This is a genomic window from Microbacterium sp. SORGH_AS_0888 (genome assembly GCF_030818905.1).
Classification (GTDB): Bacteria; Actinomycetota; Actinomycetes; order Actinomycetales; family Microbacteriaceae; genus Microbacterium.
In genome coordinates this window covers 1,587,656-1,702,998 of sequence record NZ_JAUTAZ010000001.1, presented here as the reverse complement: position 1 = coordinate 1,702,998, position 115,343 = coordinate 1,587,656, and the positions used below count along the sequence as shown (strand labels likewise).

95 protein-coding genes and 4 pseudogenes (2 of these 99 running past the window's edge) are annotated in these 115,343 nt (G+C 72.2%); 64 read left to right on the top strand and 35 right to left on the bottom strand.

Annotation, left to right across the window (positions count from 1 at the left end; genetic code table 11):
* The 8 genes from QE381_RS08260 to QE381_RS08225 form a co-directional block, all read left to right on the top strand.
* A protein-coding gene (locus tag QE381_RS08260) for an SDR family NAD(P)-dependent oxidoreductase (RefSeq protein ID WP_307217156.1) crosses the window boundary here: on the top strand, positions 1-128 show its 3' portion. It extends 637 nt beyond the left edge of the window; the window shows 128 of its 765 coding nt (coding positions 638-765); its start codon lies off the left edge, out of view; the stop codon is at positions 126-128.
* Between the two features lie 53 nt (positions 129-181).
* On the top strand, positions 182-2,146 hold the full coding sequence (locus QE381_RS08255) for an AarF/ABC1/UbiB kinase family protein (RefSeq protein WP_307217154.1): 1,965 nt from the start codon (positions 182-184) through the stop codon (positions 2,144-2,146).
* Between the two features lie 77 nt (positions 2,147-2,223).
* Positions 2,224-3,081, top strand: coding sequence for an ABC transporter ATP-binding protein (locus QE381_RS08250; protein ID WP_307217152.1), 858 nt, complete (start codon positions 2,224-2,226; stop codon positions 3,079-3,081).
* Positions 3,078-3,917, top strand: a complete 840-nt coding sequence (locus QE381_RS08245) for an ABC transporter permease (protein ID WP_307217150.1) — start codon at positions 3,078-3,080, stop codon at positions 3,915-3,917. The genes QE381_RS08250 and QE381_RS08245 overlap by 4 nt, the downstream gene beginning before the upstream one ends.
* Positions 3,917-5,098: a sensor histidine kinase gene (locus QE381_RS08240; RefSeq protein ID WP_307217149.1), complete on the top strand. Its 1,182-nt coding sequence runs from the start codon at positions 3,917-3,919 to the stop codon at positions 5,096-5,098. Before QE381_RS08245 ends, QE381_RS08240 begins: the two co-directional genes overlap by 1 nt.
* Entirely contained in the window at positions 5,095-5,706 is a 612-nt protein-coding gene (locus QE381_RS08235) for a response regulator transcription factor (protein WP_307217147.1), read from the top strand. The genes QE381_RS08240 and QE381_RS08235 overlap by 4 nt, the downstream gene beginning before the upstream one ends.
* Positions 5,707-5,770: 64 nt before the next feature.
* Entirely contained in the window at positions 5,771-6,787 is a 1,017-nt protein-coding gene (locus tag QE381_RS08230) for an aldo/keto reductase family protein (RefSeq protein WP_307217145.1), read from the top strand.
* Between the two features lie 13 nt (positions 6,788-6,800).
* The gene (locus QE381_RS08225; protein WP_307217142.1) at positions 6,801-7,256 is read left to right on the top strand and encodes an NUDIX domain-containing protein; all 456 of its coding nucleotides are present in this window, start codon (positions 6,801-6,803) and stop codon (positions 7,254-7,256) included.
* A gap of 6 nt (positions 7,257-7,262) precedes the next feature.
* Here the strand turns inward: QE381_RS08225 and QE381_RS08220 are convergent, their stop codons facing one another.
* The 6 genes from QE381_RS08220 to QE381_RS08195 all read right to left on the bottom strand — a co-directional run bounded on the left by QE381_RS08220 (position 7,263) and on the right by QE381_RS08195 (position 15,390).
* Positions 7,263-8,627, bottom strand: coding sequence for an APC family permease (locus QE381_RS08220; protein WP_307220445.1), 1,365 nt, complete (start codon positions 8,625-8,627; stop codon positions 7,263-7,265).
* 145 nt (positions 8,628-8,772) lie between these two features.
* Positions 8,773-10,155 carry an aspartate aminotransferase family protein gene (locus tag QE381_RS08215; protein ID WP_307217140.1) on the bottom strand — a complete coding sequence of 461 codons (1,383 nt, stop codon included), beginning with the start codon at positions 10,153-10,155 and terminating at the stop codon, positions 8,773-8,775.
* Positions 10,152-10,634 carry an Lrp/AsnC family transcriptional regulator gene (locus QE381_RS08210; protein WP_307217139.1) on the bottom strand — a complete coding sequence of 161 codons (483 nt, stop codon included), beginning with the start codon at positions 10,632-10,634 and terminating at the stop codon, positions 10,152-10,154. Before QE381_RS08210 ends, QE381_RS08215 begins: the two co-directional genes overlap by 4 nt.
* A gap of 139 nt (positions 10,635-10,773) precedes the next feature.
* Positions 10,774-11,967: a thiolase family protein gene (locus tag QE381_RS08205; RefSeq protein WP_307217138.1), complete on the bottom strand. Its 1,194-nt coding sequence runs from the start codon at positions 11,965-11,967 to the stop codon at positions 10,774-10,776.
* 135 nt (positions 11,968-12,102) lie between these two features.
* On the bottom strand, positions 12,103-14,529 hold the full coding sequence (gene ppsA, locus QE381_RS08200; RefSeq protein WP_307217137.1) for a phosphoenolpyruvate synthase: 2,427 nt from the start codon (positions 14,527-14,529) through the stop codon (positions 12,103-12,105).
* Positions 14,530-14,574: 45 nt separating this feature from the next.
* The gene (locus tag QE381_RS08195) at positions 14,575-15,390 is read right to left on the bottom strand and encodes a pyruvate, water dikinase regulatory protein (RefSeq protein WP_307217136.1); all 816 of its coding nucleotides are present in this window, start codon (positions 15,388-15,390) and stop codon (positions 14,575-14,577) included.
* A 241-nt stretch (positions 15,391-15,631) separates the two neighbouring features.
* On the opposite strand from QE381_RS08195, the gene QE381_RS08190 reads away from it, so the two are divergent.
* The 7 genes from QE381_RS08190 to QE381_RS08160 all read left to right on the top strand — a co-directional run bounded on the left by QE381_RS08190 (position 15,632) and on the right by QE381_RS08160 (position 23,951).
* Positions 15,632-16,312: a GntR family transcriptional regulator gene (locus QE381_RS08190; RefSeq protein WP_307217135.1), complete on the top strand. Its 681-nt coding sequence runs from the start codon at positions 15,632-15,634 to the stop codon at positions 16,310-16,312.
* Positions 16,309-17,835 carry an MmgE/PrpD family protein gene (locus QE381_RS08185; protein WP_307217133.1) on the top strand — a complete coding sequence of 509 codons (1,527 nt, stop codon included), beginning with the start codon at positions 16,309-16,311 and terminating at the stop codon, positions 17,833-17,835. Before QE381_RS08190 ends, QE381_RS08185 begins: the two co-directional genes overlap by 4 nt.
* Before the next feature lie 148 nt (positions 17,836-17,983).
* Positions 17,984-18,883, top strand: a complete 900-nt coding sequence (gene prpB, locus QE381_RS08180; protein WP_307217131.1) for a methylisocitrate lyase — start codon at positions 17,984-17,986, stop codon at positions 18,881-18,883.
* 117 nt (positions 18,884-19,000) lie between these two features.
* A complete protein-coding gene (locus QE381_RS08175; RefSeq protein ID WP_307217129.1) occupies positions 19,001-20,170 on the top strand; it encodes a bifunctional 2-methylcitrate synthase/citrate synthase in 1,170 nt (389 codons plus the stop codon).
* 102 nt (positions 20,171-20,272) lie between these two features.
* Positions 20,273-21,049 carry an electron transfer flavoprotein subunit beta/FixA family protein gene (locus QE381_RS08170; RefSeq protein ID WP_307217128.1) on the top strand — a complete coding sequence of 259 codons (777 nt, stop codon included), beginning with the start codon at positions 20,273-20,275 and terminating at the stop codon, positions 21,047-21,049.
* A 10-nt stretch (positions 21,050-21,059) separates the two neighbouring features.
* The gene (locus QE381_RS08165) at positions 21,060-22,046 is read left to right on the top strand and encodes an electron transfer flavoprotein subunit alpha/FixB family protein (RefSeq protein ID WP_307217126.1); all 987 of its coding nucleotides are present in this window, start codon (positions 21,060-21,062) and stop codon (positions 22,044-22,046) included.
* Entirely contained in the window at positions 22,047-23,951 is a 1,905-nt protein-coding gene (locus tag QE381_RS08160; protein ID WP_307217124.1) for a cytochrome b/b6 domain-containing protein, read from the top strand.
* A 37-nt stretch (positions 23,952-23,988) separates the two neighbouring features.
* Here the strand turns inward: QE381_RS08160 and QE381_RS08155 are convergent, their stop codons facing one another.
* On the bottom strand, positions 23,989-24,495 hold the full coding sequence (locus QE381_RS08155) for a GNAT family N-acetyltransferase (protein ID WP_307217122.1): 507 nt from the start codon (positions 24,493-24,495) through the stop codon (positions 23,989-23,991).
* Between the two features lie 119 nt (positions 24,496-24,614).
* Here QE381_RS08155 and QE381_RS08150 point away from each other — a divergent pair, with 119 nt between their 5' ends.
* Both QE381_RS08150 and QE381_RS08145 read left to right on the top strand, forming a co-directional pair.
* The gene (locus QE381_RS08150) at positions 24,615-25,178 is read left to right on the top strand and encodes a thioesterase family protein (protein WP_307217120.1); all 564 of its coding nucleotides are present in this window, start codon (positions 24,615-24,617) and stop codon (positions 25,176-25,178) included.
* Positions 25,179-25,225: 47 nt separating this feature from the next.
* Positions 25,226-28,870: a bifunctional proline dehydrogenase/L-glutamate gamma-semialdehyde dehydrogenase gene (locus tag QE381_RS08145; RefSeq protein ID WP_307217118.1), complete on the top strand. Its 3,645-nt coding sequence runs from the start codon at positions 25,226-25,228 to the stop codon at positions 28,868-28,870.
* Between the two features lie 38 nt (positions 28,871-28,908).
* On the opposite strand, the gene QE381_RS08140 is transcribed toward QE381_RS08145, so the two are convergent.
* Entirely contained in the window at positions 28,909-31,008 is a 2,100-nt protein-coding gene (locus QE381_RS08140) for an MDR family MFS transporter (protein WP_307217116.1), read from the bottom strand.
* 136 nt (positions 31,009-31,144) lie between these two features.
* Positions 31,145-32,443 carry a glycosyltransferase gene (locus tag QE381_RS08135; protein ID WP_307217113.1) on the bottom strand — a complete coding sequence of 433 codons (1,299 nt, stop codon included), beginning with the start codon at positions 32,441-32,443 and terminating at the stop codon, positions 31,145-31,147.
* 95 nt (positions 32,444-32,538) lie between these two features.
* Between QE381_RS08135 and QE381_RS08130 the strand changes: the two genes are divergently transcribed.
* From QE381_RS08130 to QE381_RS08070, 14 genes and pseudogenes are all read left to right on the top strand, one after another.
* The gene (locus QE381_RS08130) at positions 32,539-33,183 is read left to right on the top strand and encodes a TetR/AcrR family transcriptional regulator (RefSeq protein ID WP_307217111.1); all 645 of its coding nucleotides are present in this window, start codon (positions 32,539-32,541) and stop codon (positions 33,181-33,183) included.
* 140 nt (positions 33,184-33,323) lie between these two features.
* Positions 33,324-34,184: a dimethylargininase gene (gene ddaH / locus QE381_RS08125; RefSeq protein WP_307217110.1), complete on the top strand. Its 861-nt coding sequence runs from the start codon at positions 33,324-33,326 to the stop codon at positions 34,182-34,184.
* On the top strand, positions 34,181-35,401 hold the full coding sequence (gene rocD / locus QE381_RS08120) for an ornithine--oxo-acid transaminase (RefSeq protein ID WP_307217109.1): 1,221 nt from the start codon (positions 34,181-34,183) through the stop codon (positions 35,399-35,401). The genes ddaH and rocD overlap by 4 nt, the downstream gene beginning before the upstream one ends.
* Positions 35,402-35,609: 208 nt before the next feature.
* The gene (locus tag QE381_RS08115) at positions 35,610-36,353 is read left to right on the top strand and encodes a GntR family transcriptional regulator (RefSeq protein ID WP_307217107.1); all 744 of its coding nucleotides are present in this window, start codon (positions 35,610-35,612) and stop codon (positions 36,351-36,353) included.
* Positions 36,354-36,364: 11 nt separating this feature from the next.
* Complete coding sequence (locus QE381_RS08110) at positions 36,365-37,126, top strand: hypothetical protein (RefSeq protein ID WP_307217105.1); 762 nt, start codon at positions 36,365-36,367, stop codon at positions 37,124-37,126.
* Between the two features lie 42 nt (positions 37,127-37,168).
* Positions 37,169-38,221, top strand: coding sequence for a zinc-binding dehydrogenase (locus tag QE381_RS08105; protein ID WP_307217104.1), 1,053 nt, complete (start codon positions 37,169-37,171; stop codon positions 38,219-38,221).
* 17 nt (positions 38,222-38,238) lie between these two features.
* Positions 38,239-39,510: an FGGY-family carbohydrate kinase gene (locus tag QE381_RS08100; protein WP_307217102.1), complete on the top strand. Its 1,272-nt coding sequence runs from the start codon at positions 38,239-38,241 to the stop codon at positions 39,508-39,510.
* A pseudogene (locus tag QE381_RS17845) lies at positions 39,507-39,971 on the top strand (aldehyde dehydrogenase family protein); the annotation flags it as partial. The gene QE381_RS08100 and the pseudogene QE381_RS17845, both read left to right, overlap by 4 nt.
* 25 nt (positions 39,972-39,996) lie before the next feature.
* Positions 39,997-40,968, top strand: a pseudogene (locus QE381_RS08095) (aldehyde dehydrogenase); the annotation flags it as partial.
* Positions 40,965-41,573: a UbiX family flavin prenyltransferase gene (locus QE381_RS08090; protein ID WP_307217100.1), complete on the top strand. Its 609-nt coding sequence runs from the start codon at positions 40,965-40,967 to the stop codon at positions 41,571-41,573. The pseudogene QE381_RS08095 and the gene QE381_RS08090, both read left to right, overlap by 4 nt.
* A complete protein-coding gene (locus QE381_RS08085; protein ID WP_307217098.1) occupies positions 41,570-42,958 on the top strand; it encodes a UbiD family decarboxylase in 1,389 nt (462 codons plus the stop codon). Before QE381_RS08090 ends, QE381_RS08085 begins: the two co-directional genes overlap by 4 nt.
* Positions 42,955-44,565, top strand: coding sequence for an ABC transporter permease (locus tag QE381_RS08080; RefSeq protein ID WP_307217096.1), 1,611 nt, complete (start codon positions 42,955-42,957; stop codon positions 44,563-44,565). Before QE381_RS08085 ends, QE381_RS08080 begins: the two co-directional genes overlap by 4 nt.
* 74 nt (positions 44,566-44,639) lie before the next feature.
* A complete protein-coding gene (locus QE381_RS08075; protein ID WP_307217094.1) occupies positions 44,640-45,671 on the top strand; it encodes an ABC transporter substrate-binding protein in 1,032 nt (343 codons plus the stop codon).
* A 71-nt stretch (positions 45,672-45,742) separates the two neighbouring features.
* Positions 45,743-46,522 (top strand): ABC transporter ATP-binding protein, encoded by a 780-nt coding sequence (locus QE381_RS08070; protein WP_307217092.1) that lies wholly within the window; start codon positions 45,743-45,745, stop codon positions 46,520-46,522.
* Here QE381_RS08070 and QE381_RS08065 read toward each other — a convergent pair.
* Positions 46,503-48,083: a molybdopterin-dependent oxidoreductase gene (locus QE381_RS08065; RefSeq protein ID WP_307217090.1), complete on the bottom strand. Its 1,581-nt coding sequence runs from the start codon at positions 48,081-48,083 to the stop codon at positions 46,503-46,505. The two genes, QE381_RS08070 and QE381_RS08065, sit on opposite strands and share 20 nt — an antisense overlap.
* Positions 48,084-48,089: 6 nt before the next feature.
* Here QE381_RS08065 and QE381_RS17840 point away from each other — a divergent pair, with 6 nt between their 5' ends.
* From QE381_RS17840 to QE381_RS08050, 4 genes are read left to right on the top strand one after another with little or no spacing between them, the layout of a single operon-like run.
* Entirely contained in the window at positions 48,090-48,374 is a 285-nt protein-coding gene (locus QE381_RS17840) for a helix-turn-helix domain-containing protein (protein ID WP_373426925.1), read from the top strand.
* A 9-nt stretch (positions 48,375-48,383) separates the two neighbouring features.
* Positions 48,384-50,201 (top strand): circularly permuted type 2 ATP-grasp protein, encoded by a 1,818-nt coding sequence (locus tag QE381_RS08060; RefSeq protein ID WP_307217087.1) that lies wholly within the window; start codon positions 48,384-48,386, stop codon positions 50,199-50,201.
* On the top strand, positions 50,195-51,127 hold the full coding sequence (locus tag QE381_RS08055) for an alpha-E domain-containing protein (RefSeq protein ID WP_307220443.1): 933 nt from the start codon (positions 50,195-50,197) through the stop codon (positions 51,125-51,127). Before QE381_RS08060 ends, QE381_RS08055 begins: the two co-directional genes overlap by 7 nt.
* On the top strand, positions 51,124-51,969 hold the full coding sequence (locus tag QE381_RS08050) for a transglutaminase family protein (protein WP_307217086.1): 846 nt from the start codon (positions 51,124-51,126) through the stop codon (positions 51,967-51,969). Before QE381_RS08055 ends, QE381_RS08050 begins: the two co-directional genes overlap by 4 nt.
* 242 nt (positions 51,970-52,211) lie before the next feature.
* On the opposite strand, the gene QE381_RS08045 is transcribed toward QE381_RS08050, so the two are convergent.
* Positions 52,212-54,719, bottom strand: a complete 2,508-nt coding sequence (locus tag QE381_RS08045; RefSeq protein WP_307217085.1) for an MMPL family transporter — start codon at positions 54,717-54,719, stop codon at positions 52,212-52,214.
* 182 nt (positions 54,720-54,901) lie between these two features.
* Here QE381_RS08045 and QE381_RS08040 point away from each other — a divergent pair, with 182 nt between their 5' ends.
* Positions 54,902-55,534 carry a TetR/AcrR family transcriptional regulator gene (locus QE381_RS08040; RefSeq protein ID WP_307217084.1) on the top strand — a complete coding sequence of 211 codons (633 nt, stop codon included), beginning with the start codon at positions 54,902-54,904 and terminating at the stop codon, positions 55,532-55,534.
* Positions 55,535-55,714: 180 nt separating this feature from the next.
* On the opposite strand, the gene QE381_RS08035 is transcribed toward QE381_RS08040, so the two are convergent.
* Complete coding sequence (locus QE381_RS08035) at positions 55,715-56,740, bottom strand: nitronate monooxygenase family protein (protein ID WP_307217083.1); 1,026 nt, start codon at positions 56,738-56,740, stop codon at positions 55,715-55,717.
* Between the two features lie 117 nt (positions 56,741-56,857).
* Here QE381_RS08035 and QE381_RS08030 point away from each other — a divergent pair, with 117 nt between their 5' ends.
* The 3 genes from QE381_RS08030 (at position 56,858) to QE381_RS08020 (ending at position 61,059) form a co-directional block, all read left to right on the top strand.
* Positions 56,858-58,114, top strand: a complete 1,257-nt coding sequence (locus tag QE381_RS08030; protein WP_307217081.1) for an ROK family protein — start codon at positions 56,858-56,860, stop codon at positions 58,112-58,114.
* 85 nt (positions 58,115-58,199) lie between these two features.
* Positions 58,200-59,552: an MFS transporter gene (locus QE381_RS08025; RefSeq protein WP_307217079.1), complete on the top strand. Its 1,353-nt coding sequence runs from the start codon at positions 58,200-58,202 to the stop codon at positions 59,550-59,552.
* A 19-nt stretch (positions 59,553-59,571) separates the two neighbouring features.
* Positions 59,572-61,059, top strand: coding sequence for a carboxylesterase/lipase family protein (locus tag QE381_RS08020; protein WP_307217077.1), 1,488 nt, complete (start codon positions 59,572-59,574; stop codon positions 61,057-61,059).
* 56 nt (positions 61,060-61,115) lie between these two features.
* Here QE381_RS08020 and QE381_RS08015 read toward each other — a convergent pair whose 3' ends face one another.
* From QE381_RS08015 to rhaI, 3 genes are all read right to left on the bottom strand, one after another.
* Positions 61,116-62,543, bottom strand: a complete 1,428-nt coding sequence (locus tag QE381_RS08015) for a rhamnulokinase family protein (protein ID WP_307217075.1) — start codon at positions 62,541-62,543, stop codon at positions 61,116-61,118.
* A gap of 154 nt (positions 62,544-62,697) precedes the next feature.
* On the bottom strand, positions 62,698-64,734 hold the full coding sequence (locus QE381_RS08010) for a bifunctional aldolase/short-chain dehydrogenase (protein ID WP_307217073.1): 2,037 nt from the start codon (positions 64,732-64,734) through the stop codon (positions 62,698-62,700).
* A 59-nt stretch (positions 64,735-64,793) separates the two neighbouring features.
* The gene (gene rhaI / locus QE381_RS08005) at positions 64,794-65,960 is read right to left on the bottom strand and encodes an L-rhamnose isomerase (protein WP_307217071.1); all 1,167 of its coding nucleotides are present in this window, start codon (positions 65,958-65,960) and stop codon (positions 64,794-64,796) included.
* A gap of 244 nt (positions 65,961-66,204) precedes the next feature.
* Between rhaI and QE381_RS08000 the strand changes: the two genes are divergently transcribed.
* Genes QE381_RS08000 through QE381_RS07990 form a run of 3 tightly spaced genes read left to right on the top strand, consistent with a single transcriptional unit; the run spans position 66,205 to position 70,845 of the window.
* Entirely contained in the window at positions 66,205-67,491 is a 1,287-nt protein-coding gene (locus QE381_RS08000; protein WP_307217069.1) for an MFS transporter, read from the top strand.
* A gap of 35 nt (positions 67,492-67,526) precedes the next feature.
* Entirely contained in the window at positions 67,527-69,800 is a 2,274-nt protein-coding gene (locus QE381_RS07995) for an alpha-L-rhamnosidase (RefSeq protein WP_307217068.1), read from the top strand.
* A 40-nt stretch (positions 69,801-69,840) separates the two neighbouring features.
* On the top strand, positions 69,841-70,845 hold the full coding sequence (locus QE381_RS07990) for a LacI family DNA-binding transcriptional regulator (protein ID WP_307217066.1): 1,005 nt from the start codon (positions 69,841-69,843) through the stop codon (positions 70,843-70,845).
* Between the two features lie 16 nt (positions 70,846-70,861).
* On the opposite strand, the gene QE381_RS07985 is transcribed toward QE381_RS07990, so the two are convergent.
* The 7 genes from QE381_RS07985 to QE381_RS07955 all read right to left on the bottom strand — a co-directional run bounded on the left by QE381_RS07985 (position 70,862) and on the right by QE381_RS07955 (position 79,194).
* Positions 70,862-71,698, bottom strand: a complete 837-nt coding sequence (locus QE381_RS07985) for an LLM class F420-dependent oxidoreductase (RefSeq protein WP_307217064.1) — start codon at positions 71,696-71,698, stop codon at positions 70,862-70,864.
* 47 nt (positions 71,699-71,745) lie between these two features.
* Positions 71,746-73,110, bottom strand: a complete 1,365-nt coding sequence (locus tag QE381_RS07980; protein WP_373426924.1) for an MFS transporter — start codon at positions 73,108-73,110, stop codon at positions 71,746-71,748.
* Positions 73,107-73,559: a MarR family transcriptional regulator gene (locus QE381_RS07975; protein ID WP_307217062.1), complete on the bottom strand. Its 453-nt coding sequence runs from the start codon at positions 73,557-73,559 to the stop codon at positions 73,107-73,109. Before QE381_RS07975 ends, QE381_RS07980 begins: the two co-directional genes overlap by 4 nt.
* A 121-nt stretch (positions 73,560-73,680) precedes the next feature.
* On the bottom strand, positions 73,681-75,984 hold the full coding sequence (locus QE381_RS07970; protein WP_307217060.1) for a beta-glucosidase: 2,304 nt from the start codon (positions 75,982-75,984) through the stop codon (positions 73,681-73,683).
* 8 nt (positions 75,985-75,992) lie between these two features.
* A complete protein-coding gene (locus tag QE381_RS07965) occupies positions 75,993-76,877 on the bottom strand; it encodes a carbohydrate ABC transporter permease (protein WP_307217058.1) in 885 nt (294 codons plus the stop codon).
* The gene (locus QE381_RS07960) at positions 76,874-77,896 is read right to left on the bottom strand and encodes a carbohydrate ABC transporter permease (RefSeq protein ID WP_373426923.1); all 1,023 of its coding nucleotides are present in this window, start codon (positions 77,894-77,896) and stop codon (positions 76,874-76,876) included. The genes QE381_RS07965 and QE381_RS07960 overlap by 4 nt, the downstream gene beginning before the upstream one ends.
* Positions 77,897-77,907: 11 nt before the next feature.
* On the bottom strand, positions 77,908-79,194 hold the full coding sequence (locus QE381_RS07955; protein WP_307217056.1) for an extracellular solute-binding protein: 1,287 nt from the start codon (positions 79,192-79,194) through the stop codon (positions 77,908-77,910).
* A 204-nt stretch (positions 79,195-79,398) separates the two neighbouring features.
* Here QE381_RS07955 and QE381_RS07950 point away from each other — a divergent pair, with 204 nt between their 5' ends.
* Both QE381_RS07950 and QE381_RS07945 read left to right on the top strand, forming a co-directional pair.
* Positions 79,399-80,397, top strand: coding sequence for a LacI family DNA-binding transcriptional regulator (locus tag QE381_RS07950; RefSeq protein WP_307217054.1), 999 nt, complete (start codon positions 79,399-79,401; stop codon positions 80,395-80,397).
* Positions 80,398-80,448: 51 nt separating this feature from the next.
* Positions 80,449-81,987: a glycoside hydrolase family 43 protein gene (locus QE381_RS07945; RefSeq protein WP_307217053.1), complete on the top strand. Its 1,539-nt coding sequence runs from the start codon at positions 80,449-80,451 to the stop codon at positions 81,985-81,987.
* 10 nt (positions 81,988-81,997) lie between these two features.
* Here the strand turns inward: QE381_RS07945 and QE381_RS07940 are convergent, their stop codons facing one another.
* On the bottom strand, positions 81,998-83,146 hold the full coding sequence (locus QE381_RS07940) for an ROK family transcriptional regulator (RefSeq protein ID WP_307217051.1): 1,149 nt from the start codon (positions 83,144-83,146) through the stop codon (positions 81,998-82,000).
* Positions 83,147-83,202: 56 nt separating this feature from the next.
* On the opposite strand from QE381_RS07940, the gene xylA reads away from it, so the two are divergent.
* From xylA to QE381_RS07920, 4 genes are all read left to right on the top strand, one after another.
* Positions 83,203-84,390, top strand: coding sequence for a xylose isomerase (xylA, locus tag QE381_RS07935; RefSeq protein ID WP_307217048.1), 1,188 nt, complete (start codon positions 83,203-83,205; stop codon positions 84,388-84,390).
* Positions 84,391-84,502: 112 nt separating this feature from the next.
* Positions 84,503-85,807 carry a xylulokinase gene (xylB, locus tag QE381_RS07930; protein ID WP_307217046.1) on the top strand — a complete coding sequence of 435 codons (1,305 nt, stop codon included), beginning with the start codon at positions 84,503-84,505 and terminating at the stop codon, positions 85,805-85,807.
* Between the two features lie 57 nt (positions 85,808-85,864).
* The gene (locus QE381_RS07925) at positions 85,865-86,548 is read left to right on the top strand and encodes a GTP pyrophosphokinase family protein (RefSeq protein WP_307217044.1); all 684 of its coding nucleotides are present in this window, start codon (positions 85,865-85,867) and stop codon (positions 86,546-86,548) included.
* Positions 86,549-86,639: 91 nt separating this feature from the next.
* On the top strand, positions 86,640-87,422 hold the full coding sequence (locus QE381_RS07920) for a lytic murein transglycosylase (protein ID WP_307217042.1): 783 nt from the start codon (positions 86,640-86,642) through the stop codon (positions 87,420-87,422).
* Positions 87,423-87,431: 9 nt separating this feature from the next.
* Here the strand turns inward: QE381_RS07920 and QE381_RS07915 are convergent, their stop codons facing one another.
* A complete protein-coding gene (locus QE381_RS07915) occupies positions 87,432-87,755 on the bottom strand; it encodes a hypothetical protein (RefSeq protein WP_307217040.1) in 324 nt (107 codons plus the stop codon).
* Positions 87,756-87,824: 69 nt separating this feature from the next.
* Here QE381_RS07915 and QE381_RS07910 point away from each other — a divergent pair, with 69 nt between their 5' ends.
* From QE381_RS07910 to QE381_RS07890, 5 genes and pseudogenes are all read left to right on the top strand, one after another.
* Positions 87,825-88,142: an ATP-dependent DNA ligase gene (locus QE381_RS07910; protein WP_307217038.1), complete on the top strand. Its 318-nt coding sequence runs from the start codon at positions 87,825-87,827 to the stop codon at positions 88,140-88,142.
* A gap of 281 nt (positions 88,143-88,423) precedes the next feature.
* The gene (locus tag QE381_RS07905; RefSeq protein ID WP_307217037.1) at positions 88,424-89,275 is read left to right on the top strand and encodes an alpha/beta fold hydrolase; all 852 of its coding nucleotides are present in this window, start codon (positions 88,424-88,426) and stop codon (positions 89,273-89,275) included.
* 119 nt (positions 89,276-89,394) lie between these two features.
* Positions 89,395-91,071 (top strand): LuxR C-terminal-related transcriptional regulator, encoded by a 1,677-nt coding sequence (locus QE381_RS07900; RefSeq protein WP_307217035.1) that lies wholly within the window; start codon positions 89,395-89,397, stop codon positions 91,069-91,071.
* Between the two features lie 227 nt (positions 91,072-91,298).
* The gene (locus QE381_RS07895) at positions 91,299-92,348 is read left to right on the top strand and encodes a biotin/lipoate A/B protein ligase family protein (RefSeq protein ID WP_307217033.1); all 1,050 of its coding nucleotides are present in this window, start codon (positions 91,299-91,301) and stop codon (positions 92,346-92,348) included.
* Positions 92,327-93,258: pseudogene (locus tag QE381_RS07890) on the top strand (site-specific DNA-methyltransferase). Before QE381_RS07895 ends, QE381_RS07890 begins: the two are co-directional and overlap by 22 nt.
* Before the next feature lie 143 nt (positions 93,259-93,401).
* Here QE381_RS07890 and QE381_RS07885 read toward each other — a convergent pair.
* The 3 genes from QE381_RS07885 to coaBC form a co-directional block, all read right to left on the bottom strand.
* A complete protein-coding gene (locus QE381_RS07885; protein ID WP_307217031.1) occupies positions 93,402-93,704 on the bottom strand; it encodes a hypothetical protein in 303 nt (100 codons plus the stop codon).
* 175 nt (positions 93,705-93,879) lie between these two features.
* Positions 93,880-95,031: an MFS transporter gene (locus tag QE381_RS07880; RefSeq protein WP_307217029.1), complete on the bottom strand. Its 1,152-nt coding sequence runs from the start codon at positions 95,029-95,031 to the stop codon at positions 93,880-93,882.
* A gap of 115 nt (positions 95,032-95,146) precedes the next feature.
* On the bottom strand, positions 95,147-96,346 hold the full coding sequence (gene coaBC, locus QE381_RS07875) for a bifunctional phosphopantothenoylcysteine decarboxylase/phosphopantothenate--cysteine ligase CoaBC (protein ID WP_307217028.1): 1,200 nt from the start codon (positions 96,344-96,346) through the stop codon (positions 95,147-95,149).
* 34 nt (positions 96,347-96,380) lie between these two features.
* Between coaBC and QE381_RS07870 the strand changes: the two genes are divergently transcribed.
* Entirely contained in the window at positions 96,381-97,094 is a 714-nt protein-coding gene (locus tag QE381_RS07870) for an NRDE family protein (RefSeq protein WP_307217026.1), read from the top strand.
* Between the two features lie 22 nt (positions 97,095-97,116).
* A complete protein-coding gene (locus QE381_RS07865) occupies positions 97,117-97,617 on the top strand; it encodes a glutaminase (protein WP_307217024.1) in 501 nt (166 codons plus the stop codon).
* Between the two features lie 12 nt (positions 97,618-97,629).
* On the opposite strand, the gene QE381_RS07860 is transcribed toward QE381_RS07865, so the two are convergent.
* Positions 97,630-98,646, bottom strand: a complete 1,017-nt coding sequence (locus QE381_RS07860; protein WP_307217022.1) for an adenosine deaminase — start codon at positions 98,644-98,646, stop codon at positions 97,630-97,632.
* A gap of 256 nt (positions 98,647-98,902) precedes the next feature.
* Between QE381_RS07860 and glgX the strand changes: the two genes are divergently transcribed.
* The 5 genes from glgX to QE381_RS07835 all read left to right on the top strand — a co-directional run bounded on the left by glgX (position 98,903) and on the right by QE381_RS07835 (position 106,997).
* Positions 98,903-101,116 carry a glycogen debranching protein GlgX gene (glgX, locus tag QE381_RS07855; RefSeq protein WP_307217020.1) on the top strand — a complete coding sequence of 738 codons (2,214 nt, stop codon included), beginning with the start codon at positions 98,903-98,905 and terminating at the stop codon, positions 101,114-101,116.
* Positions 101,113-103,641, top strand: a complete 2,529-nt coding sequence (treY, locus tag QE381_RS07850; RefSeq protein ID WP_307217018.1) for a malto-oligosyltrehalose synthase — start codon at positions 101,113-101,115, stop codon at positions 103,639-103,641. Before glgX ends, treY begins: the two co-directional genes overlap by 4 nt.
* Before the next feature lie 91 nt (positions 103,642-103,732).
* Positions 103,733-105,610: a malto-oligosyltrehalose trehalohydrolase gene (gene treZ / locus QE381_RS07845; protein ID WP_307217016.1), complete on the top strand. Its 1,878-nt coding sequence runs from the start codon at positions 103,733-103,735 to the stop codon at positions 105,608-105,610.
* A 311-nt stretch (positions 105,611-105,921) separates the two neighbouring features.
* A complete protein-coding gene (locus QE381_RS07840; protein WP_307217014.1) occupies positions 105,922-106,509 on the top strand; it encodes an RNA polymerase sigma factor in 588 nt (195 codons plus the stop codon).
* Entirely contained in the window at positions 106,506-106,997 is a 492-nt protein-coding gene (locus QE381_RS07835; RefSeq protein ID WP_307217012.1) for a hypothetical protein, read from the top strand. The genes QE381_RS07840 and QE381_RS07835 overlap by 4 nt, the downstream gene beginning before the upstream one ends.
* Here QE381_RS07835 and QE381_RS07830 read toward each other — a convergent pair.
* A complete protein-coding gene (locus tag QE381_RS07830; RefSeq protein WP_307217010.1) occupies positions 106,986-107,567 on the bottom strand; it encodes a hypothetical protein in 582 nt (193 codons plus the stop codon). The two genes, QE381_RS07835 and QE381_RS07830, sit on opposite strands and share 12 nt — an antisense overlap.
* A 148-nt stretch (positions 107,568-107,715) precedes the next feature.
* Here QE381_RS07830 and QE381_RS07825 point away from each other — a divergent pair, with 148 nt between their 5' ends.
* The gene (locus QE381_RS07825; RefSeq protein WP_307217008.1) at positions 107,716-108,012 is read left to right on the top strand and encodes a helix-turn-helix domain-containing protein; all 297 of its coding nucleotides are present in this window, start codon (positions 107,716-107,718) and stop codon (positions 108,010-108,012) included.
* A gap of 156 nt (positions 108,013-108,168) precedes the next feature.
* A complete protein-coding gene (locus tag QE381_RS07820; RefSeq protein ID WP_307217006.1) occupies positions 108,169-109,143 on the top strand; it encodes a hypothetical protein in 975 nt (324 codons plus the stop codon).
* 117 nt (positions 109,144-109,260) lie between these two features.
* Here the strand turns inward: QE381_RS07820 and QE381_RS07815 are convergent, their stop codons facing one another.
* Positions 109,261-109,629: a helix-turn-helix domain-containing protein gene (locus QE381_RS07815; RefSeq protein WP_307217004.1), complete on the bottom strand. Its 369-nt coding sequence runs from the start codon at positions 109,627-109,629 to the stop codon at positions 109,261-109,263.
* Positions 109,630-109,799: 170 nt separating this feature from the next.
* Between QE381_RS07815 and QE381_RS07810 the strand changes: the two genes are divergently transcribed.
* Positions 109,800-110,846 (top strand): isopenicillin N synthase family oxygenase, encoded by a 1,047-nt coding sequence (locus QE381_RS07810; RefSeq protein WP_307217002.1) that lies wholly within the window; start codon positions 109,800-109,802, stop codon positions 110,844-110,846.
* Between the two features lie 103 nt (positions 110,847-110,949).
* Positions 110,950-111,765: a tryptophan-rich sensory protein gene (locus tag QE381_RS07805; protein ID WP_307217000.1), complete on the top strand. Its 816-nt coding sequence runs from the start codon at positions 110,950-110,952 to the stop codon at positions 111,763-111,765.
* Here QE381_RS07805 and QE381_RS07800 read toward each other — a convergent pair.
* From QE381_RS07800 to QE381_RS07780, 5 genes and pseudogenes are all read right to left on the bottom strand, one after another.
* Entirely contained in the window at positions 111,710-112,444 is a 735-nt protein-coding gene (locus tag QE381_RS07800) for a GMP synthase (RefSeq protein WP_307216999.1), read from the bottom strand. The genes QE381_RS07805 and QE381_RS07800 overlap by 56 nt on opposite strands.
* Before the next feature lie 76 nt (positions 112,445-112,520).
* Positions 112,521-113,300: a substrate-binding domain-containing protein gene (locus QE381_RS07795; RefSeq protein WP_307216997.1), complete on the bottom strand. Its 780-nt coding sequence runs from the start codon at positions 113,298-113,300 to the stop codon at positions 112,521-112,523.
* Between the two features lie 121 nt (positions 113,301-113,421).
* Positions 113,422-113,829, bottom strand: coding sequence for a transferase (locus QE381_RS07790; protein ID WP_307216995.1), 408 nt, complete (start codon positions 113,827-113,829; stop codon positions 113,422-113,424).
* A gap of 95 nt (positions 113,830-113,924) precedes the next feature.
* Positions 113,925-114,698, bottom strand: coding sequence for a DNA-formamidopyrimidine glycosylase family protein (locus QE381_RS07785; protein ID WP_307216993.1), 774 nt, complete (start codon positions 114,696-114,698; stop codon positions 113,925-113,927).
* Between the two features lie 93 nt (positions 114,699-114,791).
* Positions 114,792-115,343, bottom strand: a pseudogene (locus tag QE381_RS07780) (ATP-dependent helicase) (it continues 4,066 nt past the right edge of the window).

Here is a 115,343-nt window from a genome sequence, read left to right as displayed (position 1 = left end):
AGCACCCCGCCGGTCGCCTCGGCACGGCCGAGGAGGTCGCGAACCTCGTGCTCTTCCTCCTGAGCGACAAGGCCTCGTTCGTCAACGGCGCCCAGTTCACGGTCGACGGCGGATACACCGCGGTCTGACCCCTTCCCCTCCGCCCGCGCCCCGTAGTCTGATCGGACAGGAGGCGCGGGCGTTGGACATCTGGCTGTGGATCTCGGCGGCGATCGTCATCGCCGTCTTCTCGATCGTCGCGGGCTGGACCAGCAGGCGACTGCTCGAGACCCCCGTCGGGTGGATCCGCTCGATCCTCGTCGCCGCCGTCGTCTTCGTGCTGATCAGCCCCGTGGCCTACTGGGCGCTCGAGCAGTCCGGTGTGATGCGCGGCGAGGAGCTCGTCGTCGGCAACGCGCTCGCCGTCGTCTTCCTCGCGCTCACGCTCGGGTGGATGTTCGCGATCGTCGTGATCGCCCTCATCACGCTCGAGTTCCTCTGGCCGACGCGTCCGCTGACGAACCCGGTCACCTGGGTCCGCGACGCCTATCGGCGCCGTGACCGCGCCCGCCGCTACGCCCAGATCATCGCGATCGCCTCGAAGCACGGCCTCGGGATGTATCGACGCCGGCGCGAGAAGCGCAGCGACGACTTCCCGACCGCGCTCGTCGGTGCCATGAACGAGGCCGGCGTCACGTTCATCAAGATCGGCCAGGTGCTCTCGGCGCGCGACGACGTCCTGCCGCCCGATCTCACCGCGGCCCTCTCGACGTTGCAGATGGAGAGCACCCCGATCCCGTGGGCCGAGGCGAAGGCGGCGATCGAGACGCAGCTGGGCACGCCGCTGGAAGCCGCCTTCTCGTTCGTCGACGAGACCCCGATGGCCGCCGCATCCGTCGCGCAGGTCCACGCGGCGACCCTCGTCACGGGTGAGGACGTCGTCATCAAGATCCAGCGGCCGAAGGCGCGGGCGCAGGTGGCGACCGACCTCGACATCGTCGAACGTCTTGCAGCGGACGCCGAGCGGCACACGCAGTGGGGACGCGCCTACGGGGTCGTGGCACTCGCCGTCGAGTTCGCCCGCACGCTCCGCGAGGAGCTGGACTACCGGATCGAGGCGTCGAACACCGAGATGCTCCGCGGCGCCGTGTCGGGGTCGCCGCTGCGGGTGCCGAAGGTCTACGACACGTTCACGACGGCGCAGATGCTCGTGCAGGAGCGCGCGAAGGGCGTCCCGTTCAGCCGTGTGGACGCCACGGGACTCGACGCGGCCGGCGCCCGCCGCACCGCCGATCAGGTGCTCGACGCCGTGTTCGAGCAGATCGCGGTACGCGGCGTCTTCCATGCCGACCTGCACCCGGGCAACGTCGTGCTCGGCGCCGACGGCCGTGTGACCCTCATCGACTTCGGGGCCGTCGGCATCCTCGAGAAGAGCATGCGCCGGCTCCTCCTGCCGCTGCTCATCGCGATGGCCAACGAGGACGACGTCGCCGCGACGGATGTCGTCCTCATGCTCGTCAACCCGCCCGACACGGGAACGTTCGATCAGGCAGCCCTGCAGCACGACATCGGCGTCATCCTCACGCGCGTGCACAACGCGCGCGTCGACGAGAACGTGTTCCGCGCGCTCGTGGACGTCATGCGCCGGCACCGGCTCGCGCTGCCGCCGGCGTTGCTGCTCGTGTTCCGCACCCTCGCCTCGCTCGAAGGGTCGCTGCGCCGCCTCGCCCCCGACTACGACATGGTCGGCCGGGCCCTGCACCGTGCGCCGCACTTCGCGCGGCAGATCGTCTCCGCGCAGTCGATCGCGCTGTCCGCGCAGACGCAGACGGCGCTGCTCTCCGAGCAGCTGCGCCTGCTGCCCCGCCGGATCGGGGCTCTCACGCGCCAGCTCGAGGACGGCACGTTCCAGGTGCGGCTGCGCACCTTCGACGATCGCGACGAACGCTCCTGGGTCGAGACCCTGGTCGGGCGGGTCACCAGCACCCTGGTGGGCATCTCGCTCGTCATCGTCGCCGTCATCCTCGGGGTGTCGGGGGCGGGACCCCAGCTCACGCCGGAGGTCCCGGTGTTCCCGTTCCTCGGGTCGGTCGTGGGGCTCGCGGGTCTGCTCCTCGTGCTGCGGAGCCTGCGCCTCGCATTCGCCCGCCGCCGCGGCAGTCGCTGAGCATCCACCGTTCGGTGGATGCGGGCGGCCACCGGTCGGGGGTGCCGCGTGCGCGCCGCGGTCGTGAGGCTGGAGACATGACGGAACCCGTGATCGAGGTCGTAGACCTCCGCAAGACCTACCGTGATGGATTCGAGGCGTTGCGGGGCATCGATCTCGACATCCGGCGCGGTGAGACGTTCGCCCTGCTCGGCCCCAACGGGGCGGGCAAGAGCACGACCATCGAGATCCTGGAGGGATACCGCTCCCGCACGAGCGGCGGTATCCGGGTCCTGGGTGTCGATCCCGCCCGCGGCGGCGGCGCCTGGAAGGCGCGACTCGGGATCGTGCTCCAGGAGACGGGCGAGAGCCCGACGGCGACGGTCCGTCAGCTGTTGCGCCACGTCGCGGGCTTCTACCCGCACCCGCGCGATGTGGACGGGCTGATCGAGGCCGTGGGGCTCTCGGCGAAGGCGTCGACGAGCGTGCGACGGTTGTCCGGCGGGCAGCGTCGGCGAGTGGACGTCGCCCTCGGCATCGTGGGCCGACCCGATCTGCTGTTCCTCGATGAGCCGACGACGGGCTTCGATCCCGAGGTGCGGAGGCAGTTCTGGGACCTGATCCGCGAGCTCCAGTCCGAGGGCACGACCATCGTCCTCACGACCCACTATCTGGACGAGGCGGCTGCCCTGTCCGAGCGTGCGGCGATCGTCGTGGCCGGCAGGATCGCGGCCCGCGGTCCTATCGGTGAGCTCGGAGGCCAGGACGCGCGAACACCGATCGTCCGGTGGCGAGAGGGCGGGATACGGCGGGAGGAACGGGCCGAGCGGCCGGGCGAGCTCGTCGCGCGGCTCGTCGGGGCGAGCGCGACCGAACCGGAGGATCTCGAGGTCATCCGTCCCTCGCTCGAGGACGTCTACCTCGATCTGCTCGCGCGAGAGACGGCCGCCGCGTGAGCGCGTACGTGGCGCCGGAAGCCGACTTCGGACCGGCGCGCACCCTCCGGCTCGGTCTTTCCCGCGTCCGCTACGAGGTGCGCTCCTACTTCCGGCAGCTCGACTCGGTGTTCTTCACGTTCCTGTTCCCGGTGTTGTTCCTGCTCATCTTCGCGGTCGCGTTCGCCTCGCAGAACTTCGGCCCTCCCGGGCACACGATCGGCTCCGCGCAGTTCTACCTGCCGGGGATGCTCGCAGCCGGCCTGCTGCTGTCGGGGCTTCAGAACATGTCGCTCGACATCGCGATGGAGCGCAGCGACGGCACGTTGAAGCGCCTTGGCGGCACACCGCTCGGCCCCGCCGCGTACTTCATCGGCAAGATCGGCCAGGTCTTCGTGACGGGTGCACTGCAGTCGGCGCTGCTCATCGTGGTCGCCGGCGTCGCGTTCGGGGTTCCGCTGCCGACCGATCCGGCCCGCTGGGCGACGTTCGCCTGGGTGTTCCTCCTGGGCGTCACCACCTGCGCCGTGCTCGGGATCGGGCTCTCCGCACTCCCGCGCAGCGGCCGCAGCGCCACGGGCGTCGTCGTCCCGATCGTGCTCGTGCTGCAGTTCGTCTCGGGCGTCTACATCGACTTCGCCGCGCTGCCGACGTGGCTGCAGAACGTCGCGAGCGTCTTCCCGCTGAAGTGGCTGGCGCAGGGACTCCGGTCGGTGTTCCTGCCCGAGTCCTTCGCCGCGGGCGAGACCGTGGGATCCTGGCAACTGCCGGAGGTCGCGCTCGTCACCGGACTCTGGCTCGTCTTCGGCCTCGCCGTCGTGCGCGTGAGCTTTCGATGGATACGAAGGGACACATAGTGGATGCCGCGGCCTGCAACGTGCGTGCCTGGCTCATCGCGTACGGGGTGATCGCCGCTCTCGCGGCGAGCATCGCCCTCGCGGCAGGCGTCTTCTCACCCGAGACGTGGGGGAAGAGCGCGGCGGCGCTGCTCGTCCTCGTGGTCTTGTCGGTGGTCATGGTCGCCCTTCTTCCGCGGGCGTTGCCGGCGGCGGTGCGCGAGGAGGCGCCGGGGCTCCGCCTCCTGACGATGGCGCTCACGGTCGTCGCTCTCCTGATCGCGGCGGCGCTCGTGCCATGGATAGCGATGCTGCAGTTCTGGGCATATCCGCTGCTGTGGGTGCTCGCCGGCAGGCCCGCGGCGGCCATCGCTGCGAGTCTGCTCACGGCGCTCGCCGTCTTCGCCGCCCTCACGGGGTTCGGCGCGGATCCGCTGTGGCTGCAGGCCGCGCTCACGCAGACGATCTCGTTCGCCGCCAGTGTCGTCCTCGGTCTCTGGATCACCGGCATCCAGCGGTACGGCCGGGAACGCGACCGCCTCGTCGACGAGCTGACCGCGGCCCAGCAGGAACTCGCGGTGCTGCACCGCGACGCGGGCGTCACGGCCGAGCGCGAACGGCTCTCGCGGGAGTTGCACGACACGCTCGCGCAGTCGCTCGCCGGCGGCGTGCTGCTCGTGCAGCGAGCGCGCCGCCGGCTTCGTGACGGCGAACTGGACGACGCCGCGCTCGCGCTCGTGGAGGAGTCGGTGCGCTCCGCGCTCACCGACACGCGCGACCTGGTCGCCGGCGCCGCCCCGCCGGACCTGAGCGGGGACGGTCTCGCCCGCGCGCTCTCGCAGGTCGCCGACCGCTTCCGGCGCGAGACGGAGCTGGACCTCGACGTGCGGGTGGGCGCCTGTCCGCGCCTGTCGCGAGAGGAGGAGGTCGCCCTGCTGCGGTGCGCCCAGGAGGGGCTCGCGAACGTTCGCAACCATGCGCATGCGGCCCGGGCCACCCTGGAGCTCGCGGCCGAGGGCTCCGGAGCCGTTCTGGTCGTGGGGGACGACGGCGACGGCTTCGACCCGGGAGCCGCCGCCGCGGGCTACGGCCTGCCCGGGCTGCGTGCCCGGATCGAGGCGATCGGCGGCTCGTTCGCGGTCGACGGGACGCCGCGAGCGGTCCGGGTGGTCGCGCGGGTCCCCGGCGGGGGCGAGTCGTGATCCGGGTGCTGATCGCCGACGATCACCCCGTGGTGCGGGTGGGACTCGCGGCGGTGCTGGAGGCGGTCGCGGACGTGACGGTGGTGGGCGCGGTCGCCACGGGGCTCGACGCGGTCACCGCCGCCGCGGCGGCGGATGTCGTGCTCATGGACCTGCGGATGCCCGAGCTCGACGGCACGGCGGCGACCGCCCGCATCCGTGCCCGTCATCCGCACGTGCGGGTGCTGGTGCTGACGACCTACGAGACGGACGACGCGATCCTCGGCGCGATCGGCGCCGGAGCGAGCGGGTACCTCCTCAAGGCCGCGCCGGAGGGAGAGCTGCTGGCCGGCGTCCGCGCCGTCGCCCGGGGCGAGATGGCGCTCGCGCCGACCGTGGCTCGCGCGCTCGCCCGCCAGGCGACCGCGGCGCCGGCGCCGCGGCTGAGCGGACGGGAGCACCAGGTGCTGGAGCTCGTCGCGGCGGGTCTCAGCAACCGGGGGATCGGGGAACGACTGCACCTGGGGGAGGCGACCGTGAAGACGCACCTGCTGCACGTCTTCGCCAAGCTCGGCGTCGGCGATCGCACTCGCGCCGTCACGCGGGCGATGGAGCTCGGGATCCTCTGAGCCGCGCCGCCGCGCGACGACCGCTCGCGCCCCGATGTCCTCCGCCGCGGGCTAGCGTGGACACATGGTCAGCTATCGATACCTTGGCAACAGCGGTTTCAAAGTCTCCGAGATCACCTACGGCAACTGGATCACGCATGCCTCCCAGGTCGGCAACGAGCAGGCGATCGCGACGGTGCGCCGCGCCCTCGACCTGGGCATCACGAGTTTCGACACCGCCGACACCTACGCGAACACGGCGGCGGAGGAGGTCCTCCGCGATGCGCTGAAGGGTCAGCGGCGTGAGTCGCTGGAGATCTTCACGAAGGTGTACTTCCCGATCGGACCCAAGGGACCCAATGACACGGGGCTCTCCCGCAAGCATGTGATGGACGGCATCCACGGGTCGCTGCGCCGGCTCGGCACCGACTACGTGGACCTGTTCCAGGCACACCGGTATGACTACGAGACGCCGTTGGAGGAGACGATGCAGGCCTTCGCCGACATCGTCCGGCAGGGCAAGGCCCTCTACATCGGGGTCAGCGAGTGGACCGCGGAGCAGCTGCGCGCCGGCCACGCCCTGGCCCGCGAGCTCCGCTTCCCGCTCGTCTCCAACCAGCCCCAGTACTCGATGCTGTACCGCGTGATCGAAGGCAAGGTCGTGCCGACCAGCGAAGAGCTCGGCATCTCGCAGATCGTGTGGTCGCCCATGGCGCAGGGCGTGCTCAGCGGCAAGTACAAGCCGGGGCAGCCGGTCCCGGCGGGCTCGCGGGCGACCGATGAGAAGAGCGGGGCGGACTTCATCAAGCGGCTGCTGCGCGAGGAGGTGCTCGAGGCCGTGCAGCGCCTCGTTCCCGTCGCCGAGCAGGCCGGGCTCACGATGCCCCAGCTCGCCATCGCCTGGGTGCTGCAGAACCCCAACGTGTCGGCGGCGCTCGTGGGGGCCTCGCGCCCCGAGCAGCTCGACGACACCGTGAAGGCGTCCGGGGTGACGCTGGATGCCGACACGCTCGCCGCGATCGACGAGGCGCTGCTGCCGGTGGCGGAGACCGATCCCGAGAAGACCTACGAGTCCTCGCCGAGGCATCGGCTGACCGACTGAGGTCCGCCCGCCCATGGTCGTGACCAGCTCCGGGCTGCTGCTCCACCGCGCGGGCGGCCGCGAGGTCCTGATCGCGCACATGGGCGGGCCCTTCTGGGCGCGCAAGGACGTGGGGGCATGGTCCATCCCGAAGGGCGAGTACGACCCTGCCGAGGAGACCGCCGAGCAGGCGGCGGTCCGCGAGTTCCGAGAGGAGCTCGGGGTCGACCCGCCGTCGTCCGGGCTGCGACCCCTCGGCGTCTTCCGCTACGCGAGCGGCAAGAGGCTGTCGGTGTTCGCCGTCGAGGCGAGCGACTGGCGGCATCCGCCCTTCGCGTTCGGCTCGTTCGAGCTGGAGTGGCCGCCCGGCTCGGGTGTCCGCCGCCGGTTCCCCGAGGTCGACCGCGCCGAGTGGATGTCGGTCGCGGCGGCCGGACCGCTCCTCGTCGCCGCACAGCGCCCCGCGCTGGAGGCGCTGGCGGCGACGTGACTCGGATCAGATCTGGGAGCGGGGGCCGGGTTCGACGATCTTGGTGAACCCGGTGACGGGCTGCTTCTCGTCGAACGAGACGACCGGTCGGCGGAAGCCGCGGGTGAGGATCAGCAGGTAGACGAGGCCGATCCCGGTCCAGATGAGCCCCACGACGAGCGCGTGGTCGTCGAGGTTCACCCACAGCAGGCCCGTGAGCCCCACGCCGATCACCGGCAGGACGATGTAGCTCAGGATGTCGCGCACCGTGCGTCGGCGGCCCTTCCGGATCGCGAACCACGCGATGACCGAGAGGTTCACGAACGAGAACGCGATGAGCGCGCCGTAGTTGATGTAGTCCACGATCTGGTCGAGCGTGAAGGCGATCGCGAGCAGGCTGATCACGCCCACCAGGACGACCGTGAAGGCCGGGGTGTGGGTGCGCGGGCTGATGTAGCCGAAGAGCCGGCGCGGCAGAACGCCGTTGCGGCCCATGACCAGCAGCATCCGCGCGACCGAGGCGTGGGAGGCGAACAGGGACGCCAGCGTCGCGGCGAAACCGGCCGCCGTGAGGACCGACTGGAGCACGAGACCGCCGACCTGTGATCCGATCTCCGGCAGCGTCGAGTCCTCGATCGCCTCCTGCGGGAAGGCGTCGACGGAGGGGAAGCGCAGCTGCGTGAAGTAGGCCGCGACGATGAAGATCAACCCGCCCGCGAGCACGGTCAGCAGGATCGCGCGTGGCATCGTCCGCGGGGTCTTCGCCTCCTCGGCGTACATCGTCACGGCGTCGAAGCCGATGAAGGAGAAGCACACGATGGTGGCGCCCGCCAGCACCGCCTGGAAGCTGACATCGGCGTGCGCGAAGGGGGCCACCGAGACGACGGTGCCCGATCCCGCTCCCTGCAGGAGCTGCACGATGACGAGCACGACGAACACCGCCATCACGACGATCGAGAACAGCAGCAGGATCATGTTCACGTTCGACGTGCCGCGCATCGTGAGGTAGACGATCGTCGTGACTGCGCCCGTGATCACCACGACCCACACCCAGCCCGGGACGTCGGGGAAGAGCGCCTCCATGTAGCTGCGCAGGATCAGCACGTTGACCATCGGGAGCAGCAGGTAGTCGATGAGCGAGGTCCAGCCGACCAGGAACCCGAGGCTGGGGTGCATCGACTCCCGCACATATGTGTACGCGGAGCCGGCGCTCGGGATGACGCCGACCATCTTGCCGTAGCTGATGGCCGTGAAGCCCATGACGACGAGGGCCACGAGGTACGCCGCCGGGACGACGTTGTTCGTCTCGGCGGCGACGTTCCCGAAGGTGTCGAAGACGACGGTGGGCGTCATGTAGCCGAGGCCGAGTCCGACGATCGACCAGAGTCCCAGGGTGCGGGCGAGCGAGGCGCCGCCTGCGCGTGTTGCCGCCGGAGCGGCCGAGTGCGTGTTCGTATCTCCTCCAAAGGGGTGGGCCCGGACGCCCGGGCGGGTACGGGTGGAGCGGGTACGGGTGGAGCGGGTACGACGGGAGGTGCTAGAGGCGCGCGCCGGCTTCTGTGAGCACGGAGCGCAGGATCTGTTCGATCTCTCCGAACTCGGTCGGGCCGATCGTGAGGGGCGGGGCGAGCTGGATGACGGGGTCGCCGCGGTCGTCGGCGCGGCAGTAGAGCCCGGCGTCGAAGAGCGCCTTCGAGAGGAAGCCCCGCAGCAGACGCTCGGACTCGTCGTCGTCGAACGTCTCCTTCGTGGCCTTGTCCTTGACCAGCTCGATGCCGAAGAAGTAGCCGTCGCCGCGCACGTCGCCGACGATCGGGAGGTCCAGGAGCTTCTCGAGCGTCGCGCGGAACACGGGCGAGTTCTCGCGGACGTTCTCCAGCAGCCGCTCCTCCTCGAAGACGTCGAGGTTCTCCAGCGCCACGGCGGCGGAGACGGGGTGCCCGCCGAAGGTGTATCCGTGGGGGAACGACAGGTCGCCGTGCGCGAAGGGCTCATAGACCCGGTCGCTGACGATCGTGCCGCCGAGCGGGGAGTAGCCGCTCGTGACGGCCTTGGCGAAGGTGATCATGTCGGGCTGATAGTCGTACGCCTGCGCCCCGAAGTAGTGCCCGAGGCGGCCGAACGCGCAGATCACCTCGTCGGAGACGAGGAGGACGTCGTAGCGGTCGCAGATCTCCCGCACCCGCTGGAAATACCCGGCGGGTGCGGGGAAGCATCCGCCGGCGTTCTGCACGGGCTCCAGGAACACCGCGGCGACCGTCTCGGGGCCCTCGAACTGGATCATCTGCTCGATGCGGTCGGCGGCCCACAGCCCGAACTCCTCGGGCGTCCCGCCGCCGAAGCCGGATTCCTCGGCCCGGTAGTAGTTCGTGTTGGGAACGCGGAAGCCGCCCGGTGTGACGGGCTCGAACATGTGCTTCATGACCGGCAGGCCCGTGATCGCCAGGGCGCCCTGGGTCGTCCCGTGGTACGCGATCGCGCGCGAGATGACCTTGTGCTTGGCGGGCTTGCCCTGCAGCTTCCAGAAGTGCTTCGCGAGCTTGAACGCGGTCTCGACGGCTTCGCCGCCGCCCGTCGAGAAGAAGACGTGGTTGAGGTCTCCGGGGGCGAGGTTCGCGATGCGGTCGGCCGCCTCGATGCCCGAGGGGTGCGCGTACGACCACAGCGGGAAGAAGGCGAGCTCCTCCGCCTGCCTCGCGGCCGCCTGCGCGATCCGCCGACGACCGTGACCCGCGTTGACGACGAAGAGGCCCGCGAGGCCGTCGATGTATCGCTTGCCCTGCGAGTCCCAGATGTGGTGGCCCTCGCCCTTCACGATGATGGGAACGCCGGGGCCCTGCGTCATGACGGACTGTCGGGCGAAGTGCATCCAGAGGTGGTCGCGGGCCTTGGCCTGCAGTGCGCTGTCATCGATGGTCATCGTGTCCCCCAGTTGTAGAGCTGACGGTGGAGCTTGAGATAGACGAAGGTCTCGGTGGAGACGACCTCGGGGAGGATCCGGATGTGGTCGTTGAGCAGGTCGATCAGGTCGTCGTCGTTCTCGCACACCACCTCGATGAGCAGGTCGAACGAGCCCGCGGTCGACACGACGTAGGTGACGCCGGGCGCGGTCGAGAGCCGCTCCGCGATCTGCCGCGTGTCCCCGGAGACGCGGACGCCGATCATGGCCTCGCGGGAGAAGCCCAGCTGCATCGGGTCGGTGACCGCGACGATCTGCATCACGCCCTGGTCGATGAGCTTCTGCACGCGTTGCCGGGTGGCGGCCTCGCTGAGCCCGACCGCTCGAGCGATCTCGCCGTAGGGGCGACGCCCGTCCTCCTGCAGCTGCTCGATGATCGCCTTCGAGATGTCGTCGAGAGCGAGTCGGCGCGGGTCGGCGCCTTCCGTTGCCTTGGGCATAATCAGCGACGATATACGTCGCGTGCGCGCGGCAGAAGTATCTGATTCAGCTTTCACGCACCCGAAACACGACGGTAATAGTTGCGGGGATCATCGTCCACGAGCACCGTGGCAGCCGAGCCGGGCGGGATCGTCCGACTCAGATCCTCTCGATGACGGTGGCGTTCGCCATCCCTCCGCCCTCGCACATGGTCTGCAGCCCGTAGCGACCGCCGGTGGCCTCCAGCCGGTTGACGAGCGTCGCGAGCAGCCGGGTTCCCGAGGAGCCGAGGGCGTGGCCGAGCGCGATCGCGCCGCCGAGCGGGTTGAGGCGGGCGGGGTCGGCACCCGTCTCGGCGAGCCACGCCAGCGGCACGGGGGCGAACGCCTCGTTGACCTCGAAGACGTCGATGTCGCCGATCGACAGGCCGGAGCGGTCGAGCACCTTCGCGGTCGCGGGGAGGGGGCCGGTCAGCATCAGGAGCGGGTCGTCGCCGACGGCCTGGAAGGAGACGAAGCGGGCGCGGGGGCGGAGCCCGAGGCGTTCGGCCGTCTCGGAGGACGTGATCAGCGCCGCCGAGGCCCCGTCGCTGAGCGGGGACGAGTTGCCGGGCGTGATCTTCCAGTCGATCTGCGGGAAGCGTCGCTCGTACCGCTCGTCGCGGAACGACACCGGCAGCTCGGCCAGCGCCCGCGCCGTGGTCGCCGCGCGTACCGTCTCATCGATCCGGTGGACGCGGACGGTGCCGGCGGCATCCGTCACCTCGATCGGGATCAGCTCGGCGTCGAACGAGCCCTCGGCGATCGCCTGCGCCGCGCGCTGATGCGACTGCGCCGAGTAGTCGTCGAGCTGGGCGCGTGAGAAGCCCCAGCGGGCGGCGATGAGCTCGGCCGAGACGCCCTGGTGCACGAGGCCCTCGGGGTAGCGGGCTCGCGCCTTCGTCCCCGAGGCGTCCTGACCGCGGGCGGCCGCTCCGAGCGGCACGCGGCTCATCGACTCGACGCCGCAGGCGATGACGACATCCTGGAAGCCCGACATGACCGCCTGAGCGGCGAACGCGGCCGCCTGCTGGCTCGACCCGCACTGTCTGTCGATCGTCGTGCCGGGCACGTGCTCGGGGAACCCGGCGCCGAGCAGCGCCTGGCGGGCGATGTTGGTCGACTGCTCGCCGACCTGGCTCACGCAGCCGGCGATCACGTCATCGACGACGGCCGGATCCAGCCCGGAGCGGGAGACGAGGGCCTCGAGCGTCAGGGCGAGCAGGTCGGTCGGATGGATGCCGGACAGTGCGCCGCCGGGCTTCCCCTTGCCGACGGCGGTGCGCACGGCGTCGACGATGACGGCATCCCTCACGGACGTACTCCTCTGTCGCAGGTGTGCAGGTATCCACCAGCATGTCCCACTTTCGACCGCTGGGCGGGCGCCTCAGCGGTCGAAAGTGGGACATCATCAGGTCAGAAGTGGGACATGGTCAGAAGTGGGACATGGTCAGGGGTGTGAGACGGCGGGTGCGGGAGTCGGTGCGGGTGTGGGAGTCGGTGCGGGTGCGGGCGCGGCCGTCTTCGCGAGGCGCAGCCACGTCTCGACCACGGTGTCGGGGTTGAGCGACACCGACTCGATGCCCTCGGCGACCAGCCACTCGGCCAGGTCGGGATGGTCCGAGGGACCCTGACCGCAGATCCCGACGTACTTGCCCGCCTCGCGGCAGGCGGCGATCGCCATCGACAGCAGGCGGAGCACCGCCGGGTCGCGCTCGTCGAAGGTCTGCGCGACGAGCGCGCTGTCGCGGTCGAGGCCGAGCGTGAGCTGCGTCATGTCGTTCGAGCCGATCGAGAAGCCGTCGAAGAACTCGAGGAACTCCGGCGCCAGCAGGGCGTTCGAGGGCAGCTCGCACATCATGATGACCTTGAGATCGTTCTCGCCGCGGCGCAGGCCGTTCTCGGCGAGCAGCTCGACGACCGCGTGCCCCTCACCGACCGTGCGCACGAACGGCACCATGATCTGCACGTTCGTGAAGCCCATCTCGTCGCGCACGTAGCTCAGCGCCTCGCACTCCATGTCGAAGCAGGCGCGGAAGTCGGGGGAGATGTAACGCGACGCCCCCCGGTACCCGAGCATCGGGTTCTCCTCGTGCGGCTCGTACAGCTCGCCCGCGAGCAGGTTCGCGTACTCGTTCGACTTGAAGTCGCTGAGGCGCACGATCACCGGCTCGGGCGCGAACGCCGCGGCGATCATCGACACGCCCTCCGCGACGCGCTGCACGAAGTAGTCCCGCGGCGAGGCGTAGGCCTGCGTCAGCTGCTGCACCTTCGCCTTCAGCGCCGGCTCCAGCGTCTCGAACTCGAGCAGGGCGCGCGGATGGATCCCGATCTGCCGATTGATGATGAACTCCAGCCGCGCCAGGCCCACGCCGCGGTGGGGCAGCTGCGCGAACGAGAAGGCCTGGTCGGGGGTGCCGACGTTCATCATGATCTTCACCGGGGCCTCCGGCATCCGGTCGAGCAGGGTCTCCTGCTCCTCGAAGGCGAGGATGCCGCGATACACGAAGCCGGTGTCGCCCTCGGCGCAGGAGACGGTCACGTCATCCCCGTCGCCGAGCGCCGTCGTCGCATCGCCCGTGCCCACGACGGCGGGGATGCCGAGCTCGCGCGCGATGATGGCGGCGTGGCACGTGCGGCCGCCGCGGTTGGTGACGATCGCGCTCGCCCGCTTCATGATCGGCTCCCAGTCGGGGTCGGTCATATCGGCCACGAGCACCTCGCCCGGACGGAACGCCTCCATCTGCGAGAGGTCGCGCAGCACACGCACGGGCCCGGCGCCGATGCGCTGGCCTATCGCCCGGCCCGCGACCGCGACCTCGCCCTGCTCGCCGAGCACGAAGCGCCGGATGACGCCGGCCTCGGTCCGGGAGACGACCGTCTCCGGCCGGGCCTGCAGGATGTAGATGCCGCCGTCGACGCCGTCCTTGCCCCACTCGATGTCCATCGGACGTCCGTAGTGCTCCTCGATCGCCAGCGCATGACGGGCGAGGACCTGGACGTCCTCGTCGGTGATCGAGAAGCGGGCGCGATCCGCCGCCGGCACATCGACGAACGCCGTGCTCGCGCCCGCCTCGACCCGATCGGTGTAGCGCATCGCGATGGCCTTCTCGCCGACCGAGCGCTTGAGGACCGCGGGCCGGCCTGCTCGCAGCGCCACCTTGGAGACGTAGAACTCGTCCGGGTTCACGGCGCCCTGCACGACCGCCTCGCCCAGCCCGTAGGAGCTCGTGACGAAGACCGCGCCGTCGAACCCCGACTCGGTGTCGACCGTGAACATGACCCCGGAGGCGCCACGATCCGAGCGCACCATCCGCTGCACCCCCGCCGACAGCGCGACCTCGGTGCGGTCGAAGCCGTGGTGCGCGCGGTAGGCGATCGCGCGGTCGTTGTAGAGCGACGCGAACACCGAGCGCACCGCATCCCGGACGTTGTCCAGGCCCGCGACGTTCAGGAACGTCTCCTGCTGGCCGGCGAAGGAGGCGTCCGGCAGGTCTTCGGCGGTCGCGCTCGATCGCACGGCCCACGTTGCGCCGGGGTTCTCGGCCTCGGCCCGGGCGTACGCCTCGGCGAGCTCGGCCTCCAGCGCCGCCGGGAAGGGCTGGGTCTCGATCCACTCGCGGATCGTGGCGCCCGTCGCGGTGAGGGCCGCGACATCCTCGACGTCGATCGCCTCGACGGCTTCGCGGATGCGGTCTCCCAGGCCGTTCTCCGCGAGGAACTCGCGGTAGGCGTCGGCGGTGGTGGCGAACCCGCCCGGCACCCGCACCCCCAGCGCGGACAGGTGCGAGATCATCTCGCCCAGAGATGCGTTCTTGCCGCCGACGGCGGGCAGGTCGTCGAGGCCGAGCTGGTCGAGCCAGAGGATGCGTGCCATGGTGTCGTTCCTTTCGGTCGTGCCGGGAGGGATGCGCCGCTGCGGTCAGGGGCGGATCTTGAGGGACTGCATGATGACCGCCGACATCTCCTCCACGCTTTTCGTGGCGGAGTTGACGAACGGGATGTGGGTACGTCGGTAGAGGTCTTCGGCTCGTCTCAGCTCGACCGTGCACTGGGCGAGCGAGGAGTAGGTCGAGTTCGGGCGCCGTTCGTGCCGCACCTGGCTGAGTCGCAGCGGGGTCGTGGTCAGCCCGAAGCAGCGGGCGGTGTAGGGGCGGACGGCGCGGGGCAGGTGGTCGGTGGGGAAGTCGTCGTCGGTGAGGGGGTAGTTCGCCACCAGGAGGCCGTACTGCAGCGCGAGGTACATCGTGGTGGGCGTCTTTCCGCACCGCGAGGGGGCGACGATGACGACGTCCGCCTGGTCGAGCGCGCGGTAGCTCTGCCCGTCGTCGTGCTCGATCGCGTACTCGACCGCCCGCATCCGTGCGAAGTACCTCTCCGTGTCGCCGACCGTGTGGAACTGGCCCAGCTGCTCGGATGCTGTCGTGCCCAGCGACTGCTCCAGCTCCGTGAGGTGTCCGCTGAGCAGGTCGATGTGACGGGCTCGGGCGGCACGGATCGTCTCGCCCACCTCCGGGGTCTTCACGGTGCTGAAGACGATGGGCTCGGCGACCGTCGCCGCCTCGATCTCGCGCACCACGGCGCGCGCGCCCTCGACCGAGTCGATGAACGGGATGGTGCGCCGCTGGAACGACAGGCCGGGGAAGTTCGCGAGCAGGGCGTTGCCCAGCGTCTCGGCCGTGATCCCCGTGCTGTCCGACACGAAGAACACGACGGTGGCGTCAGGGGTCGGGCTCACGTCGTCGCTCTCCCGGCGGCGCGGACGCGCACTGCCGTGATCCGACGCTAGGGAAGGTTTCCCGGGCCTGATCATCGATCCGGCTGCAAAGTTCGCTCGATCTTGACAAGCGGGAAGGAAAGCGCTCCTCGTCGCGGGTCGAGATCCGGCTATGTATACCTAGATGGCGCGAACGTGCGTGAGGGTCGCGTTTTTCTCACTCTGTGTATACACTGACCGGGACGAGACCGAAGGAGGGCAGATGCGGGCGAGCGACCGTGCCTACGAGACCCTCCTGGCCGAGATCCAGACCGGCCGGCTCGCGCCGGGAACCGTGCTGGGCGAGGTCGAGCAGTCCGCCCGCCTCGGCGTGAGCCGGACGCCGCTTCGCGCGGCGCTCGCCCGGCTGGTCGCCGACGGCCTGGTCGCGCAGACCTCGCCGCGGGTCACGGTCGTCACGGATGTCGACGCCGACGACATCCGCGCCCTCTTCGTCGTGCGGCGCGCGCTCGAGGAGACCGCGGCGCGACTCGCCGCGGCCTCGCCGCACGCCCCCTCCTTCGGCCGGCTCGCCGAGGACTTCGGACGGGCGAGCCTCGACGGCGACGCCGCCCGTGACGCCTACTACGGGCTCATCGCCGAGTTCGACGCAGCGCTCGACGCCGCCGCCGACAACGACTACCTGACCGGCGGGCTGCGCACGATCCGCACCCATCTCGTCCGGGTGCGGCGACTGGCGCGGTACCAGCCCGAGCGGCTCGCCGCCTCGGTCGCCGAGCACCGCGTCATCGCGAGCGCGATCGCCGCCGGCGACGGCGACCTCGCCGCGCATGCCACGCACGTGCACCTGCATAACGCGCTCACGAGCATTCTCGACTCCCTCGAGAACCCCCCGACCTCTGCGTCGCAGACGCAGGAAGCCACCCGACAAGGAGCAGCATGACCGTCACGCACCACGTCCGCGTCCACCGCAGCGAGGAGAGCCTCCCGCGCGAAGAGCAGTTGGCCTGGCGGATCGCCGAGGTCGCCGCCGACCCGGTCGCGGTGGAGCCCGAGGTCGTGGACATGATCATCAACCGGGTGATCGACAACGCGGCGGTGGCGGCGGCGTCCCTCACCCGTGCGCCCGTCAGCGCGGCCCGGCAGCAGGCGCTGGACCACCCGGTGTCGGTCAACGGCGCGGGGGCGACGGTCTTCGGCTGCGCCCTCGAGCGTCGGACGAGCCCGGAGTGGGCGGCATGGGCCAACGGGGTCGCGGTGCGCGAGCTCGACTACCACGACACGTTCCTCGCCGCCGAGTACTCGCATCCCGGTGACAACATCCCGCCCATCCTCGCCGTGGCCCAGCACACGGATGCGGACGGCGCCGCGCTCGTGCGGGGTCTCGCGACGGGATACGAGATCCAGATCGACCTCGTGCGCGCGATCTCGCTCCACAAGCACAAGATCGACCACGTCGCGCACCTCGGCCCGTCCGCCGCCGCCGGCATCGGCGCCCTGCTGGGCCTCCCCGTCGAGACGATCTACCAGGCGGTCGGCCAGGCGCTGCACACGACGACCGCGACGCGTCAGTCGCGCAAGGGCGAGATCTCGACCTGGAAGGCGCACGCCCCGGCGTTCGCCGGCAAGATGGCGGTCGAGGCGGTCGACCGCGCGATGCGGGGCGAGACCAGCCCCTCGCCGATCTACGAGGGCGAGGACGGGGTCATCGCGTGGATGCTCGACGGTCCCGACGCGTCCTACGACGTGCCGCTGCCCGCGGCGGGCGAGCCCAAGCGCGCGATCCTCGACTCGTACACCAAGGAGCACTCGGCCGAGTACCAGGCGCAGGCGTGGATCGATCTCGCCCGCAAGCTCCACGGCGAGCACCCCGAGCTCATCGACCCCGCCACTGTCGCCTCGATCGTGCTGCACACCAGCCACCACACGCACTACGTGATCGGCTCCGGTGCCAACGACCCGCAGAAGTACGACCCGCAGGCCTCGCGCGAGACGCTCGACCACTCGATCCCGTACATCTTCGCCGTGGCCCTGCAGGACGGCGCCTGGCACCACGTCGACTCCTACACGCCCGCGCGGGCGGCACGGCCGGACACCGTCGCGCTGTGGCACAGGATCACGACCGCCGAGGACCCGGAGTGGACACGTCGCTACCACTCGGAGGACCCCGACGAGAAGGCCTTCGGCGGCCGTGCCGAGATCCGCCTCGCCGACGGCACCGTGATCGAGGAGGAGATCGCGGTGGCGGACGCGCATCCGCTCGGCGCGCGCCCGTTCGCCCGGGCGGACTACATCCGCAAGTTCCGCATCCTCGCGGAGCCGGTGCTCGCGCCGGAGGAGATCGAGCGCTTCCTCGCGCTCGCGGAGCGGCTGCCCGAGCTCACCGCCGACGAGGTCCGCGCCCTCTCGATCGTCGCGAAGCCCGGCGTCCTGGCCTCGGCTCCCGCCCCGAAGGGCCTGTTCTGATGCCCGCCCGCCTCGCCCCGCCCGCCCTCGCCGTGCCCTCCCTCCTCGCCACTGCGCATAACTCAGGCAGATCGGCGTGCAGTGGGGCGGCGTCCGGGGCCGAGGCCTCGATCTGCCTGAGTTATGAACGCCGAGGAGGAACCTGCTGATGCTGTACGCGACGACGCCGGCGCACGAGAAGCGGCGGATCCTGCGGGAGCGACTCGCCTCGGGCGAGCTGCTGCGATTCCCGGGCGCCTTCAACCCGCTGTCGGCCCGCCTCATCGAGCGGAAGGGCTTCGAGGGCGTCTACGTCTCGGGGGCCGTGCTGAGCGCCGACCTGGGCCTTCCCGACATCGGGCTCACGACCCTCACCGAGGTCGCCGCGCGCGGCGGGCAGATCGCGCGCATGACCGAGCTGCCCGCGATCATCGACGCCGACACCGGGTTCGGCGAGCCCATGAACGTCGCCCGCACGATCCAGACGCTCGAGGACGCGGGCCTCGCCGGCTGCCACATCGAGGACCAGGTCAACCCCAAGCGCTGCGGGCACCTCGACGGCAAGGCCGTGGTGGATGCCGACACGGCGGTCAAACGCATCCGTGCCGCCGTCGACGCCCGTCGGGACCCGAACTTCCTCGTGATGGCGCGCACCGACATCCGTGCCGTCGAGGGGCTGGATGCCGCGATCGACAGGGCGCGCCGGCTCGTCGACGCGGGAGCCGACGCGATCTTCCCCGAGGCCATGCGGACGCTCGAGGAGTTCGCTGCCGTGCGGGCGGCGGTGGATGTCCCGATCCTCGCGAACATGACGGAGTTCGGCAAGAGCGACCTGTTCACGGTCGACCAGCTCCGGGACGTCGGGGTCAACATCGTCATCTGGCCCGTCTCCCTGCTGCGGATGGCCATGGGAGCCGCCGGCCGGGCGCTCGACGCGCTGCAGGAGGAGGGGCATCTCACGGGCCAGCTCGACCAGATGCAGCACCGTGCCGATCTCTACGATCTGGTCGACTACGAGCAGTACAACCGCTTCGACACCTCCGTCTTCAACTTCACGATCGAACACTGACCCCCGCATCCGCCCCATGTCCCACATTCCCCCGCTTCATGTCCCACTTCGGACCGGAACTCAGTGCGCTGAGCGGTCGGAAGTGGGACATGGTGGGGGTGACACGAAGGAGTGACCATGACCGACGTCGAGATCAAGAAGGGCCTTGCCGGGGTCACGGTGGACTACACCGCCATCAGCAAGGTGAACCCGGAGACCAACTCGCTCCTGTACCGGGGCTACCCCGTGCAGGAGCTCGCCGCGACCCAGCCCTTCGAGGCCGTCGCCTACCTCCTCTGGCACGGCGAGCTCCCCTCGGCGCATGCGCTGAGCGAGCTCGAGACCTTCGAGCGCACGCATCGCGACCTCGACGACGACGTGAAGACGGTCATCGACCTGCTGCCGCTCGATGCCCACCCGATGGATGTCGTGCGCACCGCGGTCTCCGTGCTCGGCGCCGCGGCGCCCGGCGTCGCCGACAACTCCGAGGCCGCCGACCTCGCCAAGGCCAAGCTGCTGTTCGCGAAGATCCCGGCCATGGTCGCCTATGACCAGCGCCGTCGCCGCGGTCAGGAGCTCATCCCGCCGCGGGGCGATCTCGACTACTCGCGCAACTTCCTGTGGATGACCTTCGGCGAGGAGCCCGCCGACGTCGTCGCGGGGGCGTTCAACGTGTCGATGATCCTGTACGCAGAGCACTCGTTCAACGCCTCCACCTTCACGGCGCGCGTCATCACCTCGACGACGGCCGACCTGTACTCGGCCGTCGTCGGCGCGATCGGCGCTCTCAAGGGGGCGCTGCACGGCGGTGCGAACGAGGCCGTCATGCACATCTTCGACGAGATCGGCGAGGCGGCGAACGTCACCGCATGGCTCGATGACGCGCTCGCCGCCAAGCGGAAGATCATGGGGTTCGGCCACCGCGTCTACAAGAAGGGCGACTCCCGCGTGCCGACCATGAAGGCCGCGCTCGACACGCTCATCGACCATTACGACGCCCGTGACCTCGCGGCGCTCTACGACACGCTCGAGAGCGAGTTCGTCTCCCGCAAGGGCATCTACCCCAACCTCGACTACCCCTCGGGTCCCGCGTATCACCTGATCGGCTACGACACCCCGACGTTCACGCCGCTGTTCGTGGCGTCGCGCGTGGTGGGATGGACCGCGCACATCATCGAGCAGACCGCATCCAATGCCCTCATCCGCCCCCTGTCGGCGTACGACGGCGTCGATGAGCGCCACATCGACGGCTACGTCGCGAGCGATGCCGAGCGGCGGGCGGCGGAGCGTGCCGAAGAGGCGCAGTGATCGGATGCGCCGCACGGCCGAGTGAGACAGGATGTCGTCAACTATGAGACGTAGTGTCATCGCGGATCTGGATAGACTCGACCGAGATGTGAGGAGATGCCGATGAGGATCGTGGTCCTGGTCAAGGAGGTGCCGGACACGTACGGCGACCGGACGCTGAACCCGGAGACCGGGCTGGCCGAGCGCGACGCGGGGGAGAAGGTGCTCGACGAGATCGGCGAGCGCTCTCTCGAGGTCGCCCTCGCATACGCGGATGCGCATCCGGGCACCGAGGTCGTCGCTCTCTCGATGGCGCCCGACTCGGCCGCCGCGACGGTGCGCAAGGCGCTCGCGATGGGGGCGACGTCCGCGGTGCACGTCGTGGACGATGCTCTGCGCGGCGCTGATCTGTCGCTGACGGCCGAGGTGCTGGCCGAGGCCGTGCGGCGGGCGGGCTTCGACCTCGTGATCGCGGGCAACCTCTCGACGGACGGTGTGGGCGGCGTCCTGCCCGCCATGCTCGCCGAGCGACTCGGCGTGCCGCAGGCGACCGCGCTGTCCGCCGTCGAGATCGGTGAGGGGAAGGTCTCGGGCACCAGGACCAGCGAGGTCGGTGTCGCGACGGTGTCGGCGAGCCTGCCGGCCGTGATCTCGATCACGGAGGCGCTCCCGGACGCCCGGTTCCCGAACTTCAAGGGCATCATGGCGGCGAAGAAGAAGCCGTTCGAGACCGTGTCTCTCGCAGATCTCGGCATCGACGCCGAGCGACCGGACGCGGCGCGGTCGATCATGACGGCCGTGGCGGCGAAGCCCCCGCGCGGTGCGGGCGTGAAGATCGTGGACGAGGGCGACGCGGGAGAGAAGCTCGCCGCGTTCCTCATCGAGAACAGACTGGCGTGAGGTGGGTGCGATGACGATTGCTGCTGATGCGGTGCTGGTGCTGCTGGAGGTGACCCCCGCGGGTGAGCTGGCGAAGTCGTCGGCCGGGCTCCTCGGCGCCGCGGCGCTCGTGGGCTCCCCCGTGGCGCTCGTCGTCGCGGACGCCGGTCGGCACGAGGCGCTCGCGGCGGATGCGGCATCCCTCGGCGCGCAGACCGTCCTCGTCGCGGGTCTCGGCGGCGCGGGCACGGCGCTGACCGTGCCGTTGGTCGATGCCCTCGACGCGGCCGTCGAGCGGGTGGCGCCGGACGCGGTCCTCGTGTCGAACTCGATCGAGGGGCGCGATGTCGCCGGGCGGCTCGCCGCGCGACGCGGCCTGCCGATCGCGGTCGATGCCGTCGGCGTCGCGCGTGACGAGCTCGGCATCACCGCGCTGCACTCGGTGTACGGCGGATCGTACGACGTGACCTCGGCATCCACGTTCGGGCCGCTCGTCGTCACGGTGCGCCAGGGAGCGGTCGATGCGCGCGCGGATGCGGTGGCGTCGCCTGTCGTGCTGCCGCTGGAGGTGGCCGCCTCGGGCGCCCCCGCGGCGACCATCGAGCGGTTCGAGGAAGTCGTGGCCTCGTCGTCGCGGCCCGAGCTGCGCGGAGCCGCGAAGGTCGTCTCCGGCGGCCGGGGACTGGGCTCGGCGGAGAAGTTCGTGCTCGTCGAGCAGCTGGCCGATGCGCTGGGCGCTGCCGTCGGCGCCTCGCGCGCCGCGGTCGATGCCGGGTACGTCCCGCACGCCGCGCAGGTCGGGCAGACCGGCGTCTCGGTCTCGCCGCAGCTGTACGTCGCGCTGGGCATCAGCGGCGCGATCCAGCACAAGGCGGGGATGCAGACCGCGAAGACGATCGTCGCGATCAACAAGGATGCCGATGCGCCGATCTTCGACATCGCCGACTTCGGCGTCGTCGGGGACCTGTTCACCGTCGTGCCGCAGCTGATCGCGGCGCTCGAGGCGAAGAAGGCCTAGGTGGCGACGTACGGGTCGACGCCGCGGCGGGGACTGCCCCGGGTGGCCGGCGGTGAGCCGTGGCCTCCGGCATCCTCCGTCCCGTCGGGCGCAGCCGGCGTGCCGGGCGCCGGTGCGGCCGATCCTCTCGGTGAGACGCAGGAGAGCGGGAGGGGCGTCTCCGTTCCGCACCAGCGCCAGGAGTCCGAGGCGCCGTCGCGGAACGAGGGCACCGCGGTGGCCGAGGCCGCGCCGGCGGTCGCGGCCGGGGCGGACGGCGCCGATGCGGCGGCTGCCGCGGACGGTGCATCGAACGCGGCGGCGGGGCCCGCGCGGACGATACGGCGCGGGCTTCCGCGGGTGCCGGGGGGAGAGCCGTGGCCCCCGGCGTCCTTCTCCTCGCCGCCGGCTGCGTCTCGGCCCGTCGCCGCTTCCGCCGCACCTGCGTCGGTCGCCGCTGCTGCGGCTCCGGGAGGCGGGGATGGCGACATCGTCGCGCACGGGCGCGAGGAGCCCGAGGCGCCGTCGCGGGACGGCGGCGCCGTCGCAGCGACGGCGGGCATCGACGGCGTCGTGGTGCCCGCGGTGGGCGGCCCGGTCCCGACGGCCGCGGAATCGGCCGCCGGGACGGATGCGCCGACGCTGCGCCGTGGGCTGCCCCGAGTGGCCGGCGGTGAGCCGTGGCCACCCGCATCCTTCGTGCCGCGTCGGCCCGTCGTCGGCGTTGCCGAGGCCTCGGCTGCGCCACGGAGCGACGCCGCCGAGGCGGCGACGACGGCCTCGATGAGCGCGACCGGGACGGCGGCCACCCCGACCGGGACGGCCACCGCCGTGACCGCGCCCGTGGCGGCGCCCGCCGCGCCCGTGACCGCGCCGAGCGCGGCGGCCGTGACCGCGCCGAGCGCGGCGGCCGGCCCCCTGCCCTTCGTCCCGACGGTGTTCCCGACCGCATCCTCGAAGCGGTGGGATGCGCTTCGCGCCGAGCGTGTGGGCAAGGGGCCGCTCCCCGCCGTGGAGCCCGCCCGGATCGGGCCCTTCACGCGGGCGCAGTGGGCGGGTGCGGTGGTCGTGGGCGGTCTCGGACTCCTCTTCGTCGTGGGCATGCTCGTGCTCGCGGTGCGGTGGCTCGTGTCGCTCGGATTCCTGCAGGACTTCCTGGCGACCTATCCGGGCGAGTACCACCTGCCCGACGGCGCACCCGTGGGGCTGCCCGCATGGATCGGCTGGCAGCACTTCTTCAACGTGTTCCTGATGGTGCTGATCATCCGTTCCGGCCTCCAGGTGCGCCGGGAGAAGCGACCGGCCGCGTTCTGGTCCCCGCGGCGCAACAAGAAGCGCAAGATCAGCCTGAACCTGTGGTTCCACCAGGCGCTCGACATCCTGTGGCTCGTCAACGGCGTCGTCTTCGTCGTGCTGCTGTTCGTGACGGGCCAGTGGATGCGGATCGTGCCGACCTCGTGGGAGGTGTTCCCGAACGCGCTCTCCGCCGCGCTGCAGTACGCGTCGCTGGACTGGCCGACGGAGAACGGCTGGGTCAACTACAACGCCCTCCAGCAGCTCGCGTACTTCGCGACCGTGTTCCTGGCGGCACCGCTCGCCGCCGTCACGGGCGTGCGGATGAGCGGCGTGTGGCCCAAGAACGCGAAGGCGCTCAACAAGGCGTACCCGGTCGAGTGGGCGCGCGCGGTGCACTTCCCGGTGATGATCTACTTCGTGCTGTTCATCGTGGTGCACGTCACGCTCGTGCTCGCGACGGGCGCGCTGCGCAACCTCAACCACATGTACGCCGCGCAGGATGCGGTGAACTGGGCCGGGTTCTGGATCTTCGCGGGGTCCCTGGTCGTGATCGCCGGCGGCTGGGTCGCCGCCCGTCCGCTCGTGCTGGCCCCGATCGCGCGGCTGTTCGGCACGGTGTCGTCCCGCTGACGCCGCCCTCCTCGGGGGGCGGACGGGGCGGGGGGGGTCAGCGGGTGAAGCGGACCTCGGTCAGCGTCTCGCCGAGGAAGGGCTCGGTGTGCGTCGCGCCGTCGAGCGTGAAGCCGTTGCGCGTGTAGAAGCGGTGCGCGCGGGGGTTGTCCTCCGCGACCCACAGATACAGCGGCTCGCCCGCGTCCACCGCGGCATCGAACAGCTTCTGGCCGAGGCCCGTGCCGTGGAAGGCGTCGAGCAGGTAGATGAAGTAGAGCTCACGGGGGCGGGGCGCATCGCGGTCGCGGGCGGGGCCGGAGCCGACGAAGCCCACGATCTCGCCATCGACGAGCGCCGCGCTCATGCGGAACTCGGGGCCCTGCGCGGCCCAGTGCGTCCAGAGCTCGGCCAGTCTCCGCGCTGAGACCCGCTCGAGGGCGGCCTTGCTGATCAGGTGATCGTAGGTCTCGTGCCAGCACTGCGCGTGGACACGACCGAGGGCCTCGGCATCCACGTCGCGGACGGGCCGGACGATGACGTCAGTGGTCGTTTCGGGGTTCATGGCCAGACTCTACGCGGGCGACGTGACCTGGCGAAATCGACGGCGGATGCGGACGCTGACTGTGGTGTATCGACAAACGAATCCGACTTCGCGCGCGGATGTCGCTAACGTCCTTGCCCGTGAACGTCCTCTGGCGCACCCTCCTGGTGCTGTGGAAGGCGCGGCGGCGCTACCGCCGCGACGGGCCCATCGATCCCTTCACGGTCGGGCGGGTGCGGCTGACGACCCTGCCGACCGATCTCGACCTCGTGCGCCACATGAACAACGGCCGCTATCTGTCGCTGTTCGACCTGGGCCGCTTCGACCTGCTCATGCGCACGGGCGTGTGGCACGTCATGGACGAGCACGGCTGGTACCCCGTCGTGGCGAACGAGACCATCAGCTTCCGCAGGTCGCTGCACCTGTGGCAGCGGTTCACGGTCGAGTCGCGGGTCATCGCCGCCGACGACCGCGCCGTCTACCTCGAGCACCGGGCGGTCGTCGGCGGGGAGATCTACGCACAGCTGTTCGTCCGAGGCCGCTTCGTCAGACGCGCCGGAGGGGTCGTGCGGATGAGCGAGCTGTTCGACGCTCTCGGGGTGGACCGGGATGCCGTGCCGGCGCCGGCCGAGTGGATGACGCGATGGGCGAGCGACGTCGCGCTGCCGTCGAGCAAGGCTCCCGCCCCCAGCATGTGGGACTGACGCGCGGGCTCCGCGGTCTCGGGCACCCCCGGTCGTAGGGTGGTTCCATGGTCGACGCGCACGTGGATCCCCCTCTCGTCGACCGGGCCGTCCAGCTCGCGGAACGATGGATCGCCCAGGCCGCGGACGTCGCGGCGGACCCGTCCGCGCAGCGCCTCGCGGGGGTGCTCCACGACCCCGACGGCCTCCCCTTCACGGTGGGGTTCGTCGACGGCGTCCTCCGGCCCGAGAGCCTGACGGCGGCGGCGGCGCAGCTGAGCCGTATCGCCCCGCTCGCGCCCGGCTTCCTGCCGTGGCATCTGCGGCAGGCCGTCCGCGCCGGCGGGGCGCTCGCGCCGGTGCTGCCGGCACCGGTCGTGCCCATCGCCCGGCGGGCCCTCCGTCAGCTGGTCTCGCACCTGGTCATCGACGCGCGCCCCGCCAAGCTCGGCCCCGCGATCGTGCGCCTGCGCGAGTCCGGCGCACGGCTGAACCTCAACCTGCTCGGCGAGGCCGTGCACGGCGACGCCGAGGCGCGTCGCCGGCTCGACGGCATCCACGCGCTCGTGAGCCGGCCCGACGTCGACTACGTCTCGGTCAAGGTCTCGGCGATCGCCGGGAGGCTCGCGCCCTGGGCGTTCGACGAGGAGGTCGAGGACGTCGCCGAGCGTCTCACCCCGCTCGCGCTGGAGGCCGCCGCATCCGGCACCTTCCTCAACCTCGACATGGAGGAGTACCGCGACCTCGACCTCACGATCGCGGTCTTCACGCGCCTGCTCGAGGACCCGAGGCTCGCCGGACTCGAGGCGGGCATCGTGCTGCAGACCTATCTCCCGGATGCGCTGCCCGCGCTCCAGCAGCTGACGGCGTGGGCGCGGCTGCGGGTCGAGGGCGGCGGCGCCCCGATCAAGGTGCGCCTGGTCAAGGGGGCCAACCTCGCGATGGAGCGCCTCGATGCGCTGCTGCACGACTGGCCCACCGCGACCTACGACACGAAGCTCGACACCGACGCGAACTACCTGCGGTGCCTGGACTGGGCACTGGATGCCGAACGCACCCGGGCGGTACGCCTCGGGATCGCGGGCCACAACCTGTACGACATCGCCTACGCGTGGCTCCTCGCCGGAGAGCGGGACCTGCGGGCGGCGGTCGAGTTCGAGATGCTGCTCGGCATGGCGCAGGCGCAGATGCAGGCGGTCCAGGCCGAGGTCGGCGCGGTGCGGCTGTACGTGCCGGTCGTCGCGCCCGAGGAGTTCGACGTCGCCATCGGCTATCTGGTGCGGCGGCTGGAGGAGGCGTCCTCGAGCGAGAACTTCCTCTCGGCCGTCTTCGACCTGGCCGCGGACGACGAGCTCCGCGAGCGCGAGCGCGAGCGGTTCCTCGCCTCCGTCGACCGCAGCTGCGACCTGGCGCTGCGCCGCACCCCGCGCCGCACGCAGGACCGCGGGGGTGCGAGCGGCGGGGAGCCCGCCATCCTGCGCGAGGCGGCCCCGCCGGACGAGGCCGCGGGGCTCACGCAGGCCGTGCTCGGCATCGCGGCCGCCGCGGCCGATGAGCCGGACCTGCGTGCCGTCGTCTTCGGCGGCGCGGAGCTGGTGGAGACCGCCGTGTACGCGCCGCGCGAGTCCGGCGAGCGTGCGACGGGCGCGCCCGGCTTCCGCAACGCCGCGGACACGGATCCGGCGCTGCCGCAGAACCGGGAGTGGGCGGCCGGAGTCCTCGCCCGCGTCGAGACCTCCGACGCCGGGGACGCCACGGTCTCCTCGTCCCGGGTCGCCGACGAGGCGGCGCTCGACGCGGTGATCGGCGAGGTGCGCGCGGCGGCGGCGACGTGGGGGAGTCTCGCCGCCGCGGACCGCGCCGTCGTGCTCCAGGCGGCCGGGCGACTGCTCGAACAGCGCCGGGGGCTGCTGATCGAGGTCGCGGCGTCCGAGACCGGCAAGGTGTTCGCCGAGGCGGACACCGAGGTCAGCGAGGCCGTCGACTTCGCCCACTACTACGCGGCCACCTGCCGCGAGCTGGACCGGGTCGCCGGCGCCGTGTTCGAGCCCGCGCGCGCGACGGTCGTGGCGCCTCCGTGGAACTTCCCGCTCGCGATCCCCGCCGGCGGCGTGCTGGCGGCGCTCGCCGCCGGCTCCGGAGTGGTCTTCTCTCCCGCACCGCAGGCGGTGCGGTGCGGTGCGGTGATCGCCGAGGCGCTGTGGGAGGCGGGCGTGCCACGCGATGTGCTGCGGCTCGTCGACCTCGACGAGGAGACGCTCGGCCAGCGTCTGATCACGCACGACGGTGTCGACCGCGTCATCCTCACGGGCGCGTGGGAGACCGCCGCGCGGTTCCGCTCCTGGCGCCCGGACCTGCCGTTGCTGGCCGAGACGAGCGGCAAGAACGCGATCATCGTCACGCCGTCGGCCGATCTCGACCTCGCGGTCGCCGATCTCGTGCGCAGCGCGTTCTCCCACGCCGGGCAGAAGTGCTCGGCCGCATCGCTCGTGATCCTCGTCGGGCCGGTCGGTCGGTCGGCGCGCTTCGCCCGACAGCTCGTGGATGCCGTCACCTCGCTGCACGTCGGCCCGCCCACCGATCCGCGTGCCGAGGTCGGACCGCTGATCGAGCAGCCGGCCGGCAAGCTCCGCTGGGCCCTCACCGAGCTCGAGGAGGGGGAGAAGTGGCTCGTCGCGCCGCGGGAGCTCGACGCCCCGCCCGAGTATGCGGGCCGGCTGTGGACACCCGGCATCCGCACGGGCGTGCAGCCGGGGTCCCGCTTCCACCGTGAGGAGTTCTTCGGCCCGGTGCTCGGCATCATGCATGCCGCGACCCTCTCCGAGGCGATCGACCTGCAGAACGCCGTCGAGTACGGCCTCACGGCGGGCCTTCACACCCAGAGCCCGGCGGAGCTCCGCGTCTGGCTCGACCGCGTCGAGGCCGGCAACCTGTACGTCAACCGCGGGACGACGGGAGCGATCGTGCAGCGCCACCCGTTCGGGGGCTGGAAGCGCTCCGCCGTCGGCGCGGGCGCGAAGGCCGGCGGGCCGAACTACCTCGTCCGCCTCGGCTCGTGGCGGCCGACCACGACCGGCGCGCCGTCCCCGACGCTGCACCTGCGGGGGCTCGACTCGCGCATCACGGCGATCATCGAGGCGGCGCAGCCCTCGCTCGGGTACGAGGCCTTCGAGTGGCTGCGGCGCGCCGCGCTCTCCGACGCGGTCGAGTGGGACCGTGAGTTCGGGCAGGTCAAGGACGTCTCCCGCCTGCGTCTCGAGCGCAACCTCTTCCGCTACCGGCCGGCCGAGGTCGCGGTCCGCGCAGTGGCGGGTGCGCCGCTGCAGGAGGTGCTGCGCGTCGTGATCGCCGGCATCCGCGCGGGGTCGCGGTTCCTGCTGTCGGCCGCGGAGGGCCTGCCCGGCGGAGTCCGCCGCGCGCTCGGGGAGGCGGGCGTCGCGGTCTCGGTGGAGTCCGACGAGGAGTGGCTGGAGCGGATGAGCGGGGATGCGGGCGCCTCACGTCCCGCGCGTGCGCGCCTCGTGGGCCCGGATCGCGGGCTCGCGCGGGAGCTCGCCGCCGCCGTCGGCGGCGACCCGGATCTCGCCGTCCACGACGATCCCGTGACGACGGCCGGGCGTCTGGAGCTGCTGACGTTCCTCCGGGAGCAGGCGATCTCGATCACGGCGCACCGCTTCGGCACTCCCGACCCCTGGAGCGCGGAGGTCATCTGACCGCGTGTCCCCGCCTCGACGGGCGGGGACACGATCGGTCATTCGCCGCGTTCGCGCAGCTCGCGGCGCGTCAGCGCGGCACCCGTGCGGACGGGACCGGTGTCGGGCGCGACCATGGCGCCGGCCTCCGCCGCCGCGGCCTGGGCCGACATGGCCGCCGCGTCGTCGGCCGCCTCCTGCAGTGCGGACTTGGCGCGCAGCGGCGGCGTGCGGAAGAACAGCGAGAGCAGGAAGGCGAGCAGCACGACGCCGAGCGCGACCCGGTAGACCACGATCGTCGAGTCGTTGAAGCCGACGAGGACCGGCTTGGTCAGACGCGGGTCCGCGCCGTTGAGGAACGACGTGTCGTTCATCGCGCTCGAGTCGAACGAGCCCCCGCCGGTGCCCTGAGCGAGCTTGTCCTCGAACTCCGGCACGACGGAGTCGACGAAGGCTGCGCGCGCCGTCGCATCCGAGAAGTCGAGCGAGACCGTGCCGTCGCTCGCGACGGTGGCGACCGGCAGCTTCTCGGTCAGCGCCGTGGATGCCGCGGCCACCGCCTTCGCGACGGCCTGCTCGGTCACCGCGGCCTGCGCCGACGCGGGGATCTGGCCCGCGGCGACCTGTGAGGCGACGGCCGCGGTCGCGGCCTCCTTCGCCTGGTCGACCGCCGACTGCGCGTTCTGCGTCGCCGCGGTCGTGATGCTCGACACCATCGGGGCGTAGATGCTCGACATGATCCCGGCGTTGGCGGGGGCGGTCACCACGGTCGGGTCGAGTGCGGCATCCAGTGCCGCGGTCAGCGTCGGCCGGTCGCCGAAGGCGTTCTGGACGCCGCTGGGCACGAGCGTGAACAGCAGCGAGAGCAGGACCGCGGTGCCGAGCGTGCCGCCGATCTGGCGGAAGAAGGTCGACGCGCTCGTGGCGACGCCCATGTCGCGGACGCCGACCGAGTTCTGGCTCGCGATCGTGAGGGTCTGCATGAGCTGGCCGAGGCCGAGGCCGAGCAGGAGCATGGCGCCCGCCAGGAACCAGTACGAGCTGTCGTACCGCAGGAACGTGAGGAGCAGGTAGCCGCCCGACATGAACAGGGTGCCGAGGATCGGGAACATCCGATAGCGGCCGGTGCGGGCGATGATCTGGCCGCTGGCGATCGAGGCGATCATGAGGCCGGCGATCATCGGCAGCATCTCGAAGCCGCTCTGGGTCGGGGTCGAGCCCAGCACGAGCTGCAGGTAGAGGGGGATCGTCAGCATCGCGCCGAACATGCCGAAGCCGACGAGCACGCCGATGAGGGTCGCCATGGAGAAGGTCGACGAGCGGAAGAGCGTGAGCGGGATCAGCGCGTCGTCGCGCATCGCCCGCTCCACGAGGATGAACGCGACGATGCCGACCGCGCCGACGACGTAGCAGGCGATCGAGATGGCGGACGCCCACCCCCACTCGCGCCCCTGCTCGGCCACGAGCAGCAGCGGCACGAGCGAGACGATCACGAACGTCGCGCCCCACCAGTCGATGCGCACGGACTCGCGGGGATGCCGGGGGACGTGCAGGAACAGCAGCACCACGATCAGGGCGATGATGCCGATGGGGACGTTGATGAGGAACACCCAGCGCCAGCCCGCGATCCACAGGATCTGGTTCGCGCCGGCGAACAGACCGCCCACGAGCGGGCCGATCACGCTCGAGATGCCGAAGACCGCGAGGAAGTACCCCTGGTACTTGGCGCGCTCGCGGGGGGCGAGGATGTCGCCCATGATCGCGAGCGGCATCGACATGAGGCCGCCCGCGCCGAGACCCTGGACCGCGCGGAAGGCCGCGAGCTCGACCATCGACTGGGAGAAGCTCGCCAGGATCGAGCCGAGGATGAACACGACGATCGCGAAGATGAACAGCGGACGCCGGCCGAAGATGTCGGAGAGCTTGCCGTAGATCGGGGTCGAGATGGTCGACACGATCAGGTAGGCCGTCGTCACCCAGGCCTGCAGGCTCAGACCGTTCAGGTCGTCGCCGATCGTGCGGATGGCGGTTCCGACGATCGTCTGGTCGAGCGCCGAGAGGAACATCCCGGCCATGAGCCCGAAGATCACGAGCAGAATGGCGCGGTGGGTCATGACCGGCTGGTTCGGATGCCGGGAGGTCGCTGCAGCGTCAGACATGAGCACTCTCTGCGTGTCGATGGATGGTTGACTTTCCGCAACGAGCGGACGCCCCATCGTACGCCTCCCGTGTGACGCCCAGGGCCCACGGGTGTCCGCAGGGCGGAAAAGGGGACCGGCGCCGCCTCCGACCTCGTCAGAAGCCGCGCGAGGACCCCCCGGTGACGGCCGTCGCGTCCGCCAGCCCGCGCTCGATCTCGTCGACCGCGTCGTGGGTGTCGATCTCGGCGCGCAGCCGCTCGGCCGCCGCCCGGAACGAGGGCTCGGCGAGGACCCGCCGCACGGCGGCGCGGACGGCGTCCGGGCTCGGCGTCCCGGTGCGCAGGTCGACGCCGGCACCCGCCCAGGCCACGCGGGTCGTGACCTCGGGCTTGTCCTCCGTGACCCCCGCGAGCACCTGCGGGACGCCGTGCGCCAGAGCGGCCTGCACGCCGCCGAACCCGGCGTTGGTCACGAAGACCGAGGTGAGCGGAAGCAGCTCGTCGTATCGCAGATAGGACGCTGCGCGCGCGTTCGCCGGCAGCGGCCCGATCTCCGACACGGGACGCCCGCCGGCCGAGGCGACCACGAGCACCGGCTCGTCCGCGAGCGCCGCGAGCGTCGGGCGCACCAGCCGGCCGAAGTCGAGGTTGTCGATCGTGCCCTGTGTGACGTGCACGATCGGGCGCGAGCCCTCCAGGTCGTCCCACCACGCCGGCCGCTCGCCGGCGGACGCGTCCTGCGGGATGACGCCGATGTATCGGACGTTCGGCGACAGGTGGCGCCGGGGGTAGTCGAGTCCGCGGGGACCGCACTGGAAGTAGACGTCGTACTCGCGCGGGATCTCCATGACGGGGAAGTCGAGCGTGAAGCCCGTCTCCCCGTATCGTGCCTCGGCCGCGCGCTGGAGCTCGCGGAACAGGATCGCGCCGGCGACGAACGACATCCCGCGATAGCGGAGCCGGTCGAGCGGGCCGCGGGCGAAGGGCAGCCCCATGCCGTGCGGCGCGATCCCGGTGTCGACCTGGCTGAGCGGCATGACGCCGAGGGCGGCGACCGCCGGGCGGGGGCGAGCCGAGCGGGTGAGCGCGATCGCCCCGCCGAACGCGTTGTCGACGAGCACGGCATCGGGGGCGAGCCCGTCGACGAGCGCGCGCAGGGCGCGGAACTGGTCCGGGACCGTCTCGATGAACAGCGTCCTGATCTCGTACTGGGCGCGCCGGATGCCGGAGTGCTTCTCCCGATCCGGGATCGCGCTGTCGGGATCGCGGTCGTCGAAGTCCGCGCGACCGGTGAGCGGCGCGAAGCGCACGTCGCGGCTCTCGACCTGCTCGCGGAAGCGGGTGCCCGTCAGCATCGTCACCGCGTGCCCGCGCTCGCGCAGTGCCGCAGCGACCTGGAGGACGGGCCCGACGTGCCCGTGGATGGGGCTCGAAGCGAGCAGGTAGGTTGCCATGGTGGCCTCCGGGCATATTGATTAGAGTTCAGATCTAATCATATTTGTGCGGGGACGCCAAGACGTCGTCGCCTCGCAGAAAGAAGGTCGCCCGCGTGTCACCGCGCCGCTACTCCTCCCCCCTCCGGGACGCGGAGGCCGCACGCACCCGCCGACGGATCGTCGAGGCGGCCGGAGCGCTCTTCGCCCGTGACGGCTACGCCGCCACGACCATGAAGGCCATCGCCGACCGGGCCGGTGTCTCGGTGCAGTCGGTGCATCTCGCCGGGCCCAAGGCCGCGCTCCTCATCGCGGCGTTCGAGGTCTCCTTCGCCGGCGACGAGGGGCGCCACAGCCTCGCCGACCGGCCCGCGCTCGTCGAGATCATGGCGCGGGAGAGCCTCGACGACGTCCTCGCGGGCTGGCTCGACTACGTGGCCGCCGCGAACGCCCGCACCGCCGGTCTGTCGCGCGCGATGCTGACCGCGAGCGAGATGGACGCCGCCGCCGCCGAGGCGGTCGCCGACCTCGAGGCGCGCCGCCGCCGCGACCTGCGACAGGCCGCCGAGTGGCTCGCCGGGCGCGGGCTGCTCCGGCCGGACGACGTGCCGCGCGCGGGCGACGAGCTGAACCTCGTGGTCGGTCCCGAGGCCCACGACTTCCTCGTCCTCCGCTCCGGCTGGAGCCCGAGCGAGTACCGGCGATGGATGGAGGACACCGTGCGCTCCCTGCTCGCCCGGTGGGCGGGGGCCGCCGGCTGAACGGCCCGGCATCGGTCGCGGGCTTCCGCGTGACAGAATAGGACCGGCGTGTCCGAATCGCCCCTTCCCCGCGGGATCCGCGGGTCGAAGGGCCGTCGGGCCTCGAGGACAGCGTCCGCCGTCGTCCCGAAGGAGCAGGAATGTCCACCTCGACTGCGCGCGTCCGCCAGCACCGCACCTACCTCATGTGCCGGCCGGACCATTTCACGGTCAGTTATTCGATCAATCCCTGGATGGAGCCGGCGACGCCGACCGACACGGCCAAGGCCGTGCGGCAGTGGCAGACCCTCTACGACGCCTACGTCGCGGCCGGACACGAGGTCCACCTCATCGACCCCGTGCCGGGCCTTCCCGACATGGTCTACACCGCGAACGGCGGTTTCACGATCGACGGCGTCGCCTACGGGCCGCGCTTCCGCTTCCCGGAGCGCGCGGGCGAGGAGCAGCCGTTCCTGGACTGGTTCGCCGCGCACGGCTTCGAGACCGTCGTCCCGACGCAGACGAACGAGGGCGAGGGCGACTTCCTCCTCGTGGGCGACGCCATCCTCGCCGGCACCGGATTCCGCTCGACCGGGGACTCGCACCGGGAGGTCGCGGAGGTCTTCGGGCGCGAGGTCGTCTCGCTCACCCTCGTCGACCCCCGCTTCTACCACCTCGACACGGCGCTGGCCGTGCTCGATCCGGTCGAAGGGCCCGGCGGGGTCGAGCGTGCCACGATCGCCTACCTCCCGGGCGCCTTCGACGCGCGCAGCCAGGGGATCCTCGCCGAGCGGTTCCCGGACGCGATCCGGGTCGCAGACGCCGACGGCGACGCCTTCGGGCTCAACGCCGCCAGCGACGGGCTCGACGTCTTCGTCTCGCCGCGTGCGCACGGCTTCGCCGCGCAGCTGCACGAGCGGGGCTACCACCCCGTCCCCCTCGACCTCTCCGAGCTCCTGCTCGGCGGCGGCGGCATCAAATGCTGCACGCTGGAACTGCGCATCGGAAGGCAGAACCCGTGACGACCCCGCACATCGACACCGCCACCATCGGCATCATCTCGGCGGAGGAGGGGCATCTCGCCCAGAACTACCGACCCCTGCCGGTCGTGATCGCCCGCGGTGAGGGCTCGTGGGTCACGGATGTCGAGGGCAAGCGCTACCTCGACCTGCTCTCGGCGTACTCGGCCCTCAACTTCGGGCACCGGCATCCCGCGATCGTCTCGGTCGCGCAGGAGCAGCTGGGGCGGCTGACCCTCACGAGCCGCGCGTACCACAACGACCAGCTCGGGCTGTTCGCCGACGCGCTCGCCGCCCTCTGCGGCAAGGACCTCGTGCTGCCGATGAACACCGGCGCGGAGGCCGTCGAGACGGCGATCAAGACCGCTCGGGCCTGGGCCTACCGCGTCAAGGGCGTGCCCGCCGACGCCGCCACCATCGTGGTCGCCGACGGCAACTTCCACGGCCGCACCACGACGATCGTCGGCTTCAGCGACGATCCCGCCGCGCGCGAGGACTTCGGCCCCTTCGCGCCGGGTTTCGTGCACGTCCCCTTCGGCGACGCGGACGCGCTCGCGGCCGCGATCGATGAGAACACGGCGGCCGTGCTGATCGAGCCGATCCAGGGCGAGGCCGGGGTCGTCGTGCCCGCCGAGGGGTATCTGCGACGGGTGCGTGAGGTCACCGCCGCGCGGAACGTGCTGTTCATCGCGGACGAGATCCAGTCCGGTCTCGGCCGCACCGGCCACACCTTCGCGTGCGATCGCGAGGGTGTCGTGCCGGACGTGTACGTGCTCGGCAAGGCCCTGGGCGGCGGCATCCTGCCGGTGTCCGCCGTCGTCGCCGACCGCGACGTGCTGGGCGTCATCCGCGCGGGGGAGCACGGCTCGACGTTCGGCGGCAACCCCCTCGCCGCGGCCGTCGGCCATCGTGTCGTCGAGATGCTCTCGACGGGCGAGTTCCAGGAGCGCGCGCGTGCGCTCGGCGTGCACCTCGAGCAGCGCCTCGGCGAGCTCGTCGGACACGGCGTCACGGCGGTGCGCGTGGCCGGCCTGTGGGCCGGCGTCGACATCGACCCCGCCGTGGGCACCGGGCGCGAGGTCGCCGAGCGGCTGCTCGGCCGCGGCGTGCTCGTCAAGGACACGCACGGCCAGACCATCCGGATGGCGCCGCCGCTCGTGGTTCGCGCGACCGAGCTCGACTGGGCGATCGAGCAGCTGCGGGTCGTGCTCGCCGGCTGAGCCGCCGCATCCGGCACACGGCTCCCCCTCTCCGCTCACGAGGTGAGCTCGACGGTGCGTGTTTCTGGCGTGTTATTTCTTGAGCACGATCGAATGACGCACTTCGCCTGCATGAGCGGATAAACGATTTCTGATCAGGGATTTCATCGCGCCAGTATCCGTCGAGACGGGACTAGACCTCTATAGACGTCCTGCTAGCTTCGCCGGCATGACCACGAGATCATCGCTCGCGCTGCAGGGTTTGCCCCCCGGTGACGCCGCGCTCTGGGAGCGCATCGCCGACGAGATGACCAAGCGCATCGAGTCCGGCCTGTGGGCGTCCGGCCAGAAGCTGCTCGCCGAGACGGAGCTGGCCGCCGAGCTCGGCGTCGCACGGGGCACGCTCCGGCGTGCGATCAAGGAGCTGTGCGACTCCGGCTACCTCGTGCAGCGGCACGGGCTCGGCACGTTCGTCGCCAAGCGGCAGAGCTCCCCGCTGGCCCATCGCATGGAGTCGTTGGGCGAACGGATGTCGCGGGCCGGTCTGGCGTTCGAGACGCGCGAGCTGTCGCGACGGGTCGTGGAGGACGGCATCGAGCACGGCATCGACGGCGAGCCGGCTCTCATCGTGCGACGTGCGCGCTCCGTCGACGGCGCCCCGGTCGCCGTGCTCTCCAACGCGGTTCCCCTCCGGGCCTTCCCCGGCATCGAGGAGAAGGACCTCACGTCCCGGCCCCTCTACACCGTGCTCGAGGAGGACTACCACGCCGAGCTGCTCCGCGCGGAGCGCACGTTCCGGGCGCTCCGCGCGGACGACGATGTCGCGGGCCTCCTCGACCTGAGCCCCGGCGACCCCGTTCTCAACTTCGTCCAGATCACGTTCGGTCCGCGCGATGTGGTCCTCGACGTCGCGGAGACGTGGATCCGGTCCGACCGACACCAGCCCACCGTTTCCATGTGGAGGAACGTATGAACGGTTGCGCCGTGCGCACCAACCAGCTTCTCGATGCCGAGACGGGACGCAGCGTCATGCTCGCCTTCGACCACGGGGGAGGCGGTGCGCCGCGCGGGGGCGAGCACCTGCCCGCCGTGCTCGACCTCCTCACCGCGAGCGCCGTGCAGGGCGTGCTGCTCGGCCCGGGCGTCTCCCGTGCGGCCGGCCCGCGTTTCGCCCATCCGGGAGCGCCCGCGATGATCACCGCGCTGGATGCGCCGGTGTTCAGCGACGTGCCCGGCGGCCACGGCGTGGTCCGCGGCCACCGCCGTGTCCTCTCGGCGCGCGGTGCGCTCGCGTACGGCGCCACGGCGGCCAAGGTCCTCGTGCCCATCGGGCCCGGCTCCGCCTACGACTTCGCGGACACGTTCGAGCTGGTCGCGGCGGCCTGCGAGGAGGCTCACGAGGTGGGTCTTCCCGTCATGGTCGAGCCCGCGCTGTGGGGCGAGAACGCGGTCCACGACGACACGGTGATCGCCCACTCGGCCCGGCAGGCCTGGGAGCTGGGCGCCGACATGATCAAGATCCACGCGCCGCGAGAGACCCGGGTCCTGGGCGAGATCGTGGAGCGATCCGTCGGCCCGGTCTTCGTGCTGGGCGGCGACCCCGCCCACATCCGAGGAGTTCATCGAGCTCGTCGACGCGTGGATCGGCGCGGGCGCGGCGGGCGTGGTCGTCGGCCGCAACGTCTGGGCGCGCGCCGAGCCCGCCCCCATGATCGACGCGCTCCGGGCCGTCGTGCTCGGCCGTGACGCCGCGCGGGCGCGCGAGCTCCTGATGGCTCGAGCCGGCGCATGACCTACGTCTCGATGGAGCTCGTCGGCTACCGGCGGATGGCGCCCGTGGAGCGGGAGGACCGCCCGCTCCTCTCCGGTCAGGTGCGCATCGCCGTGCGCGCCGCGAACCTCTGCCCGACGGATGTCAAGAAGTGGGACGACCGTGACCTCGCCGACCGGCTGGGAGGGCTGAGCGTTCCGCTCGGGCACGAGTTCGCGGGCGAGATCATCGACGTCGCCGCGGATGTCGCGGATCTGAGGGCGGGGGACCGTGTCGCCGTGGACCCCGTGCTGCGGTGCGGCCGGTGCGAGGAGTGCGTCGCGGGCAGGTCGCAGTTCTGCTCCGGGCTCCTCGGCATCGGCGCCGCCGCCGGCGACCCTGTCGCGTGCGCCCGCCTCGCGGTGAGGGACGGCATCGGCGGCGGCTTCGCCGAGCACGTGATCGTCCCGGCGACCTCCTGCATCCCGCTTCCCGCTGACCTCGACTACGCGGCAGGATCGCTCGTGGAGCCGCTCGCCGATGTCATGCACGGCATCGAGGCGGCCCGCATCGTGGCCGGGGAGCGGGCCGCCGTCATCGGGCTCGGCCCGATGGGCCTGCTGCACATCGAGGCCCTGCGTGCCGACGGCGTCGAGGTGGTCGGCGTCGACCTTCGCGACGACCGTCGCGAGGTCGCGGCCGGACTCGGCGTGCGGGCCGTGCACCCGGACCGGTTCGACACGGCCGACGTCGTGTTCGTCACCGCGGGCGGAGGGGGACACGTGCCCGCCATCCGGCTGGCGCTCGCGGCGCTCGCCCCCGGCGGGCGTGCCGTGGTCTTCTCCTCCGGACCGCGGGGGGTCGAGGCGGCGATCGACAGCAACCGCCTGCACTACCGGCGGCAGTCCCTCATCGGGGTGGTCGGTTTCGACCGGCGCCACGCGGCCGAGGCGGTCAGGGTCCTGCGCACCGGACGCGTCGGAGTCGACCTCATCCGCCGGCCCCACGTCCCGCTCGCCCGGGTCGACGACGCCTTCCGCGCCGTGCAGGACCCGGGCGTGCTCAAGACCGCCGTCGACATCCCCGCCTGATCTCTCCCAGGAACGACATGTATCCCGCAAGCCCCACCGTCATCGGCCTCGACGTCGGCTCGCACGGCGTGCGCGCCGTCGCGCTGCGCCGTGGTGTGGTGGCGGCGACCGCCCGTGCCGACTACGAGGGCGATCCCCCTCCGGCACGGCGCCCGCTCGCGGCCTACACGCACGCCGCCGCACGGGCGCTGGCGTCGTTGCCCGAGGAGGTGCGGGGCCAGGCCCGCGCTGTCGCCGTGACGGGGGTGCGGGGAAGCGTCGTCGGCTTCGGCTCCGACGGGCAGCCGTGCACCCCGGTGCTGCCCGATCTCGACGGGCCGAGCACCCCCGCCGCCCGTGAGCTGTATGCGCGCTACGGCGAGTCCCTCGCGGATCGGACCGGCTGCCCCGCGTTCCCGCTGTCCGGGCTGCCGAAGCTGATCGGGATGCGCGGGCGGGCCGCGCAATGGCTCGGCCTGCAGGACGCGCTGGCGTGGTGGCTGACGGGGCGCTTCGGCTGCTCCGCGGGCGCCGCCCTCCGGCTGGGGGTCCTCGACCGCTCGGGCCAGTGCTACGAGCGGGGGCTCCTGGGCGAGCTCGACATCGACCTCGCCACGCTCGCCCCGCTGCGGCCGCTCGGGTCGGTCGTGGGCGAGGTCCTCGCACAGCGCCCTCTGCCCGAGGGCATCCCGGTCGTCGCCGCGCCGGGCGACGGGCCGTCCGCCTTCCTGGCCGTGACCGAGGACACCTCGCTCGACAGCGATGCGCCGGGGCTCGTGAGCCTCGGCACCTCGACCGTCGTCAGCGCGCGCATCGCCGATCCCGATCAGGTCGCGATGATGTGCACCCTGGAGGTCCTCCCGGGCGGCATCCGCATCCTCGAGACCGGCGACGGCACCGGAATGGCCAGCGTCGACTGGGCTGCGCGGCTGGTCGGCGTCCCGGCGGAGAGCATGGACGAGATCGCGACGCACACCGACGCGGCCTCCGCCGCCGAGATCCGGCCGCCGGCCATGGATGCGTGGGGCACCGACATCCGCGGATCGCTGACCGGCATCGGCTCCGACTTCACGCGCGCGGAGCTGGCCGCGGGCGTCCTGCGTGCGGTCGCGGAGGGCGCGCTCCGCTCGGTCGCCCGTGTCGTGGACGCGGCCCCGGTCGACGCGCTCGTGCTGACCGGCGGCGGTGCGCGGTCCGCGCGCATCCGCGCCGCGATCGACGCCGGCGCGGCGGTTCCGGTGCATGCCCGGGGAGGACAGGAGCTCGCGGCGATCGGCGCGGCGCTGACCGCGCGGAGGGCCGTCTCATGAGATCGCATGCCCTCGCGCTGGCCGCGAGCCTGCCCGACCGGCTTCTCATCGGCGGCGAATGGGAGCCGGCCACGGGCGGCGCTGTCATCGTGGATGTCGACCCGTCGACCGGGAGCGTCGTGCGCAGCCTGGGAGCGGCCTCCGCGCGCGACGTCGACGCGGCGGTGGCAGCCGCTCGCGCCGCGCAGCCCCGCTGGGGCGCGACGCCGAGGCACGAGCGCGCGCGGCTGCTCGACCAGCTGGCGGAGGCCGTCGACGCGCACGCCGACGATCTCGCGGCCCTCGACACCCTCGACGGCGGCAAGCCGTTCCGTCTCGCCCGCTCGGTGGACCTCGTCCAGTCGGTCGCGCATCTGCGCCACCAGGCCGCCGTCGCGCGCACGCTCGGCGACCGCACCCTGACCGACGCGGCCGGAGCGTCGACGGCGACCGTGTCGCGGGAGCCCGCGGGGGTCGTCGGGCTCATCACCCCCGTGGAACTATCCGACGCTCATGATCGTCCGGGCGCTCGCACCGGCCCTCGCGGCGGGCAACGCGGTCGTCGTCAAGCCCGCGGAGCTGACGCCCCTGTCCGCGCTGCTGCTCGCTCGCCTCGTCGCCGCGATCCTCCCGGCCGGGGTCGTGAACGTCGTCACCGGAACGGGCGCCGACGCCGGGGCCGCGCTCGCCGCCCACCCCGACGTCGATCTGATCGTGTTCACCGGGTCCCCGGACACGGCCGCGTCCATCCGGCAGACCTCGCGCGCGCGGACGATCCTCGAGCTCGGCGGCAAGGCGCCCTTCGTCGTGTTCGCGGATGCGGACCTGGACGCCGCCGTGTCGGGCGCGCTCCTGGGCGCCTTCGGCAACCAGGGGCAGAACTGCATGGCGGCCACCCGCATCCTCGTGGCGCGACCCGTTTTCGACGAGGTCGCCGAGGCGCTCGCCGCCGGTGCGGAGCGCATCGCGGTCGGCGACGGGTTCGATGCCCTGACCTCCTGCGGACCGCTCGTCTCGGCCGAGCATCGCGACCGCGTCGCCGGCGCGGTGGAGCGGGCGGTCGCCGCCGGTGCCGAGGTGCTGGCGGGCGGGGTCGTCTCCGGACACGCCTTCCTGCGTCCGACCGTGCTCCGCGGCGTCCCGCGCGACCACGAGGCGTGGACCCAGGAGATCTTCGGCCCGGTGACCCTCCTCGACGTGTTCGACACGGAGGAGGACGCCCTCGCCCTCGCCAACGACACGCGCTACGGGCTCGCCTCGAGCGTGTGGACCGCGGACGAGGGCCGCGCCGCCCGTGTCGCGCGCGGGCTGCGGGCCGGTGTCGTGTGGATCAACGCCGTCTCCCGCTTCGACGCGGCGATCCCGTTCGCGCCGCGCCGCGACAGCGGCACGGGCGTCGTCGGCGGCGTCGAGGCGTTCGAGGCGTTCTCGGTGCTGAAGAGCACCTGGACCCCGGTGTCGGAAGGAGCGGCACGATGAGCGCGACCGGCCGGCTCGTCATCGCGGTGACGGGTGCGAGCGCCCCGCACTACGCCGACCGGCTGCTCGAGGTCCTCCGCGACCGCGACGAGATCGAGACGCATCTGGTCGTCTCGCACGGTGCGCGGCGCACCCTGGCGCTCGAGCTCGACACGACCGTCGCCGCATTCAGCAGTCGCGCGGATGTCGTCCACCATCCGGACGATCTGGCCGCGCCCATCTCGTCCGGATCGTTCGCGACGCTCGGCATGGTGATCGTGCCGTGCTCCATGAAGACGCTGGGACTTGTCGCGGCCGGCATCGGCGGCGATCTCGTCTCCCGTGCCGCCGACGTGTCGCTCAAGGAGCGCCGGCGCCTGGTCCTCGCGGTCCGCGAGACGCCGCTGAGCCTCATCCACCTGCGCAACATGACCGCCGTGACCGAGGCGGGGGCCACCGTCATGCCGCCCGTGCCCGCCTTCTACCAGCGTCCCCGCACGCTGGCCGACGTCATCGATCAGACCACGGGCCGCATCCTCGAGCAGTTCGGCATCGCGCACGAGCTGTACACGCCGTGGGACGGTGCGTCGCGTCCGCGCCCCGAGGAGAAGGAGACCGCCCCGTGACCGCCCTCCCGCAGGACCTCCGCGTCTGGCTGCGCGCGTACGCCGACGAGCACGGCGACGACGTGCTCTCGCTCCCGCGACCGGTGAACGCCGACCAGGACCTCACGGCGGTCGTCGATCTGCTGAGCGCGGAGGGCCGATGGCCGGTCGTCACCGCCCCCGGCCTCGTCGGTGCCGGGGCGGACGTGCCGGTCGTGACGAACCTCTTCGCCTCGCGGGAGCGCATCGCGCGGATGCTCGGCGTGCCGCTCGACCGGCTGCACGCCGAGTACGCGGCACGCAGCGCGCGCCCGCTCCCGCTCGCGGCGGCGTCGACATCCGATCACCGCGTGACCGAGGACGTGGACCTCGCCGCCCTGCCGCTCCTGCGGCACTTCGCCTCCGACCTCGGCCCCTACATCACGAGCGGCGTCGTGCTCGCCGTGGACCCCGACACCGGCGTCGGAAACCTCAGCTACCACCGCGCGACGCCCGCGGGCGCTCGCGAGCTCGCGCTCAGCCTGCACTCGCGCGGCGACCTGTGGCGCATCCTCGCCGCCTACGAGCGTCGTGGCGAGCGGATGCCGGTGGCCATGGTCGTGGGAGCGCACCCGCTCTTCATGCTCGCCGCCTCCGCACGGGTCCCGGCGGACGTGGACGAGCGGCACGTCGCCGGTGGGCTGTTCGGCGCACCGCTCGAGGTGGTGCGGACCCCGCGGCACGGGCTGGAGGTGCCGCGGAGCGCGGAGATCGTGATCGAGGGCTGCATCGACCCGGCCGCACGGGCGCCGGAGGGCCCGTTCGGCGAGTTCAGCGGTTACAGCTCGGACCGTTCGACCCACAACGTCATGACGGTCGAGGCCGTCATGACCCGGCCCGATCCGATCCTGGTGAGCGTCACGGGCGGCCGCTCCGCGGAGCACCTGACGCTCGCGCGGTTGCCCCGGGAGTCGGAGATGGTCGACAAGCTCCGGGCGCGGTTCCCGCAGGTGCGCCGCGTGCACTACCCGAACTCGGGGACGCACTTCCACGCGTACGTCGCGATCGACCAGCGACGGCAGGGCGAAGCCCGCCAGATCATGCTCGGGCTCCTCGGCTGGGATCCGTATCTGAAGACCGTGATCGCGGTCGACGCCGACATCGACGTCACGGACGACGCTGCGGTGCTGTGGGCCATGGCCGTCCATGTCCAGCCCGCGCAGGACGTGCTCATCGTCGACGGCCTGCCGGGGAGCCCGCTCGACCCGTCCTCGTCGGCGGAGGGCACGACCTCGAGGATGGGCATCGACGCGACCCGCGCCCGGACGTTCACCGGCGTGCCGATCGTCGTCTCGGACGATGCCGCAGGGCGGGCCGCGGATCTCCTCCGCGATGCTCGTGCCGCGGCGGCGGGAGCCGAGCGATGACCGCCTCGGCGGCGGCGGCGGCGGCGGCCGGGTGGGCGTGGGCGCTGCGTGCACGCCTGCGGCCGGTCGTCCTCCCCGTCGCCGGGATCGCGGGATTCCTGCTGCTCTGGCAGCTCGCCGCCGTCACGGTGCTCGCGGACTCCTATGCCGTGCCGCCGCCGACCGCGATCGTGGCACGAGCCGTCGCCGACGTGCCGTTCGTGTGGCCCCACCTCATCCAGACCGGCTGGGAGGCATCCCTCGGCTGGTTCTTCGGCAACCTCGTCGCCGTCGGCGGCGCCGTGCTCTTCCTGCTGATCCGACCGCTGGAAGCCCTGTTCTTCCGCCTGTTCGTCGCGCTCTACTGCCTGCCGCTCGTGGCGATCGCCCCGATCCTCATCGCCGTGCTGCCCGAGGGGTGGGCACAGGTCGTCGTCTCGGCGCAGGGAGTGTTCTTCACGACGCTCATCGCGATCCTGCTCGGATTCCGATCGGCCGACGCCGCGAGCCTCGACGTCGTGCGCGCCGCGGGCGGGGGCGCGGTGTGGCAGCTCGCCCTCGTCCGGATGAAGGCGGCCCTGCCCTCCGTCTTCTCCGGCCTGCGCATCGCCGCGCCGGCATGCGTTCTCGGCGCGGTGATCGGCGAGTACCTCGGAGCCCGAGCCGGACTCGGGATCGCGATGGTCTACAGCTCGCAGAGCCTCGACATCACTCGCACGTGGGGTCTCGCGCTGTACACGGCGCTGCTCGCGGGGCTCTTCTACGCCGCCACCGCGCTCGCCGAGCGCCTCCTCGTGCCGTGGATGCGACACGGCGCCCTCGTGAGCCTTCCCGTCGGCGGGGCGCGGGGTTCCTGGCCGCGTCGGCTGGTCCTGGGAACCGGATCGTTCGTGCTGAGCGTCGCGGTGATCCTCGCGCTCTGGCAGGCGGTCGTCTCCGGATCGGGGTTGAGCGCGTACTTCATGAAGGGGCCGGCGGACGTGTTCCGCTACCTCGTCACGGATGCCGATGCGCCCGCTCACCTGCAGCGGCTGCTGTCCGGACTCGGGGTCACGCTGTTCGACACGCTGCTCGGCTTCGTCGCCGGGACGCTCGTGGCACTCGCGCTGGCCGTGCTGATGACGGTGAGCCCGACCGTGCGGTCGCTCGTGACGCCCCTCACTGTCTCGATGCGGGCCGTTCCGCTCGTCGCCCTCACCCCGCTGTTCGTGCTGATCTTCGGGCGGGGCGTCGCCGTCGTGCTCTTCATCGCAGGCCTGGTCGCGCTCTTTCCCACGCTCGTCATCGTCTCCGGCGCGCTCGCGCGCACGCCGTCGTCCGGACTGGACCTCGTGCGCGTCGGCGGCGGTTCCCGGTGGAAGGAGGTGCGCCTGGTCATGATCCCGGCGAGCGTGCCGGCCATCTTCTCCGCCGCGCGGACCGCCGCGCCGACCGCCATGCTCGGCGCCCTCCTGGCCGAGTGGCTGGCCACGGGCACGGGGCTGGGCTCGGACATGCTCCGAGCCGCAGCGGATGCGCAGTTCGCCTTCGTGTGGGCGGCCGTCGCGGCCGTCACCGCGGCGGCTTTCCTCCTGTACGGCGTCGCCACAGTGGCCGAGAGCGCGGTTCAACGACATCTCGGCCACTGATGCCTACGGCTTGCGGCTCCGTCGCAAGAGATGCACCACCTATCACAACAGTCCACCACTCAAGGAGACACGCAATGTCAGACCCTAGCAGCACCCCCTCCCGGCGCCGCGGGCGCCGTCTGGCCGCCACGATCGCCGTCGTCGCCGCCACGGCGATCGCGCTCGTCGGCTGCGCCAGCCCCTCGGCGTCGAGCGACGCCACCTCTGCCGGCGCGACGCCGGTCTCGTACCAGCTGGGGTGGCTGCCCACCGTCGAGTGGGGAGCCAACTGGCTGGCCGACGATGAGGGGATGTACGCCGCCAACGGCGTCGACTTCTCGTGGCAGCCCGGCGGACCCAACGTGACCTCCGACACGGTCGTGGCGTCCGGGAAGGCGCTGGTGGGATCCTCCAACGCCGACACGATCGCCAAGGCGATCTCCGAGGGCGCCGACCTGAAGATCTTCGGCGCGGCCTTCCAGAAGAACCCGTTCTGCATCCTCAGCCTGGCCGACAAGCCCATCAACACCCCGCAGGACATGATCGGCAAGCGCATCGGCGTGGCCGCGGGCAACCAGACCGCGTTCGACCTGCTCCTCAAGATCAACGGCATCGACCCCTCGCAGGTCACCGTCGTGCCGGTGCAGTACGACCCCGCTCCCGTGGCCAACGGCGAGGTCGACGGCCAGGTCGTGTTCTCGATCAACGAGCCGACCCAGCTGGAGAAGAAGGGCTTCAAGACCCATGTCATGCTCTTCGCGGACCACGGCTACGACGTCCTCGCCGACGTGTTCGTCGCCACGAACGAGACGATCGAGAAGAACCCGGAGGCCCTCGCGGCGTTCCTGAAGGCCACGCGCCAGGGCTACCAGGCCCTCATGGACGACCCGCAGAAGGCCGCAGAGCTCACGGTGCAGAAGTACGGCAAGGACCAGGGGCTCGACCTGGACCAGCAGGTGCTCGAGGCCAAGGCGATGAAGGACCTCATCCTCACGCCCGACGTGACCACGCCCTTGGCGCTGACGAAGGACGCGATGGCGGCCAACATCAAGACGATCGGGATGCTGGGGATCTCGGTGACGGCCGACCAGCTGTTCACGACCAAGATCCTCGACATGATCAACTGACGCGGCTGCTCCCGGGATCGGGTGTGGCCGATCCCGGGAGCAGTTCGCCCCTGCGACGGAAGGGCCCGCACATGGCCGACGGAATCGAGATCTCCGGCCTCACCAAACAGTTCACGTCCGGGCGCACCGTCGTCACGGCGATCGACGGCGTCGACCTCCGCTCGCCCGCGGGCTCGTTCGTCTCGCTGCTCGGTCCTTCGGGCTGCGGCAAGAGCACGATCCTGAGGATCCTTGCCGACCTCGACGTGCCGACCTCCGGCACCGTGACGGTCGACGGGGCCTCGCCGGCGGCCCTGCGCCGCAGCCACCGTCTCGGTGTCGCGTTCCAGGACCCGGCGCTGCTGCCCTGGCGGACGGTGCTGAAGAACATCCGGCTCCCGCGCACCGTGGCGCGCGCGCCGTTCCCTCCCGCGCGCGCCGCCGAGCTGATCGAGCTGGTGGGGCTGCGGGGCTTCGAGCAGACCACGCCGGCACACCTCTCCGGCGGGATGCGCCAGCGCGTCGCGGTCGCGCGAGCGCTCGTCGGCGACCCGCGGCTGCTGCTTCTCGACGAGCCGTTCGGCGCGCTCGACGACATGACGCGTCAGCGGCTGAACCTCGAGCTCCAGCGCATCTGGATGATGTCGCGTGCCACGACGCTCATGGTCACGCACAGCATCCGGGAGGCCGTCCTGCTCTCGGACAGCGTCGCGGTCATGAGCGCGCGTCCGGGCCGGATCGTCGCCGTCGTGCCGATCGACCTGCCCCGACCGCGGGACGTGGGCACGCTGACGTCGCCGCGGTTCCACGAGCTGTGCGATCGGCTCGAGCGCCTGCTGTTCGAGGGGGCGCTCAGCGCACCGTCACGCTGACCTCGTCCCACCCCGTCGCACCGTCGGGCGCCGGCGGGGCGAGCGCGGCGGTCTGGGTCTCGCCCGTCGTGCTCGTCGCCCGGCAGCGGATCGTGTGGCTCCCGGATGTCGCGGCCCACGGCAGCGACCACTGCACCCACGTGTCGCCCGAGATCGGCGCAGCAAGCGTCGCCGGTTGCCATGCGCCGCCGTCGACCTGCACCTCCACGCCCCGGACCCCGGTGTGCTGCTGCCAGGCGACGCCGGCGATGACGGCGTCGCCTGGATCGATCGACGCGCCGCCGCGGGGCACGTCGATACGCGACGCGAGCTTGATCGGGCCGCGCTCGGACCAGCCGCGTGTCGTCCAGTAGGCGGTCGCGTCCGCGAAGCGCGTGACCTCGAGGTCGGTCACCCACTTGGTCGCCGAGACGTAGCCGTAGAGGCCGGGGACGACCATGCGCACCGGGAAGCCGTGCTCGAGCGGCAGCGGCTCGCCGTTCATCCCGACGGCGAGGATCGCCTCGCGCCCCGGGTCGGTGAGGGCGTCGAGCGGGGTGCCGGCCGTGAAGCCGTCCTGCGAGGTCGAGAGCACCATGTCCGCGCCGTCGCGGGGAACCGCTCGTGCGAGCAGCTCGCGGATCGGGTGCCCGAGCCAGATCGCGGTGCCGATGAGGTCCCCGCCGACCTCGTTCGACACGCACGTGAGCGTCGTCGCGCTCTCGGCGAGGGGCAGGGCGAGCAGCTCGTCCCACGTGAGCGTGACCTCGTTCTCGACGAGACCGTGGATGCGCAGTCGCCATGCGGCGGGATCGATCTGCGGGACGACGAGGGCGGTGTCGATCCGGTAGAAGTCGGCGTTGGGGGTGATCGCCGGGGACAGGCCGGGGATGCCGAGCTCGGCGCCCGCGGGGACGGACACGGTCCTCGTGGCCCTCGGCAGCGTGATCGCCGCGCGCGCGGCGGCGACGGCGCGGCCGCCCGCGCGCAGCGCGGTGGACCCGAGGGTCGCGAGCACGCCGACGCCGGCCGCGGCGCCGGTCCACACGAGGAAGGCGCGTCGGCTGGGAGCGGGCCGCGGGACGGGGGTCGCGACGGATGCGGCGGTCCCGGCAGCATCCGGGCTCGCCGGCGCCGGACGGTGCGGAACGCCGGGAGCCGTCGATCGGCGCAGGAGCAGGGGGAGGACGAGCACCGCGGCGGTGGCGGCGGCCGCCGCGGGCAGCCAGGACAGCGCCGTCGCGTCCGCGCGGGAGACGGAGGCGGCGACGCCCAGCATCCCGAGCAGCACGAGGACCGTGCGTCCCCACGGCGGCAGCCGACGCTCGAGCGTCCCGAGGCCCGCGGCGACCGCCAGCAGCACCAGCACGACGCCCGTGAGGAGCGCGGCCTTGTCGCCCGTGCCGAACAGGGCGATCGCGGCATCCTTGGCCCAGGCCGGGGCGAGGTCGATCGCGGCTGAGCCGACGGCGGCGATCGGGCTCGTGCCCACGAGCGCACCGGCCAGCTCCCCGATGCCGACGCCGAACACGGTCGCGGCGACGCCGGCGGCCGCCGCTCGTCCCGTCGCTTCGCGTCGCACGGCCCGATGCTAACCCCGAACCCCTTGTCCCCGCCGAGAACCCCGCGTCGCGGGCTCGAGACGCGGGGGCCGGGAGGATCGAGGGATGGACGAGAACGCCGGGTCGCTCATGGATCGTGCGTTCCTCGAGCTCGGCACGTTCCAGGCGGCCGCGCACGTCAGCCGCTCTCGGACATCGCACGTCGCGCCGGGCTGCCGGTCGCCACGTGCCATCGGATCGTCGAGCGGCTCACCGAGCGGGGCGCAGCCCGCGCGGGCGGGGAAACATCGGCGCAACACGCGGCCCACTAGGCTCATCGCATGGGTGACCTTTTCGACGGCTACGGCTCCATACTCGCGCCGCGAAAGACCCCTCAGGGCCTTCCCGCCTTCGACGAGATGTTCGGCGAGTCGGCCGACCCCGGGACCTCTCGCCGCGCCTACCGCGAGCTGCATCAGGCCCTGGCGCGCATGACGCAGGAGGAGCTCCGGGGGCGCACCGAGGCGCTGGCCAGCTCCTATCTCGCGCAGGGCGTCACCTTCGACTTCGCCGGCGAGGAGCGCCCCTTCCCGCTCGACGCCGTGCCCCGCATCATCGACTACGCCGAGTGGAGCGAGATCGAGGCGGGCGTCAAGCAGCGCGTGCGCGCGCTCGAGGCGTTCCTCGACGACGCGTACGGACGGCAGAACTGCGTGCGCGACGGGGTCATCCCGGCGCAGCTGATCGCGTCGAGCCAGTACTTCTACCGCCAGGCGGCCGGCATCCACTCGGCCAACGGCGTCCGCATCCAGGTGTCCGGGATCGACCTGATCCGCGACGAGCACGGCAAGATGCGCGTGCTGGAGGACAACGTGCGCGTGCCCTCGGGCGTGAGCTACGTGATCTCGAACCGTCGTGTCATGGCGCAGACGCTGCCGGAGCTGTTCGTCTCGATGCGGGTGCGGCCGGTCGGCGACTACCCCAACAAGCTGCTCGCGGCGCTGCGCGCCTCGGCGCCCTCCGGCATCGACGACCCGAACGTCGTCGTGCTGACCCCGGGCGTGTACAACTCGGCCTACTTCGAGCACACGCTCCTCGCCCGCCTCATGGGCGTCGAGCTCGTGGAGGGCCGCGACCTGCTGTGCATGGGCGGCAAGGTCTTCATGCGCACGACCCGCGGCCCGCGTCGCGTCGACGTCATCTACCGCCGCGTCGACGACGACTTCCTCGATCCGCTGCAGTTCCGTGCCGACTCGATGCTCGGCTCCCCGGGGCTCATGCTCGCGGCGCGCATGGGAAACGTCACGATCGCGAACGCGGTCGGCAACGGCGTCGCGGACGACAAGCTCCTCTACACCTACACGCCCGACCTCATCCGCTACTACCTCTCGGAGGAGCCGATCCTGCCGATCGTCGACACCTGGCGGCTGGAGGAGCCGGCAGCCCTCGAGGAGGTGCTCGACCGGCTCGACCAGCTCGTGGTCAAGCCCGTCGACGGCTCCGGCGGCAAGGGGCTGGTCGTGGGACCGGATGCGTCGCGCGCCGAGCTCGACGAGCTCCGTGCCAAGCTGCAGGCCGACCCGCGCGGCTGGATCGCGCAGCCGGTCGTGATGCTCTCGACGATCCCGACGCTCGTGGAGGACGGCATGCGGCCGCGGCACGCGGACCTGCGTCCGTTCGCGGTCAACGACGGCGACGACATCTGGGTCCTCCCCGGTGGCCTCACCCGCGTGGCGCTCCCGGAGGGGCAGCTCGTGGTGAACTCCAGCCAGGGGGGCGGCTCGAAGGACACCTGGGTCGTGGGCGGTGCCGCTCCCGGTCACGTGGAGTACGGCCAGGGCCATGGGCTCGCCGGCCTCGTGGCGGACCAGGCCTCGACCGTCACCCAGGCGCTCCCCGTCATCACGGATGCCGAGGCGGCGGCCGCGCGGAGCGCCGACGCCGAGATCACCCATTCGCCGCACGACGCGCCGCGCTCGACGTCCGAGCAGCAGCAACAGCAGCAGCAGTCGCGTTCCGCCTCCCCTCCCTCTCCCCACCATGTCCCACTTTCGACCGCTCGCGGCATCGCCGAGCGGTCGAAAGTGGGACATGGTGGGGTCGAAAGTGGGACATGCCCGGTGGGGCAGCAGGAAGGGGGTGAGGCGGGATGCTGCTGAGTCGCATCGCCGAGAGCCTCTTCTGGATCGGCCGCTACGTCGAGCGCAGCGACGGCACCGCCCGCATCCTCGACGTCCACCTCCAGCTCCTCCTCGAAGACCCCTGGATCGATGAGGACACCGCCTGCCGCTCGCTCCTGTCGGTCATGGGCGCGGAGCTCCCGGATGCCGACGAGCAGGTCTCGCGCGAGGACGTGCTGTCGCGCCTCGCGATCGACCGCGGCAACGCGTCGAGCATCGTCTACTCGCTGACCGCCGCCCGCGAGAACGCCCGGCGTGCGCGCGAGATCGTCTCCACCGAGCTGTGGGAATGCCTGAACACGACGAACGCGCGGATGCCGTGGCGGCTGCAGTCCGACCGCAGCCACGCCTTCTTCCAGTGGGTGCGTGAGCGCTCCGCGCTCGCCGTCGGCATCGTCGACTCCTCCACGAGCCGTGACGAGGCGTGGCAGTTCTTCACCCTCGGCCGCTCGATCGAGCGCACCGACATGACCGCGCGGCTGCTCGCGACCCGCTCCCTCACCGAGGCGTCCGGCCCGTCGTGGACGACGATCCTCCGCTCGTGCGGCGCCTACGAGGCCTACGTCCGCACGTACCGCGGCATGCCGAGCGCCCGCAACGCCGCCGAGTTCCTGCTGCTCGACCGGCTCTTCCCGCGTTCGATCATCTACTCGATCTCGCGCGCGGAGGAGTGCATCAGCGAGATCGACCCGCGCGTGGACCGGGTCGGGCACTCCAACCAGGTCCAGCGCGCGCTCGGCCGCATCCGCAACGACCTCGAGTACCGGCCGGTGAGCGAGATCCTCGCCGAGCTGCCGGCGTACATGCTCCGCGTGCAGCGGGTCACGCGGGAGGCGTCCGAGGCGATCCGGCAGCGATTCTTCCCCACCCAGGCCGAGCCCAGCTGGATCGGAGAGATCTCATGAAGCGGCTGCGCATCGAGCACCAGACCGGGTTCGCCTACGAGGGCGATGTCTCGGCGTCCTACAACGAGGCGAGGATGCTGCCGGGCACGACCGACAGCCAGTTCGTGCTGAGCTCGTCGATCGAGCTCGAGCCCCAGACGTCCGTCAACACCTACGTCGACTACTTCGGCACGCGGGTCAGCGTCTTCGACGTGCTCTCGCCGCACCGGATGCTGACCATCACCGCCCGCTCGCTCGTCGAGGTGCGCCCGCGGCCGATCGAGCACACCGGCATCACCTGGGACCGCCTGCGCGCCGAGGCGGGCCGCACGATCGAGACGGTCGAACAGCTGACGCAGTCCGCCCGGACGGACCCGCATCCGGAGGTGGCGGAGATCGCCCGTGCGATCGCGGCGCGCCACGACGACCCGGGCCCCGCCGCGCACGACATCTGCATGACGATCGGGGACGCGGTCGAGTACGTCTACGGCGTGACCGGCGTGCACTCGACCGCCGCCGAGGCGTGGGAGGCCCGCAAGGGCGTGTGCCAGGACATCGCGCACATCGCGATCGGTGCGCTGCGATCGGTCGGGATCCCCGCCCGTTACGTCTCCGGATACCTCCACCCGCGCGAGAACGCCGAGATCGGGGTGGCGGTCAAGGGCGAGTCCCACGCCTGGGTCGAGTGGTTCGCGGGGGAGTGGACGGGGTTCGACCCGACGAACAACGCCGAGATCGGCGACCGGCACGTGCTGGTCGGCCGCGGCCGCGACTACAACGACGTCCCGCCGCTGCGCGGTGTGTACGCGGGACCCTACAAGGGCAAGCTCGACGTCAGGGTCACGATCACGCGCGAGGCTTGAGATCGCCTGACGGCCTCCCGGCCGGCGGCGTCTCGTGCGCGGCCCGGGTCGCCCCCTCGTGCCGTCCTGCGGGGATCGTGTGCGACACGCCGTGCCGCGGCATCCCGCACCGGCGTGTTCATCACGATCCCCGCAGGTGCGGATGTCGCGGCGGCCCGGCGCGCACCGCCCCGGACGGGAGCCGGAGGTCGGCGTGCGGCAGCGACCGCCCGGACAGGGGGCGGCGCGGCGGTCCGGTCGGGTCAGTGGAGGGCGTGCGTGCGCTCGAGCTTCGCGCCCTCCACGTCGACGTCCGGGATGATCCGGTCGAGCCAGCGCGGCAGCCACCACGCGCCCTTGCCCACGAGGTGCATGAGGGCGGGGACGAGCAGCATCCGCACGACGAACGCGTCGAACAGGACGCCGATCGCGAGCCCGAAGCCGATCGGCCGGATCATCGAGAGGTGGCTGAAGATGAAGCCGCCGAACACGCTCATCATGATGATCGCCGCGGCCGTCACGACCGCTCGGCCGTTGCGGCGGCCGGCGACGACCGCCTCCTGAGCCGGGATGCCGTGCGCGAACGCCTCGCGCATGCCCGAGACGAGGAAGAGCTGGTAGTCCATCGCGAGACCGAACAGCACACCCATGATGAGGATCGGCGCGAAGCTCAGCACCGGGCCCGGATCGTGCACCCCGAAGATCGCCGAGAGCCAGCCCCACTGGTAGATCGCGGTGATCGCGCCGAGGGCCGCGAACAGCGACAGCACGTACCCGGCGGTCGCGATCAGCGGCACCAGGAGCGAGCGGAACACGATGATCAGGATGATGAGGGAGAGCCCCACGACGACCGCGAGATAGACGGGCAGTGCATCGGCGAGCTTCTGCGACACGTCGATGTTGCCGGATGCCTGTCCCGCGACGCCGAGCGAGATCTCGCCCGAGACGGGACCGTCGACCGTGAGCGGCGAGAGCTCGCGCAGATCGTGCACGAGCGTCTCGGTCGCGGCGCTGGCCGGTCCGCTCTCGGGGATCAGCTGGAACGCGATCAGGGTGCGACTGCTCGACACCGCGATCGGGGCGACGCCGGCGACGTCGTCCTGCGCCATCAGGACCCCCGCGATCGCCGCCTCCTGCGTCGTCTCGTCGTCCTCCGAGACGGCGCTGGGCAGCTCCGCGACGATCAGGAGCGGACCGTTCTGACCGGCGCCGAACGCCTTATCGATCGCCATGTACGAGCGGTACTGCGTCGTGTCGGTCGCCTCCGAGCTGCCGTCGGGGAGCCCGAGGCGCATCGAGAGGGCCGGGATGGCGATGATCAGCAGCGCGACGACGGTCACGAGCACCGTGCCGACCGCCCCCCACGTGTTCAGGCGTCGCAGCGGCTTCGGCGCGTGCGCCTCGTGACCGATCGTGGCGCGCGCCCGCCGCCCGAGCGCCCGCGTGCCGAGAAGGCCCAGGATGGCCGGCGTCAGCGTCACCGACACGAGCACCGCGATCAGCACGCACGCCGCGCCCACGATGCCCATGACGCCGAGGAAGGGGATGCCGGTCACGAGCAGCGCCACGAGCGCCACGATCACGGTCGATCCGGCGAACACGACGGCGTTGCCCGCGGTGCCGTTGGCGAGGGCGATCGAGTCCCGCACCGCCATCCCCTGCAGCAGCTGCTTGCGATGGCGGTTGAGGATGAACAGGGAGTAGTCGATGCCGACCGCGAGACCGAGCATGACCCCGAGGACGGGGGTCACGGACGCCATCTGCACGACACCGGAGAACGCCAGCGACGCGGTCACCCCTATCCCGACGCCCACGACCGAGCTGATGAGCGGGGTGATCGCGGGCAGGATCGCGCGCATCATGACGATGAGCACGATGAGGGCGATCGCGACGCCGATCAGTTCGCCCGCGCCGAGGATGCCGCCCAGCTGGGTGGCGATCGTGGACGAGTAGTCCACCGTCACCCCCGGGATGCCGGCGTCGTCGAGGATGCCGGCGACCGCGCTCTTGGTGTCCGGCGAGAGCGTGAACAGGTCGTCGCGGAACGCGACCGTGCCGACGGCCGTGGCGTCGTCGCTCGAGACCGTCTGCAGCTTCGCGGCGTACTGCACGAGCTTCTCGCCGCTGTCGAGCGTGGTCTGCTGGGCGGCGAGCTTCGCCCGGCCGTCGGTGATCTGCTGGGCGGACTGCTGCAGCGTCTGCTTCTGCGCGTCGAGCTGCTGCTGCTGCGCGTCGAGCTGGGCGAGCACCGCGGCCGGAGCGCTTGCCGCGCTCGCCCGTGCCCGGGCCTCATCCAGCTGGGTCTGCGCGGACTGGAGCTGCGCGGTGCCCGCGTCGATCTGCTTCTGCGAGTCGTCGAGCTGGGTCGTGGCCGCCTGGAGCTGTGCACGTCCATCCTCGAGCTGCTGCTCCTGAGCCGCGCGCTGCGTCTGCGCGTCGAACGGGTCGACCGTCCGTGTCACGCCGTCGACGCCCTCGACATCCTTCAGGGTCGCGGCGATCCGCTGCTTCTGCTCGTCCGTGAACGGCTGGCCGTCATCGGTGCGGAACACGACCTGCGCCGTCGCGCCCTTGGCGTCGGGCAGCTCGTCGGCGAGCTGATCCGTCACCCGCTGCGTCTCGGTGCCGGGGATCGTGAACGACTGCGCCAGCGTGCCGCCGAACGCGGCGAACGCGCCGCCGCTCAGACCCAGCAGCAGGACCCACGAGACGATCACGATCCAGGAGCGTCGCGCGCTGAAGCGGCCGAGCCGGGCGAGGAGAGAAGCCATGGCGGGTCTTTCCGTTGAGGGGAGGGGGAGAGCCGTCCACGACGGTGACGAGCGGCACCCCCAGCGTATTCCGTCATCTGTCGGAAAGACGGCACGGCGAGGGGAACTCCCAGCAACCTCACCAGCGCGCGCCCGTGCGGCGCGAACGCCCATGGCACGCCGGGATGAGCGAGAATCGACGCATGGCTCAGGGGGCGGAGGCGGACGACGCGTCGAGGGTCGACCCTCGCGTCGTGCGGACGCGCACGGCTCTGCAGGACGCGCTCCTCGCACTCGCGCTCGCCCGGCCGCTCGAGGAGATCACGGTGAGCGACATCGTCGAGTGCGCCGGCGTGAACCGATCGAGCTTCTACCAGCACTACGCCGACAAGGACCGGCTGCTCTCCGACGCCCTGAGCCGTGATCTGGACGAGGTGGCGGCGCGTGTCGCGGAGCGGACGGGGCCGCCCGAGTTCGTGGCAGGCGTGCCCGCGGAGCTCGTCGTGTACCTCGAGCACATCGCCGCCAACGTCGAGCTGTTCCGGCGGGTGCTGGGGCCGCATGCGACCTCGGCGGGGGCGGAGAGCCTCCGTGACCGGATCGTCGAGGTCGTCGGCACGGCGATCGCGCCGACCCTGCCGATCGCCTTCGAGGGAGTGCCCCGTGAGGTTGTCGCGGCGGGGATCGCGGGCAGCGTCCTGGCGGTCGTGGGGGAGTGGCTGCGCCACGATCCGCTCGAGCCCGTCCCCGCGGTCGCGCACTGGGTGTGGTCGGTGCTGACCGGGCTCGGGGTCATGAGGCTGCGCGTCGAATCGGCGCTCACACCGGAGGAGTGACCGCCGGGCCGGCCAGTGTCCCGGGTGTCGGGGGGGCGAGGCGTGCCCGATCTGCGGGGATCGTGCGCGGCGCGCCGGGTATCGGGGGTGGTGGTCGGCGTGTCGTGCCCGATCCCCGCAGCTGCGGATGCGGACCCCGGGTGGATGGGGAGACCGGGAACGGGCCGCGCTCCGGGCCGGTCAGCGGGGGATGCCGGCGGACAGCTCGGCGAACACCGCGTCGGCGTCGTCGCCGCGCGCCAGCGACGCGGCCTGACCCGACCAGAGGGACTGGAGATCGCCCTCGCCCCGCCGGTTCGCCTCCTGCCGCAGCGCGCCGACGACCCAGCTCTGACCGGGGAACGGGGCGATCTGGCCGGCCTCGACCGTCTCGATCAGCCGATTCGGGATGCCGCGTGCCAGACGCCCCGTCGCGGCGCGCGTGAGGACGGTCCCGTCGTCGGCGACCCGTGCGAGCGCGGCGCGGTGCGACGCGGTCGCCGCCGACTGGCGGGTGCGCAGGAACGCGGTCCCGACCTGGACGCCCGAGGCCCCGAGCGCGAAGGCGGCGGCGACCCCGCGCCGGTCGGCGACCCCGCCCGCGGCGATCACCGGGATCCGGACCGCGTCCACGACCTGCGGCACGAGCGCGAAGGCTCCCACGAGCGAACGCTCGGCGGGTCGCAGGAACGACACCCGGTGCCCGCCCGCCTCGAAGCCGCTCGCCACGACCGCGTCCGCGCCGGCGCGCTCGACCGCGACGGCCTCGGCGACCGTGGTGGCGGCTCCCACCAGAAGGATGCCCGCGGCGCGGAAGCGGTCCACGACGTGGGCCGGCGGCATCCCGAACACGAAGCTCGCGACGGCCGGCCGGGCCTCGAGCAGCGCGTCGAGCTGTGCGTCGACGTCGGGCAGCGCCGGCCGTCCCGACGGCACCGGGAGGCCGAGCCGCTCGTACAGGGGCGCGACGGTGGCGAGGGGGCCGGTGAGATCGACCGCGTCGATCGGCACCTCGTCGTCGGCCGGCATCCAGAGGTTCAGCGCGAAGGGGCGGTCGGTCGCGGCGCGCAGCTGCGCCGCCGTCTCGAGGATGCGGTCGGGCGAGTAGCCGTAGAGGCCGAACGAGCCGAGCCCGCCCGCCTCGCTCACCGCCGCGGTGAGGGCGACGGAGGACATCCCCCCGAAAGGGCCGAGGACGATCGGGACCGGGCAGCCGAGCAGCGTCATGGGACCAGCATGCCCCTCCCCGCCGCGCCTGACGCGGCATGTCTCCGTGATCGGCCGCCGAGCCCGCCGGGGCCGAGGGCGTGCGCGCGATCGTGCCGGGCACGGCAGAATCGGGGGATGCGCGCATCACCGGGCGAAGGGCGATCGGTGGCCGATGTCCGCTCGCACAACGTGGGGCTCGTCCTCACGCGCGTCGATCGCGCCGGCGCGATCGCCCGCACGGGCCTCGCCGCCGCGACCGGCCTCGCGCCGGGCGCCATCACGCTCCTCGTCGGGGAGCTGATGGATGCCGGGATGCTGCGGGAGATCGACGATCCGGTCCGGGAGTCCGGCCCCGGGCGTCCGCGCCGGGCGCTCGCGGTCGCGGGCGAGCGGATCGGCGTCGTCGGCGTGCGCTTCGTGCTCGACGAGGTGTTCGTCTCCGCGGTCGACCTCGCAGGACGAGACCTCGTGCGGGAACGGGCGGCGCTTCACACCCCGCCGGGCGACCCCGAGGCGGTCGCGGACCAGCTCGCCGCGGTCGTCGCCCGCGTGCGCCGCGTGCTCGACGAGGCGGGTGTGACGCCGGTGCGTCTCGTGGTCGTCGCCCCGGCCCCCGTGCTGCAGCCGGGAGAGATCATCCCCGTGGCGATCGACCTCGGGTGGCGGGACGTGGATCTCGCGGCGCTCCTGCGCGAGCGCATCCCGCCGCTGCCGCTCGGGCTGCGAGTCATGAACGACGCGAACGCCGCCGCCTATGCCGAGTTCGCCGAGCTCGAGGCCGCGTCCTCGGGGGAGAAGACGCCGGTGACGGATGTCGTCTACCTCAAGTCGGACACCGGCATCGGCGGAGGCGCGGTCTCCGGCGGGCAGCTGCTCACGGGCGTCAACGGCGTGGCGTTCGAGCCGGGTCACGTCATCGTCCTCCCCGACGGCGTGCCGTGCCCGTGCGGCCGACGGGGCTGTCTGGTCACGGTCGCCGGCCCGGACGTCGTCGTCGAGCGTGCCGGGCTCGGCGCGTTCCGCTCCGCGCACGGGCTGCCGGCCGCGCTGGCCGAGCTCGTCCGCCGCGAGCGGGCGGGGGATGTGGCGGCCGTCGCCGCGGTGTCGGACGCGCTGCGGTGGATCGAGATCGTGCTGGCGAACTGCGTCGCGATCCTGCAGCCGCAGGTCGTGGTGGTGGGCGGGTATCTGTCGGGTTACGCCGACCGGCTGCGGAGCACGCCGGTGGATCCGGACGCGGCGCCGGGCATTCCGTCGGCGCCCGTGCGCGGTGCGGTCCACGGCGACGACGCAGAGGTCGACGGCGCCGTGCTCCGCGAGCGGCGAGACCTGCTGTCCCATCCCTGGCGGGTCCGCGACGCGCTGCGCGAGGGGGAGGCCGCATCCATTTAATTCAAGTCTTGAACTAAAAGCCGGTTCCGCCTACTCTGATGCCGACGGCGTCGCCGACGACGCCGTCGGAGCTCGAGGAGGGGCCATGCCACAGGACGATGAGCAGATCGTCGCGGCCGTGATCGCCGACGCGGCGCCAGGACCCCGCGCACGAGCGCGCACGGGCCCGGTGCCCGGAGAAGGGATCGACCCCGCGACCCTCACCAGCACGGTGCCCGTCGCGGGTGCCGCGCGTCACCGCCTCGTCGTCTCGATGCTCGTGGCGAACTTCTTCCTGTTCGCGACCTATGCGGGCGTCATCGCGATCCTCCTGCCGCAGCAGCTCGCCATGCTCGATGAGGCCAACAAGATCGCCAACCTCGCGATCGTCACCGGCACCTCGTCGCTGTTCACCCTCTTCGCGCAGCCCATCGTCGGCGCCTTCTCCGACCGGACGCGGTCCCGGCTCGGCCGCCGGTCGCCCTGGCTGCTGCTGGGCGGCCTCGGCGGCGGCGTGCTCACGATCGTGCTGCAGTTTGCGCCCGGGGTCTTCTGGATCACGGTCGTGTGGGTCACCGCCCAGATGCTGCTCAACGCGTTCCAGGGGCCGCTGTCCGCGATCATCGCCGACCGGATCCCGCGCGACGGCCGGGCCACCGCATCCGCGTTCGCCGGCGCAGGGACCGCGATCGGCGGAACGATCGGCGTCGTCGTGGCCGGTCAGCTGCTCGCTCAGCTCGGTGTCGCCTATGCCCTGCTGGGAGCCGGCGTCATCGTGGTGACGCTCCTGTTCGTGCTCGTCAATCGGGACCGCGACTCGCGCGCGCTCCCGATCGGCCCCTTCCGCTGGGGTCCCTTCCTCCGCAGCTTCTGGGTCAGCCCCCGCCGGCACCCCGACTACGCGTGGGCCTTCGCCGGCCGCTTCGTCATGGTGCTCGGGTACCAGGGCGTCCAGGCGTACCAGTTCTACATCCTGACCGACCACCTGCACCTCACCCCGATCGACGCCGGCGGAGTGGCGGGCATGCTCTCGCTCGTCTCCATGGTCACGCTCGTGATCGGCACGCTCGTCTTCGGGCGGCTCAGCGACCGGCTCCAACGCCGGAAGGTCTTCGTCTTCACCGCGAGCATCGTCATCGCCCTGGGCGTCGCCATCCCGCTGTTCGTGCCGACCGTCCCCGCCATGGTCGTGTACTCCCTCATCGTCGGGATCGGCTACGGCGCGTACTCCGCGGTGGATGTCGCCCTCATGGTCGACGTCCTGCCCTCGCAGGGCGACGCCGGCAAGGACCTCGGCGTCCTCAACGTCGCCACCAACATCCCCCAGGCGCTCACGCCCGTCGTGGCCGCGACGCTGCTGAGCCTCTCGGGCGGGAACTACGCCGCCATCTTCGGCTTCGCCGCCCTGATGGTGCTCCTGTCCTCGGTGCTGGTGTTCCCCATCCGCTCGGTCCGCTGACCCCCTGCCCGGGAGAGACATGTCATCCACACGCATCGACACCCTCGTCCGGATCGAGACCGGCCTCGTCCGCGGTCTCGACCGGGGCGACCACGCGGCCTTCCTCGGCGTGCCGTACGCGGCGCCGCCCGTCGGCGAGCTGCGGTTCCGCGCTCCCGCGCCCGTCACGGGCTGGGACGGCGTCCGCGACGCCACGGCGTACGGTCCCACCCCGCAGCGCCGGCCGTTCGGCGACGTCACGACGATCCCGGAGCCCTCGATCCCCGGCGACGACACGCTGAGCGTGAACGTCTTCACCCCCGCCGCAGGTGAGGAGGATGCGGCCCTGCCGGTCTTCGTGTGGGTCCACGGCGGGGGCTACTTCGCCGGCTCCGCCGCGAGCCCGTGGTACGACGGCGCCGCCTTCGCGCGGCAGGGGATCGTGACCGTGACCCTGTCGTACCGGCTCGGGTTCGACGGGTTCGGCTGGATCGAGGACGCCCCGCTCAACCGTGGTGTGCGCGACCAGATCGCCGCCCTCGAGTGGGTCCAGCGCAACATCCGCGCGTTCGGGGGCGATCCCGCTCGCGTGACGGTCGCGGGGCAGTCCGCAGGAGGGGGAAGCGTGCTGACACTGCTGACCTCGCCGGCGGCCCGCGGCCTCTTCCGCGCGGTCGTGTCGCACTCCGGCGCACCGGGGCACCTCACCGAGCCGGTCGCGGCGGAGATCGGTCGACGGTTCGCCGCGGACCGCGGCATCCCGCCCACGGTCGCGGGCTGGCGATCGCTCGGCGAGGACGAGATCCTCGACCACGAACGCCGCTTCAACCACGCCCCCGGCGGCCTCGTCCCCGGGCGTGCGCCCGCGGAGGCGCTCTCCGGGATCGGTGCCGACCCGCTCGCCTCCGGCCTGGGCTTCGCGCCCCTGGTCGACGGCGAGGTGGTCGTCGCGGTCGCGGACGCGCTGGCACGGGGGGAGGCGGCCGACATCCCGTTGCTGCTCGGGGCGACCCGCAACGAGTTCGCGTTCCCCACGCCGGTGACGGCCCCCGAGATCGCGGAAGCGCTCCGCGACGCCGGAGTGGCGGATGCGGATGCCGCCGGCTTCTTCGCCGAGATCGGGCGGGTGGGCGATCGGTACGCCGGCAGCCAGCTCGCCGTGCTCTCGATGTTCCGTGCTCCCGCCGTGCATCTCGCGCGTCGGCGCGCGTCGAGCGCGGGCGTGCGCACCTGGCTCTACGACTTCGCGTATCGCTCGCCCCTCGACGGCCTGTCGGCGCACTGCTACGACCTGCCGTTCGCCTGGGGGCTGCCCGACGCAGAGGGCGTCTCGCGCGTGCTCGGCGAGCCGCCGCATCCGCTCGTCACGCGGATGCACGCCGAGTGGGCGGCGTTCATCCGCACGGCGGAGGCGTCGTGGGCTCCGGTCGCCGAGGCGCGCGCCGGCGCGCTCGTGTTCGACGCGGCGTCGGCGTACGCGTCCGAGGCGTATCGGTTCGAGCACGCGGTCCTCGACGCGCTGACCTGAGCGGTTCCGGGCGCGACCCGGGGCCGTGTCCTGCGCTGCGACCGCGGGCGTGGCGCCTAGCGGCTCGCGGGCTCGTGGCGGCGGAGCCGCTGCGTGCGGGCGACGAGGTCTCGCAGCGACTCCAGCGAGCCCGTCACGAGGCCCGCGGCGCGCCCCTGCACGAGCACGTTGCCGAGCGCGGTCGCCTCGACGGGGCCGGCGACGACGGGCAGCCCGGCGCGATCCGCCGTGCGCTGGCACAGCAGCTCGTTGAGCGCGCCCCCGCCGACGATGTGGATCGTCCGCACGTCGACGCGTCCGACACGCGCCGTCAGGCGCACCGCGTCCGCGAAGGCCTGTGCGAGCGACTCCACGATCGCGCGGACGTAGGCGGCACGACCGCGCGGGCGCGCCAGATCGTGCTCGGCGCACCAGAGGTCGATCCGCCCGACCATGTCGCCCGGTGGCAGGAACCGTGCATCGTTCACGTCGAACACGGGCACGGAGGTCGCCGGCACAGCGGCCGCCTCGGACAGCAGCGAGGAGAGATCGGGCGCGGGCGACGACTCGCGCTCCCAGCCGCGCAGCGTCTCGCTGAGGATCCACAGCCCCATGACGTTGTGGAGGAGGCGGGTCCGCCCGTCGACCCCGCCCTCGTTCGTCACGTTCGCGGCCTGCGCCTCGGGGGTGAGGACGGGGTGCTCGACCTCGACGCCGACCAGACCCCACGTGCCGCAGGAGATGTAGGCCGCGGCTCCGGCGCGCATCGGCACGGCCGCGACCGCCGACGCCGTGTCGTGCGAGCCGACGGCGACGACCGGCGTCCCGGCGGGCGCTCCGAGGGACTCCGCGATCTCGGCGCGCAGCGCTCCGAGCGGATCGCCGGGCGCGATGAGAGGCGTCAGCACGTCGCGGTTCAGTCCCAGCGCCGACACGATCTCGTCGTCCCACTCCCGCCCCCCGGCGCGCAGCATCCCCGTCGTCGAGGCGTTCGTGAGCTCCGTGCGTGCGACGCCGGTGAGCCAGAAGCCGATCAGGTCGGGGATCAGAAGCAGGTGGTCCGCGAGCTCGAGGAGCTCCGCCGGCTCGGCCGCGAGCTGGTAGAGCGTCGTGAAGGGCAGGAACTGCAGGCCGTTGCGGGCGAACAGCTCGGCGTGCGTCATCCGCTCGTGCGTGCGTGCGACGCCCGCGGACGTCCGCGCGTCGCGGTAGTGGAAGGGTTCGCCCAGCACGCGCCCTCCGCGCAGCAGCGCGTAGTCGACGGCCCAGCTGTCGACCCCGACGCTGCGGATCCCGGGCTCGGCGCGGAAGGCCTCGCGCAGCCCGGCGGTGGCTGCCGCGTAGAGTCCGAGCAGGTTCCAGTGGAGGCCGTCGGATGTCGCGACCGGCTCGTTCGCGAACCGCGCCACGTGGGTCGTCTCGAGCGTGTCCGCGCCCACGTGCCCGAGGATCACGCGCCCGCTCGTCGCGCCCAGGTCGACCGCCGCGACCGTGCCCGTGCTCACCCTCGGGCCCCCGTCGCGCCCCCGCGCGGCCGTCCGCCGCGATGGCGCCTTCGTTCCGCGGCGGCGCCCGGGATCCGAGGAGGCATCGCCGAAGGGCGGCGCCGATCCGTCGGAGGGAACGCGTGTCGTGTCGACGGGGGCAGGGGGTGCGCGGTCATCGGAGGAACGCGGCGGCGACGCCGGAGTCGACGGGGATGTGGAGCCCGGTCGTGCGGCTGAGCTCGGGGCCGGTGAGCACGTAGACGGCGTCGGCGACGTTCTCCGGCACGACCTCGCGCTTGAGGATCGTGCGGTTGGCGTAGAACTGGCCGAGGTCCTCCTCGTCGACGCCGTAGGTCGCGGCGCGGTTCGCGCCCCAGCCCGAGGCGAAGATGCCGGAGCCGCGCACGACGCCGTCGGGATTGATGCCGTTCACGCGCACGCCGTGCTCGCCGAGCTCCACGGCCAGCAGACGCACCTGGTGCGCCTGGTCGGCCTTGGTCGCCGAGTATGCGATGTTGTCGGGGCCTGCGAAGACGGAGTTCTTCGACGAGATGTAGACGACGTCTCCGCCCATGCCCTGGTCGATGAGAGCCCTGGCGGCGGCCTTCGACACGAGGAACGAGCCCTTCGCCATCACGTCGTGCTGCAGATCCCAGTCCTTCTCGGTCGTCTCCAGCAGGGGCTTGGAGAGGGAGAGCCCGGCGTTGTTGACGACGAGGTCGATGCCGCCGAAGGCGAGCACGGTGGCGTCGATCGCGGCCTGCACGCCCTCGGCATCCGCCACGTTCGCCGCGACCCCGATCGCGACGTCGGCCGAGCCGAGCTCTGCGGCCACGGCCTGCGCCTTCTCGAGATCGAGGTCGGCGACCACGACGCACGCGCCCTCGGCCGCGAGCCGGGTCGCGATCGCTTTGCCGATCCCGGACGCGGCCCCGGTCACGAAGGCGACGCGGCCCTGGTGCGTCTTCGGCTTCGGCAGGCGCTGGAGCTTGGCCTCTTCGAGCGCCCAGTACTCGATGCGGAACTTCTCCGCATCCGAGATCGGTGCGTACGTCGACAGGGCCTCGGCGCCGCGCATGACGTTGATGGCGTTGACGTAGAACTCGCCTGCGACGCGGGCGGTCTGCTTGTTCGCGCCGTAGGAGAACATGCCCACCCCGGGCACCAGGACGATCAGCGGGTCGGCGCCGCGCATCGCCGGCGACGAGGCGTCGGCGTGCGTGTCGTAGTAGGCGGCGTAGTCCGCCCGGTAGGCCTCGTGCAGCTCGCGAAGCCGCGCGAGGGATGTCTCGACCGAGGCATCCGCGGGAACGTCGAGCAGCATCGGCTTGACCTTCGTGCGCAGGAAGTGGTCCGGACAGCTCGTGCCGAGCTGGGCGAGCGCGGGGGCCTTCTGCGAGGCGAGGAACTCCAGCACCACGTCGGAGTCGGTGAAGTGCCCCACCATCGGTGTGTCGGTCGAGGCGAGGCCGCGGATCGTCGGGGCCAGAGCGGCCGCCTTCGCACGGCGCTGCGTCGCCGGCAGGGCCTCGAACCCCGGCCGCTCGCCGCCGAACGGCTCCGCCTGCCCGTGGGCGTCGATGTACGCCTGAGCCGTGTCGATGATCCACCGCGAGTTCGTCTCCGCCGCCTCGGACGACTCGCCCCACGCGGTGATGCCGTGCCCGCCCAGGATGCAGCCCACAGCATCCGGATTCGCCTCCTTGACCGCCGCGATGTCCAGGCCCAGCTGGAAGCCGGGGCGCCGCCACGGCACCCACACGACCTTCCCCCCGAAGATCCGATCGGTCAGGGCCTCGCCGTCGGCGGCGGTCGCGATCGCGATCCCCGCATCGGGGTGGAGGTGGTCGACGTGCGCCGCGTCGACGAGCCCGTGCATCGCGGTGTCGATCGAGGGTGCGGCCCCGCCCCTCCCGTGCAGGCAGTAGTCGAACGCGGCCACCATCTCGTCCTCCCGGTCGACGCCGGGGTAGACCTCGACGAGCGCCCGCACGCGGTCCAGGCGCAGCACCGCGAGCCCCTGCTCGGTGAGGGTTCCGAGGTCTCCGCCCGACCCCTTCACCCACAGCAGCTCGACCGGCTTCCCGGTCACGGGGTCGATCGCCGTGCCCTTTGCCGACGTGTTCCCTCCGGCGTAGTTGGTGTTGCGGGGGTCGGAGCCCAGGCGGTTGCTCCGGGCGATGAGCGCGGCAGGGGTGGATTCGGTCATGACGGGGATGCTTTCTGCTGGAGGTCGCGGGGCGACTCGAGGAGGGGGAAGAGGGGGCGTCAGGCGCCCCAGCCGGCTTGCGTGCCCGAGGCGCGCTCCGCCTCGATGCGCTCCTGATACCCCGAGGCGAGGTACGCGGCCATCGGGTCGGCCGGGAGGCCGCGGGTCTCGCGCCACTCGGCCAGCGCCGGACGCACGTCGGTCTGGAACGCATCCATGAAGATCGCGTTCGCGGCCAGCACGTCGTTCGCCGACTGCGCCTCGGCCAGCGCAACACGATCGAGCAGCAGCGCTCGCGCCGTCGCCTCCTGCACGTTCAGCACGGAACGGATCTGCCCCGGCACCTTGGCCTCGATGTTGTGGCACTGGTCGAGCATGAAGGCGACGTCGGGGTTGTTGAGTCCGCCGCCGCGGATGACCTCGACCAGGATGCGGAACAGCTGGAAGGGATCGGCGGCGCCCACGATGAGGTCGTCGTCGGCATAGAAGCGGGAGTTGAAGTCGAACGAGCCGAGCCTGCCCAGGCGGAGCAGCTGCATGACGATGAACTCGATGTTGGTGCCCGGTGCGTGGTGCCCGGTGTCGAGGCAGACCATGGCCTTCTCGCCGAGGGCCGCCACCTGCACATAGGACGTGCCCCAGTCCGGAACGTCCGTGTGGTAGAACGCCGGCTCGAAGAACTTGTACTCGAGCACGAGGCGCTGGTGCCCACCCAGGCGTGCGTAGATCTCCGCGAGTGAGTCGTGCAGGCGGTCCTGCCGGGCGCGCATGTCGTTCTGCCCGGGGTAGTTCGAGCCCTCGGCGAGCCAGATCTTCAGGTCGCGCGAGCCCGTCGCATCCATGATGTCGATGCAGGCGAGGTGGTGATCGACGGCCTTCCGGCGGATCGCCGGGTCCTCGTGCGTGAGGGCGCCGAACTTGTAGTCCTCGTCCTGGAAGGTGTTGGAGTTGACCGTGCCGAGCTCCACGCCGAGATCCTCGGCGTGCCGACGGAGCGCGGCGACGTCGTCGACGAGGTCCCAGGGGATGTGCAGCGCCACCCGAGGGGCGAGACCGGTCAGCCGATGCACCTGCGCCGCATCGGCGATCTTCTCGAACGGGTCCCGGGCGGTTCCGGGCGTCGGGAAGACACGGAACCGGGTGCCCGAGTTGCCGAACGCCCACGACGGCAGCTCGATCGCCTGGGTCTCCAGGGTGGTGAGGATGTCGGGGGAGAGGGTCGTCATCGTCTCTGCTCTCTGTCGCGGCGACGCGCCGAGAGACGCTCGCTGCATGAATCGATTCAATAATGCCGCTAGCCACGCTAGAGCCCGTCGTGCTCCTGGTCAAGCTCACCTGGTGGCTGCAGCAGAGCGGTGGAGGTGCCATATTGTGAATCGATTCAAAGCTTGGTACCGTGCTCGACGGCACAGTCCCATGCCGCGAGGCCGCGTCCGGCCCCGCATCGTTCGTTCAAAGGAGAACCGCCCCATGGCCATCACGACCTCCCACTACAGGCAGGCCAACTCCTGGTGGGTGGGGATCGTCTGCGGTATGGCGTCCTACATCGACTCCGCGACGATCGTCGCCACGGGCATCGCCCTGGTGATCTACCAGTACACTCTCGGGATCACCGAGACCGAGATCGGGATCATGAGCGGCGCGCTCACCCTGTGCATCGCGATCGGGGCGATCTTCGGCGGCCGGCTCAGCGACAGGTTCGGGCGTCGTTCGGTGTTCCTGGCGACCATGCTCCTGGTCATCGTCGGGTCCGCGCTCCTCGTGTTCGGGGCGACCTTCCCGCTGCTCCTGGCGGGCGTGATCCTCGCGGGTCTCGGAACCGGCGCGGATCTCCCCGTCTCCCTGTCGACGATCTCGGAGGCGGCGACCGACAAGAACCGTGGCGCGATCATCGGCCTGTCCAACATCTTGTGGACGGTCGGCATCCTGAGCGCGGTGGTCATCGCCTCACTGTTCGGCGACGCCGGGCGCCTCGGGGGCCAACTGCTGTTCGGCCAGGTCGGCGTCGTCGCGATCATCGTGTTCTTCTGCCGGCTCACGATCCCCGAGTCCGCGCGCTGGCGCGCGGCACAGGCCGAGCGGAAGCAGGGGATCGAGACGATCCGCGCCGACCGGACGCGCATCCGCGATCTCGTGAAGGCTCCTTACCTCGCACCCTTCGTCGCGCTGCTGGTGTTCTACGCGCTGACCAACACCGCCGCGAACACGGGCGGCCAGTTCGGCACGTACCTCGCCGTCAACGTCGCGGGGATCTCGGTGTCCACCAACTCGACGATCGGGCTGCTGACGTTCCCCGTCGGCATCCTGGCCGGGCTCTGGTTCATGAAGATCGTCGGCGGCCGCCACCGTATGACGTACTTCGTCGTCGGCGGGGTGGCGCTGCTCATCGGCTACCTGGTGCCGGCCGTGTTCGGGTTCAGCCTCCCGACCATCGTCATCATGACCGTCGCGGGCTCGTTCGGCGGTGCGTTCGCCTTCGAAGGCATCATGAAGGTGTGGACGCAGGAATCGTTTCCGACGCTGCTGCGCTCCACGGCGCAGGGGACGATCATCGCGGTCGCCCGCGTGGTCGCGGCGCTGCTCGCCTTCGGGACGCCCGCGCTCATCGCTGTGAGCCCTCGGGGCCTGTACTTCGCGCTGTCGGCGCTCGTCGCCATCGGCCTGCTCGTCGGCTGGATCGTCTTCCGCCGTCGCACCGGCGACCAGTTCGACGAGGAGAAGCGGCTGGACCCCGAGGCCGCCGTCCCGTCCGTCTGATCCGACCCCCGCACTGCTCCAGAAAGGTCTTCCCCGTGCCGACGATCGCAGACGTCCCCGCTGCCGCAGCTCTGGCAGACGCCGCCTTCATCTCCGCCGCCGCGCCGCGCGGCGTCGCACCGCGCTTCACGTGTGACATCGTGCTCCGAGGAGCGCGTGCCGACGTCGTCTCCGCCGTCCTCGCCGCTACCGCGCACGGGGTCTACGAGGCCCGAATCGACGGCCGGCCGGTGTCGGACTCCGTGCTGGACCCCGGGTGGAGCGCCTACGAGTGGCGCCTCGACGTCGACCGCCACGACGTCACCGAGCTCGTGCGCTCCGGCAGCGGAGACCTGCGGATCGACCTGCTCCTCGGCAATGGGTGGTACCGGGGGGATCTCGGCTTCGAGGGGGCCGACGCCAACTACGGCGAGGAGATCTCGGTCTGCGCCGCGCTGGAGATCCTCTTCGCCGACGGGACGACGCAGCGGGTCGCGACCTCTCGCGACTGGTCGGCATCGGCGTCCGAGACGACTCGCAACTCGCTGTACGACGGGCAGACGATCGATGCCCGGCTCCGCGGCGCGGCCCTCCAGCCGCTCGCGGTGCACGAGGTCGTGGTCGACCGCGACACGCTCGTCGTGCCGAGCGGGCCGCCCATCACGCGGCACGAGGTGCTGCATCCGACGGCCGTGTGGACCTCGCCGTCGGGACGGACCCTCGTCGACTTCGGGCAGAACCTCGTCGGCTGGGTGCGGTTCACCGTACAGGGCCCGGCGGGCACCGAGATCACGATCCGCCACGCCGAGGTGCTCGAGCACGATGAGCTGGGCACCCGCCCGCTGCGCGCCGCGAAGGCGACCGACGCCTTCATCCTCTCGGGCGCGCAGGACGCGTTCGAGCCGACCCTCACGTTCCACGGCTTCCGCTACATCGAGGTCGAGGGGTGGCCGGGCGAGCTCACGACGTCCGATCTCGAGGCGGTCGTCGTGCACTCCGAGATGCGGCGCACGGGGTGGTTCGAGTGCTCGGAGCCGCTCGTGAACCAGCTGGTCCACAACACCGTGTGGGGCCAGAAGGGCAACTTCCTGAGCGTGCCCACCGACTGCCCGCAGCGGGATGAGCGTCTCGGATGGACGGGCGACATCGCGGCGTTCGCCGCGTCGGCGTCGTTCGCGTTCGACACCGCGGACTTCCTCGACGACTGGCTGCGCGACCTGCACGCGGAGACCGCGAACGGCCCGAAGGCGGTCGTGCCGATCATCGTGCCGGACGTGCTCAAGTACGCGCACTTCGGCGACGACTTCGCCTTCCCCGATCTCGGTCCGACCGCGATCTGGGGCGACGCAGCCGTGTGGGTGCCCCAAGCGCTGTGGCACGCGTACGGCGATCGTGACCGGCTCGCCGCGCACTACCCCGCGATGGTCCTCCACCTCGAATCCGTCGAGCGCGTGCTCTCGCCCTCCGGTCTCTGGGACGAGGGGTTCCAGTTCGCCGACTGGCTCGACCCCGATGCTCCGCCGCAGGACGCGGCCGCAGCCAAGGCCGACCCGCACGTGGTGGCGACGGCCTCGCTGTTCCGCTCGGCGTCGTTCGCCGCCGTGGCCGCGGGAATCCTCGGGCTCGACTCCGACGCCGAGCGGTGGACCCTGCTCGCGGACCGCACGCGCGCCGCGTTCGTAGAGCACTACGTCCAGGCGGACGGGCGTATCCGCTCCGACTGTTCGACGGTGTACGCGCTGGCGATCTGCTTCGGGCTGCTCGACGACGACGGCCGTCGATCGGCGGGGGACCGGCTCGCTGAGCTCGTGCGCGCCTCCGGCTTCCGGGTGACCACGGGATTCGCGGGCACGCCCTTCGTGACGTGGGCGCTGTCGGACACCGGCCACGTCGCGGAGGCGTATGGCCTGCTGCTGGAGCGGGGGTGCCCGTCGTGGCTGTACCCCGTGACGATGGGTGCGACGACGATCTGGGAACGCTGGGACTCCATGCTGCCCGACGGCACGATCAACACGGGCGAGATGACGAGCTTCAACCATTACGCGCTCGGCGCGGTCGCTGACTGGATCTATCAGGTCGTGGGCGGGATCCGGCCCGCGGACCCGGGCTACGCCCGGGTGCGGATCGAGCCCGTGCCGGGGCCGGGGATCGACTGGGCGCGCACCAGGTTCGAAGCTCCGGCGGGGGCGATCGAGACGTCGTGGCGAACGACCGGGGACGTGTTCGACCTCGAGGTGCGGCTCCCCGACGGGCTGCCGGCGCGCATCGTGCTGCCGGACGGCGCGGTCCACGAGGTGACCGGAGGCGAGCACGCCTACCGCGTCGGCTGAACGGGCGGTGCTCTAGGCTCGCTGCGGAGGTGAGCGAGCGATGGCGGTGAGCGTGCGGGACGTGGCGAACGCCGCCGGCGTCTCCGTGGGCACCGTCTCGAACGTGCTCAACCGCCCCGACCGGGTGGCGCCCGCCACGGTCGCGCGCGTGCTCGCCGCCATCGACGAGCTCGGCTTCGTCCGCAACGATGCCGCACGTCAGCTACGCGTCGGGCGCAGTCGTTCGATCGGTCTGGTCGTGCTCGACCTGCGCAACCCGTTCTTCACCGAGGTCGCGCGAGGAGCGGAGGAGCGCGCGGCCGAGCTCGGGATGACGGTGCTCGTCGCCAACAGCGACGAGCGCAGCGACCGAGAGGCGATGAACCTCGACATGTTCGAGGAGCAGCGCGTGTTCGGCGTGCTCGTGACGCCGGTGGCCGACGTCCTCTCGCGGGTGCAGCGGTTGCGCCAGCACGGCACGCCGGCGGTCCTGGTCGATCGCGCGGCGAAGGAGCCGGGGTTCGCCTCCGTGGCCGTGGACGACGTGGCAGGCGGCCGCCTCGCCGCGGAGCACCTGCTGGAAGCGGGGCGCCGTCGCATCGCCTTCGTCGGCGGACCGGTGGCCCTGCGTCAGGTCGGCGACCGCCTCGAGGGCGCCCAGCGTGCGGTCGCAGCGGTTCCGGGGGCGACGCTGGAGTTCGTGGGCACAGGTGCGCTCACGGTGGCGGAGGGACGGGCGGCGGCCGCCCGCATCCTGGAGCGTCCCCCGGGGTCCCGACCGGATGCCGTGTTCGCCGCCAACGACCTGCTCGCGCTCGGCGTCCTGCAGTCGCTCGTCATGACGGGCACGACGCGGGTGCCCGAGGAGATCGCGCTTATCGGCTACGACGACATCGACTTCGCGTCCGCTGCGGTGGTCCCCCTCAGCTCCGTCCGTCAGCCCGCCTCGCTGATCGGCGCGACGGCGGTCGACCTGCTCGTCGAGGTCGCCGAGGGTCGGGTGCCGCAGCAGGAGCAGGTGCTCTTCCAGCCCGAGCTCGTCGTGCGCGCCTCGACGTCCGGCTGAGCCGGACCGCCGATCCTCACCGCAGCGCGAGGGCCTCCGAGAGCGCCGTCAGCGCGCGGTCGACATCGTCCAGCGGGAGCACCTGCACGCAGACGTGATCGGCGCCGGCCTCGAGGTGCGCCCGCACCGCGCGGGCCAGGGCGGCCGCGTCCCCGTGGGCGATGATCGCGTCCACCAGCGCGTCGCTGCCCTCGCCCGCGACGTCGGCGTCGCCGAAGCCGGCTCGGCGCATGTTGCCCACGTAGTTGGACAGCCCCAGATAGCGGCGCATGAACGGGCGGACCGTCGCCCGCACGCGCTCCCGGTCCTCGTCGAGCACGATCGTCTGCTCCGGGGCCACGAGCGCATCGGGTCCGAGGGCCTCCCGCGCCTCGCGGGTCTGCGCCGGCACGGTGAGATACGGATGCGTCCCGGCACTGCGCTCGGCCGCGAGCTGCAGCATCCGTGGCCCGAGCGCGGAGAGCACCCGAGCCTCGGCCGGCACGCCGCGGTCGTCGAGCACGTCCAGGAAGGCCGCCATCGCCTCCAGCGGCTTGGCGCGCTCGGCCGTCGCCTCGCGGTGGCCGGAGCCGACCCCGAGCAGCAGCCGCCCGGGATGCCGCGCCTCGATGCGGTGGAACGAGTCGGCGAGCTCGGCCGCATCCTCGTTCCAGATGTTGACGATGCCGGTCGCCACCCGCAGGCGGCCGGTCGCGTCGAGCACCTCCTCGGCACGCGTCAGATCGGCCCCGGGCGAGCCGCCGAGCCAGAGCGCGCCGTATCCGAGGTCCTCGATCCGCGCACCCAGCGCGGCATCGACGAGGTCGTTCGACCGCCACACGCCGACCGTGCCGAGTCGTTCGCTCCAGGTCATCGTCGCTTCCTCTCCGGCCGGCCGTCGGAGCCGGTGCCTGCTCGGACTCAACCGCGCGCGCGTCCGGGATGTTCCGCGGCCGTCTCGGCGCGCACCTCGGCCACTGCGTCGGCCAGCTCGCTCTCGGTCACGAGGTCGTCCCCCGGGACGACCGGCATCGGGCGGGTCTGGTCCATCGTCAGGCCGAAACGTCGCGTGCGGTCCCGGTGCAGCCGCCCGCTCGCCAGCATCCAGCCCAGTCCGATGGCGCAGGCGATCAGTCCCGCCGCCGAGCCGACCTCGATCGCGCGCCGGGGGCCGAACGTGTCGGCGACCCATCCCACGATGGGCGCGCCGATGGGCGTGGCGCCCATGAGCACCGCCATGTACAGCGCCATCACCCGCCCTCGGAGGGCCGGCGCGGTCGTGGTCTGCACGTACCCGTTCGCCGTCGTGAGGATCGTCACGGTGCTGAAGCCCACGAACACGAGCATCACCGCGTACAGCCCGTAGGCGGGCATGAGCGAGGAGACGAGCGAGACCAGCCCGAACGCGCCGGTCGCGATGACGACGACCCGCATCCGTGCCCGGTCGCGACGTGCCGCCATGAGCGCCCCCGCGAGCGAGCCGATCGCGAGGACCGAGCTCAGCAGGCCGTAGCCGTCGGCGGCCTGCCCGAACTCCAGGGCCATGGTCGAGGCGAAGATGGGGAAGTTCATGCCGAACGCGCCGATGAGGAAGACCATCAGGAACGTCACGCGCAGGTCGGGTCGGCCGAGGACGTAGCGGAAGCCGTCCGCGATGCGCCCGCGTGTGCCCGAGCGCGGCCGGGGCACGAGCTCGCCGACGTGCATGGCGGCGAGGGCCAGGAGCATCGCGAGGAACGTCAGCGCGTTGACGAGGAACACCCAGCCGGTGCCGATCAGCACGATGAGCACGCCGCCGACGGCCGGGCCGATCAGACGGGCCATGTTGAAGGACGCCGAGTTCAGGGCGATCGCGTTGGACGCGTTCTCGGTCGAGACCACATCCGACACGAACGCCTGTCTCGCCGGGGCGTCGAAGGCGTTCACGACGCCGAGCGCCAGGGCGAAGCACCACATGAGCGGAAGCGTCATCGCGCCCGAGAGCAGCAGGACGCCGGCGCCCACCGCGAGGGCGAGCAGCGAGGACTGGGTGACCATGAGCAGCCGACGGCGATCGAACCGGTCGGCGACCCACCCGGTGATGCTCACCAGGAGCAGCGGAGGTCCGAACTGCAGCGCCATCGTGACGCCCATCGCGGCCGCGTCGTTGTCGGTCAGCTCGGTGAGCACGACCCAGTCCTGCGCGGTCGACTGCATCCAGCCGCCGATGTTGGACACGAGCGCCCCGAGGAACCAGACGCGGTAGTTGTAGAGCGAGAGCGAGCGGAACATGCGCAGACGGGTCATCGGTCGGCGACCCGTCGGAGCAGGGGGACCGCGGCCATGAGCGTCGCGCGCTCGTCGTCGCTCAGATCGTCCAGTGCGCCCTCGAGCCAGGCGTCGCGACGTCGCTGCGTCTCTTCGACGAGCAGGCGTCCGACATCCGTGATCGTGACGTTGACCTTGCGGCGGTCGGTCTCATCGGGGGAGCGGGCGACGAACCCGGACTCCTCGAGGCAGTTGACGGTGCGGTTCATGCTCGGCGCGCTGACCCGCTCGAGCTCCGCGAGCTCACCGGGGGTGTGTGGGCCGTGGCGGCGGAGGAGGGCCAGCACGGCGAACTGCGCGTCGCTCATGTCGTCGAGACCGCGCTGGAGGCGCAGGCGTCGCGCGAGCCGGAAGGTCGCCATCCGCAGCGCGACCGCATCCGTCGCCTCGTCGCCCAGCACCATCCGCCCGCCCTTCGTTCCATTCATTAGCCTAGCTCATTAGCCTCCCTAATGACCGCGAGACCAGTCTCGTGCGCCGAGACCGGCGAGAAAACCACCGGTCTCGGCGCCGCGGACTGGTCTCGCGGTCAAGGTGGGGGCGCGGGGGCTAGGGGAGGGGGCGGAGGGCGGCGCGGGCCTGGCGGGGGGTGGATGCGGTGACCTCGAAGAGATCGCCCGTCAGGGTGAGCGTGGCCCCGGTCTCGCGCTCGGCGCACGACGGGCCCACCCACAGCTCGACCTCGCCGGGCTCGACGACGCGCCGCATCCGCCGGTCGCTGAACGCGAGGCGGGATGCCGGCACCTCGAACGCGACCTCGGTCGCCGCTCCGGGCTCGAGGTCGACGCGGGCGTAGGCGAGCAGCTGCGCCACCGGCCGCGTGACCGACCCCACGACGTCGCGCGCGTACAGCTGCACGACGTCGGTGCCGGCGCGCGTTCCCGTGTTCCGCACCCACACGGTGGCGGTGAACGTGTCACCCGCCCGCACCTCGGGCGCGACGGTGAGGCCGGTGCGGGCGAACGTCGTGTACGAGAGCCCGAACCCGAACGGCCGCACGGGCGTGCTGTCGGCGCTCGTGATCTCGGACGGACCGCCCAGGGCCGGATGCAGGTACGTGTAGGGCTGTGCTCCCGCCGACCGCGGCATCGACACCGGCAGCCGACCCGACGGCGCGACGTCCCCGGCGAGGACGGCCGCCAAGGCAGTGGCGCCCTCCTCGCCGGGGAAGAACGACTGCAGCACCGAGACGGGTGCCGGCAGCTCGTCGAGCGCCCAGCCGATGGCGTAGGGCCGACCGGACAGCACGACGAGCACGACCGGCGTGCCGGTGGCTGCGACGGCCGTCACGAGCTCGCGCTGCACGCCCGGCAGCTCGAGCGACTCGACGTCGTTGCCCTCGCCCACCGTGCCGCGGCCGAAGAGGCCGGCCCGGTCGCCGACGGCGATGATGGCGACGTCCGCGTCCGCCGCCGCCGCGACGGCCGCGGCGATGCCCGTCCGGTCCTCCCCCTCGACGTCGCAGCCGCGCTCGACGGCGATCGCCGCATCCGGGAAGCGCGCGGACAACGCCTCGTGCAGTGTCGGGATCTCGAACCCCATCGGCGTCTCCGGATGGTGCGCCAGCACGTGGTTCGCGAACGAGTAGCAGCCCATCAGGGCCTCGGCCGCCGCCGCGTTGGGACCGAGCAGCGCGATGCGGGCGGGGGCGGCGAGCGGGAGCGGGGCGTCGTTGCGCAGCAGGACGATCGACTCCTCGGCGATCCGCCGGGCCAGCCGCCGGTGCGCGGGCGAGTCGAGCTCGACGCTCTCCGGGGGAGAGGCGAAGTCCGCGTCCAGCAGCCCGAGCTCCTCCTTCTGCGCGAGCACGCGCCGCACGGCGCGGTCCACGAGCGAGGCGGGGACCTCGCCCGAGCGCACGAGCTCCGCGAGCTCCGGATAGGCATCGCCGGTGGGCAGCTCGACGTCGATCCCCGCCGTGAGGGCCAGCGCCGCCGCCCGGGCCTTGTCGGGCGCGACGGCGTGCATCGTGTGCAGGAAGGCGACGGCGAAGTAGTCGGCCACCACGACGCCGTCGAAGCCCCAGGTGTCGCGCAGCAGGTCGGTCAGCAGCTCGGATGCCGAGGCCACCGGGACGCCGTCGATCTCGGCGTAGGAGTTCATGACCGACCGCACGCCGCCGTCGCGCACGGCCATCTCGAACGGCGGCAGGAACACGTCCTGCAGCTCGCGTCGGCCCGCGTGCACCGGGGCGTGGTTGCGCGCGGCCTGCGATCCGGAGTAGCCGACGAAGTGCTTCAGCGTCGCGTGGACGCCCGAGCCCTGCAGCCCCCGGACGTACGCCGTGCCGATCGTCCCCACGACGTAGGGGTCCTCCGCGATGCACTCCTCCACGCGACCCCACCGGGGGTCGCGGATGACGTCGAGCACGGGGGCCAGACCCTGATGGATGCCGAGCTCGCGCATGGACGCGCCGATCACGGCGCCCAGCTCCTCGATCAGCGCGGGGTCGAAGCCGGCGCCCCAGGCGAGCGGGGAGGGGAACGTGGCCGCCTGCCACGCCGCGAGCCCCGTCAGGCACTCCTCGTGCACGAGCGCCGGGATGCCCAGGCGGGTCTCGGTGCGCAGGCGACGCTGCTCTGTCCACAGCCAGCGGGCGCGCTCGATGGGGTCGACCGGACGCGTGCCGTACACGCGGGTGAGGTGTCCGAGGCCGTGCACGGTCGCATCCTCGTAGCGCGTGGAGGTCGCCATCTCGTCGGACAGCGGGGCCACGACCTCGTCGCCCTGGTCGACCCAGAAGCCGACCAGCTGAGCCAGCTTCTCCTCGAGGGTCATCTCTGCCAGCAGGGCCTCGATGCGCGTGGAGGGGAGGGATGCCGCGGCCCGGTGCGCGGCGGTGTCGATCGTCATTCTTCTTCTCAGCCCTTCACCGCACCGGTCAGCCCGCCGACGATGCGTCGTTCGAACAGGCTGAAGAACACGAGCGCGGGGATCATCGACAGCGACGTGAACGCGAGCACTTTGGCCGTGTCGACCGCGTACTGCGAGGCGAACGCCTGGGTTCCCAGGGGCAGGGTGAAAGTCGCCTCGTTGTTCAGGATGAACAGCGGCAGCATGTACGAGTTCCAGCTGGCGATGAACGCGAGGATGCCGACGGTGATCACTCCCGGCAGCGACAGCGGCAGGACCATCCGCCAGAAGAAGCCGAGCCGGCTGCAGCCGTCGATCGACGCCGCCTCCTGCAGCTCATGGGGGATCGCGCCGAGGAACGGCACGAGGATGATGATGGTCATCGGAAGGGCGAAGGCGATCTGCGGCACGATGACGCCCGCGAGCGAGTTCATGAGCCCGAGGTCGCGGACGAGGATGTACAGCGGGGTGATCGCGACCGTCATCGGGAACATGAGGCCCGCGGTGAAGACGGCGTACACGACGCCGCGGCCGCGGAACGAGTAGCGCGAGAGCGCGAAGGCGGCCATGAGCCCGAGGCCGACCACGAAGGCGGTGGTCGCGACCGCGGCGATGGCGGAGTTGCCGACCTGCTGCCAGAACACGCCGCTCGTGAGCACGCCGAGATAGTTCTCCCCGTTCCAGGTCGAGGGCAGGCCGGATGGGTCCACCGTGATCTCGGAGTTCGTGCGGAAGCCGCCGATGATGATGTAGGCGACGGGCGCGAGCATGAGACCGATGAGGACCAGCGCGACGAAGTAGATGACGAGTCCGGACCCGCGGCGCGGGGGCTTCTGACCGGTGCGCGGCGGCCGGCGCGAGCCGGGCGCGACGATCGCGGCGGTGGCGGTCATCTGACACCTCCCGTGATGGCGCCCGCGGTGTCACGGCGCAGGACGAACCGCTGGTACACGAGAGCGATGATGAGCGAGATGAGGAACATGACGACGGCGACGGCGCTGCCGTAGCCGTAGCTGCCCGCGTTGCGGCCGTTGGCGACCATGTAGGTGGCCATGGTCGAGGTGCCGGCCGTCGAGGCGACGTACTGGCCCCAGATGATCCAGACGAGGTCGAACAGCTGCAGCGAGCCGATGATCGAGAGGAACGCCCAGATGCGGATGGTCGGGCCCATGAGGGGCAGGACGATGTGCCGCTGGATCTGCCAGTAGGACGCGCCGTCGATGGCCGCGGCCTCGCTGAGCTCCTCCGGGATGCCCTGGAGCCCGGCGAGGAAGAGGATGACGGCGAAGCCGACGTATTTCCAGGTGATGATGATCAACAGCGTCCAGATCGCGATGCCCGGGTCGGAGATCCAGTCGGTCCGCAGGAAGCCCAGCCCGATCTTCTCGAGCAGGCCGTTGAGCGCGCCGTCGGACTGCAGCATGAGGCTCCAGCCGAGTCCGACGACGACCTCGCTGATCACGTAGGGGACGAAGATCAGCACCCGGATGGCGGACTGGAAGCGGAGCTTGCGGTTCAGCAGCAGCGCGAGCCCGATCGCGATCGGTCCCTGCACCACGAGCGACATGACGACGATGAACGCGTTGTGGCCGAGCGCCTCGTGGAAGCCGGGGTCCGTGAGGATCGTCACGTAGTTCTTGATCCCGACGAAGTCGGTGGGGGTGCCGTAGCCGGACCAGCTGAAGAACCCGTAGTACGCGGCCATCGCGACCGGGAGGATCACGAAGGCGGCGAACACGATGAGCGCCGGCGCGATGAGGATCGTCAGCTCGGCCCGCGTCGCCCACCGCCGGCGCCGCGTCGACGCGCGGGCGGTGGGCGCGGCCGGGGGCAGCGCGGCGCCGCCCCCGGCCGGGAGGAGGCTCCCGGGCGCTGTCGCGTCGATGGTGGTGCTCTCGCTCACGGAAGCCATCCCTCCCTCCGTCAGGACTTGGCGGCCGCGGCGTTGACCGCGTCGACGATGTCCTGGGCGCCGCCCTTGCCCGCGAACATGTTGACGACCGCGACGTTGAGCGCGTTGCCGACGTTCTGGCCGTACACCGTGTCGAGCCACAGCACGACGTAGGGCGCCTTGCCGTAGGCGGCGAGGATGGCCTGCAGGGCGGGGTCGGTCACGGCCGACTGCGCCTCCGTGGATGCCGGCAGCGTCTGGAAGGCCTTGGCATAGCCCTCCTGCTGCTCCTTCTGCGTGATGAAGTTGAGGAAGTCCACGCACTCCTTCGGGGCGTTGACCCAGCACGAGAACCCGTCGACGCCGCCCATCATGGCGCCGGGCTCGCCGTCGCCGCCCGGGACCTCCGGGAAGGCGAACCAGCTGAGGTCCGCCAGCGGCTTCTGGTCGGGGGTGAGAGAGGCGATCACGCCCGGGTCCCAGGCGCCCATGAGCTCCATGGCGGCCTGGTGGTTGGCGATGAGGCCCGCGGACGAGCCCGCGCCCTGCTGCGCCGCGGTCGTGAGGAAGCCGTCGTTGAACGGCTTCGTGTCGACGAACGCCTGCAGGTTCTTGCCGGCCTCGAGCCAGCAGGGGTCGTCGAAGCTGCGGTCGGAGGCGGCCTTGTCGATCGCGTCCTTCGAGCATGCGCGCAGGGCGAAGTTGTAGTACCAGTGCGCGGCCGGCCACGCGTCCTTCGCCCCGACGGCGATGGGGGTGATGCCGGCTCCCTTGAGCTGGGCGTTGGTGCTCTCGAGCTGGTCGATCGTGGTGGGCGTGCTCGTCACACCGCCCTTGGCGAACAGCTCGGTGGAGTAGAAGATGCCGGAGGGGAGGATCGAGACCGGCATTCCGTAGTCCTTCCCGTCGACCTCGAACGCCGAGAGCGCTCCGCCGACGGCGGACTTCGCCTCGGGGCTGATCGCATCCGTGATGTCCATGACCTGGCCGGCCTTGACGACGTCCGCGAGCTTGCCGCCGCCGCGGGCCATGAAGATGTCGGGGGCGTCGCCGGAGTTGAGGGCGGTCTGAAGCTTGCCGTCCATCTCCTCGTTCTGGATCGCCTGGATCTCGATCTTCACCGTGGGGTGTGCGGCCTCGAAGGCCGCGGCGGTGTCCTGCCAGTACTGCTTGCCGTCACCCGTGGTCGAGTTGTGCCAGAACGTCAGCGTGACGGTGCCGTCGGCACCCGTGCCGGATCCGCCGCCGGTGCAGCCGCTGAGGGCGAGCGCCCCCGCGACCAGGACGGCGGCGCCGCCCAGGATCGTCCGGATTCTCATGTGATTCCAACCTCTTCTCATCATCGAGGCGCATCCCGGAGGGGGATGCGGCGGTATGGACACGACGGTTCGGGCACCTCTGCCTCGACGACCTCACGTCGTGCAAGACCCGGACGAGGGGACCGGGCGGTGTCAGTGTGACAATCCGGTGGGGGAGTGTCAAACGTTTTCGAAATCAATTTCCACGCGGCTATGCTGAGTCCGATGACGCGCAGAGCCACGATCCACGACGTCGCGGCGGCGGCCGGCGTCTCGGTCGCCACCGTGTCCAAGGCGGTCAACGGCCGCTACGGCGTCGCGCCCGAGACATCCGCGCGCGTCATGGCGGCGGTCGAGGCGCTGGGCTACGAGTCGAGCCTCGTCGCCAGCTCCATGCGCTCCCGCCGCACGGGTGTCATCGGGGTGCTGGTCGCCGACGTCGAGCCGTTCTCGGCGGAGGTCCTCAAGGGCGTGGCCCGCGGGCTCGCCGACACGAGCTACGACCTCATGGCCTACAGCGGGTCGCATCGTCAGGGACCGGGGTGGGAGCGCCGTTCGCTCAGCCGCCTGTCCGGAACGCTCATCGACGGGGTCATCATGGTGACCCCGACGGTCGTCAACATCGCGGCGGAGGTGCCCGTGGTCGCCGTCGATCCGCACACGGGCGGGGTCGACATCCCGACCGTGGAGGCCGACAGCTTCGGCGGCGCGCAGCAGGCCGTGCGCTATCTCGTCGGCCTCGGCCATCGGCGCATCGGATTCATCGCGGGACGCCCCGACCTGCGCTCCGCCGCGGCCCGCGACGCCGGATACCGCGCGGCGCTGTCCGAGGCCGGCATCCCCTTCGACCCGGCCCTGGTGGGCATCGGCCGGTACGAGGAGGATGTCGCCCGCGACGCCGCGCAGAGCATGCTCTCTCTCGCGGACAGGCCGACCGCGATCTTCGCGGCCAACGACCTGTCTGCGCTCTCGATCATCGCGGTGGCGCGCGAGGCGGGGCTCAGCGTGCCGCGCGACCTCTCGGTCGTGGGCTTCGACGACGTGCCCGAGGCGGCGCAGGCCGATCCCGGTCTCACGACCGTCCGTCAGCCCATGCAGCACATCGGCGAGGTGGCCGCGCGGCTCGTCATCGCGCTCATGAACGGCGAGACGCCCGAGGCGATGCACTACCGTCTCGCGACCCGGCTCGTGGAGCGCGGCACGACGGCGCCGCCGCGCGGCTGAGGGCGTCGCGCCCCCGCCGGCCACCCGCATCCGCCCCGACGAAGGAGTGACATGGGCCGTTACCGCAACCCGATCCTGCCCGGCTGCCATCCCGACCCGAGCATCTGCCGCCTCGGCGACCGCTACCTGCTCGTGACCTCGACGTTCGAGTACCTGCCGGGGCTGCCCGTGCACGCCTCGACGAACCTCGTCGACTGGGAGCTCGTCGGCCACGCGATCCACCGCGAGGAGCAGCTCGACCTGCGTGGACTGGACGGGTCGAGCGGCCTGTACGCCCCGACGATCCGCGTGGTCGGCGGCCGGCTCGTCGTCGTGTGCACGGTCGTCGGGTCGGAGGAGGGCCCCTGGTCCGGCCGGACCGGCCACTTCCTCGTGACCGCCGAGGATCCCGCGGGCCCCTGGTCCGACCCGGTCTGGATCGACGGTGTCGGCGGGTTCGACCCCTCGATCACGGTCGACGGCGACCGGGTCTGGCTCTGCGGCACGCGCCTGGCGGCGGCGGCCGAGTGGCCGGGCAGGACCGAGGTGTGGATCGCGGAGCTCGACCTCGAGAGCGGCGCGCTGCGCGGCGAGCCCGTGCCGATCTGGACGGGGGCCGCCGCCCGGGCGGTCTGGGCCGAGGGGCCGCACGTGCTGCCCCGCCCGGGCGGCGGATGGATGCTGTTGGCCGCCGAGGGCGGCACGGACCTCGACCACGCGGTCGTCACCGCCTACGCGGAGGAGATCACCGGCCCCTACACGGGCGACACCGGGAACCCGCGGCTCACGCACCGCGACCTGGGCTCCGGCGCCGAGATCGTCGCGGTCGGGCACGCCGATCTGGTCGACACGCCCGCGGGGGAGACCTGGGCCGTCGCGCTCGGGTCGCATCCCGTCGCTGGCCGCCGGGGGCTCCTCGGCCGGCGCACCTCGCTCGTGCCGGTCGGCTGGGAGGGCGCCCGGCCGCTGTTCGCGCCCGGCACGGCCCGTGTCGCCCCGGTGGTCGAGGCGCCCGGCGTGCCGGACGCCGCGCCGTGGCCGAGTCTCGTGGTGGACGACTTCGACGGGGTGACGCTCGACCCCGCCTGGAACGGCGTGGGCCGGATGCCGCAGCTGTTCGCGGATCCCGTCGCCCGTCCGGGGCACGTCAGGCTCCGGGCGGGCGACGACCCGGGGACCGTCGGGCTGCCCGCGTTCCTGGGGCGTCGGCTGCCGAGCGAGCGGACACGCGTCGAGGCGACCGTGGCGACGGTGCCGGGCGAGGGGACGCTGCGGGCCGGCCTCCTCCTGCGCGTCGGCGAACGGCAGCTGCTCGAGCTCGCGGTCGACCGGGGCGGCGAGGTCGTGCTCGCGCGCGTCCAGGGCGGCCTGCGCGCCGAGCTGGCACGCGGGCGGGTCGCGGCATCCGGGCCGGTCCTGCTCGGGCTCGAGATCGTCGACCTGGTGGCGGCCGCATCCGTCGACGGGGTGCCGCTCGCGAGCGTCGACGTCGCGGGTCTCGCGCCGCTGCCGCCGCGGGGGTTCGTCGGGGCGTGGGTCGGGCCGTTCGCCGCCGGTGACGGCTTCGTCGACGTCGATCGGGTGGTGCTCGAGACGTTGCCGGGGGTGTGAGGAGGGGCGCCTAGGTGCCCGAGGGCGACGCCAGCAGCGGTGCGAAGGCGAGCTCGGCGGCGCCCACCAGCAGCCGGTCGTCGGCGAGCGACGCCGAGCGGATGTCGAGGTCCTCTGCGCACGCGGGCATCGACTGCGCGCGCACCTCGTCGACGAAGCCCGCCGGATCGCGCTCGGCGAGCATCGCGAGGAATCCGCCCAGCACCACCACCGACGGGTTCAGCACATTGACCGCGTTCGCGAGCGCGGTGGCCAGGATGCGGCGCTGTCGGGCGATCTCGTCGCGCACCGTCCGGTCGCTCGCGCCCGCGAGGGCCGCCGCCAGCGCGGCGTCGTCGCTCGCGCCGAGGCCCGCCGCGGCGAGCAGCCGGTCGCGGTTGACCTCGTCCTCCAGCACGCCGCCGGGCACGCGGCGGTCGGCGGCGTCCTCGATGCCGGGCCGGTTCTGGCCGAACTCCCCGGCGTAGCCGCCCGCGCCGCCCACTGGCATCCCGCCCACGATGAGGCCGCCGCCGATGCCGCTCGCGCCGCCGTTGAGGTAGACGACGTCGGCGGCGTCCCGCGCCGCCCCGAAGAGGTGCTCGGCGCGGGCGCCGAGGGTCGCATCGTTGCCGACCGCGGTCGCGATGCCCGTCGCGGCCTCGACCAGGTCGCGCAGCGGGACGTCGTGCCAGCCGAGGTGCGGCGCATCCCGCACGAGTCCGTCCCCGGCGCGGACGAGGCCCGGCACGGCGAGCCCGATCCCGACCGTGCGCGCGGGCGCCCAGCGCGTGAGCTGCGCGGCGATCGCGGCGACGGCGGACTCCGCGGTCGGGGGCGCGTCGAAGGGCAGGCGCACGCGGTCGCGCACGACGCGGTCGAGGCCCACGCGCGCCATCGTGAGCGCGTCGACCTCGGGGTTGGCGGCGACGGCGACGACGTCGGGGGACGCGTGCACGAGCGGGGAGGGCCGGCCGACGCGGCGCGCCGGGTCCGATCCCGACTGCGACACGAGGCCCTGGCGCTCGAGCTCGGCGACGAGGTCCGCGGTCGTGGACCGGTTGAGGCCGGTGCGTTCGGTGAGCGCGGCCCGGGCGAGCGGTCCCTCGCGGTGTATCAGGCCCAGGACGAGCGACAGGTTGCGTCGCCGCATCCCGGTCGTGTCCGCACTCGCGCTCATCGTCACATCGTAGTATGTTGTGAGCGGCAACTTATTGACTCGCGCGAAGGAGCGACATGCCCACCCCCACCCCCGCCGACAAGTTCACGTTCGGTCTCTGGACCATCGGCTACAACGGCGCCGACCCGTTCGGCGGGCCGACCCGCCCCGCTCTCGACGTCGTGCACGCCGTCGAGAAGCTCGCCGAGCTCGGTGCCTACGGGCTCACCTTCCACGACGACGACCTCTTCGCCTTCGGCTCGACGGAGGCCGAGCGCCAGACGCAGATCGACCGTCTCAAGGGCGCGCTGGCGGACACGGGCCTGACCGTGCCGATGGTGACGACCAACCTCTTCAGCGCCCCGGTCTTCAAGGACGGCGGCTTCACCTCCAACGACCGCGCCGTGCGCCGGTACGCGATCCGCAAGGTGCTGCGCCAGCTCGACCTTGGCGCCGAGCTCGGCGCCAAGACGTTCGTCATGTGGGGCGGCCGCGAGGGCGCCGAGTACGACTCCGCGAAGGACATCCGCCAGGCGCTCGAGCGCTACCGCGAGGCCGTCAACTTCCTCGGCGACTACGTCGTCGACAAGGGCTACGACATCCGCTTCGCGATCGAGCCGAAGCCGAACGAGCCCCGCGGCGACATCCTGCTTCCGACGCTCGGGCACGCGCTCGCCTTCATCGACTCGCTCGAGCGTCCCGAGCTCGTGGGACTGAACCCCGAGGTCGGGCACGAGCAGATGGCGGGTCTGAACTTCGCCGCCGGCATCGCCCAGGCGCTGTATCACGGCAAGCTCTTCCACATCGACCTCAACGGTCAGCGGGGCATCAAGTACGACCAGGACCTCGTGTTCGGCCACGGCGACCTGCACAACGCGTTCGCCCTCGTCGACCTGCTCGAGAACGGCGGTCCCGGCGGAGTCCCGGCCTACGACGGCCCGCGCCACTTCGACTACAAGCCCTCCCGCACCGAGGACGAGACCGGCGTCTGGGAGTCGGCCGCGGCCAACATGCGCACCTACCTGCTGCTCAAGGAGCGTGCGGCCGCGTTCCGCGCCGACCCCGAGGTGCAGGAGGCGCTCGCCGCCGCCCGCGTCCCGGAGCTCGCGCAGCCGACGTTCGGCGAGGGCGAGACGTACGACGACTTCGTCGCCGACCGCTCCGCCTATGAGGACTTCGCGGCCGACGAGTACTTCGGCGGCAAGGGCTTCGGCTTCGTGCGGCTTCAGCAGCTCGCGACCGAGCACCTGCTCGGCGCGCGCTGACCCGCATCCCCTGACCGCGAGACCAGTCTCGCGCGCCGAGACCGGTGGGTTTCCCGCCGGTCTCGGCGCCGCGGACTGGTCTCGCGGTAAGCCAGTACGAAGGAGGGGCGCCATGGCGCTCGTGGCGGGGGTCGACTCGTCGACCCAGTCGTGCAAGGTCGTCGTGGTCGACACGGCCACCGGGGAGATCGTCCGGCAGGGGCGCGCGTCGCACCCCGACGGCACGGAGGTCGACCCCGCCGCCTGGTGGGACGCCCTGCAGGCGGCGATCGCGGATGCCGGTGGTCTGGCGGATGTCGCGGCCTGGTCGATCGGCGGCCAGCAGCACGGCATGGTCGCCCTCGACGCGGAGGGCCGCGTCGTGCGCCCCGCGCTGCTGTGGAACGACACCCGCTCGGCGGGAGCGGCGCGCGACCTCATCGCCGAGTTCGGCGCCCCGGCGCTCGCCGAGCGCACGGGGCTCGTGCCGGTCGCGTCGTTCACGATCACCAAGCTCCGCTGGCTCCGCGACGCCGAGCCGCATCGCGCGTCGCGCGTCGCCGCCGTCGCCCTCCCGCACGACTGGCTCACCTGGCGGCTGCGCGGGTTCGGCCCCGCCGGCGAGTCGCCGCGCGGTCCGGTGCTCGAGGAGCTCGTCACCGACCGCTCCGACGCCTCCGGCACCGGCTACTGGCGTCCCGACACCGGCGACTACGACCGCGAGCTGCTCGTGGCCGCCCTCGGCCACGACGCGATCCTGCCGCGCGTGCTCGGGCCGTCGCAGTGGGTCACGGATGCCGAGGGTCGCCGCGTCGGCCCCGGCGCGGGGGACAACGCCGGCGCTGCGCTGGGCGTGGGGGCCGCCGCGGGGGATGTCGTCGTCTCGATCGGCACCAGCGGCACGGTGTTCGCGGTCAGCGCCGAGCGGACGATCGATCCCTCCGGGACGGTCGCGGGGTTCGCCGACGCCTCGGGCAGCTACCTGCCGATCGTGGTCACGCTCAACGCGGCCCGTGTCCTCGACGCGATCGCGCGGCTGCTGGGCGTCGACCACGCCGGTCTCAGCGACCTCGCCCTCGCCGCCGAGCCGGGGGCGGCGGGGCTGACCCTCGTGCCCTACTTCGAGGGGGAGCGCACGCCCAACCTCCCGGATGCGACCGCATCGCTGACGGGGATGACGCTGGCCTCCACGACGCGGGAGAACCTCGCGCGCGCGGCGGTCGAGGGCATGCTCTCGGGTCTGGGCGCGGGCCTGGACGCCCTCCGCGAGCTCGGCGTGCCGCTGCGCCGGGCGCTGCTGATCGGGGGCGCCGCCCAGTCGCCCGCGGTGCGCGCGGTCGCGCCGGGCGTGCTGGGGCTTCCGGTCGAGGTGCCGGCTCCCGGCGAGTACGTGGCGCTCGGCGCCGCACGGCAGGCGGCATCCGTGCTCGCGGCGTGACGCGGCCGGCGCGCGACGCATCGTCGGCTCCCAGCAACGGGTCGTAGGGTCGGGCGCATGACGATTCCCCTCGACGCGGAGCCCGTCTACGTCTCGATCGCCGAGCTCCATGCCGCCCGTGATCAGATCCAGCGCTTCCTGCTGGAGTATCGCTTCGGGATGCAGGAGATCGAGACCAAGATCTCGATCCTCCGCGACGAGTTCCTGAACATGCACGACTACAACCCGATCGAGCATGTGACGAGCCGGGTCAAGTCGCCCGACAGCCTCGTCGAGAAGGTGGCGCGCAAGGGCATCGATCCCGGGTTCGAGTCGATCCGCGAGCACATCACCGATGTGGCCGGCGTCCGCGTCACGTGCAGCTTCACGGCCGACGCGTACCGGCTGTTCGACCTGCTCACCCGGCAGGACGACATCACGGTGCGCGCGGTGAAGGACTACATCGCCGAGCCGAAGCCGAACGGCTACAAGAGCCTGCACGCGATCGTCGAGGTGCCCGTGTTCCTCTCGACGGGCACGGTGCAGGTGCCCGTCGAGGTCCAGTTCCGCACGATCGCGATGGACTTCTGGGCGAGCCTCGAGCACAAGATCCATTACAAGTACGCCGGGTCGGTCCCCGACCACCTCGTCGGGAGCCTGAAGGATGCCGCCGACACGGCCGCCGCGCTCGACGAGCGGATGGAGCGACTCCATCGCGAGCTCCGCGACCACCGCACGGCAGAGCCCGGCATGCCGGTCTGAGCGGCTCGCTCCCGTCCCCCTCGCCGTGGTAGCGTGCCGCGGGTCGCGCCGCGACCGCGTATCCGCCGTATCCGCCGGGAGGCCGAACGACATGGCACGCTCAGCCGCCGGGCAGCCGATCCTCGGGCGTCTGGCGCTCGTGCTGGCGCTCGGGGCCCTCGCGGCGTTCGCGGTCGGCGCGCTCGCCGCTGCGCAGGTGACGCACCGCGAGCCGCCGCGGCAGCCCGTGGCCTCCGCGAGCTCGGCGCCCGTCGCCGAGGCGCGCTTGCCGGATGCGGTCGAGGACGGCGCCGCGGGGCCCGGCGCCGCGGTCGCGCGGGTCGATGCGGGCTGGGCGGCCGAGGTCGCGGCGGCCACCGGCATCCCCGTCCGCGCCCTGTTCGCCTACGCCTCTGCGGCGCTCGTGCTCGGCGCTGAGGCCCCGGAGTGCGGGCTCGGCTGGAACACCCTCGCCGGCCTCGGCGCGATCGAGTCCGATCACGGCAGGCATGGCGGATCCGTGCTCGGCGAGGACGGGTTCCCGGCGCCGGCCATCCGGGGTCCGGCGCTCGACGGCGCGGGCGTCGCGGCGATCGCCGACACCGACGGCGATGCGTGGGACGGCGATGCGACGTGGGATCGCGCGATGGGGCCCCTCCAGGTCATCCCCGAGACCTGGCGCCGCTGGGGCGCCGACGCGGACGGGGACGGCAGGGCGAGCCCGGACGACATCGACGACGCCGCGCTCGCCGCGGCCCGCTACCTCTGCGCCGACGGCTCCGTCTCCTCGCCGGAGGAGTGGCGTCGCGCCGTCTTCTCCTACAACCACCTCGACAGCTATGTCGACGCCGTCGCCGACGCCGCGAACCGTTACGCGGCCGCGGTCAGCGGCTGACGCGTGCGATCAGGACGCCGCCGTCGCGCCGTTGGTGAGGTGCTCGGCGACGAGGAGGATGCCGCCGGACGAGTTCGCGGAGTTCGCGAGCTCTTCGATCCACTCGCGGCTGAGGGTCGCCGGCTCCGGGTCGTCGAAGACGAAACGCAACGGGATCGAGGGGTGCAGCCACACGGTCGTCCGGCCCCGCGGGGCGTCGTCCGGGTGGCGCCAGGAGAGCGTGAAGCTCTCGCCACGGCGGAGCTTCGTGGCGATGACCACCTTCAGATGCGCCAGGGCGCGGTCTTCGATGTCGATCGGCGTGCTGGAGCCGCCGTAGTAGATCGTGCCCATGTGCTCACCATAGCTCGGATCGTCCGCGCCAGGGCAGAACGCGTGACATCAGCCGTTTATGCTCGGTGCGTGGGCCGATTCATCTATGACACCAACGCGAACGCCGTGGACATCGAGGACCGCACACTCGCGCATCTCCGGATCGTCATCATGAACAAGCTGCGCCGAGCCGAGCCGTTCATGTTCGACGTCGAGGTCGGCGACGGCAGCGGCCGACGCAGCTTCTGGGTGCACCCTTCCGTTCCGCTCCAGTTCCACTTCTACGGCAGTCGCCCGCCGCGCATCAACCGCGCCTGGGTCGAGGAGCTCATGCTCGCCGCCTCTGGGCCGAACGGGCTGTCGATCGTGCCCGAGCCCGCGGACGAGCTCCCGCCCCAGACGGCCTGATCCTTTCCGCAGGCTCCGGGTCTAGGCTCGGACCGCCGGTGTGTCAAGGCCGCTTCCCGCCGCCGGTGGGCGGCGCATCCTGGACCGCGGGCGCTGATCGACCCCGAGCGATCCAAGGAGGTGGCACATGCAACCGAGACCCGACGGTTCCGTGCCCGAGAACCACGACGACGCACTCACGTTCGAAGAGGTCCCCGGGATCGACGTCGTCGACGGCGAGCTGCTTCCCCGCCGACCGGAGTGAGGCGGAGGGCGCGCACGCCGTGCTCTAGCGTGAGGGGATGCCCGAGTTCACCGACGCCCATGGCGTCGTCATCGTGTACGACCGCCATCCCGCCCGCACCGCGAGCCCGCGCGCGGTCGTGCAGCTCCTGCACGGCGTGGGCGAGCACGCGGGGCGCTACGGCGCCCTCATCGATGCGCTGACCGGAGCGGGCTACACGGTGTACGCCGACGACCATCGCGGTCACGGGCGCACCGGGATGCGGCAGTGGCACGACCCCGCGCGTCTGGGCCGCCTCGGTCGAGGCGGCCATCCGGCGGCGGTGGCCGCGCTCTGGCAGCTCTCGCGTCTCATCCGCGAGGAGAACCCCGATCTGCCGCTCGTGCTCCTCGGCCATTCGTGGGGCTCGTTCCTCGCGCAGATCCTGCTGAACCGTCACCCCGACGCCTACGACGGCCTCGTGCTGTCCGGCTCCGCGCTGCGGACGCCCACGGGGCTCAACGCCGGTGACCTCAATGCGCCGTGGGCCGGCGCCGGGGCCAGCGGGGTGGAGTGGCTCTCGAGCGATCCGGAGGTCGGGCGGGCCTTCCTCGCCGATCCGCTCACGACGAGCATCCCCCTGCTGCGCCTGTTCGGCCCCCTCGACGCCGTCCGTCTGTACGGCCGTCCCCGCAGGGATCCGGGCGTCGACGTCCCCGCCCTGCTGATGGTGGGCGGTGACGACACGGTGGGCGGGCCCCGCAGCGTGCACCGGCTGGCCGCGGCCTATCGAGAGCGCTCCGGCTTCACCGACGTCACGACCCTCGTGTACCCCGGCGCCCGACACGAGATCTTCAACGAGATCCAGCAGGCCGACGTGCGCGCCGACCTGCTGGCCTGGCTCGACCGGCGCTTTCCCGCGCGCGACTGACGACACGCGCCGCCGTACATAGGGGTTTCGGCGGAATCGTGTCGGCGGGCGCGCCCCGGACCCCCGCCGCATGGCACGATCCTTCCTGCGGGGCGGGACCTCCGCGCCGAGGGGAATCGATGGTCACAGGGGGCGATGCCGGCGATGACGCCTGGCAGGTGACGGAGCGCGCGCTGCTCGCGGTGTTCACCGGGGACGCCGACGCGGAGCTGCGCCGTCTCGGAGCGCCGGTGGCCGCGCAGCGCACGGGCGACCGGGCACTGCGCGAGGTGGCCGCGACGATCGCCGCGGTCGCCGCGTGCCGATTCGACGAGGCGGCGGAGCACGGCGCAGCGGCGCTGGAAGCGGCGGAGGGATGTCGCACCCCGGTGCGGCGGCTGGCCGCCGCGGCCGCGCTCACGGCCGACGCGATGTCCGGCACCGCCCACGCCGCTCGCAGCGGCATCACGGTGCCCGGTGTCGCGACCCTGCTCGCGGAGCCGGGGCGCGGCGCGCTGCTCACGCGCTATCTCCTCGCCGAGGCGGCCCTGAGCTCCGGCGCCTTCGACGCCGCGCAGCAGCTGGTCGACGGGTCGGGGCTCGCCCCCGGACAGGCGAGCGCGACGCGCGAGGGTCCCGTGGACGGCGCGGCCCTCGCGCTGCAGCTCCTCTCGGCGCGCAGCAACGCCTTCCACGCGCGTGTCGCCGACGTGCGGCGCATCCAGCAGGGCCTCGCGCGCTACGACGACCGCATCCCGCCGCGCGTGGAGACGGTCCTGCGTGCGATCGAGTGCTACGGCGCCGCGCTGGCGTCCGACCGTGATCGGTTCTCGGCCCTCGCCGAGCTCGTCCTGGCCCGTGCCCGTGCGGACCGCAACTACCTCTCGGTCGGTGCCTGCCTCTACGTCGCCTGGGCCTTCCGCGCCGCCGGACAGCTGCAGCGCTCCGCGTCCCTCCTCGTCGCCACGGCCGGCGCCGACCTCTCCCGCTGCAAGATCTGGGACCGCGCCTTCGCCGCCGAGCTGTTGGTCGAGGCGGCCCTCGAGCGGGGCGACCGCTACCGCGCGGGCCTGATCGCGCGGCAGGCGGCTCCGCTGGTGCGGCATGTGGTCGCCGCGTCGTCCGTGACGCGCACGCAGGGCGCCCTGGCGGTCTCGGCGGGACGGCTCGCCGAGGCGGAGGCGCTTGCGCTCGCGTCGATCCGCCTCGACGAGGCCGCGGGCGCGATCTCCGAGGTGCAGCGCGGTCGCATGATGCAGGCCCGCGCGCTGTCGGCGAGCGATCCGGTGGCCGCCGCCGCGCTGTTGGAGCGCGTCGCGGTGGCGTCCCAGGCGGTCGGCAACGAGGCGATGCGCGCGACCGCCGCGCGCAGGTGGCGGGAGCTCTCGCCCCGGCTGCCGAGCGCGGTCGGCGGTGTCGCGCTGCTCACGCCGCGTCAGCGCGAGGTCGCGGTGCTGGTCACCGAGGGGCACAGCAACGAGGCCATCGCGCAGGCCCTCTTCGTCTCACCCCGCACCGTGCAGTCGCACGTCGCCGACATCCTGCGCTTCACGGGCGCCCGGTCGCGGGCCGAGATCGCGGCCGCGCTGGCGCGGCCCGTCGGCGACGAGCTCGCCGTGCTGACCGCCCGTCAGCGTCAGATCGCCCACCTGATCGCGCGGGGCAGCCGCAACGCCGAGATCGCGGCCGAGCTCGGCGTGAGCGAGAAGACCGTGGAGAACCACGTCTCGGCCCTCATGGACCGCCTCGGGGTGCGTTCGCGCGCGGCGGTCGCGGGTCTCGCCGCGGGCGCGCGCCCCTCTGACGACGTGTCGTGACGCGTCGTCGTCGCGGCGCCGAGGCCGCCCCGACGCGATCGAGGGCATGGGCAGGAGGGTCCCGGGGGAAGGATCCGTCGACGGTCCGTCGCGGCCGAGGGTCGAGGCCGCCGCACTCCCTCGATCATGGTGTGCGCGGGTGCGCGCGGACATGAGGGATCCGGCGGATTCGTCTCCCGCCCGCCGTGCCCGCGGCATCCGTCGCCCGCGCGCATAGGCTGAGAGGCATGCACGGGGAGTACAAGGTTCCGGGCGGCAAGCTCGTCGTCGTCGATCTCGAGGTCCGGGACGGGCACATCGCCGAGTTCCACCTGGCGGGCGACTTCTTCCTCGAGCCGGATGACGCGCTCGCCGACATCGACGCCGCCGTCACCGGGCTCCCGGTCGAGACGGATGCGTCCGCGATCGCCGCCGCGGTCCGCTCCGCTCTCCCCGAGGGCGCCCAGCTGCTCGGGTTCACGCCCGAGGCGGTGGGCACGGCCGTGCGCCGTGCGCTCGTGACGGCGCCCGGCTGGAACGCGTTCGACTGGGAGGTCGTGCACGAGCCGCCCGTCACGGCGCGCATGAACCTCGCGCTCGACGAGGTGCTCACGACCCGCGTCGGCGACGGCCGTCGCAACCCCACCCTGCGGCTGTGGGAGTGGAACGAGTCGGCCGTCATCATCGGGTCCTTCCAGTCGTATCGCAACGAGGTCGACCCCGCGGGGGCCGCCCGTCACGGCTACGACGTCGCTCGCCGCATCTCCGGAGGCGGGGCGATGCTCATGGGGGCGAACGCGATCGTGACGTACTCGCTGTACGTGCCGGCATCCCTCGTCGCCGGCATGACCTTCGCCGACTCCTATGCGTTCCTCGACGACTGGGTGCTCGAGGCGCTGCGCTCCCTCGGCATCGACGCGGTCTATCAGCCCCTCAACGACATCGCCGGACCCCACGGCAAGATCGGGGGAGCCGCGCAGAAGCGGCTCGCGAACGGCGGGGTCCTGCACCACGCGACCCTTTCGTACGACATGGACGGCGAGGTCATGGCCGAGGTGCTGCGCATCGGCCGGGAGAAGCTCAGCGACAAGGGGACCACCTCCGCCGCGAAGCGCGTCGATCCGCTCCGTTCGCAGACCGGGCTGCCGCGCGAGGCGATCGTCGAGCGCTTCATCGAGACCTTCACGAAGCGCTACGGGGCGGTGCCGGGGCGGATCACGGACGAGGAGTACGCGGAGGCGGAGGCGCTGGTCGCGTCGAAGTTCGCGACCGACGCGTGGCTGCACCGGGTCCCGTGAGCGACCCCGCCCGCCCAGGGACCGTCCGCATCCACCAGGGCGACAACCTCGACGTCGCCCGCACGCTCCCCGACGCCGCCTTCACGCTGATCTACCTCGATCCGCCGTTCAACACCGGTCGCACCCGCCACCGCGCGCCCTGGAGTCGGCGGTCAGGACCCCCGACCCGGTGGCGGGGGAGCACGCCTCCGACGGCGCACCGGCTCCGGCGCCGAGCCCTGTGCGCGGCGAGGTCAAGCGCGGCTTCCGCGGCACGAGCTACGAGCGGCTGCGCGGGGACCTGCGGGCCTACGACGACCGGTTCGACGACTACTGGGGCTTCCTGGAGCCGCGTCTCGCGGAGGCCTGGCGGCTGCTCGCCGACGACGGCACCCTCTACCTGCACCTCGACTACCGCGAGGCGCACTACGCGAAGGTCCTGCTCGACGCCGTCTTCGGGCGCGAGCGCTTCCTCAACGAGCTGATCTGGGCCTACGACTACGGGGCGAAGAGCAAGCGGCGCTGGCCCACCAAGCACGACACGATCCTCGTGTACGTCAAGGACCCGGACGCCTACTGGTTCGACTCCGAGCAGGTGGACCGGGAGCCGTACATGGCGCCGGGCCTCGTCACCGCCGAGAAGGCGGCCCGCGGGAAGCTGCCGACGGATGTCTGGTGGCACACGATCGTGCCGACGTCCGGTCGCGAGAAGACGGGCTACCCGACCCAGAAGCCCGAGGGCATCCTCCGGCGCATCGTGCAGGCCTCCACCCGGCCGGGCGATGCCGTGCTGGACCTGTTCGCCGGGTCCGGGACGACCGGCGCCGTCGCCTCCGGGCTCGGACGCCACGCCGTGCTCGTGGACAGCAACCCGGAGGCGGTCGCGGTGATGCGCCGGCGCATGCCGCACGCCGAGCTCGTGACCGTCTGAGCCCGGCCCGCCCGCGCCCCGCCGCCCCCGCCGGATCAGGACCCTGTGCGCAGGCAGGCGCTTCTGTGCGCGCAGCATCCTGATCCTGCGCGATGTCCTGATCCGGGCGGAGAGGATGCGGTCTGCTCAGGAGAGGACGTCGGCTACTCGGTCTGCTCCTCGACGAGCATGATCCCGCCGGAGGAGTTCGCGCTCGTGGCCAGCTGCTCGAGGTAGCGGGGGCTGAGCGCCACGGGCTCGGGATCGTCGAACACGAAGCGCAGCGGAATGGACGGCGAGATCCAGATCGTGCTGCGTCCCGGGGTCTCGTCGGGACGGTGCGTCCAGGTGATCGTGAAGCTCTCGCCGCGCCGGAGCTTGGTGGCGATGACGACCTTGAGGTGGGCCAGTGCTCGGTCCTCGAAGCTCAGAGCCGTGTTGTCGTCGCCGTAGTACATCGTTCCCACGGGGGTCGAGGCTACGCGGGCGGGCCGGCGCGCGGATCGGGGGTTGACAGGGGGATGCGGAGGAACCCCCGCTGCGCGAGCCGCGCGGGCATCGCGGACCTGGACGGGAAGAGGCAGGACGTCTTCGTCGTCCCGGTGCCGGCGCTGCCGGACGAGGCCACGCGCGCCGGGGCCCTCAGCGGCGGCGGAGCGCGGGCAGGAGCGGGGCGGCGAGGGCCACGACGACGGCGGGGACGAGGAAGGCGGGACCGAGCGACGCGCCCGTCGCGATGAGGCCGAGAACGACCGCCCCCACGACGGCGCCGGCGTAGTTGAACAGGTTGACGCGGGCGATGACCTCGTCGCTCCGCTCGGGCAGCAGCTCCCCGGCCCGGCTGAAGGCGATCGGCACGAGCGCTCCGGCGGCCGCGCCCATGAGCGCGAACCCGGCGATCGCCGCGCCGACGGCGGGGAGCGTGGCCAGCAGCACCGCGCCGACCGCGACGAGGACGATCGCGACACCGCCCACCCGTACCCGGCCGAGGCGGCGGACCGCGGCGTCGGTGCCCAGGCGCGCCAGGAGCACGGCCGCGAGGTAGGCGCCGTAGCCGAGCGGGGTGAGGGCGGGGGCCGCCGCGAGTCCCTCGCTCAGATAGATCGCGCTCCAGCTCGAGACGGCCGCATCCACGACGAACGCGGCGAACACGAAGGATCCGACGATCCAGAGCGGCCGCCGCGGCAGCGGGACACGGTGCGCGGCGTCGTCGTCGACGCGCCGCGCGGCGCGCTGCGGGTCGAACCCGCGCACGCCCCAGACGGCGACCGCCGCCATCAGCGCGGCGGCCGCCAGGAGCGTCAGCCAGGCCGGCGCCGCCACCGCCAGCACCCCGGCGGTGGCGGCGGTCGCGACGATCGCGGCGGCCGTGTACGCGGCGTACAGCGAGCCGAACAGGGGACGGGGATGCTGCCGCTGCACGATCGCGCCCTGCATGTTCGAGGCCGCGTCCACGGTTCCGAGCCCGAGCCCGTAGACGGCGACGCCGACCGCGAGCACGGGGAACACCCCGGCGGCGCTCACCAGGACGAAGGCGAGCGCCTGGGTCGCGAGGCCGGCGACGAGCGCCTGACGGCTGCCCCAGCGCACCGCGATCAGATCGGCCGCGACCGATCCCGCCGCCGCCGCGAGGCACACGCCGAGCAGCAGGAGGGACACGACCGTGTCGTCGATGCCGACCCGCTGCTTCAGCGCGGGCAGCGCGGTCACGATCGCGGCGTAGCCGAGACCCTGCGCGGCGTAGGCGGCGCTGACGGCGACACGGGCTCCGGCGGTGCGCGCGGGTGCGGTCACGGCGGTCTCCTCCCGGCGGAGAAGTTCCGCTGGGGTCATGAAACCGCGACGGGTCGGGTCATCGCAAGGGGAATCGCACGGCGGCGCGCCCGGCCCGTGGGCGACGACCTCGCGGTCAGCGGCTCGCGAGCACCGCGTCCCACACGGCGTCGGCGACCTGTCGTTTGGTGCCGGTGGCCGCGGCGAGCACGGCGCCGCCCTCGCCGATCACCCGCACCTCGTTCTCGACCTGCTCGAAGCCGCGCTCCCAGCCGACCTCGTTGACCACGAGCAGGTCGGCGCCCTTGCGTTCGCGCTTGCGGCGGGCGCGCGCGAGAAGCTCGTCCCCCGTGGCGGTCTCGGCGGCGAAGGCGACGATCGTCTGCCCCGCCGGGCGTGCGGCCGCCAGCCCCGCGACGATGTCCGGGTTCTCCACGAGCTCGAGCACGAGGCGTCCGGCGTTGGCCTCCTTGGTGAGCTTGGATGTCGCGACCTCGGCCGGCCGGTAGTCGGCCACCGCAGCCGCCATCACGACGACATCCGCCGTGGCCGCGGCATCCGTCACCCGCTCCTGCAGCTCGAGCGCGGTGCCCACGGCGGAGAGCGCGATGCCCGTGTGGGCCGCGTCGGCGCGCACGTCGGCGTCGACGTGCGCCACGATGAGGGTCACCTCGGCGCCGCGGTCGGCGGCGGCGCGGGCGAGGGCGACGCCCTGCCGGCCGCTCGAGCGGTTGCCGAGGAAGCGCACGGGGTCGAGCGGCTCGCGCGTGCCGCCCGCGGTGACGACCACGCGCAGGCCCGCGAGGTCGCGTCGGGCGACGAGCGCGAGGGCGGCGTCGGCGATGTCGTCCGGCTCGACGAGACGTCCGGGACCGCTGTCGCCGCCCGTGAGCGGCCCGTCGGCCGGTCCCACCACGTGCACGCCGCGTGCGCGCAGCGTCTCGATGTTGGCGACGGTGGCGGGATGCCGCCACATCTCGGCGTGCATCGCGGGGGCGACCACGACCGGCGCGGTCGTGGCGAGCAGCGTCGTGCCGAGCAGGTCGTCGGCGATGCCCGCGGCCATGCGCGCGAGCGTGTTCGCGGTGGCGGGCGCGACGATCACGAGGTCGGCGCGCTGGCCGAGGGAGACGTGCCGCACGGTCGCGACGTCGTCGTGCACGCTCGTCGTGACCGGGTTGCGGCTGATCGCCTCCCAGGTGGGAAGCCCCACGAACCGCAGGGCGTCCGCGGTCGGCACGACGTGCACCTCGTGCCCCTCGCCGATGAGCCGGCGCACGAGATGTACGGTCTTGTAGGCGGCGATCCCGCCCGTCACCCCGACGACGACGAACATCGCTCGATTCTCGCACGACCCCGAGGAGTTGCTCGTGTGCACCGTGGTCATCCACGTCCCGGAGGACGCCGCCGGGCCCGTGCGGCTGCTCGCGGTGCGGGACGAGGACCCCGCGCGCCCGTGGCGTCCGCTCGGCCGGTGGTGGCCGGATCAGCCGGACGTCGTCGGCGTGCAGGACGTCCGCGCCGGCGGCGCGTGGCTGGCGGCGGACGTCGCGCGGCGTCGGCTCGCGGTGCTCCTGAACCGCCGCGGGGGAGAGGCGCTGCCCGATGCGGCGGTCGTCTCGCGCGGCACGCTGGCGCTCGAGTCCGTGGCCGGGCGCTCGCCGGGCGAGCGGCCCCCGATGCGCGGGTTCAACCTGCTCGAGGTGGATGCGACATCCGCCCGCGTCGTGTCGTGGGACGGCGCGCAGCGCCGGGTGACGCCGATCGGCCCGGGAACGCACATGATCGCGCACGACGAGGTCGACGACCCCGCGACGGCGCGGATCTCGCACTGGCTCGAGCACTTCCGGCTCGCCGGGCCCGGCGAGGGCGAGCAGTGGTACGCGCCGTGGCTCGCCGTCGTCGAGCGCAGCGCCGAGCTGGGGCGGTTCGACGACCGCGCGATCATCCGCGACAACACGCCGCTCGGGTACCCGACGCTGTCGCTGCTCGTGTGCGCGGCGTCGGTCGGGCGCGACGGCGTCGAGCTGAGGTCCGCTCCGCTCCCGGTCCCCGGCCAGTGGTCCCCGCTCCGCCTCCGCTGACCCGCGACGCTACGGTGGGACGATGGGTGCACGCGACGACCTCGAGGGGATGCTGAGCGCAGCCCGCGCGCGGCTGGCCGGCGCCCCGCGCGAGGCCCTCGCGCAGTGGCGAGCCCCCAAGCGCGTGCTCGGCATCGCCCGCGCCCCGCGGCTGTGGCCGGCCGGCACCGCCTGGCACCTGGGCGTGCTGCTCCTCACCGACGACGCCCTGCTCGCGACGGGGGCGATCGTGCGCTCCCGCGAGGAGGCTCGGCGCGGCTTCACGGCCGAGTCGCAGCGGGAACGGGCGGCCGTGGCGGCAGCCGCGTTCCGCGGCGGGTTCCCGGAGGGTCAGGCGGTGCACCTCGACTGGCAGCCGATCGACCTCGACGCGCTGGCGGCGGGCCGCTCCTCGGGTCCGGTGTCGCCCCACGACGGCGTCGCGGTCGTGCGGTGGAGCCCCCAGGGCGCGGTCATGCCGCTCGCGCGCTACCTCGACGAGCGCGTGGAGCTCCTCGCCCACCCCCTGCCCGGCGCCACCTGAGCCGCGTCGCGATCAGACGCCGACGGCGCGCCGTTCCCACTCGTCGATCTCGTCCAGGAGCCGCTGCCGGCCTTCCGGCGAGGCGAAGGATGCCGTGGCGCTGTGCCGCGCGAGCGCCGCGAGCTCCGCGGGGCCCCAGCCGAACACGTCCGCCAGCGCCCGGTAGTTGTCGTCGACGTATCCGCCGAAGTACGCCGGGTCGTCGGAGTTGACGGTGACCCGCACCCCCGCCGCGATCAGCTGCGGGAGCGGGTGGTCCGCCATCGTCGCCACGGCCCGCAGGCGCACGTTCGAGAGCGGACACACGGTGAGCGCGACGCCCTCGGCGGCGAGGCGTGCGAGGAGCCGGGGGTCCTCGATGCTGCGGATGCCGTGATCGACCCGTTCGATGCCGAGCACGTCGAGCGCCTCGGCGACGTAGGCCGCCGGGCCCTCCTCTCCCGCGTGCGCGACGCGCCGCAGCCCGTTCGCCGCGGCCAGCGCGAAGACCTCCTCGAACAGCGCGGGCGGGTTGCCCCGCTCGGCCGAGTCGAGCCCGACGCCGATGATGCCGGCATCCATCGACAGCAGATCCCGCAGGACCGCGAGCGCCTCCTCCGGCGACCGGTCGCGCAGGAAGCAGGCGATGAGCCCCACCGTCAGGTCGAACCGCTCCGCGGCCTCGTCGATCGCCCTGCCCAGTCCCTCGACCACGGTCGCCAGCGCCACACCCCGCACGAGGTGCGCCTGCGGGTCGAAGAACAGGTCGACGTGCCGGACGCCGCCGGCCGCGGCCCGCGCGAAGTACGCCGTCGCGAGGTCGGCGAAGTCGTCGGCCGTCTGCAGCACGGCCATGTTCGCGTAGTACAAGTCGAGGAACGATGAGAGGTCCTCGAACTCGTACCGACGGCGGAGGTCGTCGATGTCGCGGTAGGGCAGCGCGACGGCGTTCCGCTCCGCCAGCGCGTAGATGAGGTCGGGCTCGAGCGTGCCCTCGACGTGGACGTGCAGCTCGGCGCACGGCGGGGTGTCATGGCGGTCGGTGGACATCGTTTCCTCTCGGTGTTGCGTCCACATCATGCCGTAGTCGGGCGCCTCGCGAGCCCGGCGGCTGGAGCCGTGGCGCCGCGCATCGCTCGTCCTCACGTCCGACCGGACGCCTGAGCCCTCTCGCGGCGATTGTCAAGGGGCGCCCGAACTCAGCCGATGCGGGCACTCTCGGAGCGTGACCGCATCCTCTGCCGCATCCCCGTCCGCGACATCGCGCTCCGATAGGGTGAGACCCCACACCGGCGAAGGGGAACACGTGCAAGCCTGGCCTGGATCCACCTATCCGCTCGGAGCGACGTTCGATGGGAACGGCACGAACTTCGCGATCTTCAGCGAGGGTGCGGAACGCGTCGAGCTGTGTCTGTTCGGCGACCGCGGCAAGGAGACCCGCGTCGAGCTCGTCGACGTGGATGCCTTCGTCTGGCACGCCTACCTCCCCAACATCGCCCCGGGTCAGCGCTACGGCTATCGCGTGCACGGCCCCCACGACCCGGCGTCCGGCAAGCGCTTCAACCCGAACAAGCTCCTGCTGGACCCCTACGCCAAGGCCGTCGAGGGGCAGGTCGACTGGGACCAGTCGGTGTTCGGCTACACCTTCGGCGATCCCGACTCGCGCAACGACGACGACTCGGCGACCCGCATGATGAAGGGCATCGTCGTCAACCCGTTCTTCGACTGGGGCGGCGACCGCCAGCCCAAGACGCCGTACTCAGAGACCTTCATCTACGAGGCGCACGTGAAGGGCCTCACCCAGCGGCATCCCGCGATCCCGGAGGAGATCCGCGGCACCTACAGCGCGATCGCCCACCCCGCCATCATCGAGCATCTGAAGAAGATCGGCGTCACGGCCATCGAGCTCATGCCGGTGCACCAGTTCGTCAACGACTCGACCCTGGAGGAGAAGGGGCTGTCGAACTACTGGGGCTACAACACGATCGCGTTCTTCGCCCCGCAGAACACGTACTCCTCGACGGGCCAGCGCGGTCAGCAGGTGCAGGAGTTCAAGGGGATGGTGCGCGCCCTGCACGCGGCCGGCATCGAGGTCATCCTGGACGTCGTCTACAACCACACGGCCGAGGGCAACCACCTGGGCCCGACGCTCTCGATGCGCGGCATCGACAACGAGGCCTACTACCGGCTCGAGCAGAACGACAAGCGCTACTACACCGACTACACCGGAACCGGGAACAGCCTCAACGTCGGCAACCCGCATGCGCTGCAGCTCATCATGGACTCGCTGCGCTACTGGGTGCTCGAGATGCACGTCGACGGGTTCCGCTTCGACCTGGCGGCGACCCTGGCCCGCGAGTTCTACGACGTCGACCGGCTGGCGGCGTTCTTCGAGCTCGTGCAGCAGGATCCGGTGGTCAGCCAGGTCAAGCTCATCGCCGAGCCGTGGGACGTCGGCCCCGGCGGCTACCAGGTCGGCAACTTCCCGCCGCAGTGGACCGAGTGGAACGGCAAGTACCGCGACACGGTGCGCGACTTCTGGCGGGGCGAGCCCTCGACGCTCGGCGAGTTCGCCTCACGGCTGACCGGATCCGCCGACCTGTACGAGCACTCGGGACGCCGGCCGGCGGCATCCGTCAACTTCGTCACGGCGCACGACGGCTTCACCCTGCGCGACCTCGTCTCGTACAACGAGAAGCACAACGACGCGAACGGCGAGGACGGCCGCGACGGCGCCGACGACAACCGATCGTGGAACTGCGGCGTCGAGGGGCCCACCGACGACCCGGCCGTGCTGACGCTGCGCGCCCGCCAGCAGCGCAACTTCATCGCGACTCTGCTGCTCTCGCAGGGCGTGCCGATGCTCTCGCACGGCGACGAGCTCGGCCGCACGCAGGGCGGCAACAACAACGGCTATGCGCAGGACAACGAGATCACCTGGGTCGACTGGGATGCCGTCGACCAGCCGCTCGTCGAGTTCACGGCCGCGCTCGCGCGCCTCCGCCGCGATCACCCCACGTTCCGCCGTCGTCGCTTCTTCGACGGCCGCCCGGTGCGGGTCGAGGCGGGCCAGAACGTGCCCGACATCGTGTGGCTGCGGCCCGACGGCTCGCTCATGGAGCCGGAGGACTGGGATGCCGGCTTCGGCCGCGCCGTCGGGGTGTTCCTCAACGGCAACGGCATCCGTGAGCGCGACCGTCGCGGCGAGCAGATCACCGACGAGCACTTCATCGTTCTGTTCAACGCGGGTGACGAGCCGGTCGACTTCGTCCTCCCGGATGTGAGCTTCTCGCCCATGTGGGACGTCCTCGTCGACACCGCCGGCGAGCGCGCCAACACGGCGCCCGTCGCCCCCGGCGACACGCTGTCGGTGCCGGCGAAGTCGGTCATGGTGCTGTGCGAGCACGACGAGCCCGAGCCCGAGGTCGACCACTCGGTCGCGGCCTCGCTCGCACAGGCGCTCACCGGAACGATCGACGAGGTGCCGGGGGCGGCGCCCAAGTCGGAGCTGCCGAGGTGACACGGCTGTCGTCGTCCACCTACCGCCTGCAGATCCGGCCGGCGCTGGATCTGCAGGCGGCGGCGGGCCTCGTGCCCTACCTGCGCGACCTCGGCGTCGGGTGGGTGTACCTCTCGCCGCTGCTGCGGGCGACGTCCGGGTCCGACCACGGCTACGACGTCGTCGACCCCTCGTGCGTGGACCCGGCCCGGGGCGGTCCGGCGGGCCTGGCACGGCTCTCGGCGGCGGCCCGCGAGGCCGGGCTCGGGGTGCTCGTCGACATCGTGCCGAACCACATGGGCGTCGCCGTGCCGAGCGAGAACCCGTGGTGGTGGGACGTGCTGCGGCTCGGTCGCGCCTCGCGGCACGCCGACGCCTTCGACATCGACTGGGACGCCGGAGGGGGCAGGGTACGGCTGCCGATCCTGGGTGCGCCGCTCGCCGACGCGCGCGGCGACCTGCGGGTCGAGGCCCCCGAGCGGCCCCACGACAGCGACGATTTCGTGCAACCCGACGGGGAATTGGCGTCGCGGGCGCACGAAATCGGCGCGGATGCGGTGAGCGCGGCGGCCCAGGACGGCGTCCTGCGTTACTTCGACCACGTGCTGCCGCTCGCGCCGGGCTCGCTCGACGGCGTGTCGGACCCGACCCGTGAGCTCGGGGACATCCTCGCCCGTCAGCACTACGAGCTGCGGTTCTGGCGCGACGAGCAGGCCGAGCTGAACTACCGCCGCTTCTTCGCGGTCTCCACCCTCGCCGGTGTGCGGGTCGAGCGGCCCGAGGTGTTCGACCAGACCCACTCCGAGATCCTCCGCTGGGTGCGCGAGGGGCTCGTGGACGGGCTGCGGGTCGACCACCCGGACGGGCTCGTCGACCCGGGCGGCTACCTCGACCGGCTCGCGGCGGCGACCGCGGCCGCGCGGCGAGAGACCGAATCCGGCATCGGGGACGCCGCCGCTGAGGGTTCCTCGGATGCCGCCGGCCCCCTGCCGGTGTGGGTCGAGAAGATCCTCGAGCGCGCCGCCACGGACCGCCCCGAGCGGCTGCGGGCCGAGTGGGCGACCGCGGGGACCACGGGATACGACGCGATGGCCGAGATCGACCGGGTCCTGATCGACCCCGCCGGCGAGCCGGGACTCGACGCCCTCGACGCCCGGCTGCGGAGCGAGAGCGGACTCGCGCCGTATCCCGGCTGGGCGGGACTCATCCACCACACCAAGCGCGGCATCGCCGACACGATCCAGCGGTCCGAGATCGCGCGGCTCGTGCGGTGCCTGCCGGCGGCCGTGCGCGAGGACGTGGGGGAGGCGGCGGCGACCGATGCGCTCGCGGAGCTGCTGGCCTGCTTCCCGACCTATCGCTCGTACCTGCCCGCGGGGGCCGCGTGGTTGGCGGAGGCGGTGGATGCGGCCTCCCTGAGCCGTCCCGATCTCGCCGCCGCGATCGCCGCGCTCGTGCCGGTGCTGGCCGATCCCTCCGAGGAGGCGGCCCGGCGGTTCCAGCAGACGACCGGGCCGGTGATGGCCAAGGGCGTGGAGGACACGGCGTTCTACCGCGCGACCCGGCTGGGGACGCTCACCGAGGTGGGCGGCGACCCCGGGGTGTTCGCGCTGCCCGTCGCGGGCTTCCATGACGCGTTCGCGCGACGCCAGGCAGAGTGGCCGCACGCGCTCACCGCGCTCTCGACGCACGACACGAAGCGCGGCGAGGACGTGCGCGCGCGGCTGTCCGTGCTCGCCGAGCTGCCTGCGGAGTGGGCGCGGGTGCTCGAGGATCTGCGGGCGCACGCGTCGACGGGGCACGGGCCGTTCGACGCGCTGCTGTGGCAGGCGATCGTGGGCGCGTGGCCGGCGACCCCCGAGCGGTTGCACGCCTATGCCGAGAAGGCGGCCCGCGAGGCGGGGGAGCGCACGGCGTGGCTGGATGTCGACGCGGAGTTCGAGGCGCGCATGCACGCCCTCGTCGATGCCGCGTTTGAAGATGCGAAGCCCGTCGTGCAGGCGTTCGTCGACCGGATCGCGGGCTACGGCTGGTCGAACTCGCTGTCGGCCAAGCTGCTGCAGCTCGTGGGGCCGGGCGTCCCCGACGTCTATCAGGGCTCGGAGCTGTGGGAGACATCCCTCGTCGACCCCGACAACCGGCGCGCGGTGGACTTCGCCGAGCGGGCGCGGATGCTGCGGGACCTCGATGGCGGATCGCTGCCGCCGGTCGACGCCTCCGGGGCGGCGAAGCTGCTGCTGGTCTCCCGGGCGCTGCGGCTGCGCCGCGACCGCCCCGGGCTGTTCACCCGCTATCGTCCGCTGGATGCGGTGGGCCCGGCATCCGGGCACGTCGTCGCGTTCGATCGGGGCGGGGCGATCGCGGTCGCGACACGCCTGCCGGTGGGGCTCGAGCGCGCGGGGGGATGGCGCGACACGGCCGTGCCGCTGCCGTCCCCCGGCCCGTGGCGCGACGAGCTGACCGGCGCCGTCGTGCCCGGCGGCCTCGCCCCGCTCGCCGAGCTCCTGTCGCGGTACCCCGTCGCACTGCTCACCCACAACGCATGACCGCGAGACCAGTCCCGCGCGCCGAGACCGGTGGTTTTCCCGCCGGTCTCGGCGCCGCGGACTGGTCTCGCGGGTGACCGGAGGAGGACGCATGATCGAGGTATGGGCGCCGGCGGCGCAGCGGGTGCGGATGCGGCGCGCGGCGGCGGGCGACGGCACGACGGCTGACGAAGGCGCGGTGGGCGACGGCACGACGGTGGGCGACGGCACGACGGTGGGCGACGGCACGACGGCGGGCGACAGCACGACGGATGTCGAGCTCGAACGCGCGACCGGCGGCTGGTGGCGTGCCGACGTCGCGCTCGCCGACGGCGACCGCTACGGCTTCGTGCTCGACGACCGCGACGACCTCGTCACCGACCCGCGCTCACGGCGGCAGCCCGACGGGGTGCACGCGGCATCCGCCTGGGTGGACCAGGCCGCGATCGACGCCGTCTTCGCCGGCGACACGTGGCAGGGGCGCCAGCTCGCGGGCGGTCTCGTGTACGAGCTGCACATCGGCACCTTCACCCCCGAGGGGACACTGGATGCCGCCGCCACCAAGCTCGGGCATCTCACCGCCCTGGGCGTCACCCACATCGAGCTGCTGCCGGTCAACGGGTTCAACGGCACCCACAACTGGGGCTACGACGGTGTGCTCTGGTACACCGTGCACGAGGCCTACGGCGGTCCCGCCGCCTACGCCCGCTTCGTCGCCGCGGCACACGCAGCGGGCCTGGCGGTCATCCAGGACGTCGTCTACAACCACCTCGGCCCCAGCGGCAACCACCTGCCCGAGTTCGGGCCCTACCTGCGGCAGGGCAGCCGCAACACGTGGGGCGACTCGGTCAACCTCGACGAGCCCGCCGTGCGGTCCTACATCGTCGAGAACGCGCTCATGTGGCTGCGCGACTACCGCGTGGACGGGCTGCGGCTGGATGCCGTCCACGCCCTCCTCGACGACCCCGCCCAGCAGCTGCCCGGGTCGAGCGGCGTGCACATCCTGCAGGAGCTGGCCGAGGCATCCGATGCCCTGTCCGCGCATGTGGGCAGGCCGCTGAGCCTCATCGCCGAGAGCGACATGAACGACCCGACGCTGATCCTGCCGCGCGAGGCGGGCGGCTACGGTCTGACGGCGCAGTGGAGCGATGACTGGCACCACGCCGTGCACGTCGCGCTCACGGGTGAGACGGTCGGGTACTACGAGGACTTCGCCGCCCCGGAGGCTCTGCCGAAGGTGTGGACGCACGGCTTCTTCCACGACGGCACCTATTCGTCGTTCCGTGAACGCACGCACGGGCACCCGATCCCCGAGACCGTGCCGGCGTGGCGGCTCGTGACGTTCGCGCAGGACCACGACCAGATCGGCAACCGCGCCGCCGGCGATCGGCTGACCGCCACCCTCGGCTTCGACCGGCTCGCCGTCGCCGCCGTGCTCACGCTCACCGCACCGGGCACGCCGATGCTGTTCATGGGCGAGGAATGGGGCGCCTCCACGCCGTGGCCCTTCTTCACCTCGCACCCCGAGGAGTGGCTGGGGGATGCGGTGCGCACCGGCCGCACCGAGGAGTTCGCGAAGATGGGCTGGGACCCCGCGGTCGTCCCCGACCCGCAGGATCCCGCCACGTTCGAGAGCGCGAAGCTGCGATGGGACGAGGCCGCGACCGGGGCGCACCTGCGTCTGCTCACCCTGTACCGGGCGCTCGCCGCGCTGCGGCGTGAGCGTCCCGAGCTCACGGATCCGGCTTTCGCGTCGCTCGACGCGGTCGACGAGACCCCGGATGCGGCGCCGTCGGCACGGCGGTTCGTGCTGCGGCGCGGGGGCGTCCGCATCCTTGTGAACCTGTCGGAGACGGCCTGGGACGTGCCGCTCGCGGACGGCGAGCGTGTGCTGCTCGCGACCTCGGGCACGGGTCCGCGGCTGAGCGCGGGCGTCGCGCCGGGCACGCTGCGGCTGCCGCCGGCCTCCGCGGGCATCGTTGGGCGCTGACGCGCCGACCCCGCGCTGACGCCGGTCGGCGGCGCCTCGCGGTTGCGTGGGCGTCGCAGGATCGCACGGATGTCGCAGCATCCCGCTCGAATCGTGCGACATCCGCGCAATCCGGCGACATCCGTCGCGAAAAAGTGGGAACCATCTGCACGGTGCTGGACATCACAGAGCGGGGGAACGGAAAGGAGGCCGGATGCACGACGTCGATGGAGCGGCTTTCGGGTGGCCGCGGCCGTCCGTCGCGCATACGGCTGAGCCCCCGGCGCCCGCTTATGCTGAGAAGGCAGGAGCGGGCGTCGGGGGTGATCGGTGTGGCGGGACACGTCGAGCCGAGCGATGCCGAACTGCTGTTCCGAGTGTCGCGCGGTGACGAGGGCGCCTATCGCGATCTCATCCATCGCCATGAGGCCTCGTGCTATCGGGTGGCGCTGGCGATGACCCGCACGACATGGGATGCCGAGGAGGCGGTGGGCTCCGCGTTCGCCGAGCTGTGGCGTCGCCGCGATCGGGTGCGGCTGGTCGACGAGTCGGTGCGGCCGTGGCTGCTCACAGTGGTCTCGTTCGCGGCGAAGAACCAGCTGCGCGGCCTCGGGCGCTACCGCCGGCTGCTGGCGAAGGTGCCTCGCGAGGACGCCGTTCCCGACCACGCCGACGAGGTCGCGCGGCTGCTCGACGGCGCCGTGATCGGCCGCGAGGTGCGCGATGCGCTGGCACGTCTGCGCGCCGTCGACGCCGCGCTCGTGGTGCTCTGCCTCGTGGAGGGACTCACCATGCGGGAGGCCGCGCTGGCGACCGGGGTGCCCGAGGGCACCGTCAAGTCGCGGCTGTCGCGGGCGAAGGCGCGGCTGCGCCAGGATCTGGCGCACGTCGCCCCCGCCGTGCAGGAGGTGACCGAGTGAGCGAGCGGATGCCGCACGGGCCGCAGATCGAGGACGCCCTCGTCGCACGGATGCACGCCGACCTGACCCGCCGGCCCTGGTACACGCGGTGGCAGTGGCGACTCGGTCTCGTGGGTGCGGGAGCGCTCGTGATCGGTGCGGGGGCGTTCGCGGGCACCTCGCTGCTCACGCACAAGCCGGTGAGCGACACCACGATGGTCACCTGCGCGTCCGACGCGCAGCTGAACCCCGACGGGTCGCTTGCCGGCACGGCAATGAGCGTCGCTACACCGGAGGGTGTGCTCGCCATTGACGACGCGATCGCGATGTGCCGGCTCGCGTGGAACTCGGGAGCGATGACCCGCACCGACCCGCTGGACCCGTCTCCGCCGCCCGGCGTCGCGCCGTCGAGGTTCACGCTGTGCGTTGCGGATGACGGCACGGCGACGGTCGTTCCGGGAGACATCCTCTGCTCGTCGCTGCGTCTGCACCCCTGGTCAGCCGACTGATCCCCACGGGCGGTAGACGACCGACGAGGTCTGACTCGCCAACGATGCGAGCGTTCCGCAGTACGGCGTGCAGTTCGCACGTGCTCCGCCGTACCCCGCATCCGCGTAGTCGGTGACCCAGCAGTTGTTGAAGCCCTCGGAGGAGCGGATGACGTCGTTCCACCCGGACGGCATCGACGAGAAGCCGTAGGTCACGCCGTAGCATCCGCTGCCCGAGCCCCACTGCACGAGCACGGAGCCCGTGCGGTTGTCGCCCGTGTACTGGCGGCCGATGATGACCGTGGTCGCCGCCGCGCGAGACGTGCGGGCCTGCGGCACGAGCTTCTCGTAGTCGCCCGGCGCTCCCGCCTCGACGAACGCCTCGGCCTGCTCGAGCGTGTCGAAGCAGGACACGACGACCGGGGCGTGGGGGTCGGGCTCGCCGCGCTGTGGCAAGGTGCCGACCGTGCACGCGCGATTCTGCGTCGCATCGCTCACGCCGTCCATCGTGGCGGCGCTCGCCGCGGTCGGGATGAGTGCCATCACCATCAGGGTCACGCCCGCGAGCGCGAGCATCGTCTTGGATCGCATGGTCCGTCCTCCGTGTCGGGAAACCTCTGCTGTGTGATGTCCGGATGGTCTCGGATGGTTCCCGCTGTCTCTCACGGCGGTCCGGGGAACCACTTCGGCGGTGCCGGACACCACGTGATGCAGCGGCGTGCCGCGTGAGGGGATGACGATGCCGACGGAAGCAGACCATCAACGCCGTAAGGGCGACGTTGCGCGACGGGTCGCGGAGGTGTTGCGCCAGGCGCGCATGGCGCGGGGGATGTCGCAGGAGGAGGTCGCGAACGCGGCCCGGATCTCGGTCTTCGCGTACGGGTGTCTCGAACGCGGCCGCGGCACCGCCGGAGGTGACGCGAATCCCACGCTGGACACGGTCGTTCGCGTGTTCGCGGTCCTCGGGATCGACGTCTACGAGTGGAACGCCGTTGTTCCCCCGCTCGAGCCCCCGGCTCACGGCGGGAGCAACTGAAGTTGCTTGTCGTCGCCCTCCGGGGCACATACGTTGACCTTTGCCCGGGCATCACCGTCCTGTGGCCGAGATCTACAGGGAAGCCGACTTCGTGCGGATGAAGGTCTCTTTGGCGAATCTCACGATCCCGCTCCCGGTGAAGGATGAAGGAAGACCATGCTGAATGCCTGCGCGCGGCTGCCCGTCCGCCGAAAGATCGCACTGCTCTGCTGCGGCATGATTCTCCCGCTCTCGGTCATGACCGGCTGTGCGGCGGATGCCGCCGACCCATCCGGTCGACGCGCCACCGATTCGCCGACGGAGACGTCTCCGGAAGCGAGGAAGGACCGCGCATCCTGGACACTTCCGCTTGATGACTTCACGACGCCCGGCGACAACACGATCAACTACGCGGAGCAGCTGGCGGTGCAGCCCTGTCTGGAGGACGCGGGATACGACTGGCCGGTGCCATGGCAGGACGTCGGAACGACGCCGACGCCGACGCTGAGCCCGTTCGGTGCGCGCCTCTTCGATGAACAGATCGCCCGAACGTGGGGGTATCACCCTGGGGAGTTCCAGACCGAGAGCTCGCGCTTGTGGGATGAGTTTCTTGCGCACACGCGTGTGACGCAGGAACAGCCCGGATTCGACGAGAAGTTCAAGAGTTGCATCGCCGCCGTGCGTGACGAGTACTCGACGCCGTCGTACGAGGATCAGCTCCTCGTCTCTCAGTACGCCGCCCAGTCGCAGGAACGCGCGAGGACCGACCCCGCCGTGACGGCCGCCGCTGCTCGTTGGCGGGAGTGCATGGAGCCGTTGGGCCTTGCTGCTCTCCCGGAAGATCGCCACGACATGCCCACGCCCGAGCTATCGGCCGAGTTCGGCCTCACACCCTTCGGTCTACCCGACCCTTCGGCCGGCGCACGCTCGGTGCCCTCGGCCAAGGAGATCGAGATCGCCGTCGCCGATGCGACGTGCGCAGAATCGAGCGGGTACTCCGAGACCCTGTACGAGACCACGTGGAACCTTCAGGCGCACATCGTGGAGACGGAACGCGCGACGCTCGACCGGGTACGACAGGATGTCGTCGCGCAGAAGGAAGCCGCGCAGCGGATCATCGCCGAGCGAGCGCCGGCCGCCCCGTCCCCGTAGTACCCCGCGAGACCAGTCCCGCGCGCCGAGACCAGTGGGAAACCCGCCGGTCTCGGCGCGGCAGACTGGTCTCGCGGTCATGAGTCGGGCGAGTCGGGCGCTCGGGCGAGTCAGCGCTCAGCGCGCGCGGAGGCGGGCGGCCAGGCGCTCGGGCGACTCTCCGAACACCCGGCGGTAGTGGCGGCGCATCTCGCACACGCTCGCGAAGCCCACGGATGCCGCCGCCGACCGCGCGTCCGAGACGTCGCCGCGCAGCAGCATCCGGTGCAGCGCGTGGGCACGCACGCGCCCGATCACGAGCCGCAGCGGCGGCCCCGGCTCCAGGCTCCGGTCGAGCTGACGGGGAGTCGTGCCGAGCCGCTGGGCGACGGACTGCACGCACAGCCGCGGATACGCCTCCGCATACTCGCGCTCGACGATCGAGAATGCGCGCGCAGCGAGGGCGCGTCGCCGGTCCGAGCGGGCGGCGGGAGGCGGATGTCCCATGCCCTGTGTTGTCCGGCACCGCCCGAAAGGTTCCCGATCCGCCGTAACCCACCCGAAACCGTCGCGGCGTACGCTGACCGTGCTCATGAAAGCGAGCCGCCCCCGGGCGGCGGGAAAGCATGAAGCGACACCCACAGAACCGGGCGCAACGCCCCACACAAGGAGTCGCCATGACATTCCAGGTACCCCTCGTCGACATCACCCCCTACGTGCAGCGGGGAACGGATGCCGACAGAGCCGCGGTCGCGTCGCAGATCGATGCCGCCTGCCGCACCGTCGGGTTCATCCAGATCACCGGGCACGGCATCCCCGATGAGATCACGCACGGGCTCACCGATGCGATGGACCGATTCTTCGCCCTCGACCTCGAGGAGAAGAAGGCGTACCGCACGCCGCCGCAGATCAACCGCGGCTACAGCCCGCCCAAGTCCGAGTCGCTGAGCCTCTCACTCGGGGTCGAGCAGGCGAGCCGCATGAACGACTTCTTCGAGGCGTTCAACGTCGGTGCCGGCCAGGCGGACTACCCCGACGCGCCGGAGCTCCCCCAGCCCGACTACGCGGACAACGTCTGGCCGGATGTCGCGGGCTTCGAGGCGCAGGTGCAGACCTACTTCGCCGAGGCCTCCCGCGTCGCCCGCACCATGACGCGCATCTTCGCCGATGCGCTCGGTCTCCCCGCCGACTTCTTCGCCGAGCGCACGGGGCACTCGCTCGACGTGCTGCGCATGAACAACTACGCGCTCCCGCCCGGGACCGACGTCCGGCTGGACGGCGACCTGATCGGCATGGGCGAGCACACCGACTACGGCATCGTCACGATCCTGTGGGCGGACCAGGTGCGCGGGCTCCAGGTGCTCGGCTCGGACGGCTCGTGGAACGACGTGCAGCCCGCCGACGGCGCCCTTCTCATCAACCTCGGCGACGCCACCGGCCGGCTCACCAACGACCGCTGGATGTCGACGCTGCACCGGGTCAAGCCCCCGGTCATCGACGGCACGATCGAGCGCCGACGGTCGGCGGCGTTCTTCCACGACGGTGACGTCGACGCCGTCATCGCGACGCTCCCGCAGTGCATCGACGACGAGCATCCCGCCCTCTACGAGCCGATCACGGTCGGCGAGCACATCGCCGCGAAGCTCGCGGGGTCCCGCGCGGGTCGCCGCAACGAGAAGGCCGAGCGCGAGAGCGCCCGGGTTCTCGCCAGCCAGCGCTACTGACCGCCGCGGCCACGACACGCGGATGCGGACGAGCTCCGCGTGTCGTGGCCGGTCGCGCTGTCAACCCCGTGCTCCCGCGGGGGCGCGCACGTAGCGTGACGGCATGGCCGCCGCATCCTCTCGTGACCTCCTCCGCCAGATCGTCGTGATCGCGGCGACCGGGTTCATGCTCGTCGCCGCGATGGTCGGAGCCGGCGTCCTCGGCGGGACCCCCGTTCAGGATCTGCAGGACGGCGCGCTCGCCGCCGACGCGACCTACCTCGCGCCCGCCGGGCCGGCGTTCTCGATCTGGTCGCTCGTCTATCTGGGACTCATCGCCTACGCGGTCTGGCAGGCCCTTCCCGGCCGCCGGTCGGATGCGCGCCAGCGGACGCTCGGCTGGTGGATAGCCCTCAGCGAGGTGCTCAACGGCCTCTGGCTCGTCACCGCGCAGTTCCTCACCCTCCCGCTCACGGTGCTCGTGATCGCGCTTCTGCTCGTCGTGCTGTGCCGGATCTACCGGAGGACCGTAAGCACGCCCGGCCGCGCCGTCGCCGACCGGATGCTCGTCGACGGCGTCACGGGCCTGCACCTCGGGTGGGTGACCCTTGCGACGATCGCCAACGCGACCGCCTGGCTCACCCGCATCCTGCCGCCCGTGGAGGCCGGCGCCGCCCAGGTGTGGGCGATCGCGGTGCTCGTGGTCGTCGCCGTGATCGGATGCGGCCTGGTCTCGGTCGGCGGCGGGCGCATCGCCCCCGCGCTCGCACTGGCCTGGGGGCTGACCTGGCTCGCCGTCGGACGTCTCGCGGACGAGCCGCGCAGCGTGTCGGTGGGCATCGCTGCCCTCGTCGTCGCGGCCCTCGTTCTGGGGACGGCGATCGTCAGGCGGCTCGGCAGCGGCTCGCGAACGCGCGCAGCAGTCGCGCGGGCTGCGTGACCGGCGCCGCCAGCACGGCGACCGACAGCGGCTCGAACTCCGACGGGTCGAAGTAGCCGGCATCCCGATAGATCCGCATCCGCGCGACGAAGTCCGCGGGCGCGAGCTCGGGGTGGAACTGCGTCGTGTACAGCCGGTCGCCGACCCGGTAGCCCTGCACCGGGCAGGCGGGGTTCTCGGCCAGCAGGACCGCCCCCGGCGGCAGCGCGGAGGTCCCCTCCTTGTGGGCCGTGAACGCGTCGAACCGCGGCGGCAGCACACCGAAGACGGGGTCGGCGGCGCCGTCCGCGGTGAGGGTGATCGAGACCGCCCCCGTTCCCTCCGCGTACTCCTGCGTGACCGCCCCGCCGAGCATGCGGCTCACGACGCCGATGCCGTAGCAGGTGAACAGCGCCGCCGTCGTCCCGGCGGCCGCCGCGGCGGCGATGCGCTCCAGGTCGTGCTCGAGCCGGACCTGAGCCTCGGACGGCTCCGGATCCGTCACGTTGAAGGGGCTGCCGCCGGTCATGAACCCCGCGTAGCGCTCGAGCGCGTCGTCGGGCAGCGGGTCGCGGACGAGATCGTGCCGGTGCAGCGTGTGCTCGTCCAGGCCCGTCGCGGCGCGGAACGACGCGTACTCGCCCGCGGCGGCATCCTGTTGCGGCCGCGCGCAGACGTAGAGGAGCGGCCGCGAGTGCATAGGGGCCAGTCTATTTCCGTGCCCGTGAGCGGGCACGACCCGCGCGGCGCGACCCGCGCGGTGCGGGTCGTGCCGGTCAGCCGCGGGACGAGTGCGCGGTGCGACCCCGGACGATCCCGACGAAGGTGTCCACGAGCGGCGTCGTGCCGCTCGCGACCCAGGCCAGGGCGACGGGCGAGAGCGGGACGTCGAGGAGGGGGCGGAACGCGGCGTCCTTGCGGTGATGGAGCCGCGCGAGCGACATCGGAACGACCACGATCCCCACGCCCGCCGCGACCGTCGCGATCGCGTCGGCCGTGGTCTCCGGCGCGTCGAACACGGGTGCGAGCGTGCCGGGCACATCGAGATCGAGGACGTCGTCGGCCGGGACGATCCGCACCTCCCCGACGAGGTCGGCCGTGGTGAGCTCGTCCGCCGCCGTGAGGTGCGACTCGGAGGCGCACACGACGACCGGCACCTCCTCGTAGAGCGGGATGACATGCAGGCCGTCGCGGTCCAGGGGGAGGCGGACCAGTGCCGCATCGACCTCCCCGGCATCCAGCGCCGTCCGTTGTCCCGCGACCTCGAGCGGGACGAGCTCGAGGGGGTTGTGCGGCATCCGCTCGGTCCACGTGTCGATCCACTTGCCCGGGGTCGCTCCCGGGATCGCGCCGAGCCGGAAGGGACCGAGGGGTGCGTGGACCGACTCGGTGGAAGCGGCCGCCGCGGCGTCGCGCCGCGGCGCATGGCCGCTGCGCGGGGCGGTGTCCTTCCGCGTCTTCTTGCCGGCGTCTCTGCGGGGGACGCCACTGTTTCGTGCGGCGTCTCGCCGTGGGGTGTTGCGACCGCCCGACGCGGCCCGCCCCCGTCCGCTCACTCGGTCGCCTCCGTCATCCCGCTACCGTACCTGCTGCGCGTCCCGCCGGTGCGGCAGGTCCGCCGCGCCGGTCGTGCACCGTGCCGTGGCGCCCGCGGATGACGGGCGTACCCCGCGGGCGTCAGGCGGCCAGACGGAACCCGCGCTGGTCGGTCGCGACGCGCTCGCCGTCGCGGATCGTCTGGTCGTCGCCGATCAGCGACCCGCCTGCGACGCTCGCGCCCATCCCGATCTGCGTGCGCACACCGATCGTGGCGCCCGCGCCGACCTGGGCCTTGGGGCCGATGTGGGCGTGCGGGGCGATCCGCACCTTGGGGCCGATGACGACGTCGCTCTCGATCCAGGCGCCGCTGCCGACGTACGCGTCGGCGGCGATCTGCACGCCCGGTTCGACATAGGCTCCCGCCTCGACGATCGCCGAGGGGTGCACCTTGGCGCCGTTCGCGATCAAGCCGCGGCCGTTGACGTGCTTGCGGTACCGCAGCGTCTCGCCGCGGTCGTTCTCGATGTCGACGTAGTTCTTGCCCACGATTCCCTCCTACAGCGTTGATGACGCTGAGCACTGAGAGAACCTCGCGGGCCACGGATTCATTCCCGTGCACGCGCTTACACGGGAGAGGGGCGTCAGTGCTGACACGTGGGGCACCAGAAGACGTTGCGTTCGCGGGTCGGATCGGCTCCGAGCCGGCCGGAACGGACCGGGGTCCCGCAGCGTCGGCACGGCCGCCGCTCCCGTCCGTACACCCAGGTCGTCCGGCCGGGGCGTGTGTCGCCGGTGAAGGTTCGTGGCACGCGGTCCACGTTGGCCCGGATCATGCGCGACGCGGTCTCGACCAGTCCCGCGGCCTCCACCTCGGTCGCGGGTCGGGTCGGCAGCACCCCGCGGACGAACAGCAGCTCGTTCGCGTACTCGTTGCCGAGCCCGGCGAGGTTGCGCTGGTCCAGGAGCGCGACGTGCACGGGCCGCTCGTCGCGCGAGAGGTTCTCGGCCGCGCGTGCGGCATCCCAGTCGGGCCCGAGCAGGTCGGGACCCAGATGCCCCACCAGCGCGTCCTCGCCGGCGGTGGGCACCAGGTCGACCATCGCGAGATCGAAGCCGACCGCCGTGCGCCCGGCCGTCCCGACGATCGCCCGCGCCTGGAAGGCGGGGCGCCGCCACCGCTGCGACGTCGTGTAGACGTGCCACTCGCCTTCCATCTTGAGGTGCGAGTGCAGCGTCCACTCGCCGATCCGCAGCAGCAGGTGCTTGCCCCGCGGCACACAGCCGCGCACCGACTCGCCGCGCAGATCGGATGTCGCGACGTGCGGCACGCGCAGGTCGAACCGCACGACCTCGTCGCCCGCGAGCGCCTCGTCGAGACGCCGCGCCGCCCGGAACACGGTGTCACCCTCGGGCACGGCCGCCCCCCGCCGTCTCGCGCGGTCGCCGTGCGCGGCTGCCGCTCGCCGGAGCGCCCGCATCGCGCGGCAGGTGAGCGCCGGCTGCGTCTCTCACGGGCGCGCCCGTCGCATCGTGAGGCCCCGCGGCGACTCGACGAACCCCGCCTCGCGCAGCGGTCCCGCCAGCGCGGATCCGAACACGAGCTCGCCGTTCACCTGCTCGATCGTGAGGGTCTCGAGCCGTCGCGTCCGCGACGTCTCGGCGAGCGATGCCGCCGCGGCGGTCGCGACATCCCGATCGTCGGTGAACAGCAGCGCGGTCTTGCCGCCTCGCTCGAGGTAGAGGGCGAGCGCGCCGTCGACGAGCACCACCAGCGCACCGGCCTTCCGGCCCGGACGGTGCGAGACGGCGTCCAGGCCCGGCCACGGCAGGGCGGCGCCGTAGGGGTTCGCCGGGTCGGTCGCGGCGAGTGTGAGGGCGGCCAACGGCGGGGGATCGGCGACGGAGGCGAAGGTACGCAGCCGATCGACCGTCGCCGAGGCCGCGAACTGTGCCGCGCCCAGCTTCTCGATCACGTAACCCCGGCGGCAGTGCCCCGCCTGCTCGAAGCCCGCGAGCACCCGGTACGCCTGGGCGAACCCGCCGGGCACGCCCTCGTTCTG

What these genes read in the sequence shown, in the direction of transcription:
- QE381_RS07900 (WP_307217035.1), top strand. Translation starts at nt 89,395, where the DNA reads ATGGTCACAGGGGGCGATGCCGGCGATGACGCCTGGCAGGTGACGGAG.
- QE381_RS08035 (WP_307217083.1), bottom strand. Translation starts at nt 56,740, where the DNA reads ATGACGCTGCTCGGCTGCCCGGTCCCGATCGTCCTCGGCCCTTTCGGG.
- QE381_RS08080 (WP_307217096.1), top strand. Translation starts at nt 42,955, where the DNA reads ATGACCGCCTCGGCGGCGGCGGCGGCGGCGGCCGGGTGGGCGTGGGCG.
- QE381_RS07815 (WP_307217004.1), bottom strand. Translation starts at nt 109,629, where the DNA reads ATGGGACATCCGCCTCCCGCCGCCCGCTCGGACCGGCGACGCGCCCTC.
- QE381_RS08185 (WP_307217133.1), top strand. Translation starts at nt 16,309, where the DNA reads ATGACCGTCACGCACCACGTCCGCGTCCACCGCAGCGAGGAGAGCCTC.
- coaBC (WP_307217028.1), bottom strand. Translation starts at nt 96,346, where the DNA reads ATGTTCGTCGTCGTCGGGGTGACGGGCGGGATCGCCGCCTACAAGACC.
- ppsA (WP_307217137.1), bottom strand. Translation starts at nt 14,529, where the DNA reads ATGGCACGCATCCTCTGGCTCGACCAGCTCGGCCTCGACGACCTGCCC.
- QE381_RS07905 (WP_307217037.1), top strand. Translation starts at nt 88,424, where the DNA reads ATGCCCGAGTTCACCGACGCCCATGGCGTCGTCATCGTGTACGACCGC.
- QE381_RS07810 (WP_307217002.1), top strand. Translation starts at nt 109,800, where the DNA reads ATGACATTCCAGGTACCCCTCGTCGACATCACCCCCTACGTGCAGCGG.
- QE381_RS07980 (WP_373426924.1), bottom strand. Translation starts at nt 73,110, where the DNA reads ATGACCCGTCTGCGCATGTTCCGCTCGCTCTCGCTCTACAACTACCGC.
- ddaH (WP_307217110.1), top strand. Translation starts at nt 33,324, where the DNA reads ATGTCCACCTCGACTGCGCGCGTCCGCCAGCACCGCACCTACCTCATG.
- prpB (WP_307217131.1), top strand. Translation starts at nt 17,984, where the DNA reads ATGCTGTACGCGACGACGCCGGCGCACGAGAAGCGGCGGATCCTGCGG.
- QE381_RS08090 (WP_307217100.1), top strand. Translation starts at nt 40,965, where the DNA reads ATGAGCGCGACCGGCCGGCTCGTCATCGCGGTGACGGGTGCGAGCGCC.
- QE381_RS08025 (WP_307217079.1), top strand. Translation starts at nt 58,200, where the DNA reads ATGCCACAGGACGATGAGCAGATCGTCGCGGCCGTGATCGCCGACGCG.
- QE381_RS07820 (WP_307217006.1), top strand. Translation starts at nt 108,169, where the DNA reads ATGCTGAATGCCTGCGCGCGGCTGCCCGTCCGCCGAAAGATCGCACTG.
- QE381_RS08060 (WP_307217087.1), top strand. Translation starts at nt 48,384, where the DNA reads ATGGGTGACCTTTTCGACGGCTACGGCTCCATACTCGCGCCGCGAAAG.
- QE381_RS07800 (WP_307216999.1), bottom strand. Translation starts at nt 112,444, where the DNA reads ATGCACTCGCGGCCGCTCCTCTACGTCTGCGCGCGGCCGCAACAGGAT.
- QE381_RS07915 (WP_307217040.1), bottom strand. Translation starts at nt 87,755, where the DNA reads ATGGGCACGATCTACTACGGCGGCTCCAGCACGCCGATCGACATCGAA.
- QE381_RS07865 (WP_307217024.1), top strand. Translation starts at nt 97,117, where the DNA reads ATGGGTGCACGCGACGACCTCGAGGGGATGCTGAGCGCAGCCCGCGCG.
- QE381_RS07950 (WP_307217054.1), top strand. Translation starts at nt 79,399, where the DNA reads ATGACGCGCAGAGCCACGATCCACGACGTCGCGGCGGCGGCCGGCGTC.
- QE381_RS07965 (WP_307217058.1), bottom strand. Translation starts at nt 76,877, where the DNA reads ATGACCGCCACCGCCGCGATCGTCGCGCCCGGCTCGCGCCGGCCGCCG.
- QE381_RS08045 (WP_307217085.1), bottom strand. Translation starts at nt 54,719, where the DNA reads ATGGCTTCTCTCCTCGCCCGGCTCGGCCGCTTCAGCGCGCGACGCTCC.
- QE381_RS07945 (WP_307217053.1), top strand. Translation starts at nt 80,449, where the DNA reads ATGGGCCGTTACCGCAACCCGATCCTGCCCGGCTGCCATCCCGACCCG.
- QE381_RS08165 (WP_307217126.1), top strand. Translation starts at nt 21,060, where the DNA reads ATGACGATTGCTGCTGATGCGGTGCTGGTGCTGCTGGAGGTGACCCCC.
- QE381_RS08210 (WP_307217139.1), bottom strand. Translation starts at nt 10,634, where the DNA reads ATGCCCAAGGCAACGGAAGGCGCCGACCCGCGCCGACTCGCTCTCGAC.
- QE381_RS07860 (WP_307217022.1), bottom strand. Translation starts at nt 98,646, where the DNA reads ATGTCCACCGACCGCCATGACACCCCGCCGTGCGCCGAGCTGCACGTC.
- QE381_RS07895 (WP_307217033.1), top strand. Translation starts at nt 91,299, where the DNA reads ATGCACGGGGAGTACAAGGTTCCGGGCGGCAAGCTCGTCGTCGTCGAT.
- QE381_RS07970 (WP_307217060.1), bottom strand. Translation starts at nt 75,984, where the DNA reads ATGACGATCGACACCGCCGCGCACCGGGCCGCGGCATCCCTCCCCTCC.
- QE381_RS07975 (WP_307217062.1), bottom strand. Translation starts at nt 73,559, where the DNA reads ATGAATGGAACGAAGGGCGGGCGGATGGTGCTGGGCGACGAGGCGACG.
- QE381_RS08250 (WP_307217152.1), top strand. Translation starts at nt 2,224, where the DNA reads ATGACGGAACCCGTGATCGAGGTCGTAGACCTCCGCAAGACCTACCGT.
- QE381_RS08145 (WP_307217118.1), top strand. Translation starts at nt 25,226, where the DNA reads ATGGTCGACGCGCACGTGGATCCCCCTCTCGTCGACCGGGCCGTCCAG.
- QE381_RS08100 (WP_307217102.1), top strand. Translation starts at nt 38,239, where the DNA reads ATGTATCCCGCAAGCCCCACCGTCATCGGCCTCGACGTCGGCTCGCAC.
- QE381_RS08030 (WP_307217081.1), top strand. Translation starts at nt 56,858, where the DNA reads ATGCGCGCATCACCGGGCGAAGGGCGATCGGTGGCCGATGTCCGCTCG.
- QE381_RS07825 (WP_307217008.1), top strand. Translation starts at nt 107,716, where the DNA reads ATGCCGACGGAAGCAGACCATCAACGCCGTAAGGGCGACGTTGCGCGA.
- xylB (WP_307217046.1), top strand. Translation starts at nt 84,503, where the DNA reads ATGGCGCTCGTGGCGGGGGTCGACTCGTCGACCCAGTCGTGCAAGGTC.
- QE381_RS07830 (WP_307217010.1), bottom strand. Translation starts at nt 107,567, where the DNA reads ATGCGATCCAAGACGATGCTCGCGCTCGCGGGCGTGACCCTGATGGTG.
- QE381_RS07960 (WP_373426923.1), bottom strand. Translation starts at nt 77,896, where the DNA reads ATGGCTTCCGTGAGCGAGAGCACCACCATCGACGCGACAGCGCCCGGG.
- QE381_RS08230 (WP_307217145.1), top strand. Translation starts at nt 5,771, where the DNA reads ATGGTCAGCTATCGATACCTTGGCAACAGCGGTTTCAAAGTCTCCGAG.
- QE381_RS08070 (WP_307217092.1), top strand. Translation starts at nt 45,743, where the DNA reads ATGGCCGACGGAATCGAGATCTCCGGCCTCACCAAACAGTTCACGTCC.
- QE381_RS08190 (WP_307217135.1), top strand. Translation starts at nt 15,632, where the DNA reads ATGCGGGCGAGCGACCGTGCCTACGAGACCCTCCTGGCCGAGATCCAG.
- QE381_RS08225 (WP_307217142.1), top strand. Translation starts at nt 6,801, where the DNA reads ATGGTCGTGACCAGCTCCGGGCTGCTGCTCCACCGCGCGGGCGGCCGC.
- QE381_RS08175 (WP_307217129.1), top strand. Translation starts at nt 19,001, where the DNA reads ATGACCGACGTCGAGATCAAGAAGGGCCTTGCCGGGGTCACGGTGGAC.
- QE381_RS07805 (WP_307217000.1), top strand. Translation starts at nt 110,950, where the DNA reads ATGGCCGCCGCATCCTCTCGTGACCTCCTCCGCCAGATCGTCGTGATC.
- QE381_RS07940 (WP_307217051.1), bottom strand. Translation starts at nt 83,146, where the DNA reads ATGAGCGCGAGTGCGGACACGACCGGGATGCGGCGACGCAACCTGTCG.
- QE381_RS08135 (WP_307217113.1), bottom strand. Translation starts at nt 32,443, where the DNA reads ATGGCAACCTACCTGCTCGCTTCGAGCCCCATCCACGGGCACGTCGGG.
- QE381_RS07990 (WP_307217066.1), top strand. Translation starts at nt 69,841, where the DNA reads ATGGCGGTGAGCGTGCGGGACGTGGCGAACGCCGCCGGCGTCTCCGTG.
- QE381_RS08115 (WP_307217107.1), top strand. Translation starts at nt 35,610, where the DNA reads ATGACCACGAGATCATCGCTCGCGCTGCAGGGTTTGCCCCCCGGTGAC.
- QE381_RS08170 (WP_307217128.1), top strand. Translation starts at nt 20,273, where the DNA reads ATGAGGATCGTGGTCCTGGTCAAGGAGGTGCCGGACACGTACGGCGAC.
- QE381_RS07985 (WP_307217064.1), bottom strand. Translation starts at nt 71,698, where the DNA reads ATGACCTGGAGCGAACGACTCGGCACGGTCGGCGTGTGGCGGTCGAAC.
- QE381_RS08215 (WP_307217140.1), bottom strand. Translation starts at nt 10,155, where the DNA reads ATGACCATCGATGACAGCGCACTGCAGGCCAAGGCCCGCGACCACCTC.
- QE381_RS07925 (WP_307217044.1), top strand. Translation starts at nt 85,865, where the DNA reads ATGACGATTCCCCTCGACGCGGAGCCCGTCTACGTCTCGATCGCCGAG.
- QE381_RS07955 (WP_307217056.1), bottom strand. Translation starts at nt 79,194, where the DNA reads ATGAGAATCCGGACGATCCTGGGCGGCGCCGCCGTCCTGGTCGCGGGG.
- QE381_RS08040 (WP_307217084.1), top strand. Translation starts at nt 54,902, where the DNA reads ATGGCTCAGGGGGCGGAGGCGGACGACGCGTCGAGGGTCGACCCTCGC.
- QE381_RS07920 (WP_307217042.1), top strand. Translation starts at nt 86,640, where the DNA reads ATGGCACGCTCAGCCGCCGGGCAGCCGATCCTCGGGCGTCTGGCGCTC.
- QE381_RS08020 (WP_307217077.1), top strand. Translation starts at nt 59,572, where the DNA reads ATGTCATCCACACGCATCGACACCCTCGTCCGGATCGAGACCGGCCTC.
- QE381_RS08075 (WP_307217094.1), top strand. Translation starts at nt 44,640, where the DNA reads ATGTCAGACCCTAGCAGCACCCCCTCCCGGCGCCGCGGGCGCCGTCTG.
- xylA (WP_307217048.1), top strand. Translation starts at nt 83,203, where the DNA reads ATGCCCACCCCCACCCCCGCCGACAAGTTCACGTTCGGTCTCTGGACC.
- QE381_RS08000 (WP_307217069.1), top strand. Translation starts at nt 66,205, where the DNA reads ATGGCCATCACGACCTCCCACTACAGGCAGGCCAACTCCTGGTGGGTG.
- QE381_RS17840 (WP_373426925.1), top strand. Translation starts at nt 48,090, where the DNA reads ATGCTAACCCCGAACCCCTTGTCCCCGCCGAGAACCCCGCGTCGCGGG.
- QE381_RS08155 (WP_307217122.1), bottom strand. Translation starts at nt 24,495, where the DNA reads ATGAACCCCGAAACGACCACTGACGTCATCGTCCGGCCCGTCCGCGAC.
- treZ (WP_307217016.1), top strand. Translation starts at nt 103,733, where the DNA reads ATGATCGAGGTATGGGCGCCGGCGGCGCAGCGGGTGCGGATGCGGCGC.
- QE381_RS08050 (WP_307217086.1), top strand. Translation starts at nt 51,124, where the DNA reads ATGAAGCGGCTGCGCATCGAGCACCAGACCGGGTTCGCCTACGAGGGC.
- QE381_RS08105 (WP_307217104.1), top strand. Translation starts at nt 37,169, where the DNA reads ATGACCTACGTCTCGATGGAGCTCGTCGGCTACCGGCGGATGGCGCCC.
- QE381_RS08140 (WP_307217116.1), bottom strand. Translation starts at nt 31,008, where the DNA reads ATGTCTGACGCTGCAGCGACCTCCCGGCATCCGAACCAGCCGGTCATG.
- QE381_RS08010 (WP_307217073.1), bottom strand. Translation starts at nt 64,734, where the DNA reads ATGACCGAATCCACCCCTGCCGCGCTCATCGCCCGGAGCAACCGCCTG.
- rhaI (WP_307217071.1), bottom strand. Translation starts at nt 65,960, where the DNA reads ATGACGACCCTCTCCCCCGACATCCTCACCACCCTGGAGACCCAGGCG.